This is a genomic window from Rothia sp. BD8 (assembly GCF_044878465.1).
GTDB lineage: Bacteria > Actinomycetota > Actinomycetes > Actinomycetales > Micrococcaceae > Rothia > Rothia kristinae.
This window is the reverse complement of the sequence record NZ_JANJES010000006.1, coordinates 1-115,343: the sequence shown is the minus strand read 5'-3', so window position 1 is coordinate 115,343 and position 115,343 is coordinate 1. Positions and strand designations below refer to the sequence as shown.

Here is a 115,343-nt window from a genome sequence, read left to right as displayed (position 1 = left end):
GGACGGGTGCCCGCCCCCGTCCCCGCCGAGAACCCGCAGCTGCGCGCCCTACACCTCGGCAGCCAGCCCCCGGAGATCACGCACGTGCGCGTGCTGCCCGAGCGCGAGGCCGTCGTCGCCGACTGGCCGGACTGGGCCCATCCGGCGGTCATCGATGCCTTCCGCGGGCTGGGCGTGCCCCACCCCTACCGCCACCAGGCGCTGGCCGCCGACGCCGCCCACGCCTTCCAGCGCACGGCCCGCGCCCGGGCCCGGCAGGCGCGCCGGGCAGGAAGGATGGTCTCCCCGCGCGGCGGCGAGCACCTGATCCTGGCCACCGGCACCGCCTCCGGCAAGTCCCTGGCCTACCAGCTGCCCGCCCTGGATGCGGTGCTGCGCGGGGAGGTCGGACCCGAGGAGGGCGGGGCGGCGGAGCCGGCGACGGTGCTGTACCTGTCCCCCACCAAGGCCCTGGCCGCGGATCAGCTGACCTCGCTGCGAGCGCTGGGCCTGTCCGCGGTGCGCGCGGCGACCTACGACGGGGACACCCCGACCGAGGACCGGCGGTGGATCCGGGACTACGCGAACGTCATCCTGTGCAACCCGGACATGCTGCACGCAGGGATCCTGCCGAACCACGAGCGGTGGGGGCGGTTCCTGCGCCGGCTGGCCTACGTGGTGGTGGACGAGGCGCACGGGTACCGGGGCGTGTTCGGGGCGCACGTGGCGATGGTGCTGCGTCGGCTGCGCCGGGTGGCCGCCCTGCACGGGGCCGCGCCCACCGGGATCGGCGCTTCGGCCACCTCGGCCCGACCCCGGGAGTCCTTCGCCCGGCTGCTCGGGGCGGAGCCGGAACAGGTCACCGCCGTCACCGCGGACGCCTCCCCGCACGGGGAGGTCACGGTGCTGCTGTGGGAGCCGCTGCTGGAGGAGGAGGTCGCGGACGGTCTGGCCGCCGGGCACCGCCCGTCCGGCACCGGTGGGTCGATCCCGTCCTCTTCCGCCGACACCGCCCCGCCGGTGCCCGGGATCGGGCCGGGGCAGGGGCGCCCCGGGCCCGGGGAGAACGGGGTGCCGCGGCGTCGCTCGGCCCTGACCGAAGCGGCCCAGCTGCTCACCGAGCTGGTGGCCGAGCGGGTGCGGACCATCGCGTTCATCCGCTCCCGGCGCGGCGCGGAGACCCTCGCCCGGATCGCCCAGGAGAGCCTGGGCGAGCTGGATCCGGCGGTGGCCCACCGGGTGTGCGCCTACCGCTCCGGGTACCTGCCGGAGGAGCGGCGGGAGCTGGAGCGGCAGGTGCGCTCCGGGGAGATGCTCGGGGTGGCCTCCACCCCGGCCCTGGAGCTGGGCATCGACGTCGCCGGGCTGGACGCGGTGCTGGTGGCCGGCTGGCCCGGGACCCGCGCCTCCTTCCAGCAGCAGATCGGGCGGGCCGGCCGGGCCGGGCAGGAGTCCCTGGCGGTGCTGGTCGCCGGGGACGACCCGCTGGACACCTACCTGGTGCACCACCCGCGGGACGTCTTCGACGTCGCGGTGGAGACCACCGTGTTCGACCCGCACAACCCGTACGTGCTGGCCCCGCACCTGTGCGCGGCCGCCGCGGAGCGCCCGATCCGCCCCGAGGAGCTGGACCTGTTCGGCCCGCGGGCCGAGGCCCTGCTGGACGGGCTGGTGCGCGACGGCTACCTGCGGCGGCGCCCGACGGGCTGGTTCTGGACCCACCCGGAGTCCGCGGCCGCCGCGATCGACCTGCGCGGGGCCGGGCGGCGCCTGCAGATCATCGACGCGCAGACCGGCGGGATCATCGGCACGATGGACGACGCCCAGGCGCACCGGCAGGCCCACCCCGGGGCGATCTACGTGCACCAGGGCCGCACCTGGCACGTGGAGGAGCTGGATGAGGCGGGCGGGGCCGTGCTGGTGACCCGGGCGCACCCGGATTTCTGGACCCAGGCGCGGGACATCACGGAGGTCTCGGTGCTGGAGACCGAGCGGACCCGGGACTGGGGGCCGGTGCGGGTGCATTCGGGCACGGTGCGGGTGCGCACCCAGGTGGTCTCCTTCCAGCGTCGGGCCGTGGCCACCAACGAGGTCATCGACGAGCAGCCCCTGGAGCTGGCGCCGCAGGAGCTTCTGACCCGGGCCGTGTGGTGGACCGTGCCCGGACCGGTGATGGCGGGGCAGGGCGTGGCGGAGCCGGAGTTCCCCGGGGCCCTGCACGCCGCCGAGCACGCCGCGATCGGCCTGCTGCCGCTGGTGGCCTCCTGCGATCGGTGGGACATCGGCGGGCTGTCCACCGCGCTGCACGCGGACACGGAGCTGCCGACGATTTTCGTCTACGACGGATACCCCGGCGGGGCGGGCTTCGCCGAGCACGGCTTCGACGTCGCCCGCGCGTGGCTGAGCGCGACCCTGGAGGCGATCCTGGCCTGCGAGTGCGAGACCGGGTGCCCGTCCTGCGTGCAGTCCCCCAAGTGCGGCAACCGGAACCACCCGCTGAGCAAGGCAGGCGCTGTGGCCCTGCTGCGGGGGATGCTGCAGACCGCCGATGAGGACGCCGAGCCCGGATCCGCCGCCGACCCGGATCACGAGCCTGATCCCGCGGACCCCGAGGGCGGCGGACCGGCCCGGGCCACGCCGTAGGCCGGTCCCAGCAGCCGCGCCCCCACGGCCAGATCCACGGCGACCCGCACGTCCATGATCTCCGGGTCCTCCGGAGCGGGTGCGCAGGAGACCAGGCGGGCCCGGTTCTCCCGGGCGGTGCGCGCGGCCTCGTCGCAGGCCACCCCGGGGCGCAGCCCCCGGGCGGTGTCCGCGGCCGCCAGGGCGGCCAGATCCGCGGCCGTGGCCGCCCGATGGGTGCACAGGGCCACGTGCCCCAGCAGGCACACCGCGGCCAGCAGCACCCCGATCACGGCGATGATCCCGACCATCGCGACGGTGGAGGCCCCGCGCTCCCCGGCCGGCTCCGGCGCCGTCGGCCCGCGCTCCCGTCCCGATCGGAGAAGCTCCGGCGCAGCCCACCGGCGCGGCCCGGGCGCTCGGCGCGGGCGAGGGATTCGGTGCGGCGGGGTCCGGCCGGTCATGGCTGGGCCTCCCGTGCGGCATCGGCCCGGGCGCTGTCCACCCGGGTCGTGGCCTCGGCGGTGATCTCCAGCCCGCCCCACGCCCCGATGATCCCCGGGGCCCGGGTGCGCACGGAGACCGTCGCGCTGTCCCCAGTGGTGGCCACGCCGATGCGGGCCTCGGCCCCGATGATCTCGCGGGCCGTGCGCTGCGCCTCGGCCGGGGGATCCCCGCGGGCTAGGGAGCGGGCCGCCAGCCGCGCGGCCTCCTCGGCCCGCACCGACGTCGCGGCGCAGGCCCCGGCCCCGAGCACCACGGCCAGCAGCAGCACGATGCACGGCAGGACGACGGCGAACTCCGCGGTCGCGCTGCCCCGCTCGATCTCGGTCGGGTGCGCGGGCCCGGGACCGGTGTGCACCGGCCCCGGGCCGTTGCGGTGTCCCATGGCTCAGCCCGTGGACAGCGCGGTGCGGATGATGCCCATGAGCAGCTCCTTCACCTCGCCGGACTTGAGGATGACCACGAGCAGACCGGCGAAGCCGACGGCGGCGAGCATGACGATGCCGTACTCGGCGGTCGTCGCGCCCAGCTCCGGGTCATCGGCCCCGGCCCGGCCGGGGTGGCGGACCACGTCACCGGTGAGCGTCAGCGGGTCCTGGACGGCCCGGGCCTCGACGGCCCGGGGGTCTGCTCCGGGATCCGCGACCTCCGGGACGGGCGCCGCCTCGGTGGCCGCGGGGTGCGCGGTCTCGGGCTGCGCCGGGGCGGGGTCCGCGGCCCAGGTGGGGTCCGCGGCGGGGGTGTTCGGTTCGCGTCGCATGATGCGTCCTCTCCTCGTTCTCTTCTGGATCACCCGGCGGCAGCCGCCGACCGGGGGTTCTTGGGGTCACCACAGGGCGGGGACCAGGCCGATGAGCACCGGGATCACGCCCAGGCAGACGAAGGCGGGCAGGGAGCACAACCCCAGGGGCAGCATCAGCCGGACCCCCAGGGCCGCGGCCTGCTTCTGGGCGTCGCGGTGGCGTCGGTTCCGGATCCGCCCGGCCTGCGCCCGCAGCAGCGCGGCCGCCGGGGCCCCGGTGCGCACCGCGATGTCCAGGGCCTCGCGCAGAATCCGCAGCTCCTGCGCCTGCTCCCCCGCGCGGCGCTTCCTCTGTCCCAGTGGGCTCTGGCCTCGCAAGCTCTGGCCCCGCTGGCTCTGCGCCCCCTGGTCCGCGGCACCCGCCCAGGCCCGGTCCCAGTCGAGGCCGGCCTCCAGCAGGGCCGCGACCCGCCGCAGCGACGTCGCGCGCTCCACCTCGGCCAGGACCGAGACCGCCCGGGTCACGGACAGCCCGGCGTCGAGCATCGCCCCGATCAGCTCCAGCCGGATGGCCGCCGGAATGCCCGCCGCACGGGAGGGCTCCCGGGCGACGGCGGAACCCGCCCGCCGCAGCGGATGGCGCCCCCACAACGCCAGGACCGCGCCGAGGATCATCGCGAAACCAGTCATGGCGCGGCCTCCTCGGCGCCTCGGACCAGCCGACGCGTCCAGAGCAGTCCCGCGGCGGAGAGTCCGAGCCCGAGGGCTAAGGCCAGATGTCCCCAGACCATCCCGAGCAGCACCCCGAGCGGGTCCGTGCCCATGACCATCCCCAGCCCGAGGCCCAGCAGCGGCAGGGTGGACAGGATGCGGGCGGTGGCCTTGGGGCCGGCCAGGGCGGTGTCCCGGGCGGCCAGGGCATCCAGCTCGTCCTCCACGGCCCGGGCCAGGCCCTCCAGCACCCCGGCCAGCGGGGCCCCGGTGCGCCCGGAGACCGCCCAGGCGGCCGCCAGCGCATCGCGCACCGCCCGGGATCGGGGGTGGTGCAGCCGGGCCGTGCGCAGGCTGCGGGCCGGGTCCGCGCCGAGCAGGGCCCCCTCGTGGGCGCAGCGGATCAGCTCGTCGATGTCCCGCCCGACCGCACCCGCCTCCTCCCGTGCCTCGCCGCGGCCCTGCTCGCGCAGCGCGGCCCAGACGGCGGCCGGTTCGATGCCCGCCCGCAGCAGGGCCGCCATCTGCTGGATCAGCGCCGGCCACCGTTCCAGATCGATCCGCTGCGCCACGGCCCGCCGGGAGCCGCCCACCGCGCGCATCCTGCCCAGCAGTTCGTCCCACGGGGCCGGGCCCGTCTGGCGGGATGAGTCCACGGGCAGCGGTCGGGACCTCCCGACGCGGGGCCCGAGCAGCAGCAGGAGGCTCCCGGTGATCAGCAGCAGGGTCGCGCTCATGTCCACTCCTCCCCCGGTGTCTCCCCGAGCCCCAGCAGCCGACACAGCGCGGGCAGGCCCGGGCCCGGGTGGGCGGCGTCGTTCTCCGGGCAGATCCACGCCGGGCACACGGACAGGCCCTCGCCGCCCGCCGCGCCGGACGCGCCGCCAGCCGCCGGGGCGCGCCCGACGTCGTCCGGGCCGGGAAGCGCGCCGGGCAGGCGATCGTCCCGGAAGACCCCGATCTCCCGGACCCGGCGCCCGCGGGGTCCCCGGTCCAGGTGGATCACGGCCCCGAGCCCGGTGAGCACCTGCCGGCGCACGGCCTCCGGCGCCAACCCGGCCAGGGCCCCCAGGGCCAGCAGCCGGGAGGGCACGGCCTGCGCCGAATTGGCGTGCAGGGTCCCTCCCCCGCCTTCGTGGCCGGTGTTCAGCGCCAGCAGCAGATCCTTCAGCTCCTCCCCGCGGCACTCCCCCAGGACCATCCGATCCGGACCCATGCGCAGGGCCTCCCTGATCAGGGCGGTCAGCCCGATCCCGCCGGTGCCCTCCGCGTTGGGCTGGCGGGTCTGCAGGGAGACGACGTGCGGGTGCTCGGGGCGCAGCTCCGCGGAATCCTCGATCAGCACGAGCCGCTCCCGGGCCGGGCACAGCCCCAGCAGGGCGTTGAGCAGGGTGGTCTTGCCCGAGCCGGTGGACCCGGAGATCAGGAAGGAGATCCGCGCGGCCACGATCCGGCGCAGCAGCCGCGCCGTGGTCTCCTCGCACAGCCCGGAGGCGCACAGCTGCGCGAAGTCCGGGCGGTGCTCCGGCTGCAGCCGGATGGACAGCAGCGGGTGCTCCGGGGCCACCGGGGGCAGCACCGCGTGCACCCGGTACCCGGCCGCGGTCTGCACATCCGCGCAGGGGTGGCTGGTGTCCAGCCGGCGCCCCGCCAGGGTGATCAGCCGCACCGCGAGCTCCCGGACGGCGTCGTCATCGGGGAAGGCGAGGTCCCGACGCCGCGGTCCCTGGGCGCCGTCGGTCCAGATCTCCCCGGGGGCGTTGACGTAGATGTCGGTCAAGCCCGGCTCGTCCAGGAGAGGCTGCAGGATGCCCAGGCCCCGCAGCTCCGCCCGCTCGGCCTCCCAGCGGGCCAGGCGCCCGCTCGCGCTGCCCACCCCGCGCATCACACACCCACCTCGAGGGAGCGCCGGGCCAGTCCGGGCCCGGCCTCGGACCCGCCGGGGGCCTCGGCGGCGGCCAGGGCGGCGTCGGCCACCGCGGCCACGGGGCGGCGCAGGCCGCGTCGTCGGGAGACCTCCAGGAGGGCGCCGTCATCGTAGGCGGCGTACACGGCCGGCACGTGGGGCAGCGCCGCGGCCAGCGGGGCGCCGAGGATCTCGGCGACCTCCGCATCGGAGACGTCGCAGACCCGCGGGCCGGCCCCCACCGGCACGATGGGCAGCACCGGGGCCCACCGGCGCATCGCCGACTGGGCCTGGCAGATCCCCCGCAGCGTGAAGGGCACGAGCAGGACCAGGACGCTGCAGCGGGAGACCCACTGGGTCTCCAGGCCGCCCGGCGGGACCATGGCCGCGGCCGAGCCGAGGTCGATCACGGGCAGGGCCACCGTGCCCAGCGCGTCCACGACGCTCCACCGCCCGGCATCGGGCCGGGTGCCGAACCCGGGGTGCGCGGGGTCCGCGGTGAGCACCGGGATGCCCTGCGGAGCAGGAAGGGAGGCCAGCAGCCGGGCCGGCTCCGGGCGCCGCGGCAGGGCCTCGAGCTGCTGCCAGCGCAGACCGTCCAGGCTGCGGGCGCTCAGGCACGAGTCCAGGCCGATGCTCGCCGCGACGGCGTCCACCACCACGGGTTCGCGTCCGTCCTCCCGCAGCCGGTCGGCCAGCCACAGGGACAGGGCGGAGGCCCCGATGCCGCCGCTGGCCCCGAGCACCCCGATCCGCGGGTGCCCGGGCTCTGCGGCCCCCTCCTGAGCCAGGTGGTCGGCCAGCCAGGCCCGGCCCTGAGGCAGCAGCACGACGTCGGGCTGGCGCCACACCGCGCCGATCCGGTGGGCCGCCGCCCACGGGTCCGCGCCCCCGCTGATCCCGGCGATCACCGCGGGCCGGCGCGGCTCCGGCGGGGCCGCCGGGCCGATCAGCAGCTGGTGCAGGCCGGGGACGTCGTCGGCCTGCACCAGCAGCACGTCCTCAGGGCCGCACAGTGGCGGGTGTTCGGCATCGGCGGTGCGCAGGGACATCCGGGCGGCCCGGGCGACATCCTCGGCGATGCCGAGGAACCCGGGGGAGCTGCCCCAGACCAGCACGCCGCGTCCGCTCTCCGGGGCCCGGTGGGCCGGTTCGGCGCCGAGGCGGTCGGCGATCAGCCGCTCGGCCTCGCCGTCGGGGGCGGGCGCGGGGCGCAGGGGTCGGGCCCGGTCCGGGATGCTCAGTGGGCTGGCCGCGGTGGTTCTCATGGGCCCACCCTGCCCCGCGCGCCGCACCGGCCCGCCGGCCCGGCCCCGGTCCTGCGGGCCGACTGTGGAGGACGCCCGGGAATCCGCGGTGGCATGCGCCCCTGTGGATGCCCGCCCGCCTGGGATGATGGGTCCATGCACATCCTCCTGGGCCCGGCCCCCGCCGCGGACGACGCCGCCGCAGGCCACGCTCGCGACGCCTGGCGGCTCGTGCGGCCCGAGGCCCCGGATGACCCGGCCGACGGGGCATCGCCGGTGCCGCGGCGCTTCCGTGAGGTGCCGTGGGAGCAGCTGGGCGAGGCCGTGGGGGCGACGCTGCGGTCCCTGCCCGCCGAGGAAGCGGCCCGGATCCGGTGGGTGCTGCCCTCGTGCCGGGAGGTGATGCCGCAGCTGCTGGCCTCCGGGGTCTCACCGGATCGCTGCTGGGATCTGACCCTGTGCCAGCGCATCCTCACCGGAGTCGCCTCCTTCCCGGACGGGACGCTGGACTACACCCCGACGGTGCCGCTGGACCCGCAGCAGCAGGAGCGGCCGCCGGGCCGCCTTCCCACACCGCGGGCGGATCCCGCGCAGACCTCCCTGTTCGATGCCCCGGCCGCCGCGCGGGGCCCGGCCCGCCCGGATGCTGCGGTCCTGGCGGCGGAGTTCCGCGCTCAGGAGGCGGCGGTGCGCGCCTCCCCGGCCGCGTCCCGGCTGCGGCTGCTGCTGGCCGCGGAGTCCCAGGGCGGGCTGATCGCCCAGGAGATCGAACGCGAGGGCCTGCCATGGGACCGTGCGGTGCACGAGGCGCTGCTGGAAGACCTGCTGGGCCCGCGTCCGCCGGAGGGGCAGCGGCCGCAGAAGATGCAGGCCCTGGCCGAGCGGATCGCCGAGCAGTGGGGCCTGCCCCAGGTCAATCCGGATTCCCCGCAGGAGCTGCTGCGCGCCATGCAGTCGGTGGGCATCACGGTGGATTCCACCCGCAAACACGCCCTGCTCGAGTGGGCCGAGCACGGCGGCACCCGGGCCCCGCGCCGTCGGGAGATGATCGCCCCGGTCCTGGAGTACAAGGGGCTGTACCGGCTGTGGACGGCCAACGGGTGGCACTGGCTGGACGAATGGGTGCGCGACGGCCGCTTCCACGCCCGCTACGTGGTGGGCGGGGTGATCACGGGCCGGTGGGCCGCGCACGGGGGCGGGGCCCTGCAGATCCCGCACGCGGTGCGCGAAGCCGTCCGGGCCGACCCCGGGTGGGTGCTCACGGTGGCCGATGCCTCCCAGGTGGAGCCGCGCATCCTGGCCGCGATGGCCCAGGACCGGGCCCTGGCCGTGGCCGGGCAGGGCCGGGACCTGTACGAGGGGATCGCACGGCTCGGGGAGCGCACCGGCTCGGCGCTGACCGAGCGCAAGGCCGCGAAGGTCACGCTGCTGGGCGCGATGTACGGGGCGAGCACCGGGGAGGCCGGGGCCCTGGTGCCGCACCTGCGGCGGATGTTCCCCGAGGCGATCGGCCTGGTGGAGCAGGCGGCGTCGGTCGGGGAGCGCGGCGGGCAGGTGCGCACCTGGCTGGGGCGCACCTCGCCGCTGCCGGATGCGGACTGGTCCGCGGCCGTCGCGGACGTCTCCACGGCCGCCGCGGAGGCCCGTTCGGTGCGGCTGCGTCGGGCGCAGGGCCGGTTCACCCGCAACTTCATCGTGCAGGGCACGGCCGCGGAGTGGGCGATGTGCTGGATGGGCGAGATCCGGCGGCGCCTGCGCGGCGCGGGAACGGGGGACCCAGCCGGGCCCGACGGCGCCGGGGCCGACGATGCCCCGGGCCCGCTGCGCACGCGCCTGGTGTTCTTCGTCCACGACGAGGTGGTGCTGCACGGTCCCGCCGAGGAGGCCCCGGCGGTGCGGGCTATCGTCCGGGAGGCGGCGGCCGCCGCCGGGCGGCTGCTGTTCGGGCAGGCCCCGGTGGAGTTCCCGCTGACCGTGGCCCAGGTGAGCTCCTACGCCGAGGCGAAGTGAGCCGGGCGGCATCCCCGTCCCGACGGCGCCCCGCCGGCAGCGGCCGACGCCGCGCCGACGGGACTCACCGCGGGGCGGGGATCCTGCGGGTGGCGTCCCATGGCAGCTCCCAGCCCAGCCGATGCAGCAGCCGATCCAGGAGGATGCCGGTGAATCCCCAGATCGTCACGGATTCCGCGCCGACGGGCACCGTGAAGGCGGGCGTGTGATGGGTCGCGGGCCCGCGGGTCACCGTGGCCAGGTGCCGATGGGAGGGGTCCAGCAGGTCCCGGACGGGCACCCGCACGACCAGCGAGGACTCGGCGTCGTCCACCACCTGCACCAGGGACGGCTCACGCCACCAGCCGAGCACCGGGGTCACGAGGTGGCCGCTGACGGGCAGGGGCACGGGGGCCAGGCGCCCCAGGACGTCGATGCCGGCCCGGTCCACCCCGGTCTCCTCCACGGCCTCGCGCAGCGCGGCCTCCACGGCCGGATCCTGCGCGGCCCGGTCCTCGGGGTCCACCCGGCCGCCGGGGAAGGCGGGCTGCCCGGCGTGCTGGCGCAGCGTCGCGGCGCGCACGAGGATCAGCACGTCCGTCTCCGCCACAGGTGCCGCGGCGCGGGCGCCGTCGCTGACGCCGATGCCGGCGCCGTCGCGGGAGCCGAAGAGCATCAGCACGGAGGCCTCCCGGGCCCTGCCGGCGGGCAGGTTCCCCAGCCGCCAGGGCTCGCGGTCCACCAGCTGCAGCCGCTGGCCCCGCGCGCCCAGGGCGGCCAGCTCCGTCCGGGCCTCCCGGGCCAGGACGGCCCGCGCCGCCGCGGTGCCCAGCCCGCCGGACGGCGCGGTCGAGGCCGGCGAGGCATCGCGCTCAGGCACCGAGACCGTACCCCTCGACGCGCAGCTGCCGACGAGTCGCACCCTCCAGGAACCGCCGGTGCAGCTGCTCCCGGCCGGGGGCGAACTCGTACTTAAGCAGCCGGGCGGCGGCTTCCGGGTCAGTCTCCCCCGCGCCGTAGGAGGGACACAGGTCCGCGACCGGGCACACCCCGCAGGCCGGGCGTCGAGCGTGGCAGATGCGGCGTCCGTGGTAGATCAGCCGGTGGGAGAGCATGGTCCAGTCCTTCGGCGGGAACAGCGCGGCGACGTCGTGCTCCACCTTCACCGGATCCTCCTGCTCGGTGAAGCCAAAGCGGCGGGCCAGGCGCCCGAAGTGCGTGTCCACGGTGAGCCCGGGGCGGCCGAAGGCGTTGCCCAGCACCACGAACGCGGTCTTGCGCCCCACCCCCGGCAGGGCCGTGAGCCCCTCGAGGGTGTCGGGGACCTCGCCGTCGTGCTCATCCACGAGCCGGTCGGCCAGCGCGATGATCGAGCGGGTCTTGGCCCGGTAGAAGCCCAGGGGGCGCACGATCTCCTCGACCGCCTCGTGCGGGGCCTGCGCGAGATCCTGCGGAGTGGGGTAGGCGGCGAACAGCCCGGGGGTGACGGCGTTGACCTTCACATCCGTGGTCTGCGCGGAGAGCACGGTGGCCACCAGCAGCTGGAACGGGGAGTCGAAGTCCAGCTCCGCGACGGCGTAGGGGTAGGTCTCGGCGAGGATGCGGTTGATGCGCCGGGCCCGGCGCACCCGCCCCGTGTGCGTCTCCTCCTGCCCCCGACGACGCCGCCCGGCCGCCCCGGCGCGGGCCTTGTCCTCCGGGACGCGGCGGATGGCCGGTCCGGGCGCGTCGACCGAGGTGGGCGGGGTCTGCGGGGCGGATCCGGTGGGGCTCATGATCTCCGAGGGTACCCGTTCTCAGCCCCGCGGCGGCGGGGCACGCGCCCCGGCGCAGGCCCTCCTCGGCGAACCGCCGATGCACTTCCCAGACACCTCTTGTCATTGCGATGGGTTCTCAATACTGTGGTGCCGATGCCGCACCGTGACGGGTAGCACTGCCTCGCGAGCGCCTCGCCTCGCGCAGGTTCGACGCCTTCTCCTCGAAAGGAACCCCATGGCCGCCTTCGACTGGTCCGTCCTGACCGATCTGCTCAAGTCCGCTCTGGACATCGCCTCCCAGATCATCAAGATCCTGCAGGCCGCCGGCGTCTTCGGCTGACCCACCCCCTCCCCCACCCCATCCGAGAAGGAGATCCCATGACCGTGGACGTCGCCGCCATCATCCAGGCCGCCATCGCCATCGCCCAGGACGTGCTGCCCTGGCTGGAGAAGCTGGCCCGCGCCATCTTCGGCGGGTGAAGCACCCCCAGGACCGACCCTGAGCACCCCGGGCCCCGCCCTGCCGCACCGGCAGAGCGGGGTCCGCGGCGTCCGGGGCCGCTCCGCTTTCCCGGCGCACGGGCTCGCGGCCCGCACGCACCGCACGTTCTGGCCCCGCCACCATCCACAGGTGAGCGGGATCACGAGCGCTCCGCTACAGTGGGAGGCAGTTCACACGATCCGAAGGAGCATCCCGTTGAGCGAGAACGCACAGGTCTTCCCCCCGTCCGAGGAGTTCGCCGCCCAGGCCAACGCCACCGCCGAGCTGTACGACGAGGCGCAGCGCCGAGGCGATGAGTTCTGGGCTGAGCAGGCCCGCACCCTGCTGCACTGGGACACCGAGTTCACCGAGACCCTGGACTGGTCCACCCCGCCCTTCGCCAAGTGGTTCCAGGACGGGCGCCTGAACGCCGCCTACAACGCCGTGGACCGCCACGTGGAGGCCGGGCACGGGGACCGGGTCGCCCTGTACTTCGAGGGCGAGCCCGGGGACACCGAGGAGTACACCTACGCCCGGCTGAAGGATGAGGTCTGCCGTGCCGCCAACGCCTTCGCCGAGCTCGGCGTCGGCCACGGGGACCGCGTGGCGGTGTACCTGCCGATGATCCCGCAGGCTGTGATCACGATGCTCGCCTGCGCGCGCCTGGGCGCGATCCACTCGGTGATCTTCGGCGGCTTCTCCGCGGATGCGATCCACTCCCGGGTCAACGACGGCGAGGCCAAGCTGGTGGTCACCGCGGACGGGTCCTACCGCCGCGGCAAGCCCACCCGCCTCAAGCCCACCGTGGACGCGGCGCTGGCCAAGGGCGCCCCGTCGGTGGAGCACGTGCTGGTGGTCCGGCGCAACGGGGAGGAGATCGAGTGGACCGAGCAGCGCGACGTGTGGTGGCACGACGTCGTGGACCGGGCCTCCGCCGAACACACCCCGCAGCCTCACGGGGCCGAGGATCCGCTGTTCATCCTCTACACCTCGGGCACCACCGGGAAGCCCAAGGGCATCCTGCACACCACCGGCGGCTACCTCACCCAGGCGGCCTACACCCACCGGATGGTCTTCGACATCAAGCCGGAGACGGACGTGTACTGGTGCACCGCCGACGTCGGGTGGGTCACCGGGCACACGTACATCGTCTACGGCCCCCTGCTCAACGGCACCAGCCAGGTCATCTACGAGGGCACCCCGGACTCCCCGCACCGCGGGCGCTTCTGGGAGATCGTGGACAAGTACGGGGTGAGCATCCTCTACACCTCCCCCACCGCGATCCGCACCATGATGAAGTGGGGCGAGCAGATCCCCGGGGAGTACTCCCTGGAGTCCCTGCGCCTGCTGGGCACGGTGGGCGAGGCCATCAACCCGGAGGCCTGGACCTGGTTCCACCGGGTCATCGGCCACGGTCGCTGCCCGATCGTGGACACCTGGTGGCAGACCGAGACCGGCGCCATCATGATCTCCCAGCTGCCCGGGGTCACCGCGGCCAAGCCGGGCTCGGCCCAGCGCGCGCTGCCGGGCATCAGCGCCGAGGTGGTCGACGACTTCGGCCAGCCCCTCGGCGCCGGGGAGTCCGGCCTGCTGGCTCTGACCCACCCGTGGCCCTCGATGCTGCGCACCCTGTGGGGCGATGACCAGCGCTTCCAGGACACGTACTGGTCCCGGTTCGGGGAGCGGACCTACTTCGCCGGGGACGGCGCGCGCCGGGACGAGGACGGGGACATCTGGGTGCTGGGCCGGGTGGACGACGTCATGAACGTCTCCGGGCACCGGCTGTCCACCCCGGAGATCGAATCCGCGCTGGTCTCGCACCCGGCGGTCGCGGAGTCCGCGGTCGTGGGGGCCGCGGATGAGACGACCGGGCAGGCCGTGATCGCCTTCGTGATCCTCTCCGACGCCGCCGCCGAGCAGGACGGGGACCGGGAGGAGCTGGCCGCCCAGATCCGGGCCCACGTGGGCGAGGCGATCTCCCCGATCGCCAAGCCGAAGAAGGTGCTCATCGTCCCGGAGCTGCCCAAGACCCGCTCCGGCAAGATCATGCGCCGGCTGCTCAAGGACGTGGCCGAGGATCGCCCCGTGGGGGACACCTCGACCCTGGCGGATTCCACGGTCATGGACCAGATCACCCGGTCCCTGCGCTCCTGAGCGGCCCCCTGAGCCACCCTGCCCCCTCGGGAGCCGTCGGAAGAGGACAATGGAGCCCATGAGCAAGCCCCTGTACGTCCTGAACGGACCGAACCTGAACCTGCTGGGCACCCGCAACCCGGAGGTCTACGGCACCACCACGCTCGCGGACATCGAGGCCATGGTCCGCGAGCGGGCCGGGGCCTGCGGTCTGGAGGTGGTCTTCCGGCAGACCAACGGGGAGGGGACGCTGGTGGACTGGATCCAGGAGGCCCGCTCCGAGGCCTGCGGGATCCTGCTCAACGCCGCGGCGTACACGCACACCAGCGTGGCGATCCACGACGCCCTGGAGGCAGCGGAGCTGCCGGTGACGGAGGTGCACCTGTCCAACGTGCACCGGCGCGAGTCCTTCCGCCACCGCAGCTTCGTCTCCCCGCAGGCCGACGTCGTGCTGGCCGGGGCCGGCGCGTGCGGCTACGTGATGGCCGTGGACTGGTTCGCCCAGCACCTGGACCGCTAGCCGGCGTGGCAGGTGCCGGTGCCCACCGGTGCGGACATGGTGCCCAGGGCATCCAGGACGGGGCGCAGCTCCGCCAGGGACAGGGCGTAGCCGGTCTCGCCCTGCTCGGCCTTGGCGAAGATCACCCCGATCACCTGCCCGTCCGAGTTCAGCAGCGGCCCGCCCGAGTTGCCCTGCTGCACGTCCGCGGCCAGCTGGTAGATCTGCCGGGCGGGGGCCCGGTTCCCGTCGGCGTCGCGGGTGCGGGTCTCGCTCAGGCCCTGCACGGTGGCGGTGCGGGAGGCGAAGGGCCCGCCCAGGGGGTAGCCCATGAACTCCACGAGGTCCCCCGCTGCGGCGTCCGGGCCGGTGCTCAGGGCGGCGGCCGGCAGGTCCGGCGCGGAGATCACCGCGAGGTCCGTGGCGGCGTCGTAGTGCACCACCGTGCCTGCGTAGGCGCTGCCGGTGCGGGTCTCCACCGTGGTCTCCTCCACCCCGGCGACGACGTGCGCGTTGGTCACGACCATCCCGGGAGCGACGACGAAGCCCGAGCCGGTCTGGTTCTGCAGGCAGGCCTCGGCGGTGCCGCTGACGCGCACCACCGAGTCCGCCGCGGTGTCCAGCGCCGGGTTCTCGAGAGTCTGGGTCGGGGCGGATTCGGCCGGGAACAGCCGCTCGGACAGCTCGGGGATCCCGGATTGGGCGAGCACCGCGGCACGGGCCCGGGCGATGCCCTCGCGCACCGGATCCGGGGTGAACCCCTCCAGGGAGGTGACCACCCGGGAATCCCCGAGCGCCCGGGTGATGGAAGCCACCCCGAGCTGGCCCACGGAGAAGCTGAGCACCACGATCACCAGGGCGCACGTCGCCACGTTCAGCACGGCCCCGGCCAGCCGCTCGAGGAGCCCCAGGCCGGTGCGGTCGCTCAGCCGGCGCAGGGGCCGGCCGAGGGCCAGTCCCAGGGCCTGCCCGAGGCCGATGAGCCCCACGACGCTGAGCACAGCGACGAGGATGCGCCAGCCGCCGCCGACCATGCTCACCACGAGCGGCGTGAGGTAGAAGGCCGCGACTGCGCCGAGGGCGAACCCGACGACGGAGCCGAGCGTGAGGAAGAAGCCTCGGGAATATCCGCCGATCGCGTACAGGACCATCACCAGGATGAGGATCCAGTCCAGCAGGGTGAGATTCAGGAGCATGGTGCCCTTCCGTTCGGAGGAGGCCCGCGGCGGCGCCGGTGCGGGCCGCCCCCGGGAGAGCCCTGCCATGGTACGCGGACGAGCTGGCAGGGACCTGCCGGGGCTCTGGGAACTCGATGCGCATCCTCGCCGACGACGCGATGCTGTGGCAGTTTCCCGGGGCAGCTTATACAGTGGAAGAAGGCGTTGATTACATCACAGGGTGATCTTCGTCTGCGCGGGAGGCTGGATCTTCCCCTCTGGACGAGAAGCCCTGTGACGAACCCGAAGAGAAGTGAGGAGTGCAATGGACAACGAGATCCTGCGGCGCGCGCCGCTGTTCGCGTCCCTGGACGATGAGGCCTTCGCGGCCCTGACCGAGGAGCTCACGGAGGTGGACCTCTCCCGCGGGGCCACCCTGTTCTACGAGGGTGACCCGGGAGATCAGCTCTACTTCGTGATCTCCGGGAAGATCAAGCTCGGCCGCACCGCCTCGGACGGCCGGGAGAACCTCGTGGCCATCATGGGCCCGGGGGAGATCTTCGGCGAGATGGCCCTGTTCGATCCGGGCCCCCGCTCCACCTCCGCCACCGCGGTCTCCGAGACCCGGCTGGCCGGGGTCAAGCACGCGAGCCTGAAGAAGGCCATGGAGAAGTCCCCGTCCATCTCCGCCCAGGTGCTCCAGGCCCTGGCCCGGCGCCTGCGCCGCACCAACGAGAACCTGGCGGACCTGGTGTTCTCGGATGTTCCGGGGCGCGTGGCCAAGGCCCTGCTGGATCTGGCGGACCGCTTCGGGCGCCCGGCCACGGACGGCATCCTGGTGGCCCACGAGCTCACCCAGGAGGAGCTGGCCCAGCTGGTCGGCGCCTCCCGCGAGACCGTGAACAAGGCCCTGGCCGAGTTCGTGCAGCGCGGCTGGATCCGCCTGGAGGCCCGCGCCGTGGTGATCCTGGACCTGCAGCGCCTGCGCCAGCGCAGCCGCTGAGCCCAGCCCCTTCTCTGCTCTCTGCGCGCGGATGCGGCCCCGTGCCGGGCGTAAGAGCCTTGCGGCTCAGACCCCCTTGGCGCGGGGCGCGCATCCGGTGGCCGGCGGCGTGAAGCACAGGGTCAGGGCGCCGTCGCGCCGCTCCAGCTCCGGCTTCTGGGTGTGCACGGTGCGCTTCTTGGTGAGGAAGCCGATCGCGGACTGGGAGCGGGCCAGGGACTCCAGGATGCACAGCACCCCCGGGGTGATCAGCTGCTGCACCGTCAGCCCGCGGGTCTTCTCCTGGCCGATCTCCTCGCCCAGGGCGGTGGAATCCAGATCAGCGACCAGCTGGGCGGCGGTGACCCACCGGCCCCACACCCCGCGGGATTCCAGCAGCCGCGGCTTCTGCCCCACGGGCACGACGGCGGCGAAGTAGTGCGTGTCGTAGCGACGATGGCTGAAGTTGGGGCTCTGCCAGCGGCCGATGGGCTTGAGCAGGTCGGTGCGCAGCTTCAGGCCGCCGCGTTTGAGCCAGTCCACGAAGTCCAGCTCGCGCCCGGTGATCCGCTCCCGGCAGGCCATGGTCTCGCTGGCCTCGGAGTTCTCCACGGTCGCGGTCTCATCCGGTCCGGCCAGCAGCACCCCGACCTCCTGGAAGGTCTCCCGGATCGCGGCCACGACGGCGCAGCGGGCGGGGAGGATCTCCTCGTGCCCGAACTTCTGCGCCCACTGCGTCGGGGTGGGGCCGAACCAGCCGACCGGCTGCTCGTCGGCGGCCGTGGCCGCCCCACCGGGGAAGCCGACCTTGCCCAGCGGCGAGTCCGGGGAGGTGCGGTAGGTGAGGAAGGCCTCCAGACCGTCCGCACCCTCCCGGATCAGCACCACGCATCCGGCGGTGCGCAGGGGGCAGCAGGCCGCGTCGGTCTGCTCCTCCAGCCATGTCTTAGCCGCCGCCGACTCCCGCTCGGACAGGCGCAGGTGGCGCGGGGTGCGCTCCTGCTCCTCGGGGGTGCCGGTCCGGGCGATCACCCGGGGGCTGCGGGTCAGCACATCAGTCGCGGACTTCAACGATCAGTTCCACTTCCACGGGGGCGTCCAGGGGCAGGACGGCCACGCCGACGGCGGAGCGCGCGTGCGCCCCGTCCTCACCGAAGGCCAGTCCGTACAGCTGCGAGGCGCCGTTGAGCACCCCGGCCTGACCCGTGAACTCCGGGGCGGAGCTCACGAATCCGGTGGCCTTCACAACGCGCACGACCCGATCCAGATTCCCGATCGCGGATTTCACCGCGGCCAGGGTGTTCAGCGCGGCTTGCTGGGCCAGCTCCTGGGCGGTCGCGGGATCCACGGTGCCGGGCTCGCCGGAGTCGGAGACCCGGCCGGCGGCCGGCAGCTTCCCGTCGCGCAGCGGCAGCTGCCCGGCGGTGAACACGAAGGATCCGCCGCGTCGGGCGGGAACGTAGGAGGCGACGGGCGCGGCGACCTCCGGCACGGTCAGTCCGTGCTCGGCCAGCCGGGCCTCGACGGCGGAGTCGGCGGCGGCCATCTCAGGCCTCCCTGCGGCGCTTGAAGTAGGCGATGGGGTTGCTCTGCTGCGGGGCGACCATGTTCCCCGCCGGGGCATCCCCCGCGGGGGCGGCGCCGGGCAGCACGGTGACCAGCTCCCAGCCGTCCTCACCCCAGGTGTCGAGGATCTGCTTGGTCGCGTGAATCATCAGGGGCACGGTGGCGTATTCCCATTTCTCCATGCGCCCCAGCGTAGCCGCGCGGGCCCGGGCGGGCCATTCCCCGCCGCAGGCCGGTCGACGACTCTCCGCGACGAGTCCCCGAGACCTGCCCCGGCTCTTCCAGGCGGCCGGGTGCGCTGCCCCACGTGCGACGGCGTCGGGACCCCGGGACGGCACAGGGTCTGCTTGTATGCTGTGCCCATGGCTTCATCCAAGAGATCCACCCGGCGTCGGGATCGCCGCGAGCGGCGCAGGCCCAGCGACCTCCTGCAGTTCATCGCGCTGAGCATCGTCGCGGGCTTCGTCACGGCCGGCCTGCTGATCCCGCCGGCCGCGGCCGCCGGGCTGACGGCCAACGCCTCGATCAACTGGTTCAAGGGCCTGCCGGATGACCTGCAGGAGGGGCCGCTGTCCCAGCCCTCCACGATCCTCGCCAGCGACGGCTCGGAGATCACCAAGTTCTTCTCCGAGAACCGCGACGAGGTGCCGCTGGATCAGATCTCCCAGCACATGATCGACGCGCAGCTGTCCATCGAGGACAACGACTTCTACGACCACGGCGGCGTGGACGGGATGGGCATCGCCCGCGCGATCCTGAACAACATCGTCAACCCGGGCAAGCGCCAGGGCGCCTCGACCATCACCCAGCAGTACGTGAACAACCTGCTGATCGACTCCGCGGTGCAGAACGGCGGGGACCCGACGGCCACGCTGGGCGCCAACAAGGGGATGATGGACAAGATCAAGGAGATGAAGCTGGCCATCTCCATGGAGCAGAACAAGTCCAAGGACCAGATCCTCAACGGGTACCTGAACATCGTCAACTACGGCGGCTCCAACTACGGGGTCCAGGCCGCGGCGAAGTACTACTGGGGGATCGACGCCAAGGATCTGAACATCCAGCAGTCCGCGACCCTGGCGGGCATGGTGCAGTCCCCGGTGCTCTACGACCCGGCGACCAACCCGGAATCCTCCAAGAAGCGACGCAACATCGTGCTGGGCACGATGCTGCGGGACAAGAAGATCACCGAGGACCAGTACGACAAAGCCATCGACTCGGGTCTGGACCTGGACATCCACCCCACCGATTCCGGGTGCACCGTGGCGAAGAAGGACTCGCAGTACTTCTGCTCCTACGTGCAGAACGCCATCGCCCTGGAGGAGTCCCTGGGCACGACCCCGGAGGAGCGGGCCGCGAAGCTCAACCGCGGCGGGCTGACCATCAAGACCACCCTGGATCCGAAGGCGCAGTCCAAGGCCCAGGATGCCGTGGAGGGCACCCAGCCCACGGACTCCAACCCGGACAACGTGAACACCTCGCTGGTCTCCGTGCAACCGGGCACGGGCAACATCCGCTCGATGGCCCAGAACTCGCACTACTCGAATGAGCAGGGCGCGGAGAACACCATCTACAACTACAACGCGGATGAGCTGATGGGCGGCACGCAGGGCTACGCCCCCGGGTCCACCTTCAAGCCGTTCACCCTGACCGAGTGGATCAAGGAGGGCAACGGCGTCAACGCCACGGTGGACGCCTCCCCGCTGAGCTACCCGGCCGGGACCCTGTGGCACACGCCGTGCTTGGACTCGAAGACGAGTCCGAACCCGGGCACCTCCGTCTGGTCTTTCCAGAACGCGACGCCGGGATACAACTGGGCCGGGCAGAGCGTGAACTTCGGCATCTACAACTCCATCAACTCCAACCTCTTCGCCACGGCCCGGTACCTGAACCTGTGCGCCATCGGCGATGTGGCCGGGGACCTGGGGGCTGTGAACGGGGTGACCGGGGATCACATGCACCCGGAGAAGGGCATCGCCCAGCTGATCGGCACCCAGCCGGTCCCGCCGCTGTTCATGGCCAACGCCTTCGCGACCTTCGCCTCGGAGGGCATGTACTGCAAGCCGCGCGCCATCGACTCCATCACGGACCGCAACGGCAAGGCCGTGGACGTTCCGGGCACCCAGTGCACCCGCAAACTGGACAAGGACGTGGCCCGCGGGGTGAGCTACGTGCTGAAGAACGTGCTGACCCAGGGCTCGGGCTACCAGCGCGGCATCGGCCTGGAGAACGCCTCCGCGGCCAAGACGGGGACCACGGATGACTCCACCCAGACCTGGATGGTGGGCTACACCTCCGGGCTGGCGACGGCCTCGTGGGTCGGCAACAACGACCTCGGCGGTCGCTCCCTGAACGGGCTGAGCATCGGCGGGCAGTCCAAGAGCTACGTGGACGGCGCGACCTTCGCCGGCGCCCAGTGGCAGTGGTACATGAACCAGGTCAAGAACGACTACGAGCACAAGACCTTCACGGACCCCTCCGCGAAGGTCATGGGCACGCAGATCGTCTCCAAGCTGCCCTGATGAGCTCGACGGCGCGCCCGGCGGCCTTCGGTCCCCTCGCTCCCCCGCACTCCTCCGTCCGCAAGCTGGTGCGCGGCGCGGGGATCGCGGCGGGGGCCGCGGCGGGACTGGGGGCCGCCGCGCTGCTGTACGGGCGGTTCGTGGAGCTGAACCGCTTCACGGTGCGCCGAGAGAGCCTGGCGGTGCTGCCGCCGGGTTCCCCGGACCTGCGGGTGCTGCACCTGTCGGATCTGCACATGATCCCGGGGCAGCGGCGGAAGATCGAGTTCGTGCGGTCCCTGACCGGGCTGGCCCCGGATCTGGTGGTGAGCACCGGGGACAACTTCTCCCACCCCGAAGCCCTGGACCCGCTGCTGGAGGCCCTGGACCCGCTGCTGGATCTGCCCGGGGTGTACGTGCCGGGGTCGAACTGCTACTTCGCCCCGCAGCTGAAGAACCCGGCCCGGTACCTGTGGAAGGACACCTCGGCGGAGTCCGCGGCCAAGGCGGCCGCGGCGGGCGGGCACCCGGCGAGCCTGGCCGAGGGCCAGGTCTCAGCCTCCGGCGGTGCCCGCCGGGTGCTGCCCTTCCGGCGGATGCACGAGCACTTCGACGCCCGCGGGTGGACAGGGCTGGTGAACCGCACGGATTCCCTGACCGTGCGCGGGATGCGCCTGGACTTCTCCGGGGTGGATGACCCGCACCTGGGCTACGACGAGCATCCCGGCTTCGCCCCGCAGGCCTACGCGCGGGACCCGCAGCGGCCTTCCCTGCGGGTGGGGGTGCTGCACGCCCCGTACCAGCGGTGCCTGGAGCGCTTCGCCGAGGACGGGGCCGAGGTAGTCTTCGCCGGGCACACCCACGGTGGGCAGATCTGCCTGCCGGGCGGGCGCGCGGTGGTCTCCAACTGCGACCTGGAGCCGGCCCGGGCCAAGGGCATCTCCTACCAGCGGGGGATCATGCCGGTGCAGGTCTCCGCGGGGCTGGGCACCTCCCGCTTCGCCCCGGTGCGCCTGTTCTGCCCGCCGGAGGCCGTCCTGGTGACCCTCACGGCCGCACGCGCTGAGCCGCCGTCCTCTCCCTCCTCGCAGCTGCCATGGCTCATGTCACAGGTGGGGATCCGCGGGCGTAGGGTGGAACGGTGCCTCTTCGCCTCCCGCTGACCCGCCGCTCTCCCGCCGATGAGCTGTTCGCCGAGTACCTGGCGCCCATGCGGGGCAGGCTGCGGGCCGGCATCGTCGTCGCGGTGCTGGGCGGGGCCATGGCCCTGGCCATCCCGCAGGCCCTGCGCTGGCTCGTGGACACCGTCCTGGCCCCCGGGGCCACCCCCGCCCGCGTGTGGGAGTCCGCCGGTGTCATCGCGGTGCTCGGGCTGGCCCAGGTGCTCTTCCAGTGGCTGCGCCGTCGCCTCCTGCTGGAGCCCTCCACCCGCCTGGAGATGGACATGCGGGAGCGGCTGTTCGACCACCTCCTGCGCCTGCCCGTCGGCTTCCACGACCGCTGGCCCTCCGGTCAGCTGCTCTCCCGCTCCATGTCCGACCTCGGGCTGTGCCGACGCTGGGTGGCCTTCGGCATCAGCCAGACCGGGCAGACCAGCACCATGGTCGTCTTCGGCCTGCTGCTCATGGTCGCGAACTCCTGGCGGCTCGCCCTGATCTACCTGATCGCCGTCGGCCCGGTGCTCTGGGTCATCGTGCGCACCCTGCCCCGCACCCGCGAGCTGACCCGCGCCACCCAGCAGCAGGCCGGGGACCTGGCCACCGACGTCGAGGAGTCCGTGCACGGGATCCGGGTGCTCAAGGCCCTGGGTCGCGGGGAGCACGCCCTGGGGGACTTCTCCGAGAAGGCCGCCGGGCTGCGCGACACCGAGGTGACCCGCAGCCGCGTCTTCTCCGGGCTGAGTGCCCGGATCTGGCTGATCCCGGAGATCGTGATGGCCGCATGCCTGCTGATCGCCGGGTTCCTGGTGGCCGCGGGCGCCCTCAGCACCGGGGCGGTGGTCGCGTTCTTCGCCACCGCGGTGCTCGTCTCCACGCGGCTGCGCGACGCCGGGATGCTGCTGAACATGTACCAGTCCGCCCTGGTCGCCCGGGAGCGTCACCATCAGATCATCGCCCAGACCGGCACCGAGGCCGTGCCGATCACCGGGGCCACCCACCCGGTCCGACCCCGCGGCGCCGGGACCGGCTCCGTCGGGGCGGGCTCCCCCGGAGACGAGCCCTCCGGGGCGGATTCCGCGGGGGCGGAGTCCTCCGGGGCCGCGGTGAGCCTGGAGGGGGTCGGCTTCTCCTACCCGGACGAGGCCGGGGCGGAGGCGCCCGTGCTGCGCGGGGTGGATCTGCGGCTGCGCCCCGGGGAGACCGTCGCCCTGGTCGGGGCCACCGGCTCCGGCAAATCCACACTGCTGATGCTGCTGCCGCGGCTGTACGAGGCCGACGCCGGGCGGATCCTGCTGGACGGGCGGGACGCGGCCGAGCTGTCCCTGGACGAGCTGCGCGGGCAGATCGCCGTCGCCTTCGAGGAGCCGACCCTGTTCTCCGCCTCGGTGCGTCAGAACGTGCTCATGGGGGTCCCGGACGTCGTCGGACCCGATGGCCAGCCCGTGCCCGATGAGCTGCTGGACGCGGACCAGGCGGCCCGGCGGGAGCAGATCCTGACCACCGCGCTGCGGGCGGCGGCCGCGGAGTTCGCGTGGGAGCTGCCCGACGGGGTGGACACCCAGATCGGGGAGGAGGGGCTGAGCCTGTCCGGCGGGCAGCGTCAGCGCCTGGCCCTGGCCCGCGCGATCGCCGCCGATCCCCGGCTGATGCTGCTGGATGATCCGCTCTCCGCGCTGGACACCCGCACCGAGGCCGCCGTCGTGGACAACCTGCGTCGGGTGCTCACCGGGACCACGACCCTGCTCACCGCGCACCGACCCTCCACCGTGGCGCTGGCGGATCGGGTGGCCCTGCTGCGCGACGGGCGGATCGCGGCGGTGGGCACGCACCGCGAGCTGCTGGCCCTGCCCGAGTACCGGTACGTGATGAGCGCGGAGGAGGCCACCCGTGGCTGAGCGGACGACATCGCCGGTGGGTGTGGCCGGTGAGGACGCGGTGCGCCTGGATGCGCGCCAGCGCCGGGCGGTGCGCCGGCGCAGCTTCCGGCTGCTGGCCTCGATGCTGCGCCCGGTGGCCTGGCCCGCGCTGGGCACCCTGCTGCTGGTGGTCATCGCGGACGGGCTGGGGTCGCTGGGCCCGGCGATCACCGGCTGGGGGATCGACGTCGGCTTCCCGCAGCTGCAGGCCGGGAACCCGTGGCCGCTGATGTGGCTGACGCTGGCCTTCGCCGGGTCGGTGGGGATCTCCGCGCTGACGATCTACCTGAACGTGCTGATCACCGCGAGGATCTCCCAGCGGGTGCTCTACGACCTGCGCCGACGCACCTTCCGGCACGTGCAGCGGCTGAGCCTGGAGTTCCACGAGAAGTACACCTCCGGGCGGGTGATCTCGCGGCTGACCTCGGACCTGGAGGCGATGCGGGAGTTCCTGGATTCGGGGCTGTCCGCGATGGCCTCCTCGCTGATGTCCATGGTCATGATGAGCGTGCTGGTGGTGCTGCTGGATTGGCGCACGGCCCTGGTGATCCTGGTGGCGATGGTGCCGATGGTCGCGCTGACCCTGTGGTTCCGCCGCGCCTCGGAGGTGCGCTACCGGGCGCAGCGGGTGGCCTCGGCCCGGCTGGTGAGCCGCTTCACCGAGACGATGACGGGCATCCGCGCGGTGATGGCCTTCCGGAATCAGCCGCGGGTGCGCCGGGAGTACCTGGAGCAGGCCGACGACTACCGCGTGCAGAATCTGCGCTCCGTGCAGATCTTCGGGCTGTACATGCCGGGGGTCATGCTGATCGCCAACATGACGGTGGCGGTGGTGCTGCTGTTCGGCGGGTTCAACGTGCTGCACGGGACCCTGGCGGTGGGGACCCTGCTGTCCCTGGTGCTGTACACGCAGCGGATCTTCATGCCGATCATGGAGCTGTCCAACTTCTACAACACCCTGCAGTCCGCGGCTTCGGCCCTGGAGAAGGTCTCGGGGCTGCTGGAGGAGCAGCCCAGCGTGGCCGAGCCGAGCGACCCGCTGCCGCCCGGAGGCGGAGCCGGAGGCCGGGGCGCGGCGTCGGCGGCCGGAGGCCGGGGTGCTGCGGTTTCGGGGGCTGACCGCCGGGACGCGGCGGTGTCCGAGGCTGCCTCATCCCGGGGTGCCCTGCGCTTCGACGGCGTGGAGTTCAGCTACTCCCCCGACGCCGAGCGGCCGACCCTGGAGCGGCTGGACCTGGTGATCCCGGCGGGGCAGAAGGTCGCCCTGGTGGGGCGCACCGGTGCCGGGAAGTCCACGGTGGCCAAGCTCGTGGCCCGGTTCTACGACCCCACCCGCGGGACGATCACCCTGGACGGGGTGGATCTGCGCCGGCTGCGCGATGAGGACCTGCGCGGGCAGATCGTCATGGTCACGCAGGAGGCATTCCTGTTCTCGGGCACGGTGGCGCAGAACATCGCCCTGGGCCGCCCCGGCGCGACGCGGGCGGAGATCGAGGAGGCGGCCCGCGCGGTGGGGGCCGACGAGTTCATCCGGGCCCTGCCGGAGGGGTACGACACGGACCTGCAGCAGCGGGGCGGGCGAGTCTCGGCGGGCCAGCGGCAGCTGCTCTCCTTCGCCCGGGCCTTCCTGGCGGATCCGGCGGTGCTGATCCTGGACGAGGCCACGGCCTCCCTGGATCTGCCCTCGGAGCGCCAGGTGCAGCGGGGCCTGGACCGGCTGCTGGGCGGACGCACGGCCCTGGTGATCGCGCACCGACTCTCCACGATCCTGGACGCGGACCGCGTGCTGGTGGTCGACGCCGGCCGAGTGATCGAGGACGGCTCCCCGACCGAGCTGATCGCCGCCGGCGGCACCTTCGCCCGCATGAACGCGGCCTGGGAGGAATCCCAGAGCTGAATCCCCCTACCGCGCCGCGCGCAAGCACACCGCGCCGACCACGCAGCCTGCCCCGCCCGGCGCAAGCACACCGCCCCGCCCCGTCCGAACACACCGCCCCATCCGCCCGGTCCATCCCGACCCGCCACTGAATCTTCAGTCCGCACCATCTGACACTGGTGATCGGCAAAACCTGAATATTCAGTCAACGTCCCCACGACTGAAGATTCAACTCGAACCATCGGCAGTGATGCTCAGCGAAAGCTGAATATTCAGGAAGCGCAGCCTGGGTTGAATATTCAGCTTTTCCCAACACTCTTGACCCCATGGCACGGCCTGAATATTCAGGCTCCGCGGTGGGCAACGATCCCCATTCGCGCCGTCATCCACAGTTCGCCGGCCACCCCTCCGCACAGCACCACCCACTGTCTGCCGAGATCATCCACCCCCTCCCCAGATCATCTACCTCCCAGATCCACTGGCCGTGAAGCTGAACGATCACTGAATATTCAGGCCTCATCATCAGGGCTGATGGTCGACAAAAGCTGAATATTCAGGCCACATCGTGAGCACAGGTGATCCCTGAATAATGGATATTCAGATAACGCCCCCACAACTGAAGATTCAGCACGGACCATCGGCAGTGGTGCTCGGGGAAAGCTGAATATTCAGGAAACGCGGCCGGAGCTGAATATTCAGCTTTTCCCAACACCCATGGGTCCAGGGCGCGGCCTGAATCTTCAGCCCATGCACGTCACGTGGGCCCGTGGACCTCTGCTCGATCCCCGACTCCCACCCCCGTGGGCCATCCTGCCCTCCAAGTTATCCACAGGGAGCCGCCGCGGTCTGGGCACGTGGCAGATGATGCGCCAGACTCCTCGCATGGACCACAGCCACGACCTCGACCCCATGACCGACCCCCGCACGCATACCAACACCGCGATGGACACCCACACACACGCCGGCGTCGAGAACGGCATCGGCGCGGATGACGGCATCGAGTATGACGACCTCGAGGCTCCCGAGATGGAGGATCTGCTCGATCAGGACGACCTCTTCGACTACGAGGATCCGCTGGATGCCCGGGAAGACTTCACCCGGAGGCCCCCACCGGATGAGCTCGCACCCGCGGAGCAGCAGGCCTGGACGCTGTGGCTGCGAGCGCACGCGCTGCTCGAGGCGCGCTTCACCCAGGCGTGTGCCGGCAGCGCGGGCATCTCCCTGCCGGAGGCCACCGTCCTGCTGCTGGTGGGCCAGTATCGAGGTCGTCGCCGCCGGGCCCAGATCGTGGAGATCACCGGATGGTCCGAATCCCGCACCAGCCACCTGCTGCGGCGGATGGAGCGGGCCGATCTGGTGGTCACGGTGCGCGACTGGTGCGGGACGATGGTCGAACTCACCCGTCACGGCTGGGAGGTCCACCACCAGGTGCGGCCAGAGCACAGCGAGGTCCTGCGCTCCTCGCTGCTGTGGCCCATCGAGCGCAGCGGCCACCGGCTGACCCCGGCACTGGCGGCGATCGTGGACCGCCTGGACCCCGTCTACCCCTCCGAGTGGTGAGCGGGACAGGACCGGGTTTGCCGGGGCGCGGAGGGTTCGCTATCCTGGAGAGGTTGCTTGACGGCCTCGAAGGCTTCGAGCGGCAGACCACGGGATGTGGCGCAGGTTGGTAGCGCGCGTCGTTCGGGACGACGAGGTCGCAGGTTCAAATCCTGTCATCCCGACCATTGAGAAGGCCCCGGCATCGCAACGCGATGCCGGGGCCTTCGCCACGTCCGACGGTCGACCGGCGGATCAGCCGCGCTCGGCCCGGGCCTGACGCTGGTCCCGCACCCCGACGAGCCCGGCCAGCACCACGATCACCGCGATCAGGCCGAAGCCCACCGCCACCGCCATGTTCCAGTCCGTGCGGGCCAGCACCGAGAACGCCACACCGGTGATCGCAGCGATCCCGATGGAGGTGCCCACCCGCTGCCCGGTCTGCAGCACCCCGCCGGCCGCCCCGGCGTAGCGCACCGGGACGTCCGCGAGCGTCAGCGTCTGGTTGGGGCTGACCACCAGGCCCTGCCCCACTCCCACGAACACCATGGTGCCCAGCAGGAACCACTCGCTGAGCCCCACGCTCTCCCGCAGCACCACGACGCCGATGCTCAGCAGGATCCCGGTCAGCACCAGGCCGATCCCCCACAGCACCATCGGGCGCCCCACCTGCATGACCTTCCGCCCCGCCAGCGGCGCGGTGATCGCGCTGGCCAGGGCCGAGGGCAGGCCGATGAACCCGGCCGCGAGCGCGGTGTGGCCCATCCCCTCCTGCATGTACAGGGCGATCAGCACCCACACGCTGGTCATCCCCACGAAGTACAGGGCGATCAGCAGGGAGCCGTTGGCGAAGGAGCGGGTGCGGAACAGCCCCATGTCCACCATCGGCTCACCACCCCGGGCGGAGTAGCGCCGCTCCCAGCGCACCCACGCGACCAGCAGCGCCGCCGCCACCGGCAGCGCGATCCACACCCACGCCCCGGCCGAGGACTCCACGAAGGGCAGCATGACCAGGAAGATCGCCACGCCGAACAGTCCCAGCCCCACCGGGTCCAGATCCACCCGACGACGCCCGGAGGCACCGGCCCCGCCGGCCCCGTTGCGGCGCACCACGGGCAGGGATGAGGTCGACGTCGAGTGCTCCTCGGGCACCGGCTCCCACGCCGAGGCCGGCAGGAACGGCTTGGCCGCGATCAGCGCGACCAGGCAGATCGGCACGTTGACCAGCAGGGAGGCCCGCCACCCGGCGCCCGCGCCGAGCACGCTGATCAGCAGCCCGCCCAGCACCGGCCCGATCGCGACGGAGACCCCCACGATCCCGCCGAAGATCCCGAAGGCCCGGCCGCGCTGGGTCCCGGAGAAGTACTGCTGCATCAGCCCGATCACCTGCGGGTTCAGCAGCCCCGACCCCAGGCCCATGACCACCCGCGCCAGGTTCAGCACCAGCGGGGTCGGGGCCAGCCCCGCCACCAGGGACCCCGCGCCGAACAGCACGACCCCGGCGATGAACAGCTTCGCCCGCCCGAACACGTCCCCGGCCCGGCCCGCGGCCACCAGCACGACGCCGAAGGCCAGGGCGTACCCGGAGAGCACCCACTGCAGCGCGGAGCTGCTCGCCCCGATGTCGGCCTGCACGGACGGCAGGATCACGTTGACAATCGAGACGCTGAGCAGGGACATGAACAGCGGCACCAGGGTCAGGGTGAGCAGGCGCCGCTGGGTCGGGTCGAAGGCGGTGTCGCCGGTGCGGGTTTCGCTGGGCATGGAACTCCTGTCGTGCGGGGCGGGGATTCGGGCAGACTGGTGGATGGAACCACGCCGGGCCCGCTTTTCTTCCGGGGCCGCCTCCCGCGGCCCGCGGGCGAGCCCGCGCATCGACCCACGTCAGGAGCATCATGCCCATCACCACCAAGGCCCTGCAGAAGACCGGACCGGATCAGCCCTTCCGCGTCGTGCAGATCCGGCGGCGCGACCCCCGCCCGGACGACGTCGTCATCGACATCAAGGCGGCCGGCATCTGCCACAGCGACATCCACACGATCCGCAACGAGTGGGGCGAGGCGCACTTCCCGCTGACCGTCGGCCACGAGATCGCCGGGGTCGTGGAGGCCGTCGGGGAGAACGTCACGAAGTACCGGGTCGGGGACCGCGTGGGCGTGGGCTGCCTGGTGAACTCCTGCGGCGAGTGCGAGGAGTGTCGGGACGGGCAGGAGCAGAACTGCCTCAACGGCGCCGTCGGCACCTACAACTCCGAGGACGTGGACGGGACCATCACCCAGGGCGGGTACGCCCAGAAGGTCGTGGTCAACGAGCGCTTCGTCCTGCGCATCCCGGACGCCCTGGACTTCGACGTCGCAGCACCCCTGCTGTGCGCGGGCATCACCACCTACTCCCCGCTGGCCACCTGGGAGGCGGCCGAGGGCAAGAAGGTGGCCGTGCTGGGCCTGGGCGGTCTGGGCCACATGGGTGTGCAGATCGCCGCGGCCAAGGGCGCGGAGGTCACCGTGCTCTCCCGGAGCCTGAAGAAGGAGCAGGAGGCGAAGGACCTGGGGGCGGTGCGCACCCTGGCGACCACCGAGGACGGGTTCTTCCGGGATCACCGCGGGGAGTTCGACATCATCCTGAACACCATCTCCGCGGACATCCCCGTGGACGACTACCTCGGGCTGCTCAAGCCGCGCGGGGTCATGGCCGTGGTGGGACTGCCGCCGCAGGCCCAGCCCCTGCACTTCGGGGCGCTGATCGGCGGGCGCAAGGCCCTGGCCGGGTCCAACATCGGCGGCATCCCGGAGACCCAGCAGATGCTGGACTTCTGCGCCGAGCACGGCTTCGGCGCGGTGATCGAGAAGGTCTCCGTGGACGAGGTGGACGAGGCCTACGACCGGGTGGTGGCCGGGGACGTGAAGTTCCGCGGCGTCATCGACGTCTCGACCTTCGACGACGCCGAGGTCCAGGACTAGGGCGGACCGCTGACCGGGGATGCCGCGGATCCACTGCGGCACCCCCGGTCGCGTCCCGGGCTGCGCTGGAGGCCGAGCCCGCGCGCGGATAGCACCGGGGTCGCCCGCGCGTCGAGCCCTCGGGACACGCGGCGCCATCTGCGCACACGCGGGGACACACGGCTTGGCCGGCGGGGGCGGACGGGACTGAGATGGCATCCGTGGATGGGATGCACCGCCCACCGCTGATCCGTCCCCGCCCGGAAAGACCCCGTATGCCCGCCCGCACCTCCCTGTCCCGTCGCACGCTGCTGCGCTTCGCCGCCGGATCCCTGGCCCTCGCGCCGATCCTGGCCGCCTGCGGGACCTCCCAGGCCCGGGACCGGGGCACCGAGGAGCTGGCCGTGGGCTTCCCCGAGGACTCCGAGAACTGGGACCCGCACCAGCCGCCCTACACGGTCTCGCGCACCATCGCCCGGCAGATCACCGACACCCTCGTGGACCAGGACCCGGACACCGGGGACATCGTGCCCTACCTGGCCCGCCGGTGGGAGGTCTCCGAGGACGGCTCCCGCTTCACCTTCCACCTGCGCGATGACGTCACCTTCTCCGACGGCACGGCCTTCACCTCGACGAGCGTGAAGAACAACTTCGACCGGATCATCCGGCTGGGCTCCCTGTCCTACATCGGGGCCAGCCACCTGCGCGGCTACCAGCGCACCGAGACCCCGGATGCCCACACCGCCGTCGTCGTCTTCGACGGGCCCAACGCCCAGTTCCTGCAAGCCGCGACCACCCAGACCCTCGGGATGCTCGCGGACGCGACCCTGGGCAAGGACCCCAAGGACGTGGCCCGCGGGGACGTCATCGGCTCCGGGCCGTACGTGTTCAGCGAGTACCGGCAGGGCCAGTACGTGCTGCTGACCCGCCGGGAGGACTACGCCTGGGGCTCGGATGCCCGACGCAACAAGGGACCGGCCCACTTCCGCACGGTGCGCGCCCAGTTCATCCCGGACCCCACGACCCTGGCCGGGGCGGTGACCTCCGGGCAGGTGGACATCGGCACGATGCTGGACGTGTCCACCCTCGCCGGGATCAAGACGGCGGACCTGCACCTGTCCCAGGTCCCCGGCAAGGGCATCTCCACCCCGCTGATCCCCTTCATCTACCGCCCGATCTTCCAGGACGCGCACGTGCGCCGGGCCATCAACGCGGCCACGGACCGCCAGGAGATCGCGGACCGGATCTACCAGGGCAACGCCAAGGCCGCCACGGGCCTGCTCACCGCCGCGACCCCCGGCTCCGCGGACCTGTCCGATCCGCTGCGCCACGACCCGGACCGGGCGGTGGCCGAGCTGGAGCAGGCCGGGTACACCCGGGTGGATGCAGACGGCTACCGGCACCACGAGGACACCGGGGAGCCGCTGACGATCGTGTTCATGTACACCGGCTCCGGGACCACCAAGGAGCAGATGCTGCAGCTGCTGCAGAACCAGTGGAAGAAGGTCGGCATCCGCTTCGACCTGCAGCCGCGCACCGAGGCGCAGCTGAGCGACTACACCCTCTACGACGCCCCCTACGACCTGTCCACCTGGTCCCAGGGCCGGGCGGACCCGGACGTGCTGCGGGTGGTGTACTCCTCCTTCTACGAGAACCAGTCCTTCTTCTTCGGCCACCCGATCAAGGAGGTGGACGAGGCGCTGCTGAATCTGCAGTCCACCACGGACCCCGCGAAGCGCCAGCAGGCCAGCGAGGACGCGCAGCGGCTGCTGCTGGAGGGCGGGTACTCCTTCCCGCTGGTGGACGCCTACACCTCCACGGCCGCCTCGATGCGCCTGGCCGGGATCCCGCTGGATGCGGAGAACAAGCTGGTGGCCGCCGACGTCGCCCTGTCCGGGTGAGCCCGGCCCCGCTGAACCGACCGCATCCGCCCTTCCCGCCCGCCACCTGCCCAGGAGTCCCGCCGTGACCCGTTACGTCCTGCGCCGCCTCGCGCACGCGCTGATCGTGCTGTGGGGTGCGATCACCCTGTCCTTCCTCATCGTCCAAGCCACCCCCGGGGATCCGGCCCGCCTGCTGATGGCCGGCTCCGACGCGGGGGACGCCGGGGCGGCCGACGACGCCCAGCTGGCCCAGCTGCGCCACGAGATGGGCCTGGACCAGCCGCTGCTGGCCCAGTACTTCGGATACCTGTGGCGGGTGGTGACCCTGGACTGGGGCACCGCCTACTCCAAGCAGCGCCAGCCCGTGCTGGAGGTGATCCGGGACGGGCTGGGGTCCACGGTGCAGCTGGGGCTGGCGAGCCTGCTGATCATGGTGGTGCTCGGCGTCGTGTTCGCCCTGGGCTCGGTGCTGCTGCCGAACCGCTTCCTGCGCTCGGTCTTCGAGGGCTTCACCGTCCTGGGCATCGCGGTGCCCAGCTTCGTCATGGCGATCCTGCTGCTGCAGATCTTCGCGTTCCGGCTGGGCTGGTTCCCGGCGTTCGGGGCCGGCGGCCTGGACTCGCTGATCCTGCCGGCGGTGACCATCGCCCTGCTGGGGGCCGGGACCCTGTCCCAGGTCTACGCCCGCAGCATCCGGGAGGTCCGGGCCCAGGAGCACGTGCAGGTGGCCCGCGTGCGGGGCCTGGCCCCGCGCAAGGTCGTCACCCGGCACGTGCTGCGCCAGGCCAGCCTGCCCGTGTACACGATCGTCGGGATGCTCGTGGGCGGGGTGGTCTCCGGGGCGGCGATCATCGAGACGATCTTCGGCCGCCCCGGCATCGGCAACCTCTACGTCGCGGCGGTGCAGGGCCGGGACTTCCCGCTGATCCAGGCGCTGATCGTGCTCACCGGCGGCCTGTACGTGCTGGTGACCCTGATCGTGGACCTCACCTACCCCCTGATCGACCCGCGGGTGGCCTCCCCCGTGGCCGGAAGGAGCCGAGCATGAGCTCGACGGACATCACCTCCTCCCCCGCCGCGGCGGGCGCCCCCGACGCCGAGCGGCCCGGGCCCCCGCTCTCCGACGCCCGGACGCGGGCCCGTCGCCCCGGGGCCCGGACGGGTGCGGCCCTGCTGCGCCGCCCCGGCACCGTGCTGGCCGGGCTGTTCGTGCTGCTGATGATCGGCTGGGTGCTCTTCCCGGGGCTGTTCGCCACCGCCGACCCGACGGAGATCGTCGGGGACTCCCTGGCCGCCCCGAGCTGGCAGCACTGGTTCGGCACGGATCTGAACGGGCGGGACGTGTACTCCCGGGTGGTCTACGGCGCCCGGGTCTCCCTGCGCGCCGGGGTCCTGGCGATCACGATCTCCCTGGTGGTCGGGGGCCTGCTGGGCATGCTCGCCGGGTCCGTGGGCGGCTGGGTGGATGCGGTGATCTCCCGGTCCGTGGAGGTCATCGTCTCCATCCCCGGGCTGCTGCTGTCCCTCGCGCTGATCTCCGTGCTGGGCTTCGGGGTCACCAAGGTCGCCATCGCGGTGGGCATCTCCGGGATCCCCGGATTCGTGCGCATCGCCCGGGCCGAGACCCTGCGCGTGAGCGCGATGCCGTACATGGACGCGGCCCGCACCAGCGGCACCCGCCGCTTCCTCGGCCTGTTCAGCCACGTGGTGCCCAACGCGGCCGGGCCGGTCGCGGTGGTCGCCGGGATCGACCTGGGCGGGGCGATCCTGTCGATCGCCGCCCTGAGCTTCCTCGGCTTCGGGGCGGTGCCGCCCACCGCGGAGTGGGGCTCGCAGATCAACGAGGGCCGGCTGTACGTGGCCAGCGCCTGGTGGTGGAGCATCTGCCCCGCGATCATCGTCGCGCTGACCGTGCTCAGCGCCAACCGCCTGACCCGCAGCATCGGCACCCGAGAGGTCTGACCATGAACACCGCTTCCTCCTCCCCCGCCCCCGTCCTGGAGCTGTCCGGGCTGCGCGTGGCCTACCCGGGCCGGCGCGGCGCGGTCTCGACCCCGGCGGTCGACGGCGTCGGCCTGAGCGTCGGGCGCGGCGAGTCCGTGGCCGTGGTCGGGGAATCCGGCTCCGGCAAGACCACCCTGGCCCGCAGCGTGCTGGGCCTGCTGCCTTCCGGCACCCGCCGGGAGGGGAGCCTCCGGCTGGCCGGGCAGGACCTGGACGCGCTGGATGCTACCGGGCGGCGCCGGCTGGTGGGCCGGCGCATCGGCTACGTTCCGCAGGATCCGGGAACCTCCCTGGATCCGCTGCTGCGGGTGCTGGAGCAGGTGGTCGAGCCGCTGCGCATCCACGGCATCGGGGACCCGGACACCCATCGGGAGCGGGCTCTGGCCGCGATGCGGGAGGCGGGCCTGCCGGACCCGGAGTCCCTGGCCCGGCGCTGGCCCCATGAGCTCTCCGGCGGGCAGCGGCAGCGGGTGCTGATCGCCGCGGCGATCGTGACGGACCCGGATCTGGTCCTGGCCGATGAGCCCACCAGCGCCCTGGACGTCACGGTGCAGAAGCAGATCCTGGATCGGCTGCAGGAGCTGGTGCGCGAGCGCGGCACGGCCCTGCTGATGATCACCCACGATCTCGCGGTGGCCGCCGAGCGCACCGACCGGGTGATGCTGATGAGCCGGGGCCGGGCCGTGGAGCAGGGCCCCAGCGAGCAGGTCCTGCTGCACCCGAGCACCCCGCAGGGCCGGGCCCTGGCGGAGGCGATGGCGCTGACCGCCGACGCCGTCGACACCGACGGCCTCGGGGTCGACGGCGAGGGGGCCGGCAGGACCGCGGTCGACGGCAAGGCTGCCCCCTGGGCCGACCAGAACCCGGCGGATTCCCCTGCGGCACGGACCGACGCCGGAGCAGAGGCACCGGTCGGCGTCGACGGCGCGCGCACCCCGGTGCTGACCGGTGAGGGGCTGTCCCGCGCCTTCGGCTCCCGACGCGAACCGGTGCACGCGCTGCGCGAGGCCGCGTTCAGCCTGGCCGAGGGCGGCAGCCTGGCCGTGGTCGGAGAGTCCGGGTCCGGCAAGACCACGCTGGCCCGGATCCTGCTGGGTCTGGAGCGGGCCGACGCCGGTCGGATCACCCTGCGCGGGGCGGAGGTGACCCGCCGGGACCGGTCATTCCGCCGTACGGTTCAGCCGGTGTTCCAGAACCCGCACTCCTCCTTCGATCCCTCGCACTCGGTGGGCTGGTCCGTGCTGGAGCCGGTGCGGGCCCTGGGCTCGGTGGGCCGGGCCGAGCGGCGGGAGCTGCTGGGGCGGCTGTTCGACGACGTCGGGCTGGACCGCCGGCTGGCCGCGCGCCGCCCGCGGGAGCTGTCCGGCGGTCAGCTGCAGCGCGCGGCGATCGCCCGGGCGCTGAGCGTGTCCCCGGATGTGCTGGTCTGCGATGAGGCGGTCAGCGCCCTGGACGCCTCGGTGCAGGCCCAGGTGCTGCGGCTGCTGCAGCGGCTGCGCGACGAGCGCGGGCTGTCCCTGCTGTTCATCACCCACGACCTGGCGGTGGTGCGGTGGCTGTGCGAGGACGTGCTGGTGATGCGCGAGGGCCGGATCGTGGAGGCCGGCCCGGTCTCCCGGATCTTCCGCGCCCCGCAGCAGGAGTACACGCGGGAGCTGATCGCGGCGATCCCGCGGCCGCTGCGCGCGGGTGCCGCGGCCTGAGGCCTGCGCAGGGAGGCGGGGCTGGCGGCAGCGGCCATAATGGGGGGAGCCGCATATCGCCGACGTCGTGAGGAGCGGGCCACCCATGCCCCTGGAGCAGCACAGCCGGACCAAGCCCCTGGTCATCGGGATCGCCGGGGGCACCGGCTCCGGGAAGACCACCCTGACCCGCGAGCTGATCGAGGCGGTGCGCGAGCGGGTCGCCGTCGTCTACCACGACAACTACTACAAGCGCCACGATGACCTGACCTTCGAGCAGCGCTGCCGGCTGAACTACGACGCGCCGGAGGCCTTCGACGACGAGCTCATGGTCCGGCAGCTGGACACCCTGATCGCCGGCGGGTCCATCGAGTGCCCGGTCTACGACTACGCGGATCACAACCGCTCCGAGGAGACCCTGTTCATCGAGGCCCAGCCGATCATCATCGTGGAGGGGATCCTGCTGTTCGCCTCCGAGGCGATCTGCCGCCGCTGCGACATCAAGATCTTCGTGGACACGGACGCGGACGTGCGCATCCTGCGCCGGATCAAGCGGGACGTGCTGGAGCGGGGTCGCTCGGTGGAGTCCGTGGAGGCCCAGTACCTGTCCACCGTCAAGCCCATGCACGAGCTGTACGTGGAGCCCTCCAAACGGAAGGCGGATCTGATCATCCCGGAGGGCGGGGGCAACCTGGTGGCCCTGGACATGCTGGTGCACCGCGTCCAGCGCCAGCTCGACGGCGCCTGAGCCCGCTGAGAGTCACGGGCCCCCCAGCTGGAACCCCGGGCAGTCCCCCAGCACCTCCAGCAGCGCGGCCCGCTCGGGGGCGCTCACGCTGAGCCCGTACTTCGCCTTCACGCGGATCTGCCGGGCCGCATACACGCAGCGGTAGCCCTCCTGCGGCGGCAGCCAGGAGGCGGCGTCCTGCGCGCCCTTGTCCTCGTTGGCCGGACCGTCCACGGCCAGCAGATTCTCCGGGTCGTTCGCGTACTCGGTGCGACGCCGGGGCTCCCAGGCGGAGGCGCCCGAGGCCCAGGCGTCGGCCAGCGCGACGACGTGGTCGATCTGCACCTGCCGAGACCGGGCCCCGGCCGTGAACGCGATCTGCCGCCCCGTGTACGGATCCGCGAGCAGGCCGCCGGCCACCGCGCACCGCTGGGCGTTCTTGTAGGACACCTCGGTGAGGTCCCGGGCCAGGATGTCGTTGCGGGTGTCGCACCCGTTGCGATCCGTGTCCGCCCACGCCTGGCCGAAGGCCTCCCGCCGGTAGGCGGGGCTCGTCGTCTTCTCCCGCACCGGGATCGCCGCCAGCTCCCGGGCGGTGGCCTCCGAGAGCACCACCTCACGGGGCGCACCCCACCCGCCCAGTCCCCCGGACCACGGCGGGCTCAGCAGGCCGCGCCACCACAAGCCGAAGACCAGCAGGACGACGGCGGCCAGCAGCACCGGGACCGAAGCGGCCCGGCGCGAGAGTGCCGGCCGTGGTGCGGGCATCGGCCGCGGCGTGCGATGGCGTCCCATGGGCCCATACCAGCAGCACCGGGTGGACGGCGTCGAAGGCTCTCCTGCGCGGACCCGCCTGCTGACGGGGCGGCTGTGGATGCTCCGGCGACAGCCGGGGCGAGATCCACCGGCTCGGGGACAGAAGGAGACGGTGCGGCGACCGGTCGGTCACCGCACCGTCATCGGCTCAGCCCTTCGCGTCAGCCCGTCGGCTCAGCTCTTCGCGCCGAGCAGGATCACGTCCAGGCGCCGCGGGCCGTGCACGCCCTCCACGCGCTGCAGCTCGATGTCCGAGGTCGCCGAGGGCCCGGAGAACATCGTCACCGGGTGCGCCCGATCCACCCGGGCCAGGGCCTCCGGGACGATCTCCACGATGGTCTCCTCCGGGACCACGCAGATGTGGTGGTCCGGGATCAGGGAGATCGCCCGACGCCCCTCGTCCGGGTTGGAGTTCAGGAACACGGTGCCGGTCTCCGCGCAGGAGACGGTGGAGGAGGTCACCACCGCATCCATCGCGTCCAGTTCCTTGTTGCTCAGCGCCCCGGACTTCTCGGTGTTCCCGGAGTCCACGAAGCGGGTGCGGGTGGCCGTGTCCTCCGGCAGCCACTCGGACTTCAGCCCGGTGGGCACCACGTACCGGGCCCGGTCCCCGAGCAGGTCCGCGATCGTCGTCGCGATGGTGTCCTCGGTGGCCTCGTGCACCTGCGCCTTGTAGTCGATCAGCCGGTCCGCCAGCAGCTCCCGGCGGTCCTTCAGGCTCGCCGAGGAGGTGTGCCGGTAGTCCCGGGTGGGCTCCGGCGGGGTCGGGTTGTCCGCCAGGGCCGTGCGGATCCGCGCCAGGATCTCGCTCTTCGCGTCGCTCACCATGTCCTCCTAGGCCTCGTAGTCTTCCTCGGTGCCGCGGGCGTAGTCGGCCACGGTATCCCCCTTCGCCTGCGAGTGCTGGATGGCCACCCGCTCGGAGGCCATCAGGCGGGTGTAGTCATCCTGGTCCTTGGCGTAGCGCTTCGCCTGCTGCTCGTGCAGGGCCTCGGCCTTGCCGCGGTTGGCGCGGATCAGCTCCTCCACGTCCACCCGCTCCGAGGCCGGGCGCGGGGCCGGGGCCTTGCCGCGGTTCTTCTTCCACCAGGACCGGAAGGACTCCTTCGGCGGGGTGTCGATGTCGCGGTACTTGGTCCAGCCGCCGACCAGCCCGGGCAGCTTGTCGATCCGCTGGTCCTTCCCGGCGACGACGCGCCCGGCCGGCAGCGCCTTCTCCGCCAGACCCAGCACCTTCCCGGAGCCGAAGGCCACCCGGGCCCCGGCCATCATGCCGTCCATCTGGGTGGGCAGGCCGCGCTTGGTGCCCTCCTCGCCCTTGCCGTGCTGGGCGTCGATGTCCTTGCCGCGCAGGTGCACCAGGATGTCCGGGATGTTGATCTTCACCGGGCACACCTCGTAGCAGGCCCCGCACAGGGAGGAGGCGTAGGGCAGGGAGTTGTTGGCCTCCGCCTCGATGCCGCCCAGCTGCGGGGACAGGATCGCCCCGATGGGTCCGGGGTACACGGAGCCGTAGGAGTGTCCGCCGGCCCGCTGGTACACCGGGCACACGTTCAGGCACGCGGAGCAGCGGATGCAGTGCAGGGCCTGGCGGCCCAGCTCGTCCTTGAGCACCGCGGTGCGGCCGTTGTCGATGAGGATCACGTGCATGTTCTGCGGGCCGTCCCCGGGGGTCACCCCGGTCCACAGGGAGGTGTACGGGTTCATCCGCTCCCCGGTGGAGGAGCGCGGCAGCAGCTGCAGGAACACCTCGAGGTCCTCGAAGCGCGGGATGACCTTCTCGATACCCATGAAGGTGATCAGGGTGTCCGGCAGGGTCAGGCACATGCGCCCGTTGCCCTCGGACTCCACGATGGTCAGGGTCCCGGACTCGGCCACCCCGAAGTTGGTCCCGGAGACCGCGACCTTGTTCTCGAAGAACTTCCGGCGCAGCCTCTTGCGGGAGGCTTCGGCCAGCTCGGCCGGATCGTCCGAGAGGTCCTTCCGGACCCCGGGGATCTCCTTCTTGAAGATGTCCCGGATCTCGCTGCGGTTGCGGTGGATCGCGGGGACGACGATGTGCGAGGGCTTGTCATGGCCCAGCTGCACGATCTCCTCGGCCAGGTCCGTCTCCACGGCCTCGATCCCGTGGGCCTCCAGGTACTCGTTCAGCCCGGTCTCCTGGGTGGCCATGGACTTGATCTTGGAGACCTCCGTGACCCCCTGCTCGCGGATCAGGTCCAGGGCGATGCGGTTGGCCTCCTCGGCGTCGCGCGCCCAGTGCACGTGCCCGCCGCGGGCGGTGAAGTTCTCCTCGAACTGCTCCAGCAGCTCCGGCAGGCGGGCCAGCACGTTCTGCTTGATCTCGGATCCGGCGGTGCGCAGGTGCTGCCAGTCCGGCATCTCGGAGACGACGGTGGCCCGCTTGGTGCGGATCTTGCTCATCGCGAAGTTGAGATTCCCGCGCATGGTCTCATCGTGCAGATCCCGGGCGGCGTGGTGGGTGAAGGACTCCTCGGCGAAGATGTTGCCCTGCCCGTGCGGGGGCACGGTGGGCATGCCGAGCTGGGTGACGGTCATGGTGTTTTCAGTTCCTCCCTGCGCCCTGCATCGCGACGCGTCCGGTGACCTCCAGCGGGTGCTCCCGGGTGCTGGCCAGGATCTCCGCGAAGTGCACGGTGGTGATGTCTTTGTTCTCCTTCAGGGCCGCCCCGCCAATGTTCATCAGGCAGGACACGTCCCCGCCGGCGCAGATCGAGGCGCCGGTCTTCTCGATGTTCTTGAGCTTGTCCGCGGCCATGGCCCCGGAGGTGTCCGCGTTCTTGAAGGAGAAGGTCCCGCCGAAGCCGCAGCACTCCTCCAGGTTGGGCAGCTCCTTGAACTGCACCCCCTCCACGGTCTTGATCAGGTCCGACTGCCGGGAGCCGAGCTTCATCAGCCGCATCCCGTGGCAGGAGGAGTGGAAGGTGACCTCGTGCGGGAAGTACGAACCCAGCTGCTCGGCGGCGTCGGTGATGCCCAGGACGTCGATGAGCAGCTTGGACAGCTCGAAGGTGCGTCCGGCGATCTCCTCCGCCCGCTGCGCGGTCTCCTCGTCCCCGGCGTGGCGGGCGACCATGCCCTGCTGGTGGTTCAGGGAGACCACGCAGGAGGCCGAGGGGGCGACGGCGACGTCGTAGTCCGCGGCGGAGAAGGCCTTCACGTGGTTCTTCACCACGGGGTAGGCGTCATCGAAGTAGCCGCTGTTGACGTGCATCTGGGAGCAGCAGGTCTGCCCCGGGGGGAAGACGACCTCGTGGCCGAGGCGTTCGAGGATGTCCACGGTGGCGCGGGCGACGCGGGGATACATCGCGTCGACGATGCACGTGGAGAAGAGGGCGATCCGCATGGTCTCTCCGTTTCCGGTGGATCTCCCGGGGCCGGCGGGGCGTCGACGGCGGCGCGCGGCAGGCGGCGGGATGGGGCTTGTCCCTTAACACGATAGTGACGGTGTGTCGCCGTCGGAAACTCTGTGTGCGATTTCTCGGGAAGTTCACCGGCGACATTAGATCAGCTTTTCTTTGCCTAATTCCGGGATGCACGTCTCCGTGCGGTCGGAGCGGGCCCGAGGTCATCCGCGCGCACCGGAGTTGGCCCGGGCGGCGTGATCGAGTAAGCTGTGGTCCGACCACCGGCTGTTAGGTGAGACACAATCCACCGTGACGGCCCTTCCAGTCCACCGACCGCACCAGCGACGCTGCGGCCACGCCGCCCGTCCCGGTGCGCTCGCGACCTCCGATCCAGACCCAAGGAGTCCGCGTGAACACCTTCACCGCCGCCACCGACGCCGTCGGCGGCTCCCCCGGGCTGTCCGCCCTCGTGGCGCTGATCCCGCTGCTGACCTTCTTCATCATGCTGCTGGGCGTGAAGGCCCGGGCCCACACCTCCGCGCTCACCGCGCTGCTGGCGGCCCTGCTGGTCGCCTGGCTCGGCTTCGGCATGCCCCTGGACCTGGCCCTGATCACCGCGACCCAGGGCGGAGCCTTCGGCGCGTTCCCCATCGTGTGGATCATCGTCATGGCCCTGTGGTTCTACGAGCTCACGGTGAAGTCCGGGCGCTTCGAGGACCTGCGCCTGACCTTCGACCGCATCGGCGGCGGGGACCTGCGCATCCAGGCCATCCTCATCGCCTTCTGCTTCGGCGGGCTGCTGGAGGCCCTGGCCGGCTTCGGCGCGCCCGTGGCCATCACCGCGACCATGATCATGGCCCTGGGGGTCAAGCCCCTGAAGGCCGCCGTCGTCGTGCTGCTGGCCAACACCGCCCCCGTCGCCTTCGGCGCCCTGGCCATCCCCATCACCACCGCAGGGACCCTCACCAACGAGGACCCGGCCGTGATCGGCGCGATCGTCGGACACCAGGCCCCCTTCGTCGCGTTCTTCGTGCCGCTGATCCTCCTGCTGCTGCTGGACGGGTTCAAGGGCGTGAAGGACGGCTGGCCGGCCGCCGTCGTCATCGGGCTGTCCTTCTCCGTGGCCCAGTGGTGGTCCGCGACCCACTTCTCCTACGAGCTGACCGACATCGTCGCCTGCCTCGTCTCCCTCGGCGTGGCCGTGCTGTTCCTCAAGATCTGGAAGCCCCGCGGCGCGGAGGCCTTCCGCGAGCGCCTGGGCGTGGGCCCGGCCGCGCAGGACACCACCCTGCGCCCGGTGCGCGTGTGGATGGCGCTGCTGCCGTACCTGCTGGTCGTCGTCGTCTTCGCGATCGGCAAGATGTGGAAGCTCGGGGTGGACGTGCCCGCGGCCCTGACGGCCACGGACCTGAAGATCCACTGGCCCGTGATCCACGAGCGCATCCTCACCTCCGCCGGGGAGCCGATCTCCGGGACCACCTACACCTTCAGCTGGCTCTCCAGCCCCGGCACCATGCTGCTGATCTCCGGGATCCTCGTGGCGATCATCTACACGATCTGGACCGAGAACGGCCGCTACCGCCTCGGGATGGGCCCGGCCCTCGCCCAGATCGGGGTGTGCTTCCACCGGATGCGCTGGTCCGCGCTGACCATCATCGCGGTGCTGGCCCTGGCCTACGTCATGAACTTCTCCGGGCAGACCGTCTCCGTGGGCGTGTACCTGGCCTCCCTCGGCGGGGCCTTCGCCTTCCTGTCCCCGATCCTCGGGTGGCTGGGCACCGCCGTGACCGGCTCGGACACCTCCGCCAATGCGCTGTTCGCCAACCTGCAGCACACGGCGGCCACCAACGCCGGGATCGACCCGAACCTGCTGGTCGCGGCCAACACCACCGGCGGTGTGGTCGGCAAGATGATCTCCCCGCAGTCCCTGGCGATCGCGGCCACCTCCGTGAAGATGGAGGGCAAGGAGTCGGAGATCTTCAAGGCCGTGTTCCCGTGGTCCGTGGGCCTGCTGCTGATCATCTGCGTCCTGGTGTTCCTGCAGTCCCACGCCCTGGCCTGGATGATCCCGTAAGCCGACGCCGGGCCCCCGCCGCGCGCGCCCCGTTGCCAGCGCCCCGCACCGGCCCCGACCCTCCGGCTTCGGCCGGGGTGGTGGGTCGGGCGGGGCGCCCGCGTCCCAGCCGGGCTTCGCTGGTCCGGGCGGGCTCGCCGGTCCGGCGGAGCTGCCGGTGCCTCCGATCCAGCCGGTCGGCCGCCGTGGCCGGCCCCGCCGACCAGCCGGTCCCACTGATCCCATCGACCAACCGATCCGGAGAGGAGGCGGCAGATGCCCGCCAGCCGCACCTACGACGTCGTGCTGACCTGGCTCGAGACCGGGCTGCGCACCGGGCAGCTGCGGGTGGGGCAGCGGCTGCCCTCCGAGCGCAGCCTGGCCGAGCGCTTCGGCATCTCCCGCGGCTCGGTGCGCGAGGCCATCCGGGTGCTGGACGCGATGGGTCTGGTGCGCTCCGGGGTGGGCTCCGGTCCGAACGCGGGGGCCGTGGTGATCTCCGAGCCTTCGGCCGCGCTGGGGTGGGGGCTGCGGATGCACCTGGCCTCCCGATCCCTGCCCGTGCCGGACGTGGTGGCCACCCGCATCACCCTGGAATCCCGCGCGGCCGCCGACGCCGCCCGCACCGTCGGTGTCGCCCGCGATGGTGAGGCCACCGACGCCGTCGAGGACGGGGCCGCCGACCAGGAGCGGCTCGCCCGGACCACGGCCCTGCTGGCGGAGGCATCGGACCTGCTGGCGGAGCTGGACGATCCTGGACTTCCGGATGAGCGCTTCCACGCGCAGGACGCCGCCTTCCACCTGCTGATCAGCTCGCTGGGCGGGAACATCGTGGTCACCACGATCCTGGATTCCCTGCGCCAGGCCACCGTCGGCTACGTGCAGGAGGGGGTGCTGCGCCTGGACGACTGGCCGGGGGTGCGGCGTCGGCTGCAGGTACAGCACCGCCGGATCCTGGCCGCGGTGGAGCGGGCCCGCCCGGAGGAGGCCGCGGCCGCCGTCGCCGAGCACATCTCCTGGTTCCACGCCACCGCCTGGCCGACCCCCGCCTGACACAAGCCCCGCCGCCCTCTCCCCCGGGTTTGGGAGCGTTTCCGACGTCTGGGAGCCACGAGAACGCTCCCACACACCGAAACCCCTCCCCAACGCGCCGGAAGGGGGCGCGGGGAGGGGCAGAGCGCGGCGGAGCGCAGGACGGGCGCCCCGCCTCCCCTACGGGGTGAACTCGGTGCCGGTCAGGCGCTCGAAGGCCTCGACGTAGCGGCCGCGGGTCATCTCCACGACGTCGCCCGGCAGCTCCGGCGGCGGACCCTGCCGATCCCAGCCGGACTCCGGGGAGGTCAGCCAGTCCCGGACGAACTGCTTATCGAAGCTGGCCTGCGGGCGGCCCGGCTCCCACTGGGCCCCGTCCCAGAAGCGGGAGGAATCGGGGGTGAGCACCTCGTCGCCGAGGGTCACCTCCCCCCGGTAGGAATCCAGGCCGAACTCCACCTTGGTGTCCGCGAGGATGATCCCCTGCTCCCGGGCGATCCGCTCGGCCGTGGTGTAGATCTGCAGGGTCAGCTCGTGCAGCCGGTCCCCCATGGCCTGCCCCACGGCCTCGTTGACCTGCTCGATGCTGATCGGCTCGTCGTGCTCGCCGACCTCCGCCTTGCCGGTGGGGGTGAACACCGGGGTCTCCAGGCGCGAGCCGTCGGCCAGACCCTCGGGGAGGGGCCGGCCCCACAGGGTCCCATGGGCCTGGTACTCCTTGAGCCCGGAGCCGGTGAGGTAGCCGCGGGCGATGCACTCCACCGGGAACATGGACAGGGACTTGCAGATCATGGCTCGCCCGGCCACCTGCTCCGGAACGTCCAGGGTCAGCACGTGGTTGGGGATGTCCGCGAGCTGCTCGAACCACCAGGCGGACATCTGAGTGAGGATCTTGCCCTTGTCCGGGATGAGGGTGGGCAGCACGTGGTCGAAGGCGCTGATGCGGTCCGAGGCCACGACCATCACCGCCCCGGCGCGGATCTCGGCGGTGTCGGAGAAGGAGGAGCCGGACAGGTCGGCGCCGTCTTCGGGGACGTAGAGGTCCCGGACCTTGCCGGAGTAGATGTGTCGCCAGCCGGGGACGGCGATGGACTCAGCGGTCATGCGGTGGACTCCTGTGCGTGGGGGCGTGGGATGCGGGGTGCGGATGCGGAGACCGCCCCGCTCGGGGATCGAGCGGGGCGGCGGTTCGGGTCAGGGTGCGGGGATGGTGATCCGTCCCTCGGCGGCGCGGCGGGCGATGTCGGTGCGGTGCTGCTCGCCGGGCCAGGAGATCGCCTCCACCCCGGCGTAGGCGCGGGCGCGGGCGTCGGCCAGGTCCTCCCCGAGGGCGACGACGGCCAGCACCCGCCCACCGGCGGTCACGACGCGGGTGTTCCCGACGCCGTCGGGCTGCTCGGCGGTTCCGGCGTGCAGGACGGTGACGTCGGGCAGCTGCTCGGCGTCAGCCAGCCCGGTGATCTCATCCCCGGTGCGGGGGGTTCCGGGGTAGTTCTCGGCGGCCATCACGACGTCGACGGCCGGGCGCAGGTCCCAGCGCAGCTTCTGGTCCGGGTCCAGTTCCCCCTCGGCGGCGCTGAGCAGCAGCTGCCCCAGCGGGGTGCGCAGCCGGGCCAGGACAGCCTGGGTCTCGGGGTCCCCGAAGCGGGCGTTGAACTCGATGACCCGCACGCCGCGGGCGGTGACGGCCAGCCCGCAGTACAGGACGCCGACGAAGGGGGTGGCCCGCCGGGCCATCGCGTCCACGACGGGCTGGGCCACCGCGGCCACGACCTCGTCGGTGAAGCCCTCCGGCAGCCAGGGCAGCGGGGTGTAGGCGCCCATGCCGCCGGTGTTGGGTCCGGCGTCGTCGTCTCCGATGCGCTTGAAGTCCTGGGCGGGGCTCAGCGGAACGGTGTGGACGCCGTCGCACAGGACGAACAGGGAGACCTCCGGGCCGTCCAGGTACTCCTCGATGACCACGGCGGAGCCGGCCTCGAAGCAGGCGGCGGCGTGGGCCTCGGCCGCGGCGGGGTCCTCCGTGACCACCACGCCCTTGCCGCCGGCCAGCCCGTCGTCCTTGATGACGTAGGGGGCGCCGAAGCGGTCCATGGCCGCGCGGGTCTCCTCGAGGTCGCGGGCGACGGCAGCCTCGGCGGTGGGCACCCCGGCCTCGACCATGACCTCCTTGGCGAAGGCCTTGGAGGATTCCAGCCGGGCCGCGGCGGCGTCGGGACCGAACACGGGGATCCCGGCCTCGCGCAGGGCGTCGGCCACCCCGGCGACCAGCGGGGCCTCGGGGCCGATGACGACGAGGTCCGCGTCGAGGTCCTCGGCCAGTCCGGTGGCCTGCTCGGGGGAGGACGGGTCGATGCGGTGCACGGGCACGACGCGGGCGATCCCGGCGTTGCCGGGGGCGGCGTGCACCTCGGTGACGGCAGGATCGCGCAGCAGCGCGGTGATGATCGCGTGTTCGCGCCCGCCGGCGCCGAGGACCAGAACCTTCATGGCCCAATGGTAACGAATCGATAACGGTGCGCAGGACGCCCGCCGCCCACGGCCGCGCCTCGACCACGGAACGACCACCGCGCGACGCGAATCGCATCCGCCCCGCGCAGGTGGGATACTCGTTGCGGCGTCACGGATCACACCCCGGCCGGGACGCCGCACCCCCTCACCGCGAACCCCAGGAGCGAAGCGCCCGTGTGTGGAATCGTCGGCCATTTCTCGGCCGGTCCCGTCAACCAGCAGGTCTACGACTCGCTGCTGCTGCTGCAGCACCGCGGGCAGGACTCCACCGGCATCGCCACCGCGGAGGACCGCACCCTGCACCTGCAGAAGAAGGTGGGCCAGGTCCGGGAGGCCTACCGCACCCGGGACATGCGGGAGCTGGTGGGCAACATCGGCCTGGGCCACGTCCGGTACGCGACCAAGGGCAGCGCGGTGAACCTGGATGAGGCGCAGCCGTTCTACGTCAACGCCCCGTACGGCATCGTGCTGGTGCACAACGGGAACCTGACCAACACCCGGGAGCTGACCGATGAGATGAAGCGCCGGGACTTCCGGCACCTGAACTCCTCTTCGGACACGGAGCTGCTGCTCAACGTGCTGGCGGCCTCCCTGCAGGAGAACGTGGGCCGGCGCCACCTGGACGCCTCCGGGATCTTCGACGCCGTGATGAAGACCCACGCCCGGATCCGCGGGGCCTACGTGGTGATCGCCCTGATCGCCGGTCACGGGCTGCTGGCCTTCCGGGACCCGCACGGCATCCGCCCGCTGGTGCTGGGCCGCCGGCCGGTCACGGAGCAGACCGCGCAGGCCGCGCGCACCTACCGCGAGACCTACGGGATGGATCAGCGGCTGCCGGAGCAGGAGTGGGTCGTGGCCTCGGAGTCCCTGGTGCTCGATGCCGGGGGGTACGAGATCGTGCGGGAGATCGAACCGGGCGAGGCGGTGTTCATCGACGAGTCCGGCACGCTGCACTCGCGCCAGTGCGCCCGGGAGACCACCCTGGTGCCGTGCGCCTTCGAGTACGTCTACCTGGCCCGCCCGGATTCGGTGATGAACGGGATCTCGGTGTACGAGGCGCGGCTGCGCATGGGCGAGAAGCTCGCCCAGACCATCCGCAGCCAGGTCCCGGACGAGGATTTCGACGTCGTGATGCCGATCCCGGATTCGGCGCGCCCGGCCGCCCTGGAGGTGGCCCACTCCCTGGGTAAGGAGTACCGGGAGGGCTTCTACAAGAACCGGTACGTGGGCCGGACGTTCATCATGCCCGGGCAGGAGGTGCGCCGGAAGTCCGTGCGCCAGAAGCTCAACGCCCTGCCCAGCGAGTTCGCCGGCAAGCGGATCCTCATCGTGGACGATTCGATCGTGCGCGGGACCACGTCCAAGGAGATCGTGGAGATGGCGTACGCGGCGGGCGCGGAGAAGGTCACCTTCGCCTCCGCGGCCCCGCCGGTGCGCTACCCGCACGTGTACGGGATCAACATGCCCACCGCGGGCGAGCTGGTGGCCCATGACCGCTCGATCGAGCAGATCCGGCAGATCCTGGGCTGCGATCACCTGGTGTACCTGGGGGTGGAGGACATGCGCACGGCGATCACCGAGTCCACGGACATCGCGGACCTGGAGATGTCCTGCTTCACCGGGGAGTACATCACCGGGGACATCACCCCGGAGTACCTCGACTACGTCGCCGCCGAACAGGAGTCCTGAGATGAGCCAGCCCCTGGAGACCGTCGAGTCCGCCGCGGCGGCCGAGCTGGCGGTGGTCACCCGCAGCGGCTTCGTGGAGTCCCGGCACGTGGGCTCGGCCGTGGTGGTGGAGCCCGACGGCGCGGTCTCGCGCCGCCTGGGCGATCCCGACGCCCTGCTGTTCCCCCGCTCCACGCTCAAGCCCTTCCAGGCGATCGCGGCGATGAAGGCCGGTGCGCCGCTGGTCGGCGCGCAGGTGGCGATCGCGGCGGGGTCGCACACCGGCTCCCTGGAGCATATGCGCACCGCGGCGGGGATGCTCGCCGCGGCCGGGCTGTCCCCGGAGGATCTGCGCTGCCCGCCGGCCTGGCCGAAGGACGAGGACGCCCGGGACCGGCTGCGCGAGCGGGGCGAGGGGAAGCAGGCCCTGGCGATGAACTGCTCGGGCAAGCACGCGGCGTTCCTGTGGGCGTGCGCGGTGCAGGGCTGGGACACCGCCTCCTACCTGGACCAGGACCACCCGCTGCAGCGGCTGGTCCTGGAGACCGTGCAGGAGTTCACCGGGGACGCCCCGGCGCTGGTGGGGGTGGACGGGTGCGGTGCGCCGCTGCCTGCGATCACCCTGACCGGGCTGGCCCGCGGCTACGCCCGCCTGGGTGCCGCGATCCGCAACATCGGGGAGGACGCCCGCACCGCGACCCTGGCCACCGCGATGGTGGACTACCCGGAGATGGTCCAGGGCCACGGGGAGCCCAACACGGTGGTCATCGAGGGGCTGGACGTCATCGCGAAGCTCGGCGCCGAGGGGGTGCTGTGCGTGGCCACCCCGCAGGGGGCGGCGGCTGCCGTGAAGGTCCTGGACGGCTCCTCCCGCCCGGCCACCCTGACGGCCCTGACCCTGCTGGCCGGTGCCGGGCACCTGCCCGGGGCGGCGGTGGAGGCCGTGCTGGGGAAGATTCTGCATCCGATCACCGGCGGCGGTGAGCCCGTGGGCGCGATCCGCCTGGGTGCGGCCTTCGACGACGCCGAGCAGGGCTCAGGCGACGCCGACCAGGGCTTCGCGGATGCCGGCCAGGCCGCCGACGACGCGGGACAGGAGGCCTGATGGCGGCCCGGCGGATCTCGGACGAGACCGGGCTGGCGGCGGTGCGCGCCTGGGAGGCCGACCCGGAGGGGGCCGGGCGCTCCACGGTGGCCACGGCCGTGCGCTACGCCCTGGAGGAGCTGGCCCACCGCGCCCCGGGCAACTCGGTGGAGGTCCGGGTCCCGCCCTTCGGGGTCACCCAGGCCATCGAGGGTCCGCGGCACACCCGCGGGACCCCGCCCAACGTCGTGGAGATGCCGGCCCCGGTGTGGCTGGGTCTGGCCACCGGCTCCCTGACCTGGGGGCAGGCCCGCGCCGAGCACGCGGTGGACGCCTCCGGCAACCGCAGCGACCTCTCCGCCCTGCTGCCGCTGTTCGCGACCCGCACCGCCGCGCGGCGGGCCCGGAAAGGTACCCTGGGGTAGATGAGTCAGCACCCTTCCGCCCCCCGTTCCCCGCAGTCCTCCTCCCCCGCGGGCTCCCCGGACGCCGACGCCGCGAACGACGTCGAGACCGTCCGCCCCGCCCCGGATGATGAGGCGACCCCCGAGCGCGCGGGGGCCGAGCCGGTGGAGGCCTTCGAGGTGCGCCGGGCCCCGTCGGTGATCGCGTTCCTGCTGGTCGGGGTGGCCGTGGGGCTGGTCGTGGCCCTGTTCTCCACGCTGCTGGGCCCGGTGGACCAGGCCTACACCCTGGGCGCGATCTTCGGCATGATGGCCGTGATCTTCGGGACCGCCGGCGCCCTGGTGGGCGCGATCATCGGCCTGATCCTGGACCGGCGCTCCAAGAAGAGGGTGCGCCGCTACCGGGCGGTGCCCGTGGACGAGCACGGCCAGCCCCTGAACTGACATCCCCCCCTCCCGACGACCGGATCCGATCCACGCCCCTCCCCCGCGCGGGGAGGACCGACCCGAAGGACACCACATGGCAGACACCCAGCAGCCCGAGACCGGCCTGACCTACGCCGAGTCCGGCGTGGACGTCGAGGCCGGGGACCGCGCCGTCGACCTCATGAAGGAGGCCGTGAAGGCCACGCACGGGCCCGGGGTGGTCGGCGGGGTCGGCGGCTTCGCGGGGCTGTACGACCTCTCCGCGCTGCGCGGCTACCGCAAGCCCTACCTGGCGACCTCCACGGACGGGGTGGGCACCAAGGTCGCGATCGCCCAGACCCTGGAGATCCACGACACCATCGGCTGGGACCTGGTGGGCATGGTCGTGGACGACATCGTGGTGGTCGGCGCGAATCCGCTGTACATGACCGACTACATCGCCTGCGGGAAGGTGGTCCCGGAGCGGATCGCCGGGATCGTGCGCGGGATCGCCGCGGCCTGCTCCGCGGCGGACACGGCCCTGGTGGGCGGGGAGACCGCCGAGCACCCGGGGCTGCTGGGCCCGCAGGAGTACGACGTCGCCGGGGCCGCGACCGGCATCGTGGAGGCCGACGAGCTGCTCGGCCCGGACCGGGTGCGGGCCGGCGACGTGCTGATCGGGATGGCCTCCTCCGGGCTGCACTCCAACGGGTACTCGCTGGTGCGCAAGGTCGTGAACGTGGCCGGGTGGTCCCTGGACCGGGAGGTCTCCGAGTTCGGCCGCACCCTCGGCGAGGAGCTGCTGGAGCCCACCCGGGTCTACGCCGCGGACGTGCTGGACCTGGCCCGCACCTTCCCCGTGCTGGATGAGGACGGCGGGCTGGGCACCGGGGTGCGGGCCTTCAGCCACGTGACCGGCGGCGGACTGGCCGCGAACCTGGCGCGCGTGCTGCCGCAGGGCCTGGAGGCCCGGGTGGACCGCGGCAGCTGGCGGGTCCCGCCGATCTTCCGGGTCATCGGGCAGCTGGGCAAGGTCCCGCAGGCGGACCTGGAGCGCACCCTGAACCTGGGCGTGGGCATGGTGGCCGTGGTGGACCCGTCCGTCGCGGATCAGGCGGTGGCGCACCTGGGCGAGCGCGGCGTGGACGCCTGGGTCATGGGCACCGTGGAGCAGGGCGAGGCCCCTACCGCTGCGGACCTGGAGGACCCGGACTATGTGCAGGGCGCGAAGGGCGTGGACGGCGGCGCGGTGCGCCTGCTCGGCGAGTACGCGTAAGCCCATCGATCCGGCACCTGCCGACGCGCAGCGTGCCGAACCCGCGAACGACGCGCGAGGGCCCCGGAACCTGCTCGGTTCCAGGGCCCTCGCGCTGCCGATGCGGCTGCGGGGTGTGACGTCCGTGCTGCCGGGGACGTCGCCCGCTGGCCGGGGGTGACGGGCGCTCAGCCGCGCTCGTCGTACTCCTCGGCGTACGGATCCTCGTAGTCGGCGAACTCCTCGCGCGCGCCGCCGGAGCGGTCCGCGGATCGGTCGGACTTCTTGGCACCGGTCAGCTCCCGCTCCAGCGCCGTGTAGTCGGTCTGCGGGGAGTAGTACTTCATCTCCCGCGCCTGCCTGGTTGCCTTAGCCTTCTGACGGCCGCGCCCCATGGCGTGACCCCCTCTTATCGCTCACTCCGGGCGCAGCCGCGCTGAGCGCACACTGCGACCCCGGATCCCTGTCAGTTCTGTCGTGATCCCAGGGTACATGGTTTGTCCAGCCCGTGCCCACGCGCGACGAGGCGCCGCGGCTCACAGCTGCAGGGCGTCCAGGATCTCGCCGAAGGCCTCCCCCACCCGGGTGCGCCACAGGATGTCCGCCCGGGCATCAGCCCGCCCCGGTCCGCCGTTGATCACCGCCAGCGGCAGACCGCGGGCCAGCCCGTCCAGGACGGGACGGTACCCGCTCATCACCGCCAGGGAGGACCCGGCCACCAGCAGCGCCCGGGCCTCCCGGACCATCTGGCGCGCCCGCGCCTTGCGCTCGGGCGGCACGGACTCGCCGAAGTACACGACGTCGGGCTTCAGCCGCACGGAGCCGCACACCGGGCACCCGACCATCCGGAAGCCCGCGATCTGCTGCTCGGACAGCTCCACGTCCCCGTCAGGGTTCACCGCGCGCGGATCCAGCCGGATCCGCTCCAGGTACCCCGGGTTCGCCGCCGCCAGGCGCTCATCCAGCGCCCGACGGTCCTCGCGGTGCCCGCAGTCCAGGCAGGCCACCGCATCCAGCCCGCCGTGCAGCTGGAGCACGGTCCGGGAGCCTGCGGCCCGGTGCAGCCCGTCCACGTTCTGGGTGATGATCCCGCTGAGCATGCCCGCCCGCTCCAGCTCCACCAGGGCGTGGTGCACGGGATTCGGACGAGCCCGGTCCATGATCCGCCAGCCCACGAAGGAGCGGGCCCAGTACCGGTGGGAGGCGTCGGGATCGTGCAGGAACTCCTGGTACGTCATCGGCCGGTGCCGCCGCAGCGAGCCGCGCGGTCCCCGGTAGTCCGGGATCCCGGAGTCGGTGGAGACCCCCGCCCCGGTGAGCACCAGCACCCCGCCGGCCCGCAGCAGCCCGACGATCCCGGCCAGCGCGGCCGCGGGCTCCGTGGGGCGGGCCGTCTCCTCGACCACGCGGGCGATCGAGCGCAGGGCGGCCCGGTGGGCGGCCCCCGCAGCGGCGGGGAAGGAGGAGGTCACGGGCCCAGCCTACGCAGACCGGCCGCACCGCGACGTCGGGATCCTGCGTCATCTGGGCGACGCGACGCAACGAATGGGCGGATATCTCGCGGATCACTACAGTCGGGGACAACCCGATCGCCATCCCGGAAAGGCCCCACCGTGCCCCTGCACAGCCCGCGCCTGGCGCCCCTGCGCCGTCGCCTGCCCGATCTGCCGACCCTGCGGGACTACCTGCACCTGCAGAAGCCCACCCTGGACCGCCGGGCCGCGCGCCTGGCCAAGGCCGCGGACCTGTGGGACCTGCGGCGCATCGCCAAGCGTCGCACCCCCACCGGGCCCTTCGACTACGTCGACGGCGCCGCGGAGCGGGAGATCTCCCTGGGCCGTGCCCGGCAGGTCTACGACGAGCTGGCCTTCCGCCCGCAGGTGCTGCGCGACGTCGGCTCCGTGACCCCGCAGACCACCGTGGCCGGCGCGGCGAGCGCGATGCCGCTGGTCATCGCCCCGACCGGCTTCACCCGGATGATGCACAGCGAGGGCGAGACCGCCGGGGTGCGGGCCGCCCACGCCGCGGGCATCCCCTTCACCCTGTCCACCATGGGCACCGCGACCATCGAGGAGGTGGCCGAGGCCGGGCCCGACGGGCGCCGCTGGTTCCAGCTGTACCTGGCCGGACAGGACCGCGGGATCGCCGAGGACCTCGTGGCCCGGGCCCACGCCGCCGGGTACGACACGCTGATGGTCACCGTGGACACCCCCGTGACCGGGGCCCGGCACCGGGACACCCGCAACGGCATGACCTTCCCACCGCAGCTGACCGCCAAGACGTTCCTGGATGCGGCCTGGCGCCCGGAGTGGTGGATCAACTTCCTGACCACCGAGCCCCTGGGCTTCACGAACTTCGGCTCCGGGTCCCAGTCCATCCAGGCGATCGGGTCCCTGTTCGACCCCACCCTGGCCTTCCGGGACCTGGCCTGGCTGCGCGAGCAGTGGCCCGGGACCCTGCTGATCAAGGGCGTGCAGACCCCCGAGGACGCCGAGCGGTCCGTGGCCGCCGGGGCCGACGGCGTCGTGCTGTCCAACCACGGCGGGCGCCAGCTGGACCGGGCGCCGGTGCCGCTGCTGACCCTGCCGGAGGTGCGCCGTCGGCTGGGGCCGGAGCCGACCGTGCTGGTGGACACCGGGATCATGTCCGGGGCCGACGTCGTCGCGGCGGTGGCCCTGGGCGCGGATGCGGCGATGATCGGGCGGGCCTACCTGTACGGGCTGATGGCCGGCGGCGGGGAGGGCGTGGCCCGGGCCCTGGAGATCTTCCGCTCCGAGATGGTGCGCACGATGCAGCTGATGGGCGTGGCCCGGATGGAAGAGCTGACCCCGGAGATGGTGGCCCTGGATTGGAGGAGCGCATGAGCCGCGTCGTCGGAGGAGGGCCCGCACCCGGGGCGGGGGCGGACGTGAGCGCTGGCGGTGGCACTGGAGCGGGCGTCGAGCAGGTGGGACGAACGGGGCTGCGCCCCGGGGCCGGGCGGGCGCTGATCGCGTCCATGATCGGCACGCTCGTGGAGTGGTACGACTACGCGCTGTACGGGGCGGCGGCGTCCCTGGTCATCGGCCCGCTGTTCTTCGGGGGCCTGGAGGGCGGGCAGGCGGTGGCGGCCTTCGCGACCTTCGCGGTGGGCTTCGTCGCCCGGCCGCTGGGCGGAGTGCTCATCGCGCACCTCGGGGACCGGCGCGGACGCAAGCCGGCGATGCTGCTGACCATCCTCATCATGGGGGTCTCCACGGTGGGGATCGGGCTGCTGCCCACCCACCAGAGCCTCGGGGTGTGGGCGGTGGTGCTGCTGATCCTGCTGCGCTTCACCCAGGGGCTGGGAGCCGGGGCCGAGCTGACCGGGGCGCTGACCCTCGTCGCGGAGTACACCCCGCCGGCCCGACGCGGCTTCTGGACCTCCCTGGTGCTCTCGATGCCGGCCGCGGGCTCGGCGATCGCGATCCTGAGCTTCCTGGCCGTGGCCGGGCTGGGGCAGGAGGCGTTCCTCGGGTGGGGCTGGCGGCTGCCGTTCCTGGTCTCGGTGGTGCTGTTCGCCCTGGCCATCTGGATCCGCACCCGCCTGGAGGAGTCCCCCGAGTACCGGGCGGCGATGGCCGCTCAGCGGCAGCGCCGCGAAGCCCGACGCACCCCGCTGGGCGAGGTGCTGCGCACGGACTGGAAGGGCGTGGTGCTGGGCTTCATGGCCGTGACCGGACACAACGCCAACAACTACATCATCTCCATCGTCTCCATCACCGTCATGACCACCTACGGCGGACTGGAACGCCAGCAGGCGCTGACGGCGGTGCTGCTGGCCTCGATCCTGGGGGTCCTGCTCTCCCCGGTGGCGGGTCTGGCCGCGGACCGGTTCAGCGCGGCGAAGGTCATGGGCTTCGGGGCGGTGGCCGGCGCGCTGTTCGCCGTGCCGCTGTTCCTGGGCCTGACCTCGGGCAGCTGGGCGGCGAGCCTGGGCGTGCTGTGCGTGTCCTACGGCGTGGTGCTCTCCTGCACCTCGGGCCCGCAGGGCGCGTTCGTGGCGAACCTGTTCCCCACCGAGACCCGCTTCACCGGCACCGCCCTGGCCCGGGAGACCAGCGGGGCGCTGGTCGCGGGCTTCACCCCGATGATCGTGGCCTGGCTGCTGCAGACCGCGGACGGCGCCGTCGGCCCGGCCGCCGGGTATATGGGCGTGTGCTTCGCGGTGACCGTGGCCGCCATGGTCCTGGCCCGCGGCCGCGGCAACAACCCGGCGACGCCGGGGGCGTAGGGCCGGCGGGCGTCCCGGGGCCGGCATGTCCGGGGATTCCCGGGCACGTCCGGCCCTCGGGTGCACCGAGACGGCGCTCCCGTTCCCATTCCCCCGCCCACCTGCACCGAGGCGGCGCTTTCGTTCCCAAGAATCCGGTTTCTGGGAACGAAAGCGCCGTCTCGGTGAGAGGTGGGAACGAAAGCGCCGTCTCGCGGGGCCTCCGGGGGTCAGGCGCGCTCGGAGGTGACCGTCAGGCCGTCCTCGGCGACGTCCGGGTTCACGTCCACCCGCACGGTGTCCCCGTCCCAGATCTGCCCGGCGAGGATGCCCTTGGCCAGGCGGTCGCCGACCTCCTTCTGCACCAGGCGGCGCAGGGGGCGGGCGCCGAAGGCCGGGTCGTAGCCGGTCAGGCCCAGCCACTCCTTGGCCGCGGGGGTGACGTCCAGGGTCAGGCGCCGCTGCTGCAGGCGCTGAGCCATCGCCTCGATCATCAGCTCCACGATCCGCCCCAGATCCTCGGTGGTCAGCGGGTCGAACATGATGATGTCGTCCAGCCGGTTGAGGAACTCGGGCTTGAAGGAGGCGTTGACCACGTTCATCACGGCCTCGCGCTTCTTCTGCTCCTCCTGGGTCTGATCCACCAGGAACTGCGAGCCCAGGTTGGAGGTCATGATCAGAATGACGTTGCGGAAGTCCACGGTCCGCCCCTGCCCGTCGGTCAGGCGGCCGTCGTCCAGGACCTGCAGGAGGATGTCGAAGACGTCCGGGTGAGCCTTCTCCACCTCATCCAGCAGCACCACGGAGTAGGGCCGACGCCGCACGGCCTCGGTCAGCTGCCCGCCCTCGTCGTAGCCGACGTACCCGGGAGGGGCGCCGACCAGCCGGGAGACGGTGTGCTTCTCGCCGTACTCGGACATGTCGATGCGGATCATCGCGTGCTCGTCGTCGAACTGGAACTCCGCGAGGGACTTGGCCAGCTCGGTCTTCCCGACGCCGGTGGGGCCCAGGAACAGGAAGGAGCCGATGGGCCGATCCGGGTCCGAGACCCCCGCGCGGGAGCGGCGCACGGCGTCGGCCACGGCCTGCACCGCGCAGTGCTGGCCGATCAGGCGCTTGCCGAGTTCGGCCTCCATGTGCAGCAGCTTCTCGTTCTCGCCCTGCAGCATCTTCCCGGCGGGGATCCCCGTCCAGGCGGAGATGACGTCCGCGATCTCATCGGCGGTGACCTCCTCGGAGACCATGGTGTCCCCGGCCTCGGTCTGCTCCTCAGCCCGCTGGGCCTCCTCCAGCTCCCGCTGCTTGGCGGGGATCTCCCCGTAGAGCAGTCGTGAAGCCTCCCCGAGGTTGCCCTCGCGCTGGGCGACCTCGGCCGCGGAGCGCAGCTCGTCCACCTGCTTCTTGATCTCCCCGACGCGGTTCAGCCCGGCCTTCTCCGCCTCCCAGCGGGCGTTCAGGGCGTCCAGCTCCTCGCGCCGGTCGGCCAGTTCCTGCTGCAGGGTGGCCAGCCGGTCCTGGGAGGCGGCGTCGGTCTCATTCTTCAGGGCCAGCTCCTCCATGGTCATCCGGTCCACCTGGCGGCGCAGCGCGTCGATCTCCTCCGGGGCGGAGTCGATCTCCATGCGCAGGCGCGAGGCGGCCTCGTCCACGAGGTCGATGGCCTTGTCCGGCAGCTGGCGACCCTGGATGTAGCGGTTGGAGAGATTGGCTGCGGCCACCAGTGCGGAGTCGGCGATCTGCACCTTGTGGTGCGCCTCGTAGCGCTCCTTCAGTCCGCGCAGGATCGCGACGGTGTCCTCCACGGAGGGCTCGCCGACGTAGACCTGCTGGAAGCGGCGCTCCAGGGCGGCGTCCTTCTCGATGTTCTCGCGGTACTCGTTCAGGGTGGTCGCCCCGATCATCCGCAGCTCGCCGCGGGCCAGCATGGGCTTGAGCATGTTGCCCGCGTCCATGGACCCATCGGAGCCGCCACCGGCCCCGACGAGGGTGTGCAGCTCGTCGATGAAGGTGATGACCTGCCCCTCGGACTTCTTGATCTCGTCCAGCACGGCCTTGAGCCGCTCCTCGAACTCGCCGCGGTACTTGGCGCCGGCGACCATCGAGCCGAGGTCCAGGCTGATGAGGGTCTTGCCGCGCAGGGTCTCCGGGACGTCCCCGGAGACGATGCGCTGGGCCAGGCCCTCCACCACGGAGGTCTTGCCGACGCCGGGTTCGCCGATCAGCACCGGGTTGTTCTTGGTGCGCCGGGAGAGCACCTGGATGACGCGGCGGATCTCCGCGTCCCGGCCGATGACCGGGTCCAGCTTGCCCTCGCGGGCGACGGCGGTCAGGTCCGTGCCGTACTTCTCCAGGGACTGGAAGGTGCCCTCCGGATCGGGGGTGTCCACGGTGCGTCCTCCTCTGACGTCGGGGATGGTCTGTTCGATGGCCACGGCCCCCGCCCCGGCCCGGGACAGGGCCGCGGCGGCCGGGTCCTCCGAGCCCAGCCGGGCGATGCCCAGCAGCAGCACCTCGGTGGAGACGAACTGGTCCCCGAGCTGCTGCGCGGCCTGCTGCGCGCCCTGCACGACGCGCAGGGACTGGCGGGAGAACTGGGCCTGGCCCACCGAGGACCCGGAGGCGGCGGGCAGGGCCTTGATCGCGGCCGAGGCCCGCTCGGACAGGGCGTCCACGTCCACCTCGAGGGACTTCAGGACGGCCACGGCCACGGACTGGCGCTGGTCCAGCAGGGCCTTGAGCAGGTGCGCGGGTTCGATCTGCGGGTTGCCCGCGGTCTGCGCGTTCATGTTCGCGGCGTTGAGAGCCTCTTGGCTCTGGGTGGTGAATCGGGTGTCCATGGCGGCTCCTCACGGTGGTTACAGGGCGAGGGGCGGGCCGCTACGCCCGCCGATCTGCCCACGTCTGTATCAACTACCTTGAGTCTACTCCGCTCAACTTGAGGGGGCAAGGGATTCCGTGGAGGTTTTCCACAGGTTCTGCCGTGCGATGGCGGGACTCGGGACGGGACCCGGGCGGGGCCCTGGCCGGGGCTCGGGGCCGCGGATCGGGCGGCGCCCAGAAGCCTCCGAGACCTCTGCCGCCCCCCCCCGGATCGGCCCGCCCGATCAGCCCAGGCGGCCGCCGTCGTACCCCGCGGCGTCGAGGATCTCATCCTCGGTGGCCGGGCGACCCTCCGCCGCGCGGCGCCCGCGCCGATCCTGGGTGATCGCCAGGCCCAGGGTCGCGAAGGCCGCGACGAAGGTCAGGATGCCGAAGGTGTTGCCGAAGCCGGCGGAGAGCCCGACGACGTCCGGGCCCAGCACCGCCGAGGCCGCCGAGACCACCCGCCCCTGCACCCGATCCGGGACGAGGAAGCCGAAGATCAGCGCCAGGATCCACGTGCACACCAGCGCCCCGACGATCGCCGGCGTCGTGGCCCCGCCCGGGCGGCGTCGGGCGTCGCGCAGCAGGCGCCAGCAGGCCAGGCCCATCACCGCCAGGTACACCGGCAGCACGGTCACCGCGAAGACCCCGACCAGCAGCCCACCCGCCCCGAACAGGGCGCGTCCGGCCGTGATCCACAGCCCCGTCAGCACCGTCATCGACAGGGCCGTACCGGTGCACAGGCGCACCGCGGGCGAGGGAGTGGCGGTGCGGGCGGGAGGGGTCGGGGAGGTGCTGCTCACGGTAAGCCAGTCTAGATGTTGCGGGTCACGAGTTTGTGGTCGCTCGGTAGGTAGGCAGGCCCAGAGAGGAACGAACGAACGGGGGAAGAAGGCCCGCGGTGCACGGGCCTGCCCAGGACTGCCCCATCGGCCCAACAGCACCCACGGACCGCAACAGTCAGCAGACAGCCATCGGGTCGAACTACGACTTCTCGGTAGATCACGGATAGTATCGGAGTCGTACGCCCCCCCAGGGACGCACAGACAGGAGCGCCCATGCCTTTCGACGCGCCGACACGGCGGCCACAACTTCCCGAGCCGGGGCAGGTTGTCGAGGTGCGAGGCAGTCGCTGGGCCGTCACCGACATCTCTGTCCAGGGGCTGGGGCGAAGCCCTGCCGATGAGACCCGACCTGAGACGCAGCACGTCGTAGCACTCCAGTCAACCGACGAGGACCGCCTGGGGGAGGAGCTGTCCGTAGTCTGGGAGCTAGAGGTCGGTAATACTCTGCTTCCAGACCAAGGCCTTCCCGTACATCTGACCTCCGAAACCTTCGACGACCCCAACACTCTTGGCGCATACGTCGACGCCGTTCGTTGGGGTGCTGTGACCAGCGCAGACGAGAGTTCTTTCCAGTCACCGTTCCGCTCGGGCGCTAACGTCGAGGCGTACCAGCTCGAGCCTCTCCGACGTGCGCTCTCTTCCGCACGCACGAACCTCCTGCTCGCTGACGACGTCGGGCTTGGCAAGACCATCGAAGCCGGACTGGTCATCCAAGAGCTGCTGCTGCGGCACCGAGCGCAGACCGTTGCGATCGTGTGCCCGCCGAGCCTGGCGATCAAGTGGCAGGAGGAGATGCGCGAGAAATTCGGTTTAGACTTCGTCATTATCAACCGAGAGAGACTCGCCGAGGACCGCCGCAGACACGGACTAGGTGCCAACCCCTTCCGTCTCCACCGGCGCGTCATCGTGTCCATGGCATGGCTGCCGACGCCCCGAGCGAGACGGCTGCTGCGCGAGATCTATCAGACGGCAGACGGAAGATCCGCGCAATCGTACGCCTTCGACATCCTGGTGGTAGACGAAGCACACCACGTCGCTCCGTCCAGCCCGAGTTCTATCGGCGGTGGCCGAGGATACGCCGTCGACAGCAAACGGACAATCGCGGTGGCTGAGTTGGCCAAGCGCTGCGAGCATAGACTGTTCCTCAGCGCCACACCGCACAACGGATACTCCGAGTCCTTCACAGCCCTGATGGAGATGATCGACGACCGACGCTTCGCCCGTGGCGCGACGATCGATGAGAAGGCCCTGGCCGACGTGACGGTGCGCCGCCTCAAAACCCAGCTGACCGAGAAGGACTTCAAAGACCGACAGATCAAGACCATCCCCTTTGAGCCGGAACGGGACGAGGAGGAGAACTTCTCCGCCCTCGTCGATCTGCTCGAGGCAAGCGCCAAGGCCAATGGCAAGAGCACGATGGGCGATCTTCTCGGGGTGCTGCTGCGCAAGCGACTGCTGTCGAGCCCCTGGTCATTCGCTCTCACACTGGAACAGTACAATGCGGCTCCCGACGCTTCGCTGCCCGCCCTCGAGGACCCTTACACTGAGGTCATCGGCAGCGACCAATCGGATGAGGAGGAGGGCCTCCCGGAGCATCCTGAATTCGAGGCGATGAGACATGCTAAGACAGCGCGCCCGTTGAGTGAGGCCACGCCGCAACAGATCGATCGGCTCACCGCGTGGGGTCGCGGCTTCGAAGGGCGTCCCGACTCCCGCCTGAGCGCACTCATCACGTTCCTCGATGGTTTCTGCCGGATCGGCGAGCTATGGAGCAACGAGCGAGTGGTCATCTTCACCGAGTACGCCGCGACCTTGGAGTGGATACAGCGCGTGCTGGAGTCCAAGGGGTACAGCGAGGCCCGCCTTGCCGTCATCCAAGGCAGCACATCGGCTGAGGAACGAGAGCTGATCCGTGCACGCTTCACCGCTCCTCCCGAGGAGCAGCCGATCCGTGTCCTTCTGGCCACGGACGCAGCAGGCGAGGGCATCGACCTCCAGGCGCACTGTCACCGCCTAATCAACTACGATATCCCCTTCAACCCGTCCCGCTTGGAGCAGCGGATCGGGCGCATCGACCGCTATGGGCAGCGCAACTCGCCCGAGATCTATTACCTGGCCCCGACGCGCAGCTCATCGGCGTACACCAACGATCTGAAGTTCTTCCGTCGCATCGCGGAGAAGGTCGCCACGGTCAAGGGCGACCTGGGGTCAGTCAACTCGGTGGTGGACGCCGATGTTCAGGAGCACTTCAGCCTGGAGGCCTCTCCAGCCCGAACAGTCGCAAAGAATGCCTCGTCCGCCCAGCTCACCGCACTCAAGGGTGACTTACATCTTAACGCCCAGTTGACGAATCTCGCATCCTCATACGACGAGACGAAGACCAAGCTGCACCTCACGCCGTTCAATGCTCGGCGGGTTGTCGAGACGGCTCTCGCGGCTAGCCGCGAACCGGGGTTGAAAATCAACCCCGATGATATGTACGACGAGAACGACCCAGCGACCTTCACCGTAGGACACCTTGGACACCGATGGCAGTCAACGTTGGCGGGGCTCGACACACGGCTCAATCCGGGCGTATATCGTCCGATCACCTTTGACGAGACAGCAGCCCACGAGGACCCAGAGGTTGTCCACATCCATCTCGGGCATGCGCTCATGCAGAAGTCGGCTCGTCTCCTGCGCAGCGGTCTCTTCGGCGCCTCATCTCAAATACACCGTGCTACCGCCGTGGTGGAATCGGGGATTCCCGAGTCCTGCGTTGCGGCAGTCTCACGACTGGTCCTCGTCGGACGCGGCGGACTCCGCCTACACGAGGAGGTCTTCGTCACCGGCATCCGAATACGCGGCAACGCGATGGCGGAGGACAAGGTTCACGATCTGCTTGACAAAGTGCTCGATCGCCGTGATCTGGTCCCCGCTGATCGTTCGGTGCGCTTCCAGCTCGCTGAAGCTTGGAATGCCGAAGACTCGAAGATGCGCAGGCGCCTCGAGGAAGCCATGAGGGCTCGGGCGAGGAAGCGCCAGGATGCCGTTCAGGAGAACTTGAACAAGCGCCGCGACACTGACCTGAAGCGAGTGTCGGACATCTACGCGAAATTCAGAGAGAATCTCCACCGTTCGCTGCAGGAGGCGAGGGCGGAAGAACACGAGGCAACACTGATGCTCTTCGCGGACGATCAACAGGCCCAGAGACGCCGTGACATCCGCGCCATGGAGGACCGTCTCGAAGCCCTCGGTGGTGAGGAAGAGCGAGAGCTGTCTGGAATCCGGGACCGCTACACCGATGTGCATCCATATGTCTCAGCGGCCGCAGTGGTGTTCGCTCTGACTCCGACGGACGCGGATAAGTTTGGAGGGAATCGATGACCCCTGTGACGAAAAAACTGGGCCGCACATCTGGAAGTGTCCGCGATGCCCATCGAGCCTGGCTGGAGCTGGTGGATACGGAGGGGCCGTTCATCGCCCTGCCGGTACTCGCGAAAGCATTCCCCCAAGGCATTCCTCAGGTGGATCCTACGCGTCGACAGGTGCTGGGCACGGAAAAGCAGCAATTCGAGCGCGCTCGGGACGCCTACGAGGAAGCGTTTGACCGCCAGGTTGCACTGCCCTCTTACCGGGTCGCGCGCGACACATGGGTCGAGTCGGTGTTGCGTGATCTGTTTCAGTGGGGAGATCACTGGAACCCCAATGACCCAATAGCCAGGACTATGGTGTCGTCACCAGACTGGGCTGTACAGATGCACGCCACAGGAGCGCTGCGTCGCCATGACGACGTAGGCGCACTGGTCTGGGTCATCGATCCGGTCACCGGGCTGCGGGAAGCCTGCGAAGACGGCTGGTCCGACAGCCCGATCGATCGTATGGAACTGTTGCTACGTAAGGCCGGCCTGCCGATCGGGATTGTCACGGACGGTCGCTGGTGGGGGCTGGTGAGCGCACCGCAAGGCACTCTGGCCGCCTCCGGAATCGTTGACGCACAGACATGGATCGAAGAACGCGAGGTTCTGGACGCCTTCGTCGCATTGCTCTCCCCCAGCCGGCTGCTGGGTAAGAGGACCGAGCATCGATTGAGCGCCCTCTTCGTCGACTCCGTGTTGGCCGCGGAGCAGATTACCGAGGCGCTGGGCGCGCAGGTGCGACGCGCGGTCGAGCTCGTCGTGGCGGCTCTGGACGAATCAGCGGCGGAGGCCCGCCACCGGCAGGAGCCCGATCCGCTCCCGAAGGACGGTGACGAGATCTACGCCGCTGTCGTCACCGTGCTCATGCGTGTCGTCTTCCTCCTCTTTGCGGAAGAGCGCGGGCTGCTCCCGACTGGTGAGCTATATTCGGCAGGCTACAGTCTCTCCGATCAGCGCGAGCTGTTGGAGAGACGGGCCAGAGATGAGAACGACGAAGCTCTCGACGCTACTTCCCTGACGTGGCACCGCCTCCTGGCGACGTCGATGGCCCTCTATGGCGGTGCGACATTCGAGGACCTCCGACTTCCTGCGTACGGAGGCTCCTTGTTCGACCCGCAGCGTTTCGGATTCCTCACCGCGACCACCGACCGTGGGGTGCTGGCCCTCACCGTGAGCGACAGAGTCATGCTTGAGGTGTTGCGAGCCATTCAGACGGCCAGGATCGATGGTCAGCTTCGACGGATCTCCTTCCGCGACATCGACGTGGAGCAGATCGGTTATATCTACGAAGGCCTTCTGGGATTTACCTGCCAGCGTGCGACGAAAGTTACGATAGGCTTGGACGGTAAAGACGGGGCCGAGCCGGAGATCACCTTAGAGGAGCTCGAGGAATTCGCCTCGAAGACCTCCGACGGGGCTACCTTCGGCAAGATGCTCTTCAACCGAGTCAAGAAGACCCAGCCTAGCGCTAAGGGGCTTACCGCGGCCCAGTACGCTAAACTGGCGACCACTGGAGACTCTGTGGAGGACGCCATTCAAGCCGTCCGCTCCGTCACGACCGACGAGGTACTGGGGAAACGCCTGCGCAACTGGATTGGCCTGATCCGCCGCGATCTGCGAGGCCGCCCGGTCGTTGCTCTTGAAGGAGGACTGCTGGTTGTCGAAACCGCCTCTCGGAAAAATGCCGGCGCGCACTACACACCGCGCGCGCTCGCCGAGGAGGTCGTACTCCATGCGCTGGAGCCGATCGTGTACTCCCCCGGGCCACACCAGACCGCCGACCGCAGCGCCTGGCAGTTGAAGTCATCGACGGAGATCCTCGACCTCAAGGTTGCTGACATCGCCTGTGGGTCGGGCGCTTTCCTCGTCGCGGCCGCCCGTTACCTGGCGGCCCGCCTGCAGGAGGCGTGGCAGTCCGAAGGAGTCTCCCCGGAGCTCTCGCCGACCGACAGAGAGACCAGGGCTCTCCGCGCGGTGGTGGCCTACTGCTTGTACGGGGCTGACATCAATGAGATGGCCGTCGAAATGTGCAAGCTCTCGCTCTGGCTCGTCTCCCTTGACCGCAGCCTTCCCTTCTCCTTCGTGGACGACAAGATGCTCCACGGGAATTCCCTGCTGGGCCTGACTTCTCTGCGGCAGCTGGAGAAACTGCATATCTCCCCGTCTCAAGCAACCGCCGAGATACCCAAGACAGAGCATTCGGGGAAAGGCCAGCCCACCCTAGACATCCCGGAGGACGCGTTCATAGGGCAGCTCAACCTCTCGAACCGTATCCAGAAGGCGATCTCTCTGCGACACGCGCTCACATCAGAGATCGACAACACCGACCCCATGCGTTCGGCCGCGACGAAGCGCAATCAGATGAAAGACCTAGCCAAGGTCACCCAAACGCTGCGACAGATTGCCGATGGCGTGATCGCGGCTGGGTTGCCCCTAGGAGGCAAGCCAGGGAAGCAGCTCAACAATGCTTACGATAAGCTTCGCCTCGCCGCGAGGTACGCTCTGCCGTCCTCCGACGGGCCCGCAGATCCCACCTTGCTCAACGAGCTCATTACCGAAGGTCTTACCCCCACTGTCGAGACCGACTATGCCCAGTGGCAACCTCTCCACTGGTGCCTGGAAGTCCCCGACGTGATGGCCCGGGGCGGGTTCGATGCCATCGTCGGCAACCCCCCATTCTTAGGGGGAAAGAAGATCTCCCCAGCCATGGGCAAGAATATGAGACAGTGGTGCGTTCGCCAAATTGCAAACAACACCACAGGAAATGCCGACCTTGTTTCCTATTTCTCTCTAAGGGCCACCAATCTCCTGAGGCCAACCGGAACACTGGGCCTTATTGCGACAAACAGCATCGCTCAGGGCGATACTCGGGAAGTAGGGCTGGACCAGATGGTCTCGGAGGGGTTCATTATCACCCGAGCAATTCAATCACGACCTTGGCCGGCAGCGTCAGCAAAACTAGAATATGCCTGCGTATGGGGCACCGGGGGAGCCGTTAGCAACGCCGCAACACGTGTGTGTGACGGCGTGGCAGTCGACCGCATATCCCCCCTCCTGGAAGCGGAAGGACGCGTCTCCGGAAATCCGCTGCCGCTTCGTGAGAATGTAGGCATCGCATTCCAGGGCTGCATCATCGACGGGAAGGGGTTCATCATTGAACCTGAGGAGGCGCAACAATGGATCCATGAGGAGCCCAGGAACGCCGAAGTGCTGTCCCATTTTTTGAACGGCGATGATATCGATTCCCAACCAGATACTTCGCCAAGGCGCTGGATAATTAATTTTAGGGAACTCCCAGAGAGTTCCGCCAAAACCTACACTAAACCCTGGGGGCACGTATACCACGAAGTGAGGCCGACTCGTCTCCAGAAAGATCCCATTGCCTATCCGCGCATGGTAAACGAGTGGTGGAAGTTCTGGATGCCGCGTCCCAATATGGAGAAGGCAATCTCAGGTCTGAACGAGATTCTTACGCTTGCCCGAAACAGCAACTGTCTCACACCTATACGCACACCTCGAGGCGCAGTGATGAGCGAGCAGCTGATTATTTTCGCCACTGACTCCTACGCACAACAGGCAATACTCTCGTCATCACTTCACCAGATGTGGGCCATAAAATACACTTCCACTCTGGGCTCCGGATTGCGATATACACCCAGTAAAGTTTTTATGACATTTCCGCGCCCCCGGCCATTGGTCGAACTTGATGCCATTGGTTTAATTATGCACACGGAGCTTCGCGGAATCATGTTGCGTCGAAATATGGGACTCACAACCCTTTATAATCGAATAAACAACCCTGACCTGCCAGACTCAACAGACCCGGACGTTGCGCGGTTAAGGCAGATCCATGTCGACCTGGACCAGGCCGTCATGGCGGCCTACGGATGGGATGACATACCCCTCGATCACGGGTTCAATGACTACCGCCGGATGACCCGCTGGACGGTGAGCCCGGAAGCACGTGTCGAAATCCTCGACCGCCTTCTCGAAGAGAACCACCGTCGAGCCGCGTTGCAGGAAGGCGCCCCACCAGCGGACGAGGACGATGGTGAACACGCACCAGAAGATGACTGAGAGGGAGATGACTGATGTCAGAGACCACACCTGCGTACGAGCTGCTCATCAACGACGAGAAGTCATCCTGGGCAGCGCGTGAAAACCTCCACAACATCCTCACCCGCGAGCTGCTTGGTCCAGCCGATGGTGATGACGAGATACTGCAGATGGCGCCCGACACCCGCTACCTGGTCGGCCGAATCGCACCATCAAAGATAGCCGACAACACAGGCGCGCCAAGCGCCGAAGGAGATGATGACCCCAACTCCACCCTCGATATCGGTGACGACGTTGACGCCAAGCAGAGCACCGGTGTGCCGCTACCGAGCACAGACGAAACGACGATCGATGCGGAGGAGGACGCCGCCCAGGATGCACCCGTCAAGCGCGGTCTCATGATCCCGGCCTCCATGGGGCTGCGCTTCCAGATCCCCCTCGACATCAAGTCTTTCACCGTCCGCGCGAACTGGGGAACCTACGAACCCGGAAACACCGGCAAGGTCATCTCCGGCACCGACCGCCCCGAACGCGTCTTCCGTCGGAAGCATCACGATCACGCGTCAAGGATCCTCATCAGCGATCTCAAGAAGGGTGGTGGTAGAGCGACACAGAGGCTCGAAGATAACGTCACCTTGCAGATCGATAGCGAGATCGACAGCGCTGAGGGCCAGTCGCGTAGCCGTCGCATCATCGAGGTCGCACTGTGCAACAACACGGAAACGAGCACGCCCATCCCGGTCAAGGCCTGGATGTTCCAGACACAGCTCTACATCGAGTCCGAAGACGGCCAGCCCATCTTCCTGCCGGTCCACGATCCCCTCTATGACCCGGAGCGCCCAACCGAAGACGACGAACTCAAACGGCTCGACCTGCAGTACCGTGACCAGCTCGAATTCGCCATCGGGCGTACATGCTCCGTCGACTGGGCTGTCGCCGATGGTGCCCGCCAGGCAACCCAGGTGCGCACCACCTGGCTGCCCACGAGCGAGACCCCGCAGACCCTCCCCGGAGAGACGCCCGGCGCGATCACCGACATGCGAACGCTGGCAGACGCCGCAGAAACCAACGCGGATATTCTCGATGCCGGCCTGCGACCCATCGTTGACGGCTACGCGGCATGGCTGGATCAGAAACGTGATGAGGCCACCACGCTGCCCCCGCATCTGCGCTCCACCGCGGAGGAAGCGATAGACGAAGCTGTCTACGTCCATGCGCAGCTCGCCGATGGCCTGTCTTTTCTCCAGCAGAATGAGGAAGCTCGCCGTTGCTTCGCATTCATGAACACCGTTATGGCCGATCAGCGCGTTCGCAATCAGGTCGCGGCGCTACGTATCGCTGACCCCACACTCGAGCTCGACGAGGCGGCAGAACGCGTGGCTGCACGGGGTCCCGGCGCTCACTCCTGGCGTACCTTCCAGCTCGCCTTCGTCCTTATGCAGGTCCACGGGCTGTGCGACCCGACCTATGCGCGACGCTCCGCAGACAACCTTGCCCGCGTCGAACTACTCTTCTTCCCCACCGGCGGTGGCAAGACCGAGGCCTACCTCGGTCTCGCTGCATTCACCTTCGCGATCCGACGGCTGCAGGGAGTCATCGACACCCCCGACGGCCCGCTCAACGGCGGTGCCGGTGTCAACGTTCTTATGCGGTATACGCTGCGTCTGCTCACCTCTCAGCAGTTCCAGCGCGCCGCAGCTCTGGTGTGTGCAGCCGAACTCGAACGTCGCAAGGATGTCGCCACTTGGGGCGAAGAACCCTTCCGCATCGGCCTGTGGGTGGGTACCAATGTCTCGCCTAAGTACGTAAAAGCCGCCGCCGAAGAGCTCAAGAATGTCAACGATGGCCACGGACACAGGCTCACCGTGCTGCAGGTCAAGCGATGCCCGTGGTGTGGGACCCTTATATCACCGAGCGACATCTCGGTCGATGAGAAGGCCGGCCGCGTCCATGTCTACTGCGGTGAGGAGTTCGGCGAATGTCCGTTCTCCCGCCACGGCGACGTCGAGGGTGGCCTCCCGATCCTCACCGTCGACGAAGAGATCTACCGCCTAGCCCCGGCTTTCCTCATCGCCACCGTTGACAAGTTCGCCCGTCTTGCCCGAGAGGGTCAGGCAGCGCACCTGTTCGGCTACGTCGGTAAGAAGTGCGACCGTCACGGCTACGTCCATCCCGACGACAGGGGATGCGACGGAAAGGGGCACCGAGCCACCGGCACCCTTCCCGCGGCCGAGTCACACGACGTCGTCCGTCTGCGTCCCATCGACCTCATCATTCAGGATGAGCTGCACCTCATCACTGGCGCCCTAGGAACCGCCGTCGGCCTGTTTGAGATCGCCATCGACGTCCTGACGACATGGCAGACCGCCGACGGCGCACAGGTCAAGCCGCTCCTTGTCGCTTCCACCGCCACCGTCCGCAACGCCGGCGACCAGAGCAAAGGTCTCTACGGCCGGTTACCACTGCTGTTCCCCCCACGGGTGCTTGATGCCGCCGACACCTATTTCTCCACAGAAGTCCCCGTCTCGAAGGAGAATCCCGGCCGCCGTTACATCGGCGTAAGCACCACAGGTGTCCGCATCACCACCGCCGAGATCCGCGTCGCCGAGATCCTTATGGCAGGTGGGCAACTCCTCATCGACCGACTCGGCAAAGCCGTCGATCCTTACATGACGCTCGTCGGGTACTTCAATGCCACCCGAGAACTCGCCGGCATGAGCCGCTACGTCCAGGACGACGTCCAGACGGCACTAGCCAAGGGCCGCCGCGGGATCGGGCTCCCACGTCGCGTAGGAACTGCCTTCGACGAACTAAACCTGTCCGAGTTGACCAGCCGCGTCTCGGGGGTAGCCATCACCGATACCCTGGATCAGATGGCCCTCACGTTCGATCCCGCATTCGACTCGACTTCGGCCAGGAGGGACAGGCGCACTCGCCGCGCGGCGAACCAACCGGTTCCTAAGAGAGACACCGCCCCTCCCTTCGACGTCGTGCTTGCCACATCGATGTTGCAGGTCGGCGTCGACGTGACCAGACTCGGGCTGATGCTCATGGTCGGACAACCCAAGAACACCGCCGAGTACATCCAGGCATCCTCCCGCGTCGGCCGAGACCCCGGTCGTCCCGGTCTGGTCGTCACCCTCGGCAACTGGGCGCGTCCACGCGACCTCGCCCACTACGAGGCATTCCGCCACTACCACGAAACCTTTTACGCCCAGGTCGAGCCACTGTCCGTTACGCCGTTCTCGGTCACCTCTCTCGAACGTGGACTGGCGGGGGTGCTCGTCAGCGCCATCCGCGTGCTCGAAGCACCCCAGTCCGAGGGACTGTCCCCTGAAACTAAGGCGTGGCGAATCAAAGAAACCGCTGCATCCCAGCGGGTCAGTGCACTCATCGACAAGCTCGTCGCCCGCGCCGCCGCCGCTTCACCCGACCCCCTCACAGAAGATGCTGTCCGTCGGCGGCTTGATACGGCAGTCGGCCTGTGGAAGAAGCGCCAAATATCGGTCACCGGCGGAGAACGTAAATCACTCGCCTACGAGAGGATCCGAGGCAAGAACGAGAGCGACTTCGCACCACTCATCCGCGGCGCTGAGAACCTTCCCTCCGCCGCCGCCCAGACCGGACCCCCATTCGTCATCGCCAATTCGCTGCGCGAGGTACAGCCGGAGATCAACATCCTCGTCACTCCCCAACCGGAGAATCTCATTTGGCGGCCATCAGACGACACCCCACAATGGGCGCCCCAGCCGAACGGAGATCAGATATGAGCAACAAAACATCGCCAGAGAGCACCGTCAAGGCACGCGGTCAGACACCGTTGGACCCCCTGGGTGACGCTGATGATCTCAAGAAGGCAGGGCACAAGAAGAACTACGCCAAGGTCGGTTCCGCCCGCCCGTCCTCTCTGCTTTACACCTACGGTCCCGGCTCGATCATGGACCTCTCGCATTTCACTGTCATGCCGTCAGGTCTGCAGGACTGGGAACGCATCTGGGCCCGCCGCGATGGCATCCCGACGATCCATGCCCCGGGACTCCTCGACTCCGTCCGCACGCTGCTCAAGCACCGTGTCGATGAGCTCCGGCCCTTCCCCTACCAAGCGAGCACATCGTTCACCCGTGAGGAGGGCAAAGACCTCGGAGTGCCCGCGCACATCTTCCCACAGTGGTTGCGCTGCACCGGATGCGATTTGCTAGGTCCCCTATCCAAGTTCGAGTACAAGAACACCAACCCGTACCGTCCCGACGAAGCGATCTTCGAGCACGATAAGTGTCCGGGGCGGCCCCAAGCCGCCGACGGTAGAGGCCCCAAGGCACAGCGTCGCGGCAAATCGAAACGGCGACCTGCGGTGGCCGCCCGCTACCTGCTCACCTGCATCGATGGGCATCTCGACGAATTCCCCTATGATTGGTGGGTTCACAAGGGAGGGCACTGTCCGAAGGCTGATGTGCCGATCCTCAAGATGATCGACCACTCCGGCGGCCGAGGAGCCTCGGCCACGATCGTATGCACCTCTTGTGAAGCCCGACGTCGAATGAATGAGGCGCAGGGGGAGGCTGGCCGTGCCAAATTACCCGCATGCCGCGGGCGTCATCCCCATCTTAATGGATTCACCCCCGACGGGTGCAGCCGCGAGCCGCGGTTAATCCTGGTCGGCGCATCCAACCTCTGGTTCCCGGCGCTGGCCTCAGCCATCGTTATGCCGCGCCTCGATCCCGAGCTGAAGTTCGCTGACGAGGTCGATCTCATCCGTGCCGAGTTCGCGAAAGACCCCGATGTGACTCCGGAGGACTATATAGGAAGACCCTTCGGTCCGCTCCGCAAGTTCCTTAAGAGTGCCCTAGATGTAACAGCGAAATCTGACGAAGATCTTTCGAAAATCTTGACCGCGGTAATCGAAGAATCTGCCGAGAAATCGATGGAAGAAAAACATGAAGCGTTTAAGCGGTGGAGCCCCGTCGATCTATTGGTCCCTGAGTGGCGATACCTCCAGAAAAGTCCGATAGATGAACGCCACGCGGACGATCGCAGCGGACTGGTTCTATCGAAGCGCAAATTATCGAATCATATGCCTGTCGGAATCAGCCGTGTTCTCGCTGTCGACAAGCTCCGCAAGGTTAATGCACTCATCGGCTTCACCCGCGTCGATGAGATGGATCGCGTCAACGACCTCGCCAGCCGTCTCGTTCCGATCACCGACAATAAAAGGCCCTCCTGGGTCCCGGCCACTGAGGACCACGGTGAAGGACTCTTCCTGCAGTTCGACGAGAAAGCAGTTGCAGCTTGGGAGGAACGGGTCGTGAGTTCGGACCTGTGGAAGGCGCATATGGAATCACACCGTAGGAACTTCGAGAACCGGTTCTCCGAGACCGCCGCCGAGACACCCCCCGAGGAACGACTCCCTTCACCACGCTACTGGCTGATTCACACCTTCGCGCACGTACTGTTCCGGCAGATGGCGCTGAGCAGCGGCTACGGCGCCGCGAGCATCAGCGAACGGCTCTACGCCTGGCAGCGCCAGGGTGAACGCCCTCCCGCAGCAGGAGTCCTCATCTGTACGACAGCTTCCGACAGCGATGGAACCCTAGGGGGGCTTGTCCATCTCTCCGAGCCGGAGTTGCTCGCCGACCTCACCCAAAAGGCGCTCATTCAGGCCTCCCGTTGCTCGTCGGATCCTATCTGCGCCCAACGTAAACCGAAGGATCCCGAAGATTTCCTCCATGGTGCCGCCTGCCACTGCTGTGTGATGGCGTCGGAGACTTCGTGTGAACGAGCTAACCGATTTCTCGACCGCCGATTTCTCATTCCTCTGCCGGGAAAATACTCTGATCTCGCGTTCTTCAGGGATCCACGTGGCCGCTGACGCGAAGGCAGCCCGCAACCTGGGCGCCTATCTCACTGGCACCGAGGCGCGGCAGATCGCCGACCAGATCGAGGGCGGACTTCCGCTGTCGATGATCAAGTCTGGTCTGGGTTCTGCTCGTCGCACCCATGTGTGGAATCTGTTGATCCGTGCGGGGCTGGGGGATGACCCTGGGAGCGTTATCCGAGTGCTCCGCGCAATCGAAGGAGCCAGGGGCTCGTCGATCGTCGTCTCGCCTGTTTGGACAGCTCCTGACAACTTCGTCAGCGCCGGAAAAATCACCAGTACTCTGCACGAGTACGTGGACAAGGCACGCGAGTCCGTGATCTGCGCGACGTACAACTTCCAGCGGTCGTCGGCACTCTGGGAGTCCTTGAAAGCGGCCGCTGCCCGGCCCGATCTCGACGTGCGCATCTACATGGATACTGCCGCAGCGAACGCAGAACCGGCGCACTGGAAACCCTCAACAACCGAGGTGGCCTCCGCAATGTACCCGGCCGCTGTCCACCAAAGCATCGAATGGCAGGGAAAACCAGTTCGCACACACGCGAAGTTCATTGCCATCGATCATCAGTACCTCATCGTCATGAGCGCCAACTTTTCCAAGTCTGCCGAGCTGCATAACATCGAATTGGGTCTCGTAGTCCACGATCGGGCTGCCTGCGAGGGCGTGATCACCACTTTCAATGGGTTCGCCGATCTCTTCGAGCGTGTATCCCCCTAAAGTAACTGATTCTCTCTGCAATAGCCTTCTGGACGCGGATGGGATACCCTGGGTCGCGAGTCACTGTAACATCACCGTCAAGCCGCGTTAAGCCCGCCCCTTGTGCCGCGCGCCGGCCCCGCGATCCGGGCGCCGGCCGATACGCTGGGACCATGACCGATCAGCGCCGCTCCGTCTCCGACTCCCCCGCTCCCAGCACCGCCCTGCCCGAGGCCGTCCTGTTCGACCACGATGGCACCCTCGTGGACACCGAGCCCGTCTGGGCCCGCACCAAGGAGGAGGTGGCCGCGGAGTTCGACGCCGTGTGGACCGAGCAGGACACCCTGGCCTGCTTGGGCCAGCCGATGTCCATGACGGTGGATCGGCTGCGAGAGCTGGGGGTGCGGCTCTCCCCCGAGGAGATCGTGCGCCGCCTGGCCGCCACCGGCCAGCAGGTGGTGGCGCAGGAGGGCATCGGCTTCCTGCCGGGGATCGAGCCGCTGCTGCGCGAGGTCGCCGACGCCGGGATCCCGGCGGCCATCGTCACCAACGCCACCACGGAGATCGCCCGGGTCACCGCCTCCCGCGCCCCGGAGGGTCTGTTCCGCACGGTGATCGGGGATGAGGATGTGCAGCGACCCAAGCCGGATCCGCAGCCGTACCTGCTGGCCGCCGAGCGGCTCGGCGTGGACATCACCCGCTGCGTCGTCGTGGAGGACTCCCCCTCCGGGGTGGCCGCGGCTCACGCGGCGGGCGCGCGCGTCGTCGTCGTGCCGGGGATGCAGCCGGTGCCCGACGGCGCGGGGGACGCCCGAGCGGAGCACGAGCAGCTGAGCCTGGCGATGCTGCGCTCGGTGTTCACCTGAGGCGATCGACGGCACCTCCGCAGGTCCTTGACCCGCCCGCGCTATTTTGAGTGACTCATAACAACGCAGTTATGAGTCACTCATAACAACGTCCGCGGGCCCATCGCATCACACACACCGGATCACACACCGGGGCCCGCGCACACAGGAAGGAACGCCATGTCTGAGAAGAACGCCCCGTACACCGTCCCCGGCCTGTCCGTGGACGGCGGCCACCAGGTCGCCGAGATCCTGCAGCCGCGCCTGCACGCCCTGAACGACCTGCAGCTGACCCTCAAGCACGCCCACTGGAACGTGGTCGGGCGCAACTTCATCGGCGTGCACGAGATGCTGGACCCGCAGATCGAGCTGGTGCGCGGCTACGCCGACGAGCTCGCCGAGCGCATGTCCGCCCTCGGGGTGGCCCCCAACGGGCTGCCCGGGGACCTGGTCCAGACCCGCGACTGGGAGGACTACAAGCTGGGGCGCGCCTCGGCCATGGATCACCTGCGCGCGCTGGACGAGGTCTACACCGGCCTGATCGAGGACCACCGCGCCGCGATCGCCAAGGTCGGGGACGTGGATCCCATCACCGAGGACATCCTCATCCAGCAGACCGGCGAGCTGGAGAAGTTCCAGTGGTTCATGCGCGCCCACCTGGAGGACGCCGACGGCCAGCTGAGCTGACCCCGCCTGCCGGCTCCACGACGACGGCCCCGGCTTCCCGCCGCACCGGCATTTCGCTGGTGGCGAGAATCCGGGGCCTTCGCGTCTCCCGGTAACACGACCGACACCTGCCCGACGCCCCCCGAGGGTTAGGGTGGAGCAGGACGATCGGTCCCCCGGAGCCCGCTCCGACCCGACCGAACACCACCGGATCTCCACGAAAGGATCACCTATGGCCTTCCACCTCGCCAACGCCGCCCTGCGCGCCGTGCCCGGCGCCTTCATCCTCAACTCCGGCCTCGGCAAGCTCAACCTCGACGAGGACACCGCCAAGACCCTCCAGGGCATGGCCGTCAACGGCGTCCCCGCCCTCGGCAGCCTGAGCCCCCAGACCTTCGGCAAGGTCCTGGCCGGCTCCGAGATCGCCGTCGGCGCCGCCCTGCTGACCCCCATCGTCCCGCGCCGCCTGGCCGGGCTGGCCCTCGGCGCCTTCTCCGCCGGACTGCTCGCGATGTACTTCAACACCGACGAGATGACCGAGGAGGACGGCATCCGCCCCTCCCAGGCCGGCACCGCCGTCGCCAAGGACTCCTGGCTCGCCGCCATCGCCGCGGCCCTGATCCTGCAGTCCAAGAGCGACAAGAAGAAGGCGAAGAAGGCCGCCAAGAAGGCTGCGAAGAGCAGCAAGAAGTAGCGCACCGCGCTTCGGCTTTCCCGCATGACGACGACGCCCGCCCACCAGCCCCGGTGAGCGGGCGTCCGCGTCTTCCGGTGACCGCCTGACGCGCGAGCGCGGGAACGAGGAGACATGGACACCCTGCAGACCATCCTGGACCGGGCCGACGCGATCGTGTGGGGGCCGTGGCTGATCCTGCCGCTGCTGCTGCTCACCGGCCTGTTCCTCACCGTGCGCCTGGGCGGGCTGCAGTTCCGCCTGTTCGGCAAGGCCATGTCCCTGGCCTTCGGGCGCCGCTCCCGACAGCCGGGCCAGAAGGGCGAGATCTCCTCCTACCAGGCGATGGCCACCGCCCTCGGAGCCACCGTGGGCACCGGCAACATCGTGGGCGTGGCCCTGTCCATCCACCTCGGCGGGCCCGGGGCCCTGTTCTGGATGTGGATCACCGCACTGATCGGCATGGCCTCCAAGTACGCCGAGTGCTTCCTCGGGGTGCGCTTCCGCACCCGGGACAAGAACGGGGAGCTGACCGGCGGGCCCCAGGTGTACCTGGTGCGCGGCATCCCCAACCGCTTCGGCTGGTTCCTCTCCGTGGCCTTCGCCGCCTGCGCCGTCGTCGCGACCTTCGGCGTCGGCAACACCACCCAGTCCAACGCCATCGCCTCCAACATGGAGTCCACCTTCCACGTGGCCCCGACGATCACCGCCGTCGTCATCGGGGTGCTGACCCTGGGGGCGCTGGTGGGCGGCATCAAGTCCATCTCCAAGGTCACCGTGTTCTGCGTGCCGCTGATGATCGCGCTGTACGTGGGCGGCGGACTGTACATCCTCGCCGTGAACTGGGCCGTCATCCCGCACGCGCTGGCGCTGATCTTCGGCAACGCCTTCACCCCCTCCGGGGCGGCCGGCGGGGCCGCGGGCTCCCTGCTGATGACCATGCAGATCGGCGTGGCCCGCTCCCTGTTCTCCAACGAATCCGGGATGGGCACCGCCTCCATCCCCTCCTCCATCGCCCAGACCGCCCACCCCGTGCGCCAGGGCCTGGTGTCCATGACCCAGACCTTCATCGACACCCTCGTGGTCATCTCCATCACCGGGCTGCTGGTCATCACCACCGGCGTGTGGGAGAACGGCGAACCGGCCACCATGACCTCCACCGCCTTCGCCACGGGGCTGCCCGGCAGCTGGGGCGGGATCATCGTCACCATCTGCCTGATCCTGCTCGGCTACTCCACGGTGCTGGGCTGGGCGTACTACGGCGAGCGCTGCATCGAGCGCCTGGGCGGCGGACACCGGGGCATCCTGATCTACCGGATCGTGTTCGCGGTGGCCTGCGGCTTGGGCGCCGTCGCCCCGCTGACGATGGTGTGGACCTTCTCCGACGTGATCAACGGGATCATGGCCATCCCCAACCTCATCGGGCTGCTGATCCTCTCCGGGCTGGTGGTGCGCGAGACCCGGCGGTACCTGCGCCACGATCCTCACTTCACGGCCACCGCCGAGCAGATCGACGCGTTCATGGGCGAGCACCCGGGCAGCCTGGACGCCCAGATCGACCACCAGGTGGACCTCACCCGGCCGCACCCGGTGCTGGAGCACCCGGACACCACCCGGATGCGGGTGCTGCGCGAGGAGGAGGTGCGCCGAGCCGCCGCCGTGCGCGACGCCGCCGGGCGGCCCTCCGCCTGAGGCACCGGGTACGATGACGGGTTGGACCGCCACCACCCGAAGGGAAGAGCCCATGTCCGAGGACGTCCCCCAGCAGTTCCACCGTCAGCCGTACTCCTTCGTGCGCCGGGGGGACCGGCTGACCGCTCGGCGCCAGAAGGCCTGGGACGAGTTCTCCCCGACCCACGTGCTGGACGTCCCGCGGCTGGTCACCGACACCTCGGTGGCCCCCGAGGCTCGCTTCGACCAGGCCGAGGTCTTCGGCCGAGAAGGGGCGCCGTTGGTGGTGGAGGTGGGCTCCGGGCTCGGTGAGGCCATCGTGCACGCGGCCTCCGAGCACCCGGAGAACGACTACCTGGCGGTGGAGGTCTACACCCCCGGCATCGCGGACCTGCTGATGAAGATGGGTCAGGCCGGTGTGCAGAACGTGCGGGTGGTGCAGGCCAACGCCCCGGAGGTGCTGGAGAACCTGCTGGAGCCGGCCAGCGTGGACGAGCTGTGGGTGTTCTTCCCGGACCCGTGGCACAAGACCCGCCACCACAAGCGCCGCCTGGTCTCCCCGGACTTCGCGCGGCTGGCCGCCCGGGTGATCCGGCCCGGCGGGCTGTGGCGCCTGGCCACGGACTGGGAGGAGTACGCCCTGGTGATGCGCGAGGTGCTGGAGGCCTCCGAGGACTTCCGCAACGAGCACCCGGGCCGCGGCGCCACCGAGGAGGACCCGACCGGCGGCTGGGCCCCCCGCTGGGAGGGCCGGATCCTCACCAGCTTCGAGCGCAAGGCCGGGGAGGCCGGACGCCACCCCTGGGACCTCACCTACCGCCGGGCCTGACCCCGGGCGGGGCGGCCAGGGTTCGGAGCTGGGATTTCGGAGCACCCGCGACCCGGCGCATTCGTACCCACTTTCCGCGTTTCCGGGAACGGGTGCGCCGTCTCGGCGGAGGGGCGGGAACGGGAGCGCCGAGTCGATGATGACGCAGCCGGGCAGTTCTCGACTACTGCTCGAAGGCCCTCTGGACAGGCTCGGAGGTCATGAAGATTTCCGGGGTGAGCCGCTGCGGCCCCCAGTCAGGGTCGATGCACCGACGCCAGTAGTCCAGGTGGATCCGGTCCAGCTCGTGTTCGGAGTCCTGCACCGGCGCTCCCCCAGGCAGCTGCACAGAGAACCAGGTGAGATGGAGCCGGCCCTCCTGCTCATCGCTGAGAATGGTCTCCACCTGCATCCGCTCCGGGATCATCGTCTCCCGGAACTGTGTGGGATGGTCCCGCAGGTACGCCACCCATTCCCGCGCCGCCGCCTCCTGGCCCGCGATCACGCGGAACCTCACCATCTCGACGACGGGCGTCGTCTCCTTCTCGGCCCCGAACTGACCGTTCTGCTCAGATTCACGGTCGCTCGCATCGCTGCTCACGTCTGCTCTCCTTCTCTTCATCCGCACACCGGCGCCCCGTCCCCCCGAGGCATCCCCTCCCGCGAGACGGCGCATCCGTTCCCACTTTCCGCGTTTTCGGGAACGAGAGCGCCGGGTCGACGCCGGACACCCCCCACCTGGCTTCAGCGGCGGTCCACCTGGGGGATGGACTGGGTCTCGTAGGTGTCGATCGCCCCGGGGTGGCCCTTCATGAACTCGTCCACCTCATCCTTGTCCGCCGTGACGGAGGGGTCGTTGCGCAGGTAGTGACGGGTCTCCCGGGCGATCAGACCGGAGAGGATCAGCAGGCCGATCAGGTTGGGGATGGCCATCAGGCCGTTGGCGATGTCCGCGAAGGTCCACACCAGCGACAGCGGGACGGTGCAGCCGACGTAGACGATCACGGAGAAGAGCACCCGGTAGGCCGGCACCCCGCGCCGCCCGAACAGCCGCTCGATGCACCGCTCGCCGTAGTAGGCCCAGCCGAGGATCGTGGAGTAGGCGAACAGCACCAGGCCGATCGTCACGATCCACCCGCCCCAGCTGCCCGGCAGCCCGGTGGAGAAGGCGCGGGAGGTCATGGTGCCGGCGGCGTCGGCCCCGGCGGTCCACTGCCCGGTGGTGATGATGACCAGCCCGGTGCAGGTGACCACGATGATCGTGTCGATGAAGGTCTGGGTCATGGACACCAGGCCCTGACGCACCGGGTGGGTGGTCTGCGCGGCCGCCGCGGCGATGGCCGCCGAGCCCATCCCGGACTCGTTGGAGAAGATGCCGCGGGCCACACCCATCTGCACCGCCAGGATGATGGTGGAGCCCAGGAACCCGCCGACGGCGGCGTGCCCGGTGAACGCGGACTCGAAGATCGTCGCGAAGGCCTCCGGGATCCCCCCGACGTTCACGCACAGGATGTAGATCGCCCCGACGACGTAGAAGACGATCATGATCGGCACCAGGTTGGAGGTGACCCGCCCGATGGACTTGATGCCGCCGACCAGCACCAGCAGGGTCAGCACGGCCAGCACCAGCCCGGTGATCCACTCCGGCACGTGGAAGGAGTCCACCATGTTCACGGAGATGGAGTTGCCCTGGGTGGTGTTCCCGATGCCGAAGGAGGCGATGATCGCGGCCACGCAGAAGAACAGGGCCAGGAACTTCCCGAAGCCGCCGCGGATGCCGCGCTGCAGGTAGTACTGCGGGCCGCCGGAGATCTCGCCCTTGGCGTCCGTGGTGCGGAAGCGCACCGCCAGGAAGGCCTCCGAGTACTTCGAGGCCATGCCGAAGATCGCGGTGATCCACATCCAGAACAGGGACCCGGGACCGCCGGTGCCGATCGCGGTGGCCACCCCGACGATGTTGCCGGTTCCCACGGTCGCGGCCATCGCGATGGTCAGCGCCTGGAACTGGGAGATGTCCCCGCCCTGGGCTCCCTCGTCCTTGCGGGTGAAGAAGGCCAGGCGCAGGGCCTGGAAGAGCTTGGTCAGCTGGATCCCGCCGAGGCGGATGGTCAGGTACAGGCCCGTGCCCAGCAGCAGCGGGATGAGGATGAACGGGCCCCAGAGGACCTTGTCGATGGCGGAGAGGACGGAGTCCAGGGTCTCGAGCATGCGGTGGCCCCCACGGATCGGTGCGGTTGAGAAGTGATGCGGATCATCATGCCACACCCGTGTTTCCGCCCGGAAAACCCGCCGACCCCCGCCCGCGGACCCGGCTCGCTCACCCCAGCACAGAGTCTCCCAGCAACAGCCTCACCCCCGGTACAGGGTCAGCGCCCGGCTCGTCGAGAAGCGCTCGGGGCGCTGCCCGCGGCCCAGCCGCACGACGTCGCCGCGCAGCCCGGCCGCGAACACCCGCCGGGGCTCCTGGATCCGATCCTGGCTCTCCTGCAGCTGCTCGGTCAGCTCCCGGACCCGGTGCTGCAGGGCCTGGACCTGGTTCTCCAGCTGGATGATCCGCCGGATCCCCTCCAGCGAGACCCCCTCGGAGGACAGCTGCTGGATCTGGCGTAGCTTCTCCACATCCCGCTGCGAATACCGCCGGGCCTTCCCGGGCAGCCGGGAGGGGGTGACCAGACCCAGCCGGTCGTACTGGCGCAGGGTCTGGGGGTGCATCTCGGCCAGCTCGGCGGCCACCGAGATCACGAACAGGGGCTGGTCCGCGTTGCCGAAGGCCATGGTCTACACCCCCGCTTCCCGCAGCAGATCCGCCCGCACATCCGGCTGGTGCGCCAGTTCCGTGAACCGGCGCAGCGCCTCGACGGCCTCCTCGGACAGCTCCGAGGGCACCTGGACCTGCGGGATCACGTACAGGTTGCCGGTGTGCTTCTTCGTCGTCACCCCGCGGCCCTTGACCCGCATCCGGGTGCCGGGCTCCTGACCGGCCTTCAGCCGCAGCTTCACGATCTTCCCGCCGGGGGCGGGGGCCGTGATCACCGCGCCCAGGGCGGCCTCCTCCACGGTCACCGGCACATGCACCGTGAGGTCATCGCCTTCCCGGGTGAACACCGGATCCGGGCGCACGTGCACGGTCACGATCAGGTCCGAGGACCCGCCGGGGCCGGTCTGGCCCTTGCCGCGCAGACGCACCTTCTGCCCGTCGCGCACCCCCTGCGGAATCCGCATGGTGACGCTGCGCCCGTCCTGCTGGCTGACCCGCAGCTGGGTGCCCTCCAGCGCCTCGGCGAAGTCGATGGTCACGCTGGTCTCGACGTCGGCCGGGGCCGGCTGGCGCGGCTGCCCGAAGGGGCTGGCCCCGCCGGCCCCGCCGAACAGGTCCGCGAACGGATCGCCGCCGCCGGTGCTGGTGTACTGCATCCGGGGTCCCCCAGCGCCGCCGAAGCCGCCCCGGGAGCGGCGTGCCCCGCCGCCGAACAGGTCGCCCAGCAGGTCCTCGAAGCCGGCCGAGCCTCCCGCCCCGGGGCCGCCGGCCCCGCCGGCGCCGGCGCTGAACCGGGCCCCGGAGCCCATCGCGCGGATCGCGTCGTACTGCTTGCGCTGCTCCGGGTCCGCCAGCACGGTGTGCGCCTCGGAGATCTCCTTGAACCGCCGCTCGGCGGCCTCATCCCCGGGGTTCTGGTCCGGGTGGTACTTCCGGGCCAGCTTCCGATACGCCTTCTTGATGTCCTCGTCACTGGCGTCCTTGGAGACGCCCAGCACCTTGTAGAAGTCCTTCTCCAGCCAGTTCTCGCTCGCCATCGACGCCTCCTTCCCACAGTCTCGCTGTGCTCGTTTCCGTCTGCTGATGTTCTGTTGTGCGCCCGGGCGGGGCGCGCCCGGGGCGGTTGCGCAGATGAGAAGCGACGCCGGGTCCGCACCCGCCGCGCCCGCCCATTTTCGGACGGGAACGACGGCGCGGGGACCCGGCGTCGCAACTGACCTCCGCAAGCGCGGGGTCCGGGGATCCTGCCTACCCCTGGGTCACGGGGCCACGGCCACGGCCACCTGGGCCGGGCGCAGCACCCGCTCGCCGATGCGGTAGCCGTTGCGCATGACCATGGCCAGCCGGTCCGGCTCCACCTCCTCGGTGGGCTGCTGCATGACCGCCTCGTGCACGTGCGGGTCGAAGGCCTCCCCGACCTCGCCGAAGCGCTCCAGGCCCTGACGGGTCAGCGCCTCCTCGAGCTTCCGGGCGATCGAGGCGAAGGGTCCCTCCGCCAGGTCCCCGTGCCGGCGCGCGGCGTCGATGTCGTCGATCACCGGCAGCAGGGCCGTGACGACGTCGCCCACCACGTACTCGCGCAGACCGTCCTTCTCCTTGGCCGAGCGGTTCCGGAAGTTCTGGAACTCCGCCTGCAGGCGGCGCAGATCCTCCAAACGCTCCTCGGCCAGCCGGTGCCCGTCCTGGGCCGCGGACTCGGAGTCCGCGGGCTCCTCCGCGGCCTCCTGCTCGTCCGCAGCGCTCTGCGCGGTGGCCTCGGCGCCCTCGGCCTCCGAGGCGGATTCCGCGTCGGGGGCGTGGAAGGCCTCCTCCAGCGGGTCCCCGTCCTGCGGGTTCTCGGTGGTGTTCTCAGCCATATCCCTTACTTCTTCTCGTCTTCGTCGTCCACGACCTCGGCGTCGACGACGTCATCCTCGTTCGCGTCCGCGTTGGCCGCACCGGCGTCCGCGGCACCCTCACCGGCCTGGGCCTGGGCGTAGATGGCCTCGCCCAGCTTGGTCTGGGAGGACTGCAGCTTCTCGAAGGCGGACTTCACGGCGTCGTCGTCCTCGCCCTCCAGGGCCTTCTTCAGCTCGTCGACGTCGGACTGGACCTCGGACTTGACGTCCTCGGGCAGCTTGTCCTCGTTGTCCTTGAGCAGCTTCTCGATCTGGTAGGCGCTGTTCTCCGCGGTGTTGCGCAGATCCTGGGCCTCGCGGCGCTTCTTGTCCGCCTCGGCGTTGGCCTCGGCGTCCTTGACCATGCGGTCGATGTCCTCCTTGGACAGCGAGGTCCCGCCGGTGATGGTCATGGACTGCTCCTTGCCGGTGCCCTTGTCCGTGGCGGACACGTGCACGATGCCGTTGGCGTCGATGTCGAAGGTGACCTCGATCTGCGGCACCCCGCGCGGGGCCGGGGCGATGCCGGTCAGCTCGAAGGTGCCCAGGTTCTTGTTGTCCCGGGTGAACTCGCGCTCGCCCTGGAAGACCTGGATGGACACGGACGGCTGGTTGTCCTCGGCAGTGGTGAAGGTCTCGGACCGCTTGGTCGGGATCGCGGTGTTGCGCTCGATCAGCTTGGTCATGACCCCGCCCTTGGTCTCGATGCCCAGGGACAGCGGGGTGACGTCGATCAGCAGGACGTCCTTGCGGTCGCCCTTGAGCACGCCGGCCTGCAGGGCCGCGCCGTCGGCGACGACCTCATCCGGGTTCACGCCCTTGTTCGGGTCCTTGCCGGAGAGCTCCTTGACCAGGTCCACGACGGCGGGCATGCGGGTCGAGCCGCCGACCAGCACGACGTGGGCGATGTCGGAGACCTTGACCCCGGCCTCGTCGATGACGTCGTGGAACGGCTTCTTGGTCCGATCCAGCAGGTCCTTGGTCAGGTCCTGGAACTTGGCGCGGGACAGGGACTCGTCCAGGTGCACCGGGCCGTCGGAGGTGACGGACAGGTACTGCAGGGAGATGTTGGTGGAGGAGGCGGAGGACAGCTCCTTCTTGGCCTGCTCCGCCGCCTCCTTCAGGCGCTGCAGGGCGATCTTGTCCTTGGACAGGTCAGCCCCGGTCTTGGACTTGACCTGCTGCAGCAGCCAGTCCACGATCCGCTGATCCCAGTCGTCGCCGCCCAGGCGGTTGTCGCCGGCGGTGGCGCGGACCTGGATGGTGGAGAAGCCGTCGTCGTCCTTGCCGACCTCCAGGAGGGAGACGTCGAAGGTGCCGCCGCCGAGGTCGTAGACCAGGATCAGCTCATCCTCGTTGCCCTTCTCCAGGCCGTAGGCCAGGGCCGCGGCGGTGGGCTCGTTGACGATGCGCAGGACGTTCAGGCCCGCGATCTCGCCGGCCTCCTTGGTGGCCTGGCGCTCGGCGTCGTTGAAGTAGGCCGGGACGGTGATGACCGCGTCGGTGACCTTGTCGTTGAGGTAGGCCTCCGCGTCCGCCTTCAGCTTCTGCAGGATGCGCGCGGAGATCTCCTGCGCGGTGTACTTCTTGCCGTCGATCTCCTCGGTCCAGTCGGTGCCCATGTGGCGCTTGACGGAGGAGATGGTGCGTTCGACGTTGGTGACGGCCTGGCGCTTGGCCACGCCGCCGACCAGGGTCTCGCCGTCCTTGCCGAAGGCGACGACGGACGGGGTGGTGCGGGTGCCCTCCGCGTTGGCGATGACGACGGGCTCGCCGCCCTCCAGGGCCGCGACGCAGGAGTTGGTGGTGCCGAGGTCGATGCCGACTGCACGTGACATGTGGTGATGCTCCTTCATGGTCTCGAGTGAACCGGGGCCCCGCCCGCTGCCCGCGGGAGGTGAGCACCCGGAGGTCTCACTTCTTGAGTTGTCCTGACTCAAGTCTACGCATCGGGCCCCACCTGTCAACAGGTTTGAGTCGGTTCGACTCAACTTTTCTGCGCCGCCTTGGATCGCGCCGGTTCCGGCACCCGCCGCCCTTCCCTCACCGCGCCTGGGTAGGCTGAACCCATGACCCGCATCATCACCGTGTGCACCGGCAACATCTGCCGCTCCCCCATGGCCGAGTACCTGATCCGCCGCGCCGTCGAACGGGCCGACCTGCCGGAGGTGACGGTGGAGTCCTTCGGCATCAGCGACGAGGAGCGGGGCAACCCCGTGGATCCGCGCGCCGCCCGGGTGCTTCAGGCCGAGGGCATCGACGCCTCCGGGCACCGGGCCCGCCAGGTCACCGCCGCGGACCTCGCCGCGGCCGACCTCGTGCTGGCCCTGGACCTGCCGCACGAGCGAGCCCTGCGCAGCCTGGCCGAGACCGAGCGGGACGCCGAGAAGATCCACCTGCTGCGCGAGTTCGATCCCGAGGCCGCGCACCTGAAGCACCGCAGCCTCGGCATCTACGACCCCTGGTACGGCGACGAGGAGGACTTCGAGACCACCTTCGAGATGATCGACGCCGCCGTGCCCGGCGTCGTGGACTGGGCCCGCGAGCACGGTCCGGCCGACGCCGAGACCGCGCGGGGCTGAGCCGCCGTGTCCGCCGGGCGCACCTGGGTCATCGAGAACCACGACCCCGAGGACGCCGACGTCGCCGGGATCCTCGAGCAGCTGCTGGGCCGCGACGGAACCCTCCCGCCCGAGCACTGGAGGAACCGGGCGCCGCTGGTGCTCGCGGTGGACGGGCGCTCCGGAGCCGGCAAGACCTCCCTGGCCGCCCGCCTGGCCGCGGCCGCCGCGGCCCGGTGCCCGGCCGGCGTCGTGCTGTTCCACCTGGAGGACCTCTACCCCGGCTGGGATGGGCTCACCGAGGGCGTGCGCCTGTGGACCGAGATGCTCACCCGCCTGCTGGACGGGCGCGACGCCGCCTGGCGCGCCTGGGACTGGGCGGCCGGCGCCCCCGATCCCGCCGAGCGCATCCTGTCGGCCGAGGCCGCCCTGATCATCGCCGAGGGGGTCGGGGCCAGCGCCCCCGGACACCCCGAGGTCGTGCCGGACCTGACCGTGTGGCTGCAGCTGCCCGCGGCGCAGCGGCGTCGGCGGGCGCTGGCCCGCGACGGGGAGCTCTACCGTCCGCATTGGGAGCGCTGGGCCGCGCAGGAGGACGCGCTGCTGGCCCGACTGCCCTGAGCCGGGCCGGCGGGCCTCGCCCGGGCCACCCGACGCCGTCCCCCGGGCCGGCGCGGCTTACGGGGGCGCCCGCTTTTCCTCTACCATCGTCCCGTCAGCCGGCGCGACGCCGGACTCCCCGCCGACCGCCTCGACCGGTCCGCGCTCCCCAGGAAGGGACCTCCTCGCCCATGGGCCACCAGAGCACCGCTCCCCGCGTGAGCGTCCCCCTGCTGATCGTGTTCGGCACCCTCTCCGGGATCGGACCGCTGGCCACGGACATGTACCTCGCGGCCTTCCCCCGGATGTCCGAGGACCTGGACACCCAGGCCTCCACCATCCAGCTCACCCTCTCCGCGTGCATGCTGGGGCTGGCCCTGGGGCAGCTGCTCATCGGCCCGCTCTCGGACCAGTGGGGCCGACGCCGCCCCCTGATGATCGGCTCGGCGGTGTGCTTCCTGGCCTCCCTGGGCTGTGCCCTGGCCCCCACCGTGGAGGTGCTCATCGGCTTCCGGCTGCTGATGGGGCTGTCCGGGGCTGCCGGCATCGTGCTGGCCCGCTCGATGATCGCGGATCTGACCGTGGGCACCCAGACCACCCGGTACATGAACTACATGATGATGATCAACGGCCTGGCCCCGGTGCTGGCACCCACCGTGGGCGGGCTGATCCTGGCGGTGTCCACCTGGCGCACCGTGTTCTGGGTGCTCACCACGGTGACCCTGCTGATGGCGGCGGCGGTGTTCGTCCTGGTCCCGGAGAGCCTGCCTGCCGAGCGCCGCCACTCCGGGGGCCTGCGGACGGTGGGCCGCGGGGTGGCCGCGATGGTGCGCCGCCCCCGATACGTGGGGTTCGTGATCGCCTTCGTCCTCTCCTTCGGCACCCTGTTCTCCTACATCTCCGGGTCCACCTACGTCCTGCAGAACGTCCTGGGGATGAGCTCCACCGCCTACGCCCTGGCCTTCGGGGCGAACTCCCTGGGGATCCTCCTCTTCTCCGTCCTGTCCAACGCGCTGCTGAGCCGCACCGTCCCGGAGCGGATCGCCCCGGTGGGGCTGAGCATCGTCGCGGTCTCGGCCCTGACCCTGCTGGGCCTGACCCTCGCCGGGGCCCTCTCGCTGCCCGTGGTGCTGGTGCTGCTGTTCCTGTGCGCCGGCTGCCAGGGCCTGATCTTCGGCAACATCACGTCGCTGGCCCTGAGCCAGGGCCGGGACTACGCCGGGGCGGCGTCGGCCCTGCTGGGGTGCCTGCAGTTCGGCATGGGCGGGCTCGTCTCCCCGCTGGTCGGGCTCGGCGGGGACCACGCCGTCGCCCCGATGGCGATCAGCATGAGCATCTGCGCCCTCGCGGCCCTGACGGTGTTCCTGACGACCCGCGCCCGCACCGCCACCCACCCCCAGACCACCTGATGCGACGCCCCCTCTCTGACGCCCGGCCCGACGCCCCGCCCCCGACGCCCGCCCTGGCGCCGAGTCATCGATTCCGACGACTTTTCGCCTGAAAATCCGTCGGAATCGATGACTGGGCGCCAGGGCGCAGGGGATGCTGCGGCGGGGTGGGCAGAATGGGGGCATGAGTGAGCTTCCCGCAGACCGCAGGCCGCCCGTCGTCGTCCGAGTGGATGACGCGCACCCGGACGGCGAGGTGCTCGACGCCGCCGCGCCCCTGATCGGCATCGAGGACGAGGGGTACACCCGCGGGGACGGGGTCTTCGAGACCATGCTCGCCGTCGACGGCGCGGTGCGGAAGCTGCCCCGGCACCTGGCCCGCCTGGCCCACTCCGCCCGGCTCCTGCAGCTGCCGGCCCCGGACGAGGACCGGTGGCGCGCCGCCGTCGCCACGGTCCTGCGGGTGGCCGCCCGGGAGGGCATCGGCACCGCCACCGACCTCGGCGAGGAGACCGTGGTGAAGCTGCTGGTCAGCCGGGGAGACCCGACGCGCGGGGCCTACGGCCTCGTCATCGTCTCCCCGGTGCCGGAATCCACCCTCGCCGCCCGTGAGCAGGGGGTGCGGGCGCTGCTGCTGCCCCGCGGGCACGATCCCGCCGAGGACGCCGCCTACCCGTGGCTGCTGACCGGCGCCAAGACCCTCTCCTATGCGGTGAATATGGCGGTGCTGCGCCACGTCCGCTCCCTCGGCGCGCAGGACGCGATCTGGACGGCGTCGGATCGCCGGATCCTGGAGGGGGCCACCAGCTCGGTGATCGCGGCCCGGCGCACCGGGGACCGGATCACCCTGCTCACTCCGGAGCCGAACCACGGCATCCTGCCCGGCACCACCCAGGGGGCGATCTTCGCGGCGGCGCGCGAGCGCGGCTGGGAGCTGGGCTACGGCCCCCTGTACCCGGTGGACCTGCTGGAGTCCGACGGCGTGTGGCTGGCTTCCTCGGTGCGTCTGCTCGCCCCCGTGACCCACCTGGACCACCAGGTCCTGCCCGTGGATCGGGAGCTGACCCGCCTCCTGACCTCCTTCCTCACGGCCTGAGCACCGGCCGCCCGGCGATCTCCCCGCCGGGCCGGCGCTTTCGTTCCCACACAGGAGGCCACCCCTCGCCGAGTCGGCGCTCCCGTTCCCACACGGGAGGCCATCCCTCGCCGAAACGGCACTCTCGTTCCCGAAAACCGCGATTATGGGAACGGATGCGCCGTCTCGCGAGAGACCGGGAACGAGAGCGCCGGGTCGCGAGGGGTCGGGAACGAGAGCACCGGGCCGCCGGGGCACGGCGTCGGCTCAGCCCGCGGCCAGGGCGGCCACCGGGGAGACCCGGGTGACCCGGCGGGCCGGCAGCGCGGCGGCGATCCCGGTGATCACCGCGCACCCCAGCAGCACCAGCCCGATCATCGCCCACGGCGGCGTGGGGAGGAAGAACCCGATCCCGTCCACGCTGGCCAGCATGGACAGCGCGCCGCACCAGCCGTAGAGGATGCCCAGCGGGATCGCGAACAGGGCCGCGGCCAGCGTCAGCTGCGCCGTCTCCGCGAGGATCATCCGCCACAGCCCCGCGGTGGACAGGCCGATGGTGCGCAGCATCCCCAGCTCGCGGGTGCGCTGCATGACTGAGGCCTGCATGTTGTTGACCACCCCGATCGCGGCGATGACCAGGGAGAACACCAGCATCGCGGTGAGGAACCACAGCACGTCGTCGATGCTGCGCATGACCGAACTGGTCTGATCCTCCGCGATCCCCAGCTCCCGACTCCACCGCGTCATGACCGTCTGGAACGTCTGCCCCAGGGTCGCGAACATCATGATGAGGGTGATCCCGATGACCAGGCCCATCGAGGTGCGCGAGGCGCGCAGCGGGTGCCGTCGGGCGCTGCCGGCGGCCAGTCGCCCCGCGGCCGAGGCCCGCAGCGGCAGGCCCGCCAGCCCCAGGAACGCGGGCATGATCCACGCCGAGCCCAGCGCGATCCCGGTGAAGGAGACGATGCCGCCGAGGAAGCCGAGGAGCACCCCCGCCGAGGAGGCGAAGCCCACCAGCACGCCCAGACCCAGCAGGCCCGCACCGAGGACGATGCCGAGCAGCGCCAGGACCAGCAGCGCCCGGCTGCCGCGGCGCAGGGTCTTCAGGGCGGGTTCCACGGTGCGCCGGGTCCCCTCGATCGGGGAGACGGCGAGCACCGGGCGGGCCCCGCGCCAGGCTGCCCACCAGGCCATCAGCACCACGACCGCACCGGGCACTGCGGTGCCGGGGATGATCGCGAAGCCCAGGGGCGCGGCGTCGGGCCGGTGCTCGAGCCAGGCGGCCGCGCCGAGGGCGGCGACGTCGGCCAGGACCGTGCCCAGCACCGCGCCGACCCCGCCCACGATCAGCCCTTCCACGCCGATCCCGCGGCGCAGGGAGGGAGCCGAGGCGCCGAGCAGGCGCAGCAGGGCGATGGTGCGGGTGCGTCCGGCGACGACGATCGAGAAGGTGTTCACGACGACGATCGCGGCCACGAAGATCGCGATGCCGAAGAAGACGGTGCCGAGCAGGCCGAGCATCAGCGCGATCCCACCCTCCGCTCCGTCCGCGCCTTCCGGACCGGCGATGAGGTGGGCGAGCAGCTGGGTCCCCGCGATCATGGCGGCCCCGAAGAAGGCGGCGACGGCGCAGATCAGCAGGGTCGAGAGGTGCTGGCGGGGCTCGCGGACGATCTCGCGGACGGCGTTCCTGACGGTCTTGGCCATGGTGCTACGCCTCCAGGTTCAGCATGGTCGCGGCGATCTGCTCGGGGGTTCCGGAGCCCTCGGTGCGGACGATGCGCCCGTCGGCCAGGTAGACCACGCGGTCCGCGTGGGCGGCGGCCTTGGGGTCGTGGGTGACCATCAGGATGGCCTGGCCCATCTCCCGGGCGGCGGCCTGCAGCAGGCTCAGCACCTCCCCGGCCGCGCGGGAGTCGAGGTTGCCGGTGGGCTCGTCGGCCAGGACCAGGGCGGGACGGGTCGCGAGCGCCCGGGCGATGGCCACCCGCTGCTGCTGCCCGCCGGAGAGCTCCCCGGGCCGGTGGTTGACGCGCCCGGTGAGACCCAGACGCTCCAACAGGAGGTCGATCCACTGCTGGTGCTCAGCGGTGGGCCTGCGGTCGTCCAGTTCGAAGGGCAGGAGGATGTTCTCCCGCACGTCCATGGTGGGCATGAGGTTGAAGGCCTGGAAGATGAAGCCGACGCGGCGGCGGCGCACCGAGGTCAGCGCGGCGTCGGACAGCCCGGTGATCTCCTGCCCGCCGATCCACACGCGGCCCTCGGTGGGGGTCTCCAGCCCGGCCATCAGGTGCATCAGGGTGGATTTGCCGGAGCCGGAGGGTCCCATGACGGCGGTGAATCCGCCCGGGGCCACCTCCAGGTCCACCCCGCGCACCGCGGTGACGGCCTGCGGGCCGGTGCCGTAGATCTTCCGAACCCCGCGGGCGACGGCGACGGGGGCCGCTTCCCGGGCGGGATCGGGCTGGGCGGTGGCGGAGGCGGGGATGGCGGGCTCGGAATGAGCGGGCCCAGGCCCGGGCTGTACGACGGTGGGGGTGGCCCAGGGAGAGTCTGGCGGGGTGGTCACGGTGGGATCGCTCCTCGGGGGATCGGGGACGTTTTCTGTCACCCTCCACTCTCGTGAAGCGCGGGGCTGGAGTCAGTGGCCCCAGATCTGATCCGGGGTAGACCTGGCTCCACTCTTCCCCTCCACGCCAGCCCTCACATGACGTCCGTCCCCCACGACCCGGCGCATCCGTACCCAGAATCCGCATTGTCGGGAACGAATGCGCCGCCTCGCGAGAAGGAAGGAGAGGGATGGGAACGAATGCGCCGGGTCGCGGAACCGAACGGAACGGGCCGGACCCCGGGCGGGTCAGAAGATCGTGCGATAGGAGCCCAGGGCGAGGGAGGCGCCGACCGCGATCACCGGGATCAGCAGCCCGAGGATCAGCACCACGACGTCGACCCGGTGGTAGGTCGGCGGGTTCAGCCAGGTGCGCGGCCCGGCGCCGAAGCCGCGGGCCTCCATCGTCACCGCCAGCCGCGAGGCGCGGCGCAGGGCCTGGACCATGAGGGCGAAGGCCTGCTGGGCGAAGCCCGTGGTGAGCGCGACCAGCGCGGAGCGGGAGCCGATGCCGCGGGCCCGCCGGGCGGCGGCCAGGGTCTGCCACTCCGCGGCCAGCAGACCCATGAGACGGAAGGCCGCCACCGCGGAGAGCACGAAGCGGGCGGGCAGCCGGAAGGTCTGGGCCAGGGACTCCCCCAGCTCGTGGGCGTCGGTGCTGGCCAGGAACATCACCGAGATCAGGGCCAGCGCGCAGCCGCGCAGCATGATGGCGATCCCGGAGTCGAGGGAGCCGGTGCTGACCTGCCACGGCCCCAGATCCAGCAGCAGGCGCCCCGACTTCTCCGCCATCAGGGCCGTGGCCCACCCGGAGAGCACCGCGGCCGCGAAGATGAACCACAGCTTCCGGGCCACCGCCCACGGGCGCATCCCGGCCGCCGTCATCGCCGCGAGGAGCAGGACGAGCCCCAGGCTGGAGGTCACCCAATCCAGGCTCACCACGAAGACGAGGGTCTGCAGGGTGGCCACGACGATCTTGGTGGCGGCGTTGGTGCGGCCCAGGGCGCTGGCCCGGGCGAAGACCGGATCCATCAGCTCCACCTCAGCCCACCTCCCCGAGCCCGACGGCGCGGCGGGCGCCCCCGTCGTCGTCGGCCTTCCGGGGGCGGTGCTCGCGCGCACCCAGGTCCAGGCGCCGCCCGCCGAGGGCGGCCGCGAAGTCCAGGTCGTGGGTCACGGACACGACGGCGGTGCCCTCGGCCATCAGCTCTCCCAGCAGCCGCACGAGCCGGGCCCAGGTGATCGCGTCCTGCCCGAAGGTCGGCTCGTCCAGGACCAGCACCCGCGGGCGGGCGGCCAGGGCCGTGCCCACGGACAGCCGGCGCTTCTCCCCGCCGGAGAGGGTGAAGGGGTTGGCCTCGGCCACCCGGTCCAGGCGCAGCCGCTCCAGCAGATCCTCGGCCCGGGCGCCCGGATCCTCGGCCCCGCTCAGCCGCGCCCCCAGCTCCAGCTCCTCGGCCACCGTGGCCTTGACGAACTGGTGCTCGGGCTCCTGGAACACGGTGCCGATGCGCCGGATCAGCTCCGGTGAGGACCAGCACATCGGGTCCCAGGACACCCCCGAATCCCCGCGCAGCCCCCCGGCGGCGACGACGAGCCCGGCGGCCGGCCACTGCAGACCGGCCAGGGTCAGGGCCAGGGTGGACTTCCCCGCGCCGTTGGGGCCCACCACGGCCAGGTGCTGCCCGGCGCGCAGCGTCAGGTCGATGCCGCGGGAGGCCACCGGGGCCGTCCGGGCCCACGGCTCCCGCTCGGCCGCCGCGGCCGGAGGCGCCTCGGTGGACGACGCCGCGGCGCGGCGTCGGGCCCGGGCCCAGCGCCGCTGCGGATGGGTCCGGGTCACCGCCAGATCCCGGGCCGCCAGCAGCCTCTCGCCTCCCGCGGGGGTTTCGGCATCGCCGGAGTCCCGCCCGGTGCTCCCGGCATCGGCGGTCCCCGCCTCCTCGGTCCCGGGCACGGCGGGCCTCGACCCACCTCCTGCGACGCCGTCGGCCTCCCCCGGACCCACCGGGACGTGCCCGGGCACCCACACCCCGGCGTCGATCAGCTCCCGACGGGCGGCGCCGAGGACCTTCTCGGGGGCGCCGTCGTGGCTGATGCCGCCGGCCGGGCGCAGCACGATCACCCGGTCCACGTGCGGGGCCCACACCCCCACGCGATGCTCCACCACGACCAGCGTGGAGCCGTACTCCCGCACGGCGCGCAGCACCGCGTCGCGCACCTCCTCCACCCCGGCCGGGTCCAGGTTGGCGGTGGGCTCATCCAGCAGCAGCAGACCCGGGCGCATCGCGAGGATCCCGGCCAGTCCCAGGCGCTGCTTCTGCCCGCCGGACAGCGCCGACGTCGGACGCTCCCAGTCCAGGTCCAGGCCCACCGCCGCCAGGGCCTCCTCGCAGCGGGGGCGGATCTCCTCGCGGGGCACCCCGAGGTTCTCCGGCCCGAAGGCGAGGTCCTGACCCACCCGGGAGAGCACGATCGAGGCCTCCGGGTCCTGCTGCATCAGCCCCACCCGGCCCCGAGCCCGGGCGGCGGGGAACCCGTCGATCAGGGCGGTGCCCAGCGCCGGGTCCTCCTCCTGGTCCAGCACCCCGGCCAGGGCGTGCAGGAGCGTGGACTTCCCGGCGCCGGAGGGCCCCAGCAGCAGCACCTTCTGCCCCGGCGGGATCTCCAGGGTGACGTCGCGGAAGGCCGGCTCGGACCGGTTGGGGTAGTGCCAGCCGAAGCCCTCGGTGGTGACGGCGGCCGCGCGAGACGCCATCGGTCGGGTCTGCATCGGGGTCAGGCCGGGCGACGTCGGGAAGCGGCGCGCCGGGCGTCCCGACCGGCGGCCACGGAGTCCAGGACGCCGGTGGCCACCAGCCCGCGGGTCAGCGCCCAGGCGCCGAGACCCGCGAGGACCAGCCCGGAGACGGCGCCGCACAGCACGTAGACCAGCTTGTAGTCCATGGTCCACTCGGGGTTGTAGATGATGTTCTCCATGACGGCCATGACCACCCCGGAGGCGAGACCGGAGAGCAGGGCCACCGGCAGGTCGAAGCGGCGGTAGGCGAACAGCAGGAACACCAGCTCCGCCCCGACGCCCTGGTACAGCCCCGACCAGATGACGGTCAGCCCGAAGCTGGAGCCCAGCAGGGCGGAGATGATCGCGGCGACCAGCTCGCAGTACAGGGCGGCCCCGGGCTTGCGGATGATCAGCCCGCCCAGGGGGCCGGCGATCAGCCAGGCGCCGCCGATCAGCCCGCCCAGCGGCGGGAACCCGGCGGTCGCGGCGCTGCTGGCCGGGTACACGGCGTTGTTCCAGACGAAGAAGATCAGCGAGCAGGCCGCGGCGATGACCGAGGCGATGACGATGTCCACGACCCGCCAGCTGCGGCGTCGGGTGCTCGTGGTGGTGTTCATGAGGGCTCCTCCTGGGGATGGCAGGAGGGGAGACGCCGCGACGTCGCCCGGCGAGGGGCCGGGATGGGCCGCGGGGTCCGAGAACTCGACTTCCTCCGGCGGTATGAACCGCGTCAGGTTCGAGGGTCTGCACCGGTGTGCACTCTCAGCCCCGGTCGGGGCTCCCCTGTCGTAGTGGACGTCCCCACCCTAGCGCAGCGGCGGTTCGGGAGCCTTCCGGTGTTTCGGGAGCCCTCCGAGTGCTCCCAAACCACCGGAAGGCTCCCGCATCGGGGCGCCCCCTCCCGCACCGGCGGGTGCGGCGGGGCCGAGCGGGCCGTAAGCTGAGGTGGATGCGCGGGAGATCACTCGACGACGCCGGGTGCCCGCGCCGGCGAACCACGAAAGCTAAGGAGCAGGAATGAGCAATCCCCTGATCAAGATCGGTTCCACGGTGGCCTCCCTCGGCGGGGTCGCCCTGGCCAACAAGGTGCTCAGCGCCGGGTGGCGGAAGGTCACCGGCAACGAGCCGCCCGAGGACAACGCGGATCCCGAGGAGTCGCTGCGCGACATCATCGTGTGGTCCCTGATCACCGGCCTGGTGGGCACCCTCATCAAGGTGGGCATCACCCGCGCGGCCAACAAGGCCGACCGGAAGGATCAGGTGCAGCGCGGCGGCCAGCGGGAGGTCTGAGCCGCACCGGCCCCGCCGACGCCGCGCGGGCGGGTCAGTCCGATCGACCGGTCCGCGCGGCGTCGGCGTCGGCGTCCGCGCCGGGTTCGCGCACCCCCGCATCATCCGCCCCGGTCTGCGGGGCGTTTCCGGCGTCCGCCCGCTGGGCGTCCTCCTCGGACATCCGCTGCACCAGGTCCGCCAGCTCGTTGTGGGACAGGGACTCGGGCCGGAAGTGCTTGTTGCGGAACCCGGAACGGCTCACCATGTGCGAGGACACGGGGATCACCACCAGCTGCAGCACCCACACGAACACCAGCAGGGGCACCAGCGCCCAGGAGCGCGCGGCCAGCCCCACCCCCAGCAGCAGCATGAACAGCCCGAAGACCTGGGGCTTGGCCCCGGCATGCAGACGGGTCAGCACGTCCGGGAAGCGCACGATGCCGATCCCCGCGCCCAGGGACATCAGGCACCCGATGATCAGGCAGATTCCGGCCGCGACGTCCATCCCGCTCATCGATCCACCCCCGGGTCCCCGGCCGTGGTCGGCACCTCGGAGGCCGGGGTCTCCTCCGCGGGCTTCTGGTTGTTGGCGAAGCGCGCCACCGTCACCGAGCCCAGGAAGCCCACCAGCGAGACGATGAGCACCAGGGTCATGTTCTCGTAGCTGCGCCGGTAGACCATGTCCACGGCCACCGCGGCCCCCACGATCGCCAGCAGCACATCCGAGGCCACCACCCGGTCCAGCAGGGTGGGACCCTTGGCCAGCCGGTAGATGGTGCACAGGGTCGCGGCCACCAGGATCACCCCGCACACGACGACGAAGCCCTCCATCACTGCCTCTCCTCCTCGCTGCCCGCGCCGGGCCCCGGCGACGACGCCGCGGCCTCCGGGCGCTGCACGGCCCGCTCCGGCCCGGTGTTCTCGAATCGGCGCACCCGGGTGCGTCCGCCGGTCCGCCCGCGGACCTCGGCCAGGTGCTCCCGGCTGCCCATCACCTCGACCACGAGCCGCTCCACCGCGAACACCCGGTCCCGGAAGCGGCGGACGTCCTCGTCGGTGGCGACGTCGATGGCGTGGAAGTAGATGGTCGCGCTGCGCCGGTCCACCTCCACCACCAGCGAACCGGGGATCAGGGAGACCACCTGGCCCACCGCGGTCATGATCAGGTCATCCGTGGAGCGCAAGCGCACCGAGACCACGGCGTTGCTCGGCTGCGGTCCCGGACGCACGGCCAGCCACAGCACCTGCACCGAGCCGAGGAAGACCCACCAGAGGAACTTCGCCAGGAACTCCAGGGCCCGCAGCGCGTTGAACCGGCCCGAGGAGCGCACCGGCGGCAGCTTGAACACGCGCACCACCAGCACCGCGAGCACCAGCCCGAAGACCAGGTTCCCGATGCCGTAGTCCTGCCACAGCGCGCCCCACAGCACCACCAGCCACAGGATCAGCACGACCTCGGTCAGGTGCGCCCCCGAGGGGCGGGTGGTGGGCAGGCGCCCGGTCGGCTCGTTCATCACCGGCCTCCTTCCGCCGCTTCGCCCAGCACGGCGCGGATGTAGGTCTGCTGGTCATCCAGGCTGTGGGCGGCCGCACCCGAGAAGTCGAAGATGGGCCCGGCGAACACCGTGAGAGCGACCCCCACGGCCACCAGGGCCGCCGTGGACCCGACCATGGTGCGCGGCAGGAGGGTCACGTCCTTCTCCGAGTAGGCCCCGGAGGCCGTCTGACCGGAGGTCAGCACCCCGTAGTCCCCGTCGCCGGTCCGGGCCAGCAGGATCGGGTCCGGGAACTCGGCGTCCTCCGGACGGCGCCAGAACACGCGGTTCCACACCCGGGCCAGGACCATCAGGGTCAGCAGGGAGACGAACACCCCGACGCCGGCCATCGTGTAGGCCTCCCAGCCGCCCTTCTGCACGCTCGCGTCGATCAGAGCGACCTTGCCGAGGAAGCCGGAGAACGGGGGGATGCCGCCCAGGTTCATCGCCGGGATGAAGTACAGCACCGCCAGGACCGGGGCGATCTTCGCCAGCCCGGCCAGGCGATCCATGTTGGCGGTGCCGCCGCGCCGCTCCAGCAGGCCCACGACCATGAACAGGCTGGTCTGGATGACGATGTGGTGGGCGACGTAGAACACCACCGCCATCAGCCCGGCCTCGGTGTCCAGGGCGATGCCCCAGATCATGTACCCGATGTGGCTGATGAGGATGAAGGACAGGGTGCGCTTGATGTCCGTCTGGGTCAGCGCACCCAGGATCCCGACCACGAGGGTGAGGATCGCGACCCAGGTCAGCAGGTCGCTGACCGGGTTGCCGGGGAACAGCAGCGTCTCCGTGCGGATGATCGCGTACACCCCGACCTTGGTCAGCAGACCCGCGAACACCGCGGTGACCGGGGCGGGGGCCGTCGGGTAGGAGTCCGGCAGCCACAGGGACAGCGGGAACACGGCGGCCTTGATCCCGAAGGCCACGAGCAGCAGGAGGTGCAGCTGGGTCTGGGTGCCCTCCGGCAGATCCGGGATCTTCGCGGCGACGTCGGCCATGTTCACGGTGCCCACCGCGGCGTAGACCATCCCGATGGCGATGAGGAACAGCATCGAGGAGACCACCGAGACCACCGTGTAGGTGACCCCGGCGCGGATGCGCGGGGCCGAGCCGGACATCGTCAGCAGCACGTAGCTGGCGGTCAGCAGGATCTCGAAGCCCACGTACAGGTTGAACAGGTCCCCGGCCAGGAACGCGTTGGAGACCCCGGCCAGCAGCACCAGGTAGGTGGGGTGGAAGACGGAGATCGGGGAGTCGTCGTCGCCGTCGGCCAGGCCCTGGCCGGTCGCGTAGACCAGCACCGCCAGGGACACGGTGGAGGAGACCACCAGCATCAGGGAGGCCAGCCGATCCACGACCAGCACGATCCCCAGCGGCGCGCCCCACCCGCCCAGGGAGACCGAGACCGGCCCGGAGGACCAGCTGGCCGCCAGCAGCCCGATCTCCAGGACCAGCACCGCGACGACGGCGGCCAGGGAGACCACCCGCTGCACGTTGGGGCGGCGGTAGAAGACGAAGTCCAAGCCGGCGGTCATCAGCGGCAGGATCACCGCCGCCGGGGCCAGATCGAAGATGGTCATCGGCGGCGCTCCTTCCGTGCTCGTCGTGCCTCATCGCGGGTTCCACCCGCGGCGGCCTGGCGCTCCTTGCGCCGTCGGTACTCGGCTTCGCGCTCCTCCTCGGAGCCCTCGAACTCGGAGGGCTCGATCGGGGCGGCGTCGTCGTCCTCCGGGTCGTAGTCGGACTGGGCGGCCACGCGCCGGTCCTCGGCGTCGTCCTGGATGTCGTCCTTGCGGGAGAGGACCCAGCTGCGGTAGATCATCCCGAGCATCAGCGCGGTGACGGCGAAGGAGATGACGATCGCGGTGAGGATCAGCGCCTGCGGCAGGGGGTCGGTGTAATCCGCCGGATCCGTGGTGCCGTCCCAGAAGGCGGCCCGGCCCGGCAGGCCTCCGGCGTGCAGGATGAAGATGTTGGTGGCGTTGGTGATCAGCATCAGCCCCAGCAGGACCTTGGTCAGGGCCTTCTCCAGGATCAGGTAGACCCCGACGGCGTAGAGCACGCCCATCACCAGCAGCAGCGCGGCGTCGATCATGCTCGGCCTCCTTCCCCGGCGACGGCGGCGGTGTCCGCGGTCGCCTCGCCGTCCTCGTCCACCGGGGTCGCGGTGACCGGGCCGGAGGGGGTGGCTGCGACGGTGGAGGAACGGCGCACCTGGATGCGCCGCGGCCCGCGGGCCCGACGCGCCGAGGCCTCCCGCTCCTGCTCGAGGTTCTCGTCGATCTTCCCGCCGAGGGAGCGCAGCACGTCCAGGATCAGCCCGACCACCACGAGGTACACCCCGATGTCGAAGATCAGGGCCGTGACCAGGTGGACCTCCCCGAACACGGGCAGGTGCAGGTGGAAGGCGTAGGAGGTGAACACGTCCCCGCCCCACAGCAGCGGGGACAGGGCGTAGGCTCCGGAGATCAGCAGGCCCGAACCCAGCAGCACCCCGGCGTTGACCGGGGAGGCCTCGGACAGCTCGTAGCGCCCGCCGGCCAGGTAGCGCAGGGCCAGGGCGAGCCCGGCCAGCAGCCCCCCGGCGAAGCCGCCGCCGGGCAGGTTGTGCCCGGCCAGCAGCAGATAGAGGGAGACGATGAGGATGCTGTGGAAAATCAGTCGGGTCACGACTTCCAGCATCAGCGAGCGGTTCTCCGGGGCCAGGGTCCGCCCGGCCACCAGGAACGGGTCCCGCTGCACGTCCATGAAGTCGTTGGCCACCTGTGCCCCGGGTGACAGGTCGGTGCGCCCGGCGTAGCGCCGGGTCACGGTGCGCAGCCCCTGGGTGTCCAGGCGCTTGCGGGCCCGGGAGAGGTCCTGGCGCCCGGCGATGAAGATCAGGGAGGCCACGCCCGTGGCCGCCAGGGCCAGCACGGAGGTCTCCCCGAAGGTGTCCCAGGCGCGCATGTCCACGAGGATCACGTTGACGACGTTCTTGCCGTGCCCGATCTCGTAGGCGGCCTGCGGCATCGCCAGGGAGATCGGGTCGGTGATCCGGGAGGACAGGGCGAAGGCGGCCAGCACCATCATGAACGCGCCGAAGCCGATGCTGATGGCCACCCGGGCGGCCCGATGGCGCACCCGAGCGCCCAAGCGGTTCCACAGCCCGGAGGGCAGCATGCGCAGCGCCAGGACGAAGGCGATCAGGGAGATCGTCTCCACGAGCATCTGGGTCAGGGCCAGGTCCGGGGCCCCGCGCAGGGCGAACAGCAGGGAGATGCCGTAGCCGGTGACGGAGACCATCAGGATCGCCAGGAAGCGCTTGCGGGCCCGCTGAGCGATCAGCGCCGCGGCGATCATGATGATCACGGTGGCCCACTGGGCCGGGGAATCGGTCCAGCGCAGCGGGTTCAGCGGCGGGGTGTCCACCAGGAACAGCCCCACCGTGGGCACCAGCACGGCGGTGACCATGATGACGGCCAGGTAGAAGCTCAGCGAACCCCGCTGGGTCGCACCCGTCACGCGCACCGCCGCCCAGTCGATCGCCCCGACGACGGCGCGGTACACGGCGTCGGCGGCGGGCCACTGCGGCAGGGCCAGCTGGAAGGACTGCACGGGCCGGCGCGCGGCGAACAGGCCGAGACCGGCCGCGATGATCAGGGCGGAGACCCCCAGTGCCGGGGTGAGTCCGTGCCACAGGGCCAGGTGCAGGTGGCCGTGGCCGAACTGCTCGGTGTAGGCGTGCACCGCGGCGGAGACCGGCTCCGGCCACAGCCCCAGGCCCAGGCACAGCACCGCGAGCACGGCCGGGGCGACGGCGAAGGCCGGGGAGATGCGGTGGAAGCCGGTGGGACGCACCGCGCCGTCCTCGTCCCGCACCTCGGCCAGCACGTCCGAGGGCCGCTTGTCCGCGAAGGCGCCCCACAGGAAGCGGGCGGTGTACGCGAGGGTCAGCACCGAGCCGACGGCGATGCCCAGCAGGACCAGCCAGCCGACCCCGGCGCCGAGCCCGGCCACCTCCCCGTGGGAGGCGTCCAGCCCGACCTCCACCACGGCCTCCTTGGCGACGAAGCCCAGCAGCGGCGGGATGCCCGCCATCGAGGCGGAGGCCACCACGGCCATCGCGAACAGCCACGGGGCCCGGTGCCGGATCCCGGACAGGCGCCGGATGTCCCGGGTGCCGGCCTGGTGGTCGATGACCCCGGTGAGCAGGAACAGGGTGGACTTGAACAGGGAGTGGGCCACCATCATCGCCAGCCCCGCGTACAGCGAGTCCGGGGTGCCCAGGCCCACGACGGCGGCGAGGAACCCCAGCTGGCTGATGGTCCCGTAGGCGAGGATCAGCTTGAGGTCGTGCTGCTTCAGCGCCGCGTAGCCGCCGAACAGCATGGTGAACAGCCCCAGCCCGAGCACCATGGGCAGCCACGGCTGCACGGGGGCGAGCACGGGGGCCAGGCGGGCGATGAGGTAGATGCCGGCCTTGACCATGGCCGCGGCATGCAGGAAGGCGCTGACCGGCGTCGGGGCGGCCATGGCGCCGGGCAGCCAGAAGTGCAGCGGGAACAGCGCGGACTTGGACCCGGCCCCCACCAGCACCAGCACGACGACCGCGGCCAGATAGCCCGGGTCCGCACCGACCAGCCAGGTGGGCGCGGTGTCCACGATCTGCGAGATCAGGTAGGTCCCGGCGAGGTTGCCGAGCATGACCAGGCCGATGAACATCGCCAGCCCGCCCGCCGTCGTCACGATCAGCGCCTGCAGGGCCGCCCGTCGCGCGGACTGGCGGGCGTTGGAGTACCCGATCAGCAGGTAGGACAGGACGCTGGTGACCTCCCAGAACACGAACATGACCATGAGGTCATCCGCGGTGACCAGGCCGAACATGACCCCGGCGAAGGCCACCAGTTCCGCCGCGAAGCGCCCGGAGTGCTGGTTGGTGTGGCGGAAGTACTGGGCGCAGTAGAACAGGACCAGGGCGCCGACGCCGAGGACCATCGCGGAGAGGATCCAGGACAGCGCGTCCATGCGGAAGGTCAGGGAGATCCCCAGGGACGGGATCCAGGGCAGGGAGGTGCTCAGCTGCTCGCCGCGGCCCAGCACGGCCGGGGCCAGGGTGCACAGCCAGACGAAGCAGACGGCGGGGACGAGGGACAGGACGTAGAAGCAGGTGCGACCCCAGCGCCGGAAGAAGAACGGGCAGACCAGGGCGGCGATCCCGTGGGCGAGGATCACGGCGGTCAAACGGGTGAACTCCTTAACATGGCCCGGGGAGCAGGTCCTCCCCAGGATACCAAAAGCCCGCAACCCGCCCGGGGGCCGCCGAACGCCGATCCCCGGAGCGGTGCACCGCCCGGGCTGTACCCTGTAGGCATGATCACACCCCGCCGCCGTCCGACGCTGGCCTGGGCCCTCTGGGACGCCGGTTCGGCGAGCTTCAACGCCGTGATGACCACCTTCGTCTTCTCCGTGTATCTGACCAGCGCCTCCTTCGGCGACGAGGCGCACACCTCCCGGGTGCTCTCCACCGGGCTGGCCATCGCGGGGCTGGTCGTCGCCCTCAGCGCCCCGGTCGTGGGGCAGCGGGCGGATCGGGCCGGGTCCCGACGTCGGGCGCTGGGGCTGAACACCGCCCTGGTGGCGGTGTGCGTGGCCGCGTGCTTCTTCGTGCGCCCGGAGCCGGCCTACCTGTACCTGGGGGTGGGGCTGCTGGGGCTGGCGAACATCTTCAGCGAGATCGCCACGGTGCACTACAACGCCCTGCTGCCGGTGATCTCCACCCCGAAGACGGTGGGGCGGGTCAGCGGGATCGGGTGGTCCTTCGGCTACTTCGGCGGGATCCTGGCGCTGCTGATCGTGCTGCTGGGGTTCATCTCCCCCGGCCTGTTGGGCCTGCCGGAGGAGGAGGCGCTGAACCTGCGCGGCGTCGCGGTGTTCTCCGCGGTGTGGCTGGCAGCACTCTCCCTGCCGATCCTGGTGCGCTTCCCCGAGACCGCGGTGGAGGACCTCGCCCCGCAGGCCGCGCGCGAGTCCATCCGGGACTCCTACCGGCGCCTCGGCAGGACCCTCCTGCGGCTGCTGCGCGAGGAGCCGGCGACGCTGCGCTTCCTCATCGCCTCGGCGATGTTCCGGGACGGGCTGGCCGGGATCTTCACCTTCGGCGGGGTGCTGGCCGCCGGGACCTTCGGCTTCTCGACCAACCAGGTCATCGTCTTCGCGATCGCCGGCAACCTGGTGGCCGGGGCCGGGGCGCTGCTGGGCGGGCGCCTGGACGATCTGCTGGGACCCAAGCGCGTCATCGTGATCTCGCTGGTCTGTCTGATCGCCGCGGCCAGCCCCCTGCTGCTCCTGCGCGGGCAGGCGGCGTTCTGGGTGTGCGGGCTGATCCTGTGCGGCTTCGTCGGGCCGGCCCAGTCCGCGGCGCGCACCTACCTCTCCCGGATCACGACGCCGGGGAAGGAGGGCGAGTACTTCGGGCTGTACTCGACCACCGGACGGGCGATGAGCTTCCTCGCCCCGGCCCTGTTCTCCCTGTTCGTGGCGATCACGGGGCAGCAGATCTGGGGGGTGGCCGGGATCATCCTGGTGCTCGCCGCGGGGCTGATCCTCGCCCTGACCCTGCCGCGGGTCGGCGGTGCCCAGCAGCCGGCCGCGGAGGCCGACGCCGACGGCCTGCGGGTGCGCGAGGGCTGAGCCCCCGCGGGGGCCCGGGCTCAGCTCGCAGGGCGGGCCTCACCGCTCTGATCGGCATCGGCCTGCCCGGTGTCGTCCTGGGCGGGGTCGAGCTGCTCCGCCTCGGCCAGCTGGTCCCGGATCTGGGCCACGAACTCGCGGATCGCCTCGTAGCCGCCGACCGGTCCCCCGGCCAGGGCGCCGTCGGCCCCCACCAGCACAGCCGTGGGCGTGCCGGCCATGCCCAGCAGCTCGTAGGCGAAGCCGCCGACGTCGTACAGCGCCTCCTCGTGCAGGGATGCGTCCGTCTGGGCCTCCAGGGACTCCTGCGGGGCCTGGGTCATCAGGTGCAGCGTGACCGGGCCCAGGTTCCCCCGCCACTGCACGGCGTCGGCCATGGTGATGGTGCACGAGCCGCACCCCGGGGAGACCAGCAGCAGCAGCCGTGCCCCCTGCGAGGCGAGGCTGCGCAGAGAGATCAGCTCGCCGGAGGCATCGCGCAGCAGCATGCCCGGGGTCGGGCGGCGCACGTAGTCCTCGGCCTCCTGATCGGCGCTCGCCTCACCCGGGGCGCCCGCGGGGCGCGGCGCGCCGAGGGTCCCCGCGCCCGCCGCGGGGTCGACGGCGGCGGGGGCGGCCGCACCACGCGGCATGCTCAGCCACAGGGTCAGCGCGCCCAGCGCCCCGCCGAGCAGCCACAGGGCATCCGCCCCGCGCAGGGCCGCGATCAGCCCGGGGCCCGAGGTGACGAAGGAGCAGGCGACCCAGCCCAGGGCCACCAGGGCCAGGACGGTGTTGCGGGCCAGGGTCCACCCGCTGACCGGCTCCGCGCTGGCCTCCCCGAAGCAACCGCAGCTGACCGGCTCCTCGAAGGACAGGGCCCGGCGGATCAGCACCCAGTAGGCCAGGAACAGCAGGGCCGCAGCGATGGCGGCCACCGGGGCCAGCGCCCCGGGGGCGGCGAGCAGGGCCGCGGCCAGAACCAGCTCCCCCCACGGCAGGAGAGCGCGCAGCCAGGCCCGGTCCAGGGCGGCGGGCACACGCAGGTCCCGGAAGCCCGCGGCGACGGTCTGCGGGGCGCGCAGCTTGGCGATCCCACTGAGCACCAGGACGACGGCGAGGATCAGGGGCAGGGCCAGAGCGGCGGTGATCATGGGGCGGGTTCCTCTTCGACGGGACGGGGTGCTTCTGCGGATGGCCGGGGGCCTGCGGCCGGGGCGGTGCTGACTGGGGCGGCAGTGTTGGTCACCGCGGGGTCGGCGCTCTGCCCGGGGTCCCGGAGGAGTCCCTCCTCGGCCAGCGTGGCCAGGATGTCCTCCACCGCCCCGTCGGGGGCCGGGCCGTGGCGGCGCTCCAGTGCGCCGCGCAGGTCGGTCGCGGTGCGCCCGGGGCCCTCCAGCAGCAGCCAGGCGTCGGCCGCGGCTCGGGTGAGCACGTAGCTGTGCCCGGGGCGCAGCACGAGGGCCGCCTGCTCGGTGTCGATCCCGTGGGTCTCGGGGGCCCGGCGCCATCGACCCTCCCGCCCGGATCGGGGCGCCCCCTCCTCCTCGGCGATGCGGGTCCAGGGCTCGCGGACCGCGGTGGCCTCAGGGTCCCGGGCGAGGCCCCGCAACACCGGGTCCAGGGTCGCGGCCTCCCGGTACAGGACCCGACGCACCCCGCCGGTGTCCTGCACGAGCCGGGCCAGCTGGACCACGCCGTCGGGCATCCGCTCCAGCCCGGAGGACTGCTCGGCCAGGGCCTGCAGCCCCTCGGCCAGCGGCAGGGGCTCGATGCGCGGCACCGGGCCGCTCGGGTCCTCCTCCTGGCCGAGCCGATGCAGCAGGACGAGTCCGCCCAGCGGCGCACCCCGGCGGCGCACGGCCAGCCCCATTCCGCCGACGGCGCGCTGGACCTTGGGGCGCCCGGCCTCCTCGATCACGGACAGCGGCTTGGGATAGGGGGCCACCGCCCGATCCGCGGGGTCGATCACCGCGGTCTCATCCGAGAGGTAGCCCCACCCGGCCCGGGCCAGCGCCAGGGAGGCGGTGGTCTTGCCGCGCCCGGAGGGGCCGACCAGCACCAGGGCCGACGACGGCCCCTCCCCGACGGCGTCCTCGGGGGGCGTGAGGGCCGCGGCGTGCAGCAGGTGGACCCGCCCCACCAGCAGCCCCAGCAGGGTGGTGGTGACCAGGGTCGTGAAGGACTGCTCCGCGCCGGGCCAGGTGGACTCCGGGCCGACCACGAGGCGGGCGGGTTCGGGGGCGTCGGCGCCCTCCGGGCGGGAGGGGGCGGGCTCGGCATCGGCGGCTGCAGCGGATGCGGGATCGGCGGGCGGGAGGTCCGGGCCGACCAGCCGGAGCACGGCATCGGCGCCCGGGGACTCGGTCCCCGCCGGTTCGGCGTCGTCGGACACCGCGTCATCGGGCTCCAGGCAGTCCGCCCAGGACACACGCAGCCGCTCGAGGAACGCCTCCGGCACGCCCGGCTCGGCCCACACCTGCACGCGCCGACCCATGGCGCGCAGGGTGAACACGCGCGGCGGGGTCATGCCCGCGGACTCGGCTCGGAGGATTCCGGGATGCGGGTGCGGTGGAAGTTCAGGTAGCCGCGGGAGGCGGTGGGCCCGCGCTGACCCTGGTAGCGGTTGCCGTACTCGCCGGTGCCGTAGGGGTGCTCGGTGGGAGAGCTCAGTCGGAAGAAGCACAGCTGCCCGACCTTGGAGCCCGGCCACAGCATGATCGGCAGGGTTGCCATGTTGGACAGCTCGAGGGTCACGTGACCGGAGAACCCGGGGTCGATGAAGCCCGCGGTGGAGTGGGTGAGCAGCCCGAGCCGGCCCAGGGAGGACTTGCCCTCCAGGCGGGCGGCGACGTCGTCGGGCAGGGTGACCTTCTCGTAGGTCGCCCCGAGCACGAACTCCCCCGGATGCAGGATGAACGGCTCGTCGGCCCGGGTCTGCACCAGCCGAGTCAGCTCGGACTGGTCCTGGGACGGGTCGATGTGGGGGTACTTGTGGTTGTCGAACAGCCGGAAGAAGCGGTCCAGGCGCACGTCGATGCTCGCGGGCTGGAGCATGGCGGGATCGTAGGGGTCCAGGCCGATGCGGCCCTCGTCGATCTCCCGGCGGATGTCACGGTCCGATATCAGCACGGTTCCACTGTAGAGCACGGGCGCCGGCGCGCCGCGGGTGCGGTTTGTGCCGCCTCCGGATCGTGGGGTAGAGTCATGGGGTGCCGGAACGGCGCATGCGGCTGTAGCTCAATGGTAGAGCGCACGCTTCCCAAGCCTGATACGCGGGTTCGATTCCCGTCAGCCGCTCCATCGTCTCGACGACGTCGAGACCGCACGAAGATGCCGAGACCGCACCCGCCGGGTGCGGTCTCGGCTTTTCTGTGCGGTCTCGCGGGGCGCCGGCCCTCAGAGGAGGCTCGTGCGCGATCCGGCGTCGCGGGCCGGATCCTGCGGGCGACGCAGCAGGGCCACCAGGAAGTCCGAGTCCGGGGTGAGCGGCTCCAGATCCCACGTGCCCAGCAGGGTCGCCGGCTCCAGACCGACGGCGCGGGCGTCGTCGAGGAACTCCCCGAAGCCGTAGCCGCGCCCCGCGCCGAAGCCGACCGCCGCCCGGGCCCCCGGCTTCAGGGCGGCGGCGAATCCGGCCAGCACGTCCCGCCGGGTCGAGGGCGCCAGGAAGGTCATCACGTTGCCCGCGCACACGATCCCGTCGAAGGACCCGAGGTAACCCGCGGGCAGGACCGCGCCGAGCTGCGCCAGGTCCCCGACCAGCCACTGAGCCCCGGGATGATCCGCCCGCGCCTGCTCGACCAGCACCGGGTCCACATCCACCCCGACCACGCGGTGCCCGAGCGCCAGCAGCTGCCCGCCAACCCGGCCGGGCCCGGCGCCGGCGTCGAGCACGAGAGCCGCGCGCGGCAGCAGGGCGTCCATGGTCCGGGCCTCCCCGGCCAGGTCCGCGCCCGCGGCGCGCATGGCCTCGAAGCGCTGGATGTACCACCGGGAGTGCTCGGGATTCCGCTGGACCTGCTGCTCCCACAGAGACGGTTCACGCATGGGGCCAGTCTAGGAGCCCGCCGCCGGGGCCCGCGTCGGGCGGCGCCCCTCGGGCAGGGCCTGCGGGGATCAGACGAGGCGCTGGGCGTGCAGCAGCTCCGGCCAGAAGGCCAGCAGCAGCACGAGCACCAGGATGAGCACCCCGAGCACGGTCAGCACCGTGGAGCGGAACCGAGGGTGGCGCTCGGCGAAGGTGATCAGGTGCGGGTGGGCGGCGTCGATCTGCTCGACGTCGGCCAGCTCGTACACCTCGGTGCTGGGGGTCAGCTTCCCCGACAGCCCCCGCAGGGTCTTCGCATCCCAGATCCGCCCATCGAAGCGCATCAGCCGGCGTCCCTGCGCGTCCGTGAACCACAGGGCCGGGACCCCGCGGGACCGCAGCCGGGCGAAGGGCCCGCGGGCGGCATCCGCGCCCGCCGGACGCAGCCGGGCGACGAACACCGTGCCCGCGATCCGCTCCCGGGGCACCGCCGTCCATCCGATCAGCCGGGCTTTGAGCAGGTGCGTCTCGGTCAGGGCCGCGGTGGCCGGGCGCAGCACCGAGTAGCAGGCGGCCGCCGACCCCGCGATCAGCAGCACCGCGATCACGGTGATGGTCGCCGCCGGACGCTTGTACGCCAGGTAGGCCAGCAGGAGCGCCGCCAGCAGGAGGTTGGGGGCCACGGCCAGCAGCCTGCGCCCGTAGGAGCCGATGCGCGGGTGGAAGCCCTGCACGAGCTTCCCGTACCGCTCGGGGATGTCCCGGGTGTTCTCCGCCATCGGGAGGCCCTCAGTTCACGCCGCGCAGGTCCAGGACCATCTCCGCCTCGTCCGCCGGATCCCCGGTGACGACGACGGGGATGCCCCAGTCCTGCTGGTACAGGTGGCAGGCCGCGTGGTCCGGGATCTCGCCGCCGGGCTCGCCGTCGCAGGCGGCCGCCCGCGCCGTCACGTGCAGCACGGCCTCGGTGATCTCCGGGTTCAGCCGCAGCGTGCGCTCCAGGCCCTGGGCGGCCCCGGCGCCGTCGAGGAGGAACTCCGGCGGGGTCGCGGAGACCTTCAGCTGGGTGGGATCCCCCCACCGGTCATCCAGCTTCTGCCCCGTGGGGGCGGTGAAGCGCGAGCGCAGGGTCAGCGTGCCCCCGGCGATCTGGGAGACCGCGCGCTGGCTTCGCGCCGCGCCCTCGTCCACCCGCTGGGCCTCGGCGGGGATCGGCAGGCGGGTGATGCGGTGGGCGTTGGTCTCCACGACCAGCAGCAGCGGCTCCTGGTCCTGCCCGCGCTGCTCCAGCAGCACGTCGGAGGGCTCGGCCAGGCCCCGGGCCAGGGTGCTCAGCTGCCCCGAGGCCGGGTCCCAGCGGCGCACCGCCCCGTTGTAGGTGTCGGCCACGGCCACCGAGCCGTCCGGCAGCACCGCGACCCCCAGGCAGTGCTGCAGGCGCGCGGTCGCGGCGTCGCCGTCGCGGAAGCCGAAGTCGAACAGGCCCTCGCCCACCGCGGACTCCGCGCGGACCTGCTCGCCGGCGTCGAAGCGCAGGCGGCGCAGGGCGGAGGTCTCCGAATCCGCCAGCCACACGGTGCCGTCGGCGGCCGCGGCCAGGCCGGAGGTCTGGGCGAACCAGGCCTCGTGGGCGGGCCCGTCCAGCAGGCCCTCGGCTCCCGTGCCGGCGAAGACCTGCACGGAGCCGGTGACGGGGTCGAAGGAGAAGATCTGGTGGGTTCCGGCCATCGCCACGAGCACCAGCCCGGCCGCCTCGGACCAGAGCACATCCCACGGGGAGGACAGGGACACGCCCAGCGGATCGGCTGCGGGGTCGATGCGGTTCGGGTCCCCGGTGCGCGCGCCCTCGGCGTCGAGCAGGCGCTGCACGCCGCTGCCGGCGACGGTGCTGACCGCGCCGTCGGCCAGCCGGATCCCGCGCAGCCGGTGGTTCACGGAATCCGCCACGAGCACGTCGTACCCGGCGGCCTCGCGGATGGCCGGCGGCAGCACGGCCAGGCCCTGCGGCTCGTCGAAGCGGGCGTCCCCCGGGCCGCCGTCGGCGTGGCCCTTCTCCGGCCCGCCCCAGGAGCGCAGCACGGTCTCCAGGGTGTCGTCCAGCTCGACGACGCGGTGCCGGCCCGTGTCCGTGACCAGCCAGGTGGGGCCCTGCGCGTCCGGGGCGGCCAGCTCGGGGGGCAGGGCCGTGATCTTGCCGGGGAAGGAGAGCACGCCCTCCTGCGGCGGGCGCGGGACGTAGGGCCCGTCCCCGCGGTGCAGGGTGCCCTTGGCCTCGTGCGCGGCGGCCAGCTCCTCGACGAGGGAGACCAGCCCCTGCACGTGGCCCTCCCCGGACAGGTGCGCGACGACGTATCCCTCCGGGTCCACGACCACCAGGGTCGGCCAGGCCCGAGCGGTGTAGGCCTGCCAGGTGCCCAGCTCGGGGTCGTCCAGGACGGGGTGGCGCACGTCGTAGCGGTCCACGGCCGCGGCCAGCGCGTCGGGGTCCGCCTCGTGCTCGAACTTGGGCGAGTGCACACCCACGGTCACCAGGACGTCCGCGTAGCGCTCCTCCAGCTCGCGCAGCTCGTCCAGCACGTGCAGGCAGTTGATGCAGCAGAAGGACCAGAAGTCCAGGATCACGATCTTCCCGCGCAGCTCCTGCAGGCTCAGGTCTCGGCCTCCGGTGTTCAGCCAGCCGCGGCCGGTCAGCTCGGAGGCGCGCACGCGCGGTTCGCGGTCTGCCATGGGGTGCTCCTGGGGTGATCGGGGATCTCTTCGTCGAGGGTAGCAACGTCGGATGGGCCGCGGCTCTTCCCACCGCGGTCCCGACGTCGGGGCGCTGCGCTTGCCCCGCGGGCCCCGGTGGCCGAAGATCGAGGAAGCGATGCCCATCCACCGCCGCGGCCGCGGCGAGAGCCCAGGAGGCCTTCCGTGTTCGCCGATCATCAGGACTCCCTGGCCGGTTTCGACCTCTCCTCCGTGCCGGGGCAGCTGCTGGCGCCCCTGCTGGCCCGCGAGCGCGCCGCCCGGCGCTGGCCTGGGACCCTCGAGGATCCCACCGGCCAGCTGCTGCTGCGGCGCCTGCGCGGCCTGCGCCGGCGCGCCCCGCACCCGGGTCCGTCTCCGGCGGCCCCCCGGGGCGGCGAACCGGACGCGGGTCAGAGGGCGGATCCGGGTGCCGATCCGAAGACGCAGAAGAAGGGCGCCGAACCGGAGGCCCCGCTGCCCGGCCAGGGGCTGCTGTCCACCGGGCCCACCGCGGAGTTCGCGGACCTGTGCTGCCTGGCCCGCACCCGCAGCCTGGATGCGCAGGTCCAGCGGTTCGTGGCCGAGCACCCGCGGGGCGCGATCATCGAGCTGAAGGCCGGGCTGTCCACGGCCCTGTGGCGGGTCGCCCCGCAGCAGGCGCACTGGTGCGCGGTGGACCGGCGCGAGGTGATCGCCCTGCGCCAGCGGCTGCTGCCCACGCACCTGCGGGTGCACGGGGTGCCCTCCGCGGTGACGGATCCCGCCTGGCCGAAGGAGGTCGCCGAGACCCTGGGGCTGCGCCCCGGAGATCCGGTGCTGATCCTGGCCCCGGGGGCCTTCGCGGGCCTGAGCCGGGAGCAGCTGCGCCCGCTGATGCGGGACCTGGCCGCGCGCTTCCCCGGCGTCGAGGTGCTCACCGACGCCGCCACCCGCCGCGGGGCCCGCCAGGCCGGGACCCTGCTCGGCCCCGCCGACGGCGCCCCGCTGCCCGCGGCCCACCTGCCGGCGGAGGCGGCCTCCTGGGAGGCCGACGCCAGGGTCCTCGACTCCGAGCCCCTGTTGCGCGAGGGGCCGCTGCCGGCCGGGCTGTCCGGGGCCACCCGGGCCCGGGCGCGCCTGCTGCGTCTGACGGGGGTAGTGCGCCTGGTGCGCCTGCGGCTGGGCGACCCGGACTGAGCCGGGCCGGCGACGCCAGCCTCAACGGCGGCCCGCTCGACGTCGGGGCCTGCTCAGCGACGGCGCCCGGCGGACTCGTCCTCGTTCAGCCGCTCGAACATCGCGTTGTAGGCGCGCAGCTCGGCGTCGTCGTCCCGCTCGGCCTGCCGGTCGATGCGCCGGGCCTCCCGGTCCCCGGCCCGGGACCACTGGATCGCCAGGATCACGGCGAGCACCATCGTCGGGATCTCCCCCAGCGCCCACATGAACGCCCCGCCGTACTGCTGGTCCTCGATGGCGCTGCGGCCCCAGGCCCGGCCGAGGTTGCCGTACCAGGAGGCCTGCAGCAGCACGGTCGTGGACATGATCGCGATGCCGACGAAGGCGTGGTAGCCCAGGGTCGCGACCAGCATGATGATGCGGATCGGGTAGTCCGGGCGACGCGGGATGGGATCCACCCCGATGAGCACCAGGCAGAAGATGTACCCGGTGACCAGGAAGTGCACCATCATGAACTCGTGGCCCACGTGGTAGCGCAGGGTGACCCCGAACAGCGGGGTGAAGTAGAACAGCACGATGGACCCCGCGAAGTTCACCGCCGCGAAGATCGGGTGGGTGATGACCTTGGACCACCCGGAGTGCACCAGGCGCAGGATCCACTCGCGCGGCCCGCGGGTGCCGTCTTGACGCGGTTCCAGGGCCTGCAGCAGCAGGGTCACGGGCGCCCCCAGGACCAGGAAGATCGGGATGATCATGGTCAGGGACATGTGCTCCATCATGTGCACCGAGAACAGCACCCGGGAGTACACGGCGAAGGCCCCCGACGTCGCGTAGGTGACCAGGGTCAGGCCCACCAGCCACGAGGCCAGGCGCAGCACCGGCCACCTCCGGCCCTGGCGGCGCACCCGCACGAAGGCCCACACGTAGGCCCAGGCCAGCATCGCGACGACGAAGACCCAGAACCAGTCGAAGCGCCACGTGCCCAGCCAGGTGCCGATCCCGTGCGGCTGCGGCGGCATCTCGTACCAGGTGATGATCCGGGCCGGGGAGGCGGTGGGCGGCAGCTCCTCGCTGACCGGCGGGGCGGTGCGCGAGAGGGTCACGGCCAGCCCCGCGGCCCCGGCCATGATGATCAGCTCCGCGGCGATCACCTGCCAGATCCCCCGGAAGGCGCTCAGCCGCCCGTCCTCCACCCGCGGGATCAGCCACAGCCGATGCGCGGCACCGGCCAGCCCCAGCAGCGCCGTCAGGCACGCCTTGGCCACGATCAGCAGCCCGTAGGAGGTGCCCAGATCGGAGAAGCCGTGCAGGCGCACCGCGGCGTTGAGCACCCCGGAGATCGCCACGAGCAGGAAGCCCAGCAGCGCGACGGCGGAGTAGCGGCGCAGCACGGCCACGGCCATGGGCACCCGGCGGGAGGCCGCCGTCGCCTTCCCGCGCACCCGCTCGGGGACCGTGCCGGTGCCGGCGTCGGGCCCGGTGAGGTCCCGGGAGAGATAGGCCAGCACCAGCAGACCGCCGAACCACAGGACGACGCCGAACAGGTGCAGCCCCAGCGAGTTGACCGCGCCCATGTGGTCGTCCCCGCCGGAGGAGTGCCCGCTCAGGGCCATCGCGACGATCGCGATGAAGGAGAAGGCGAGGGTCAGGAACAGGCCCAGCAGCTGGCGCACCGCGAAGACGAGGGTCGTGGTCACCGCGCCCACGATCACCACGGCGGCCTGCTCCTGGCCGGTGCCGATGCCCTGGATGTAGCCGAGCAGCTGGCTGGTGAAGGCGGCGTCGGCGGAGATCCGCGTCCCGGAGATGTCCGCGTAGGCCAGGACCAGCACGGTAAGCCCCGCGATCGTCCAGGTCAGAGCCGAGACCGCCGCGAGATTCAGGACCGCGGCGAAGGGCCCGTACTCCGTTGAGTCCTCCTCCTGGGCGGCGGGGCGGGTCCGGGTACGCCCGCCGGCCGGGCCCCGGGCATCGCGGGCGAACCGCGGGATGAACGCGACGGCGAACAGCAGCGCGCCCATCGTGGCGGCCATGGACAGGTTCAGCACGGCCTCCGCCACCGGCAGCGCCCAGCGCACGAAGGCCCCCGGGTCCTTCAGGGCGGTGCCGGCCGCGGAGCCGCTGAGCACCAGGGAGACGACGAGGAAGACCAGCATGGCCGCGGGCACCGCCAGCAGCCACGGCCGGTGCAGCCCGCGCGCGATCCCCGTGGGCAGGGGATCCGGCGTGGGGGCAGCGGGTGCGGTGGCTGGGGGCATGGGGTCCTCGGTTCGACGGTCAGGGGGCGGGGGGTGCGGCGGTGTCCGGGAGCGGATCAGGAGAACAGGGTCTCGCCGACGAATCCATTGTCCTCGCACCCGGGAGGGATCGCGAAGACCGCGGAGCCGATGGGCACGGTCCAGGTGTTCAGCCGGTCCAGCTCGGCCAGGCGCCGCTGGATGGGCACGAACTGCCGGACCGGGTCCGCCTGGTAGGCGGCGAAGATCAGCCCGGTGCGGCTCACCCCGCCGTCGGTGTGCCCCGCCCCGGAGAAGCCGGAGCCCTCCGCGACCGGCAGGTCGTAGTTGTACGGGCGGCGCAGGATCCGCTCCAGCGGGGTGGTCGCGGTGGCCCGGCGCAGGTGGGCGTCCCGAGCGATGACGGGGAAGCCGTGGGGCCCGGTCGCGGAGAGGTCCGCGGGGGTGTGCTCGGTGCCCCCGGTCAGGGGCGCGCCGTCGGCCAGGGTGCGCCCGACGGCGTCCTCCCGACCCGGGGTGTCCACCTCGTCCCAGGTGTCCAGGTTCATGTGGATCCGGCGAATCACCACGGAGGTGCCGTCCGGGGTCCACGGGGTGAGCCCCTCGGCCCGGCCCCACACCACGTCCTCCACGGAGCCGTCCTCGGTGCTGGGGTTCACGGTCCCGTCCACCTGCCCGAAGAGGTTGCGGGTGGTCTGGGAGGCCCGCACGGACCCGGCGGCGTTGCGGAAGCCCTGCTGGGTCCAGGCCAGGGTGCCGAAGCCGCGCACGTCCTTGAGCAGCACCCGATGCGCGTGGGCCAGGGTGACCCGGTCCTCGCAGCCGATCTGCAGCAGCAGATCCGCGGCACCCCACTCCTCCTGCAGCCGGTCGATCTGCGGGAAGGCGGGCAGGGGCCGCAGCCACGAGGGCTTGGCGTGCGGTGCCACGAGGTCGAAGATCCGCTCGCCGAAGCCCACCGTCACGGTGAGGTTCGCCGGGATCTCGGCCAGCTCCCGCTCCTGGTCGGTGACCGGGGCCTGCCCCTGGGTGAGCTGGGCGGCGTCGGCGGTGAGCACCCGCAGCAGCCGCCGCACCCCCTCCCGGTCCACCTGCCGGTGCAGGCGGATCCCCAGGAACGCGGCGTGGGCCTGCGGCGGGGTGTCCACACCGGCCTGGCGCCTGCCGTGGAAGCCGATGCGCGCGGTGGCCAGCGGGGTGCCAGGCACGGGGGCGGCGGCATCGCGCGGGTCCGCCGAGGCGGCGGGGGACGGCTCCTGCGCACTGCGACGCAGCAGCTCGACCCCCACCGCCCCGGCGGCCCCGGCCGTGGCCGTGGCGCCGCCGATCAGGGCGGTGCGGCGGGTCAGGCGGATCCCCGGACGCGGGGGCTGCTGGGGTCCGCCGGTCGCACCGTCTGCTCTCCTGGTGGCGGACATCGCAGCTACCCCGAGCAGCGCGGCAGCGCGGAGGCGGCGCCGTCGGAAGGCTCCCCGGAGTTCATGCCGTGCCCGGCATGTCCGTCGTGCTCTCCGTGGCCCTCGTGCTCACCGTGATTCGCGTCGGCCGAGGCCTCGGCGGTCGGGTCGTAGTGCTCCTGCGCGCCGGCGTAGTCCCGGATCGGGGCGCTGACGCGCAGCTGGCCGTCGCCCTCGGTGCGCAGCACCAGCTGCGTCTCATCTCCGGCCAGCAGGGCGCAGCGCAGGTCCATGAGCATCACGTGGTTCCCACCCGGGGAGAGCTCGAGGGACTGGCCGGGCTCGATGGTGAAGCCGTCCTCCTTCTCCCGCATGGTGCTGGACCCGCCGGCCTCCTGCGCGGTCTCGTGCAGCTGCACGGACCCGGCCGCAGGGGACTCGGCCCCGACGATCCGCACGGTGTGATCCGTGTGGTTGACCACGTGCCCGAAGGCCGAGGTCATCCCGGAATCCCCGGCCTTGACCCACACGTCCTCGGCCGTGAGCGCCCCGGCCGCCGACGCCGAGGCGGAGGCCGTGGGATCCGCGCTCGAGGCGGTCTCCCCTCCCCCGCCGCAGGCGCTCAACCCCAGACCGAGCAGACCGGTCAGGGTGAGGACCGCGCCGGTGCGCAGCGGGCGGGGGGGGGGGGGGGGCCCCCCCCCCCCCGGGCGGGGCGCCCCCCGGCGCGGGGGGCGGGGGGCCGGGCGGGGGCGCCGGGCGGGCGGGGGGGCGGGGGGGGGGGGGGGGGGGGGGGGGGGGGGGGGGGGGGGGGGGCCGGGATCATCCTGGTGCGCGCCGCGGGGCTGATCCTCGCCCTGCCCCTGCCGCGGGGCGGCGGTGCCCCGCCGCCGGCCGCGGAGGCCGACGCCGACGGCCTGCGGGTGCGCGAGGGCTGAGCCCCCGCGGGGGCCCGGGCTCAG

Annotated in this window: 92 protein-coding genes, 2 tRNA genes and 1 riboswitch (1 of these 95 running past the window's edge); of the genes, 44 read left to right on the top strand and 50 right to left on the bottom strand. The window is 71.2% G+C overall.

Annotated elements, in window-relative coordinates; genetic code table 11:
* A protein-coding gene (locus NQ707_RS06630; protein WP_404435166.1) for a DEAD/DEAH box helicase crosses the window boundary here: on the top strand, window positions 1-2,622 show its 3' portion. It extends 117 nt beyond the left edge of the window; the window shows 2,622 of its 2,739 coding nt (coding positions 118-2,739); its start codon lies beyond the left edge, outside the window; the stop codon is at window positions 2,620-2,622.
* Here the strand turns inward: NQ707_RS06630 and NQ707_RS06625 are convergent.
* The 7 genes from NQ707_RS06625 to NQ707_RS06595 form a co-directional block, all read right to left on the bottom strand.
* Entirely contained in the window at window positions 2,565-3,065 is a 501-nt protein-coding gene (locus NQ707_RS06625; RefSeq protein ID WP_081046177.1) for an Rv3654c family TadE-like protein, read from the bottom strand. The two genes, NQ707_RS06630 and NQ707_RS06625, sit on opposite strands and share 58 nt — an antisense overlap.
* Complete coding sequence (locus NQ707_RS06620; protein WP_058731158.1) at window positions 3,062-3,490, bottom strand: TadE family type IV pilus minor pilin; 429 nt, start codon at window positions 3,488-3,490, stop codon at window positions 3,062-3,064. Before NQ707_RS06620 ends, NQ707_RS06625 begins: the two co-directional genes overlap by 4 nt.
* A gap of 3 nt (window positions 3,491-3,493) precedes the next feature.
* The gene (locus NQ707_RS06615) at window positions 3,494-3,865 is read right to left on the bottom strand and encodes a DUF4244 domain-containing protein (protein ID WP_260007064.1); all 372 of its coding nucleotides are present in this window, start codon (window positions 3,863-3,865) and stop codon (window positions 3,494-3,496) included.
* Between the two features lie 66 nt (window positions 3,866-3,931).
* Window positions 3,932-4,537 carry a type II secretion system F family protein gene (locus tag NQ707_RS06610; RefSeq protein ID WP_404435163.1) on the bottom strand — a complete coding sequence of 202 codons (606 nt, stop codon included), beginning with the start codon at window positions 4,535-4,537 and terminating at the stop codon, window positions 3,932-3,934.
* A complete protein-coding gene (locus tag NQ707_RS06605) occupies window positions 4,534-5,295 on the bottom strand; it encodes a type II secretion system F family protein (protein WP_061225352.1) in 762 nt (253 codons plus the stop codon). Before NQ707_RS06605 ends, NQ707_RS06610 begins: the two co-directional genes overlap by 4 nt.
* Complete coding sequence (locus NQ707_RS06600) at window positions 5,292-6,443, bottom strand: TadA family conjugal transfer-associated ATPase (RefSeq protein WP_404435189.1); 1,152 nt, start codon at window positions 6,441-6,443, stop codon at window positions 5,292-5,294. Before NQ707_RS06600 ends, NQ707_RS06605 begins: the two co-directional genes overlap by 4 nt.
* Window positions 6,443-7,732: a hypothetical protein gene (locus NQ707_RS06595; protein ID WP_061225350.1), complete on the bottom strand. Its 1,290-nt coding sequence runs from the start codon at window positions 7,730-7,732 to the stop codon at window positions 6,443-6,445. The genes NQ707_RS06600 and NQ707_RS06595 overlap by 1 nt, the downstream gene beginning before the upstream one ends.
* Before the next feature lie 135 nt (window positions 7,733-7,867).
* On the opposite strand from NQ707_RS06595, the gene NQ707_RS06590 reads away from it, so the two are divergent.
* The gene (locus tag NQ707_RS06590; RefSeq protein ID WP_232238484.1) at window positions 7,868-9,721 is read left to right on the top strand and encodes a bifunctional 3'-5' exonuclease/DNA polymerase; all 1,854 of its coding nucleotides are present in this window, start codon (window positions 7,868-7,870) and stop codon (window positions 9,719-9,721) included.
* A 64-nt stretch (window positions 9,722-9,785) separates the two neighbouring features.
* Here the strand turns inward: NQ707_RS06590 and NQ707_RS06585 are convergent, their stop codons facing one another.
* Window positions 9,786-10,580 (bottom strand): CoA pyrophosphatase, encoded by a 795-nt coding sequence (locus NQ707_RS06585; protein WP_081101538.1) that lies wholly within the window; start codon window positions 10,578-10,580, stop codon window positions 9,786-9,788.
* On the bottom strand, window positions 10,573-11,475 hold the full coding sequence (nth, locus tag NQ707_RS06580) for an endonuclease III (RefSeq protein WP_061225348.1): 903 nt from the start codon (window positions 11,473-11,475) through the stop codon (window positions 10,573-10,575). Before nth ends, NQ707_RS06585 begins: the two co-directional genes overlap by 8 nt.
* Window positions 11,476-12,154: 679 nt before the next feature.
* Here nth and acs point away from each other — a divergent pair.
* Window positions 12,155-14,092 carry an acetate--CoA ligase gene (gene acs / locus NQ707_RS06575; RefSeq protein ID WP_242650429.1) on the top strand — a complete coding sequence of 646 codons (1,938 nt, stop codon included), beginning with the start codon at window positions 12,155-12,157 and terminating at the stop codon, window positions 14,090-14,092.
* 58 nt (window positions 14,093-14,150) lie between these two features.
* Window positions 14,151-14,591 (top strand): type II 3-dehydroquinate dehydratase, encoded by a 441-nt coding sequence (gene aroQ / locus NQ707_RS06570; RefSeq protein WP_061225347.1) that lies wholly within the window; start codon window positions 14,151-14,153, stop codon window positions 14,589-14,591.
* On the opposite strand, the gene NQ707_RS06565 is transcribed toward aroQ, so the two are convergent.
* On the bottom strand, window positions 14,588-15,766 hold the full coding sequence (locus tag NQ707_RS06565; RefSeq protein WP_058731622.1) for a MarP family serine protease: 1,179 nt from the start codon (window positions 15,764-15,766) through the stop codon (window positions 14,588-14,590). The genes aroQ and NQ707_RS06565 overlap by 4 nt on opposite strands.
* Window positions 15,767-16,052: 286 nt before the next feature.
* On the opposite strand from NQ707_RS06565, the gene NQ707_RS06560 reads away from it, so the two are divergent.
* Window positions 16,053-16,730: a Crp/Fnr family transcriptional regulator gene (locus NQ707_RS06560; protein ID WP_058731623.1), complete on the top strand. Its 678-nt coding sequence runs from the start codon at window positions 16,053-16,055 to the stop codon at window positions 16,728-16,730.
* A 66-nt stretch (window positions 16,731-16,796) separates the two neighbouring features.
* Here NQ707_RS06560 and NQ707_RS06555 read toward each other — a convergent pair whose 3' ends face one another.
* From NQ707_RS06555 to NQ707_RS06545, 3 genes are read right to left on the bottom strand one after another with little or no spacing between them, the layout of a single operon-like run.
* Window positions 16,797-17,780, bottom strand: coding sequence for an NUDIX hydrolase (locus NQ707_RS06555; RefSeq protein WP_129357717.1), 984 nt, complete (start codon window positions 17,778-17,780; stop codon window positions 16,797-16,799).
* Entirely contained in the window at window positions 17,764-18,255 is a 492-nt protein-coding gene (locus tag NQ707_RS06550) for a RidA family protein (protein WP_058731152.1), read from the bottom strand. The genes NQ707_RS06555 and NQ707_RS06550 overlap by 17 nt, the downstream gene beginning before the upstream one ends.
* Before the next feature lies 1 nt (window position 18,256).
* Window positions 18,257-18,457 (bottom strand): hypothetical protein, encoded by a 201-nt coding sequence (locus NQ707_RS06545; protein ID WP_058731151.1) that lies wholly within the window; start codon window positions 18,455-18,457, stop codon window positions 18,257-18,259.
* Window positions 18,458-18,637: 180 nt separating this feature from the next.
* Here NQ707_RS06545 and NQ707_RS06540 point away from each other — a divergent pair, with 180 nt between their 5' ends.
* The 6 genes from NQ707_RS06540 (at window position 18,638) to NQ707_RS06515 (ending at window position 27,455) form a co-directional block, all read left to right on the top strand.
* A complete protein-coding gene (locus tag NQ707_RS06540; protein ID WP_224800036.1) occupies window positions 18,638-20,797 on the top strand; it encodes a transglycosylase domain-containing protein in 2,160 nt (719 codons plus the stop codon).
* A complete protein-coding gene (locus NQ707_RS06535) occupies window positions 20,797-21,939 on the top strand; it encodes a metallophosphoesterase (protein WP_404435159.1) in 1,143 nt (380 codons plus the stop codon). The genes NQ707_RS06540 and NQ707_RS06535 overlap by 1 nt, the downstream gene beginning before the upstream one ends.
* A complete protein-coding gene (locus NQ707_RS06530; protein WP_404435157.1) occupies window positions 21,918-23,831 on the top strand; it encodes an ABC transporter ATP-binding protein in 1,914 nt (637 codons plus the stop codon). Before NQ707_RS06535 ends, NQ707_RS06530 begins: the two co-directional genes overlap by 22 nt.
* On the top strand, window positions 23,824-25,749 hold the full coding sequence (locus tag NQ707_RS06525) for an ABC transporter ATP-binding protein (RefSeq protein WP_404435155.1): 1,926 nt from the start codon (window positions 23,824-23,826) through the stop codon (window positions 25,747-25,749). The genes NQ707_RS06530 and NQ707_RS06525 overlap by 8 nt, the downstream gene beginning before the upstream one ends.
* A gap of 861 nt (window positions 25,750-26,610) precedes the next feature.
* On the top strand, window positions 26,611-27,288 hold the full coding sequence (locus NQ707_RS06520; protein WP_058731544.1) for a MarR family winged helix-turn-helix transcriptional regulator: 678 nt from the start codon (window positions 26,611-26,613) through the stop codon (window positions 27,286-27,288).
* A 90-nt stretch (window positions 27,289-27,378) separates the two neighbouring features.
* Window positions 27,379-27,455 (top strand) — tRNA-Pro (locus NQ707_RS06515).
* A gap of 67 nt (window positions 27,456-27,522) precedes the next feature.
* On the opposite strand, the gene NQ707_RS06510 is transcribed toward NQ707_RS06515, so the two are convergent.
* Window positions 27,523-29,031, bottom strand: a complete 1,509-nt coding sequence (locus tag NQ707_RS06510) for an MFS transporter (RefSeq protein WP_224800033.1) — start codon at window positions 29,029-29,031, stop codon at window positions 27,523-27,525.
* A gap of 131 nt (window positions 29,032-29,162) precedes the next feature.
* On the opposite strand from NQ707_RS06510, the gene NQ707_RS06505 reads away from it, so the two are divergent.
* The 6 genes from NQ707_RS06505 (at window position 29,163) to udk (ending at window position 36,523) form a co-directional block, all read left to right on the top strand.
* Window positions 29,163-30,227 carry an NAD(P)-dependent alcohol dehydrogenase gene (locus NQ707_RS06505; RefSeq protein WP_404435153.1) on the top strand — a complete coding sequence of 355 codons (1,065 nt, stop codon included), beginning with the start codon at window positions 29,163-29,165 and terminating at the stop codon, window positions 30,225-30,227.
* Between the two features lie 254 nt (window positions 30,228-30,481).
* On the top strand, window positions 30,482-32,107 hold the full coding sequence (locus NQ707_RS06500; RefSeq protein WP_404435151.1) for an ABC transporter substrate-binding protein: 1,626 nt from the start codon (window positions 30,482-30,484) through the stop codon (window positions 32,105-32,107).
* A 64-nt stretch (window positions 32,108-32,171) separates the two neighbouring features.
* Entirely contained in the window at window positions 32,172-33,137 is a 966-nt protein-coding gene (locus tag NQ707_RS06495; protein ID WP_129357712.1) for an ABC transporter permease, read from the top strand.
* Window positions 33,134-34,051 (top strand): ABC transporter permease, encoded by a 918-nt coding sequence (locus NQ707_RS06490; RefSeq protein ID WP_061225344.1) that lies wholly within the window; start codon window positions 33,134-33,136, stop codon window positions 34,049-34,051. Before NQ707_RS06495 ends, NQ707_RS06490 begins: the two co-directional genes overlap by 4 nt.
* A 2-nt stretch (window positions 34,052-34,053) precedes the next feature.
* Complete coding sequence (locus tag NQ707_RS06485) at window positions 34,054-35,796, top strand: ABC transporter ATP-binding protein (protein WP_129357711.1); 1,743 nt, start codon at window positions 34,054-34,056, stop codon at window positions 35,794-35,796.
* 85 nt (window positions 35,797-35,881) lie between these two features.
* A complete protein-coding gene (gene udk, locus NQ707_RS06480; protein WP_058731552.1) occupies window positions 35,882-36,523 on the top strand; it encodes a uridine kinase in 642 nt (213 codons plus the stop codon).
* A 12-nt stretch (window positions 36,524-36,535) separates the two neighbouring features.
* On the opposite strand, the gene NQ707_RS06475 is transcribed toward udk, so the two are convergent.
* The 4 genes from NQ707_RS06475 to NQ707_RS06460 all read right to left on the bottom strand — a co-directional run bounded on the left by NQ707_RS06475 (window position 36,536) and on the right by NQ707_RS06460 (window position 40,685).
* Entirely contained in the window at window positions 36,536-37,270 is a 735-nt protein-coding gene (locus tag NQ707_RS06475) for an HNH endonuclease family protein (RefSeq protein ID WP_404435149.1), read from the bottom strand.
* Between the two features lie 222 nt (window positions 37,271-37,492).
* Complete coding sequence (locus NQ707_RS06470) at window positions 37,493-38,143, bottom strand: LUD domain-containing protein (protein ID WP_058731556.1); 651 nt, start codon at window positions 38,141-38,143, stop codon at window positions 37,493-37,495.
* Between the two features lie 9 nt (window positions 38,144-38,152).
* The gene (locus NQ707_RS06465) at window positions 38,153-39,877 is read right to left on the bottom strand and encodes a LutB/LldF family L-lactate oxidation iron-sulfur protein (protein WP_404435147.1); all 1,725 of its coding nucleotides are present in this window, start codon (window positions 39,875-39,877) and stop codon (window positions 38,153-38,155) included.
* A 7-nt stretch (window positions 39,878-39,884) separates the two neighbouring features.
* Window positions 39,885-40,685 carry a (Fe-S)-binding protein gene (locus tag NQ707_RS06460; protein WP_058731550.1) on the bottom strand — a complete coding sequence of 267 codons (801 nt, stop codon included), beginning with the start codon at window positions 40,683-40,685 and terminating at the stop codon, window positions 39,885-39,887.
* Between the two features lie 410 nt (window positions 40,686-41,095).
* Here NQ707_RS06460 and NQ707_RS06455 point away from each other — a divergent pair, with 410 nt between their 5' ends.
* The gene (locus tag NQ707_RS06455) at window positions 41,096-42,760 is read left to right on the top strand and encodes an L-lactate permease (RefSeq protein WP_061225341.1); all 1,665 of its coding nucleotides are present in this window, start codon (window positions 41,096-41,098) and stop codon (window positions 42,758-42,760) included.
* Between the two features lie 255 nt (window positions 42,761-43,015).
* On the top strand, window positions 43,016-43,792 hold the full coding sequence (locus NQ707_RS06450) for a FadR/GntR family transcriptional regulator (RefSeq protein ID WP_061225340.1): 777 nt from the start codon (window positions 43,016-43,018) through the stop codon (window positions 43,790-43,792).
* A 159-nt stretch (window positions 43,793-43,951) separates the two neighbouring features.
* Here NQ707_RS06450 and NQ707_RS06445 read toward each other — a convergent pair whose 3' ends face one another.
* Together NQ707_RS06445 and purD are read right to left on the bottom strand one after the other, a co-directional pair.
* The gene (locus tag NQ707_RS06445) at window positions 43,952-44,875 is read right to left on the bottom strand and encodes a phosphoribosylaminoimidazolesuccinocarboxamide synthase (protein ID WP_064725146.1); all 924 of its coding nucleotides are present in this window, start codon (window positions 44,873-44,875) and stop codon (window positions 43,952-43,954) included.
* 90 nt (window positions 44,876-44,965) lie between these two features.
* On the bottom strand, window positions 44,966-46,258 hold the full coding sequence (purD, locus tag NQ707_RS06440) for a phosphoribosylamine--glycine ligase (protein WP_129357708.1): 1,293 nt from the start codon (window positions 46,256-46,258) through the stop codon (window positions 44,966-44,968).
* 195 nt (window positions 46,259-46,453) lie between these two features.
* Between purD and purF the strand changes: the two genes are divergently transcribed.
* The 5 genes from purF (at window position 46,454) to purM (ending at window position 51,116) form a co-directional block, all read left to right on the top strand.
* A complete protein-coding gene (gene purF, locus NQ707_RS06435; protein ID WP_129357707.1) occupies window positions 46,454-47,968 on the top strand; it encodes an amidophosphoribosyltransferase in 1,515 nt (504 codons plus the stop codon).
* A gap of 1 nt (window position 47,969) precedes the next feature.
* Entirely contained in the window at window positions 47,970-49,052 is a 1,083-nt protein-coding gene (locus NQ707_RS06430; RefSeq protein WP_404435144.1) for an asparaginase, read from the top strand.
* A complete protein-coding gene (locus NQ707_RS06425; protein ID WP_058730665.1) occupies window positions 49,052-49,456 on the top strand; it encodes a sterol carrier family protein in 405 nt (134 codons plus the stop codon). The genes NQ707_RS06430 and NQ707_RS06425 overlap by 1 nt, the downstream gene beginning before the upstream one ends.
* Window positions 49,457-49,879 carry a hypothetical protein gene (locus tag NQ707_RS06420; RefSeq protein WP_058730664.1) on the top strand — a complete coding sequence of 141 codons (423 nt, stop codon included), beginning with the start codon at window positions 49,457-49,459 and terminating at the stop codon, window positions 49,877-49,879.
* 76 nt (window positions 49,880-49,955) lie between these two features.
* Window positions 49,956-51,116, top strand: coding sequence for a phosphoribosylformylglycinamidine cyclo-ligase (purM, locus tag NQ707_RS06415; protein WP_404435141.1), 1,161 nt, complete (start codon window positions 49,956-49,958; stop codon window positions 51,114-51,116).
* Window positions 51,117-51,283: 167 nt separating this feature from the next.
* Here the strand turns inward: purM and NQ707_RS06410 are convergent, their stop codons facing one another.
* Complete coding sequence (locus NQ707_RS06410) at window positions 51,284-51,490, bottom strand: DUF3073 domain-containing protein (RefSeq protein WP_058730662.1); 207 nt, start codon at window positions 51,488-51,490, stop codon at window positions 51,284-51,286.
* Between the two features lie 141 nt (window positions 51,491-51,631).
* Window positions 51,632-52,567, bottom strand: coding sequence for a Sir2 family NAD-dependent protein deacetylase (locus tag NQ707_RS06405; protein ID WP_061225336.1), 936 nt, complete (start codon window positions 52,565-52,567; stop codon window positions 51,632-51,634).
* A gap of 141 nt (window positions 52,568-52,708) precedes the next feature.
* Between NQ707_RS06405 and NQ707_RS06400 the strand changes: the two genes are divergently transcribed.
* Together NQ707_RS06400 and NQ707_RS06395 are read left to right on the top strand one after the other, a co-directional pair.
* Complete coding sequence (locus NQ707_RS06400) at window positions 52,709-53,959, top strand: alpha-hydroxy acid oxidase (RefSeq protein WP_242650380.1); 1,251 nt, start codon at window positions 52,709-52,711, stop codon at window positions 53,957-53,959.
* A 44-nt stretch (window positions 53,960-54,003) separates the two neighbouring features.
* Window positions 54,004-55,347, top strand: a complete 1,344-nt coding sequence (locus NQ707_RS06395; RefSeq protein ID WP_275472509.1) for an MFS transporter — start codon at window positions 54,004-54,006, stop codon at window positions 55,345-55,347.
* 209 nt (window positions 55,348-55,556) lie between these two features.
* On the opposite strand, the gene clpB is transcribed toward NQ707_RS06395, so the two are convergent.
* Window positions 55,557-58,163, bottom strand: coding sequence for an ATP-dependent chaperone ClpB (gene clpB / locus NQ707_RS06390; protein WP_404435139.1), 2,607 nt, complete (start codon window positions 58,161-58,163; stop codon window positions 55,557-55,559).
* Between the two features lie 267 nt (window positions 58,164-58,430).
* Window positions 58,431-58,991, bottom strand: a complete 561-nt coding sequence (locus NQ707_RS06385; RefSeq protein WP_404435137.1) for a hypothetical protein — start codon at window positions 58,989-58,991, stop codon at window positions 58,431-58,433.
* Window positions 58,992-59,246: 255 nt separating this feature from the next.
* Here NQ707_RS06385 and drmD point away from each other — a divergent pair, with 255 nt between their 5' ends.
* From drmD to trmB, 10 genes are all read left to right on the top strand, one after another.
* On the top strand, window positions 59,247-62,399 hold the full coding sequence (gene drmD, locus NQ707_RS06380) for a DISARM system SNF2-like helicase DrmD (RefSeq protein ID WP_404435135.1): 3,153 nt from the start codon (window positions 59,247-59,249) through the stop codon (window positions 62,397-62,399).
* Window positions 62,396-66,508, top strand: a complete 4,113-nt coding sequence (locus NQ707_RS06375; protein WP_404435133.1) for an Eco57I restriction-modification methylase domain-containing protein — start codon at window positions 62,396-62,398, stop codon at window positions 66,506-66,508. The genes drmD and NQ707_RS06375 overlap by 4 nt, the downstream gene beginning before the upstream one ends.
* 14 nt (window positions 66,509-66,522) lie before the next feature.
* Complete coding sequence (gene drmA, locus NQ707_RS06370; RefSeq protein ID WP_404435132.1) at window positions 66,523-70,257, top strand: DISARM system helicase DrmA; 3,735 nt, start codon at window positions 66,523-66,525, stop codon at window positions 70,255-70,257.
* Window positions 70,254-72,353, top strand: coding sequence for a DrmB family protein (drmB, locus tag NQ707_RS06365; protein ID WP_404435130.1), 2,100 nt, complete (start codon window positions 70,254-70,256; stop codon window positions 72,351-72,353). Before drmA ends, drmB begins: the two co-directional genes overlap by 4 nt.
* Window positions 72,343-73,077, top strand: a complete 735-nt coding sequence (gene drmC, locus NQ707_RS06360; protein ID WP_404435128.1) for a DISARM system phospholipase D-like protein DrmC — start codon at window positions 72,343-72,345, stop codon at window positions 73,075-73,077. Before drmB ends, drmC begins: the two co-directional genes overlap by 11 nt.
* A 152-nt stretch (window positions 73,078-73,229) precedes the next feature.
* Window positions 73,230-73,922 carry an HAD family hydrolase gene (locus tag NQ707_RS06355; protein ID WP_404435126.1) on the top strand — a complete coding sequence of 231 codons (693 nt, stop codon included), beginning with the start codon at window positions 73,230-73,232 and terminating at the stop codon, window positions 73,920-73,922.
* Window positions 73,923-74,081: 159 nt separating this feature from the next.
* Window positions 74,082-74,588, top strand: coding sequence for a Dps family protein (locus NQ707_RS06350; RefSeq protein ID WP_075514093.1), 507 nt, complete (start codon window positions 74,082-74,084; stop codon window positions 74,586-74,588).
* Between the two features lie 211 nt (window positions 74,589-74,799).
* On the top strand, window positions 74,800-75,261 hold the full coding sequence (locus NQ707_RS06345) for a hypothetical protein (protein WP_058730656.1): 462 nt from the start codon (window positions 74,800-74,802) through the stop codon (window positions 75,259-75,261).
* 114 nt (window positions 75,262-75,375) lie between these two features.
* Entirely contained in the window at window positions 75,376-76,932 is a 1,557-nt protein-coding gene (locus NQ707_RS06340; protein WP_404435124.1) for an alanine/glycine:cation symporter family protein, read from the top strand.
* A gap of 52 nt (window positions 76,933-76,984) precedes the next feature.
* On the top strand, window positions 76,985-77,740 hold the full coding sequence (trmB, locus tag NQ707_RS06335) for a tRNA (guanosine(46)-N7)-methyltransferase TrmB (RefSeq protein ID WP_224799670.1): 756 nt from the start codon (window positions 76,985-76,987) through the stop codon (window positions 77,738-77,740).
* Window positions 77,741-77,903: 163 nt separating this feature from the next.
* Here the strand turns inward: trmB and NQ707_RS06330 are convergent, their stop codons facing one another.
* The 6 genes from NQ707_RS06330 to dnaK form a co-directional block, all read right to left on the bottom strand.
* Window positions 77,904-78,320, bottom strand: a complete 417-nt coding sequence (locus NQ707_RS06330; RefSeq protein ID WP_224799669.1) for a DUF6176 family protein — start codon at window positions 78,318-78,320, stop codon at window positions 77,904-77,906.
* 143 nt (window positions 78,321-78,463) lie between these two features.
* Window positions 78,464-79,927 carry a sodium:alanine symporter family protein gene (locus tag NQ707_RS06325; RefSeq protein WP_404435122.1) on the bottom strand — a complete coding sequence of 488 codons (1,464 nt, stop codon included), beginning with the start codon at window positions 79,925-79,927 and terminating at the stop codon, window positions 78,464-78,466.
* A 141-nt stretch (window positions 79,928-80,068) separates the two neighbouring features.
* Window positions 80,069-80,494: a heat shock protein transcriptional repressor HspR gene (locus NQ707_RS06320; RefSeq protein WP_100464158.1), complete on the bottom strand. Its 426-nt coding sequence runs from the start codon at window positions 80,492-80,494 to the stop codon at window positions 80,069-80,071.
* A 3-nt stretch (window positions 80,495-80,497) separates the two neighbouring features.
* A complete protein-coding gene (locus NQ707_RS06315; protein ID WP_058730652.1) occupies window positions 80,498-81,514 on the bottom strand; it encodes a DnaJ C-terminal domain-containing protein in 1,017 nt (338 codons plus the stop codon).
* A 222-nt stretch (window positions 81,515-81,736) separates the two neighbouring features.
* On the bottom strand, window positions 81,737-82,333 hold the full coding sequence (locus tag NQ707_RS06310) for a nucleotide exchange factor GrpE (protein ID WP_058730651.1): 597 nt from the start codon (window positions 82,331-82,333) through the stop codon (window positions 81,737-81,739).
* Window positions 82,334-82,338: 5 nt separating this feature from the next.
* Window positions 82,339-84,192: a molecular chaperone DnaK gene (gene dnaK, locus NQ707_RS06305; protein ID WP_058730650.1), complete on the bottom strand. Its 1,854-nt coding sequence runs from the start codon at window positions 84,190-84,192 to the stop codon at window positions 82,339-82,341.
* 231 nt (window positions 84,193-84,423) lie between these two features.
* Here dnaK and NQ707_RS06300 point away from each other — a divergent pair, with 231 nt between their 5' ends.
* From NQ707_RS06300 to NQ707_RS06285, 4 genes are all read left to right on the top strand, one after another.
* The gene (locus NQ707_RS06300; RefSeq protein WP_058730649.1) at window positions 84,424-84,936 is read left to right on the top strand and encodes a low molecular weight protein-tyrosine-phosphatase; all 513 of its coding nucleotides are present in this window, start codon (window positions 84,424-84,426) and stop codon (window positions 84,934-84,936) included.
* Window positions 84,937-84,942: 6 nt separating this feature from the next.
* Entirely contained in the window at window positions 84,943-85,536 is a 594-nt protein-coding gene (locus NQ707_RS06295; RefSeq protein ID WP_061225333.1) for a hypothetical protein, read from the top strand.
* A 197-nt stretch (window positions 85,537-85,733) separates the two neighbouring features.
* On the top strand, window positions 85,734-86,924 hold the full coding sequence (locus tag NQ707_RS06290) for a multidrug effflux MFS transporter (RefSeq protein ID WP_260007523.1): 1,191 nt from the start codon (window positions 85,734-85,736) through the stop codon (window positions 86,922-86,924).
* Between the two features lie 163 nt (window positions 86,925-87,087).
* Window positions 87,088-87,999: an aminotransferase class IV gene (locus NQ707_RS06285; RefSeq protein WP_061225332.1), complete on the top strand. Its 912-nt coding sequence runs from the start codon at window positions 87,088-87,090 to the stop codon at window positions 87,997-87,999.
* Between the two features lie 246 nt (window positions 88,000-88,245).
* Here the strand turns inward: NQ707_RS06285 and NQ707_RS06280 are convergent, their stop codons facing one another.
* The 5 genes from NQ707_RS06280 to NQ707_RS06260 form a co-directional block, all read right to left on the bottom strand.
* Window positions 88,246-89,685, bottom strand: coding sequence for an FtsX-like permease family protein (locus NQ707_RS06280; RefSeq protein ID WP_404435118.1), 1,440 nt, complete (start codon window positions 89,683-89,685; stop codon window positions 88,246-88,248).
* Window positions 89,686-89,689: 4 nt separating this feature from the next.
* Entirely contained in the window at window positions 89,690-90,547 is an 858-nt protein-coding gene (locus tag NQ707_RS06275; RefSeq protein ID WP_404435117.1) for an ABC transporter ATP-binding protein, read from the bottom strand.
* 288 nt (window positions 90,548-90,835) lie between these two features.
* A complete protein-coding gene (locus NQ707_RS06270) occupies window positions 90,836-91,618 on the bottom strand; it encodes an energy-coupling factor transporter transmembrane protein EcfT (RefSeq protein ID WP_064725174.1) in 783 nt (260 codons plus the stop codon).
* Between the two features lie 10 nt (window positions 91,619-91,628).
* A complete protein-coding gene (locus tag NQ707_RS06265; RefSeq protein WP_061225329.1) occupies window positions 91,629-93,344 on the bottom strand; it encodes an ABC transporter ATP-binding protein in 1,716 nt (571 codons plus the stop codon).
* Window positions 93,345-93,364: 20 nt separating this feature from the next.
* Window positions 93,365-93,985 carry an ECF transporter S component gene (locus NQ707_RS06260; protein ID WP_058731216.1) on the bottom strand — a complete coding sequence of 207 codons (621 nt, stop codon included), beginning with the start codon at window positions 93,983-93,985 and terminating at the stop codon, window positions 93,365-93,367.
* Between the two features lie 73 nt (window positions 93,986-94,058).
* A riboswitch (TPP riboswitch) is annotated at window positions 94,059-94,163 on the bottom strand.
* Window positions 94,164-94,385: 222 nt separating this feature from the next.
* Between NQ707_RS06260 and NQ707_RS06255 the strand changes: the two genes are divergently transcribed.
* Window positions 94,386-94,658, top strand: coding sequence for a DUF4235 domain-containing protein (locus NQ707_RS06255; RefSeq protein ID WP_058731217.1), 273 nt, complete (start codon window positions 94,386-94,388; stop codon window positions 94,656-94,658).
* Window positions 94,659-94,692: 34 nt separating this feature from the next.
* On the opposite strand, the gene mnhG is transcribed toward NQ707_RS06255, so the two are convergent.
* From mnhG to NQ707_RS06225, 6 genes are read right to left on the bottom strand one after another with little or no spacing between them, the layout of a single operon-like run.
* On the bottom strand, window positions 94,693-95,154 hold the full coding sequence (mnhG, locus tag NQ707_RS06250; protein WP_081046370.1) for a monovalent cation/H(+) antiporter subunit G: 462 nt from the start codon (window positions 95,152-95,154) through the stop codon (window positions 94,693-94,695).
* Window positions 95,151-95,471 (bottom strand): monovalent cation/H+ antiporter complex subunit F, encoded by a 321-nt coding sequence (locus NQ707_RS06245; RefSeq protein ID WP_099049717.1) that lies wholly within the window; start codon window positions 95,469-95,471, stop codon window positions 95,151-95,153. Before NQ707_RS06245 ends, mnhG begins: the two co-directional genes overlap by 4 nt.
* Entirely contained in the window at window positions 95,471-96,154 is a 684-nt protein-coding gene (locus NQ707_RS06240; protein ID WP_196825914.1) for a Na+/H+ antiporter subunit E, read from the bottom strand. The genes NQ707_RS06245 and NQ707_RS06240 overlap by 1 nt, the downstream gene beginning before the upstream one ends.
* Window positions 96,154-97,761 (bottom strand): Na+/H+ antiporter subunit D, encoded by a 1,608-nt coding sequence (locus NQ707_RS06235; RefSeq protein ID WP_058731219.1) that lies wholly within the window; start codon window positions 97,759-97,761, stop codon window positions 96,154-96,156. The genes NQ707_RS06240 and NQ707_RS06235 overlap by 1 nt, the downstream gene beginning before the upstream one ends.
* Entirely contained in the window at window positions 97,758-98,276 is a 519-nt protein-coding gene (locus NQ707_RS06230) for a Na(+)/H(+) antiporter subunit C (protein WP_058731220.1), read from the bottom strand. Before NQ707_RS06230 ends, NQ707_RS06235 begins: the two co-directional genes overlap by 4 nt.
* On the bottom strand, window positions 98,273-101,404 hold the full coding sequence (locus tag NQ707_RS06225; protein ID WP_404435113.1) for a Na+/H+ antiporter subunit A: 3,132 nt from the start codon (window positions 101,402-101,404) through the stop codon (window positions 98,273-98,275). Before NQ707_RS06225 ends, NQ707_RS06230 begins: the two co-directional genes overlap by 4 nt.
* An 18-nt stretch (window positions 101,405-101,422) precedes the next feature.
* On the opposite strand from NQ707_RS06225, the gene NQ707_RS06220 reads away from it, so the two are divergent.
* A complete protein-coding gene (locus NQ707_RS06220) occupies window positions 101,423-102,853 on the top strand; it encodes an MFS transporter (protein ID WP_404435111.1) in 1,431 nt (476 codons plus the stop codon).
* 20 nt (window positions 102,854-102,873) lie between these two features.
* Here the strand turns inward: NQ707_RS06220 and NQ707_RS06215 are convergent, their stop codons facing one another.
* Genes NQ707_RS06215 through dcd form a run of 3 tightly spaced genes read right to left on the bottom strand, consistent with a single transcriptional unit; the run spans window position 102,874 to window position 105,964 of the window.
* The gene (locus NQ707_RS06215) at window positions 102,874-103,986 is read right to left on the bottom strand and encodes a TlpA family protein disulfide reductase (RefSeq protein WP_404435110.1); all 1,113 of its coding nucleotides are present in this window, start codon (window positions 103,984-103,986) and stop codon (window positions 102,874-102,876) included.
* Window positions 103,983-105,362, bottom strand: coding sequence for a hypothetical protein (locus NQ707_RS06210; protein WP_404435108.1), 1,380 nt, complete (start codon window positions 105,360-105,362; stop codon window positions 103,983-103,985). Before NQ707_RS06210 ends, NQ707_RS06215 begins: the two co-directional genes overlap by 4 nt.
* The gene (gene dcd / locus NQ707_RS06205) at window positions 105,359-105,964 is read right to left on the bottom strand and encodes a dCTP deaminase (RefSeq protein ID WP_061225326.1); all 606 of its coding nucleotides are present in this window, start codon (window positions 105,962-105,964) and stop codon (window positions 105,359-105,361) included. The genes NQ707_RS06210 and dcd overlap by 4 nt, the downstream gene beginning before the upstream one ends.
* A 97-nt stretch (window positions 105,965-106,061) precedes the next feature.
* Here dcd and NQ707_RS06200 point away from each other — a divergent pair.
* Window positions 106,062-106,135: transfer RNA gene (locus NQ707_RS06200), tRNA-Gly, on the top strand.
* A gap of 96 nt (window positions 106,136-106,231) precedes the next feature.
* Here NQ707_RS06200 and NQ707_RS06195 read toward each other — a convergent pair.
* The 3 genes from NQ707_RS06195 to NQ707_RS06185 form a co-directional block, all read right to left on the bottom strand.
* Window positions 106,232-106,882, bottom strand: a complete 651-nt coding sequence (locus NQ707_RS06195; protein WP_061225325.1) for a class I SAM-dependent methyltransferase — start codon at window positions 106,880-106,882, stop codon at window positions 106,232-106,234.
* A gap of 69 nt (window positions 106,883-106,951) precedes the next feature.
* Complete coding sequence (locus NQ707_RS06190) at window positions 106,952-107,641, bottom strand: hypothetical protein (protein ID WP_058730837.1); 690 nt, start codon at window positions 107,639-107,641, stop codon at window positions 106,952-106,954.
* Window positions 107,642-107,651: 10 nt separating this feature from the next.
* A complete protein-coding gene (locus NQ707_RS06185; protein ID WP_196826060.1) occupies window positions 107,652-109,589 on the bottom strand; it encodes an NHL domain-containing thioredoxin family protein in 1,938 nt (645 codons plus the stop codon).
* A gap of 186 nt (window positions 109,590-109,775) precedes the next feature.
* Between NQ707_RS06185 and NQ707_RS06180 the strand changes: the two genes are divergently transcribed.
* Window positions 109,776-110,768, top strand: a complete 993-nt coding sequence (locus NQ707_RS06180) for a hypothetical protein (RefSeq protein WP_061225323.1) — start codon at window positions 109,776-109,778, stop codon at window positions 110,766-110,768.
* 53 nt (window positions 110,769-110,821) lie between these two features.
* Here the strand turns inward: NQ707_RS06180 and NQ707_RS06175 are convergent, their stop codons facing one another.
* Genes NQ707_RS06175 through NQ707_RS06165 form a run of 3 tightly spaced genes read right to left on the bottom strand, consistent with a single transcriptional unit; the run spans window position 110,822 to window position 115,007 of the window.
* Entirely contained in the window at window positions 110,822-113,005 is a 2,184-nt protein-coding gene (locus NQ707_RS06175; RefSeq protein ID WP_404435104.1) for a cytochrome c oxidase assembly protein, read from the bottom strand.
* A gap of 56 nt (window positions 113,006-113,061) precedes the next feature.
* Complete coding sequence (locus NQ707_RS06170) at window positions 113,062-114,402, bottom strand: Dyp-type peroxidase (RefSeq protein ID WP_404435102.1); 1,341 nt, start codon at window positions 114,400-114,402, stop codon at window positions 113,062-113,064.
* A 5-nt stretch (window positions 114,403-114,407) separates the two neighbouring features.
* The gene (locus NQ707_RS06165; protein WP_269208941.1) at window positions 114,408-115,007 is read right to left on the bottom strand and encodes a copper chaperone PCu(A)C; all 600 of its coding nucleotides are present in this window, start codon (window positions 115,005-115,007) and stop codon (window positions 114,408-114,410) included.
* Window positions 115,008-115,343: the final 336 nt, after the last annotated feature.

Coding starts and splice junctions, on each gene's coding strand:
- NQ707_RS06625 (WP_081046177.1), bottom strand. CDS start 3,065: ATGACCGGCCGGACCCCGCCGCACCGAATCCCTCGCCCGCGCCGAGCG.
- NQ707_RS06620 (WP_058731158.1), bottom strand. CDS start 3,490: ATGGGACACCGCAACGGCCCGGGGCCGGTGCACACCGGTCCCGGGCCC.
- NQ707_RS06615 (WP_260007064.1), bottom strand. CDS start 3,865: ATGCGACGCGAACCGAACACCCCCGCCGCGGACCCCACCTGGGCCGCG.
- NQ707_RS06610 (WP_404435163.1), bottom strand. CDS start 4,537: ATGACTGGTTTCGCGATGATCCTCGGCGCGGTCCTGGCGTTGTGGGGG.
- NQ707_RS06605 (WP_061225352.1), bottom strand. CDS start 5,295: ATGAGCGCGACCCTGCTGCTGATCACCGGGAGCCTCCTGCTGCTGCTC.
- NQ707_RS06600 (WP_404435189.1), bottom strand. CDS start 6,443: ATGCGCGGGGTGGGCAGCGCGAGCGGGCGCCTGGCCCGCTGGGAGGCC.
- NQ707_RS06595 (WP_061225350.1), bottom strand. CDS start 7,732: ATGAGAACCACCGCGGCCAGCCCACTGAGCATCCCGGACCGGGCCCGA.
- NQ707_RS06590 (WP_232238484.1), top strand. CDS start 7,868: ATGCACATCCTCCTGGGCCCGGCCCCCGCCGCGGACGACGCCGCCGCA.
- nth (WP_061225348.1), bottom strand. CDS start 11,475: ATGAGCCCCACCGGATCCGCCCCGCAGACCCCGCCCACCTCGGTCGAC.
- aroQ (WP_061225347.1), top strand. CDS start 14,151: ATGAGCAAGCCCCTGTACGTCCTGAACGGACCGAACCTGAACCTGCTG.
- NQ707_RS06565 (WP_058731622.1), bottom strand. CDS start 15,766: ATGCTCCTGAATCTCACCCTGCTGGACTGGATCCTCATCCTGGTGATG.
- NQ707_RS06560 (WP_058731623.1), top strand. CDS start 16,053: ATGGACAACGAGATCCTGCGGCGCGCGCCGCTGTTCGCGTCCCTGGAC.
- NQ707_RS06550 (WP_058731152.1), bottom strand. CDS start 18,255: ATGGCCGCCGCCGACTCCGCCGTCGAGGCCCGGCTGGCCGAGCACGGA.
- NQ707_RS06545 (WP_058731151.1), bottom strand. CDS start 18,457: ATGGAGAAATGGGAATACGCCACCGTGCCCCTGATGATTCACGCGACC.
- NQ707_RS06540 (WP_224800036.1), top strand. CDS start 18,638: ATGGCTTCATCCAAGAGATCCACCCGGCGTCGGGATCGCCGCGAGCGG.
- NQ707_RS06535 (WP_404435159.1), top strand. CDS start 20,797: ATGAGCTCGACGGCGCGCCCGGCGGCCTTCGGTCCCCTCGCTCCCCCG.
- NQ707_RS06520 (WP_058731544.1), top strand. CDS start 26,611: ATGGACCACAGCCACGACCTCGACCCCATGACCGACCCCCGCACGCAT.
- NQ707_RS06510 (WP_224800033.1), bottom strand. CDS start 29,031: ATGCCCAGCGAAACCCGCACCGGCGACACCGCCTTCGACCCGACCCAG.
- NQ707_RS06505 (WP_404435153.1), top strand. CDS start 29,163: ATGCCCATCACCACCAAGGCCCTGCAGAAGACCGGACCGGATCAGCCC.
- NQ707_RS06500 (WP_404435151.1), top strand. CDS start 30,482: ATGCCCGCCCGCACCTCCCTGTCCCGTCGCACGCTGCTGCGCTTCGCC.
- NQ707_RS06490 (WP_061225344.1), top strand. CDS start 33,134: ATGAGCTCGACGGACATCACCTCCTCCCCCGCCGCGGCGGGCGCCCCC.
- NQ707_RS06485 (WP_129357711.1), top strand. CDS start 34,054: ATGAACACCGCTTCCTCCTCCCCCGCCCCCGTCCTGGAGCTGTCCGGG.
- udk (WP_058731552.1), top strand. CDS start 35,882: ATGCCCCTGGAGCAGCACAGCCGGACCAAGCCCCTGGTCATCGGGATC.
- NQ707_RS06475 (WP_404435149.1), bottom strand. CDS start 37,270: ATGCCCGCACCACGGCCGGCACTCTCGCGCCGGGCCGCTTCGGTCCCG.
- NQ707_RS06465 (WP_404435147.1), bottom strand. CDS start 39,877: ATGACCGTCACCCAGCTCGGCATGCCCACCGTGCCCCCGCACGGGCAG.
- NQ707_RS06460 (WP_058731550.1), bottom strand. CDS start 40,685: ATGCGGATCGCCCTCTTCTCCACGTGCATCGTCGACGCGATGTATCCC.
- NQ707_RS06450 (WP_061225340.1), top strand. CDS start 43,016: ATGCCCGCCAGCCGCACCTACGACGTCGTGCTGACCTGGCTCGAGACC.
- NQ707_RS06445 (WP_064725146.1), bottom strand. CDS start 44,875: ATGACCGCTGAGTCCATCGCCGTCCCCGGCTGGCGACACATCTACTCC.
- purD (WP_129357708.1), bottom strand. CDS start 46,258: ATGAAGGTTCTGGTCCTCGGCGCCGGCGGGCGCGAACACGCGATCATC.
- NQ707_RS06430 (WP_404435144.1), top strand. CDS start 47,970: ATGAGCCAGCCCCTGGAGACCGTCGAGTCCGCCGCGGCGGCCGAGCTG.
- NQ707_RS06425 (WP_058730665.1), top strand. CDS start 49,052: ATGGCGGCCCGGCGGATCTCGGACGAGACCGGGCTGGCGGCGGTGCGC.
- NQ707_RS06420 (WP_058730664.1), top strand. CDS start 49,457: ATGAGTCAGCACCCTTCCGCCCCCCGTTCCCCGCAGTCCTCCTCCCCC.
- purM (WP_404435141.1), top strand. CDS start 49,956: ATGGCAGACACCCAGCAGCCCGAGACCGGCCTGACCTACGCCGAGTCC.
- NQ707_RS06410 (WP_058730662.1), bottom strand. CDS start 51,490: ATGGGGCGCGGCCGTCAGAAGGCTAAGGCAACCAGGCAGGCGCGGGAG.
- clpB (WP_404435139.1), bottom strand. CDS start 58,163: ATGGACACCCGATTCACCACCCAGAGCCAAGAGGCTCTCAACGCCGCG.
- drmD (WP_404435135.1), top strand. CDS start 59,247: ATGCCTTTCGACGCGCCGACACGGCGGCCACAACTTCCCGAGCCGGGG.
- NQ707_RS06375 (WP_404435133.1), top strand. CDS start 62,396: ATGACCCCTGTGACGAAAAAACTGGGCCGCACATCTGGAAGTGTCCGC.
- drmA (WP_404435132.1), top strand. CDS start 66,523: ATGTCAGAGACCACACCTGCGTACGAGCTGCTCATCAACGACGAGAAG.
- drmB (WP_404435130.1), top strand. CDS start 70,254: ATGAGCAACAAAACATCGCCAGAGAGCACCGTCAAGGCACGCGGTCAG.
- NQ707_RS06355 (WP_404435126.1), top strand. CDS start 73,230: ATGACCGATCAGCGCCGCTCCGTCTCCGACTCCCCCGCTCCCAGCACC.
- NQ707_RS06350 (WP_075514093.1), top strand. CDS start 74,082: ATGTCTGAGAAGAACGCCCCGTACACCGTCCCCGGCCTGTCCGTGGAC.
- NQ707_RS06345 (WP_058730656.1), top strand. CDS start 74,800: ATGGCCTTCCACCTCGCCAACGCCGCCCTGCGCGCCGTGCCCGGCGCC.
- NQ707_RS06340 (WP_404435124.1), top strand. CDS start 75,376: ATGGACACCCTGCAGACCATCCTGGACCGGGCCGACGCGATCGTGTGG.
- trmB (WP_224799670.1), top strand. CDS start 76,985: ATGTCCGAGGACGTCCCCCAGCAGTTCCACCGTCAGCCGTACTCCTTC.
- NQ707_RS06325 (WP_404435122.1), bottom strand. CDS start 79,927: ATGCTCGAGACCCTGGACTCCGTCCTCTCCGCCATCGACAAGGTCCTC.
- NQ707_RS06320 (WP_100464158.1), bottom strand. CDS start 80,494: ATGGCCTTCGGCAACGCGGACCAGCCCCTGTTCGTGATCTCGGTGGCC.
- NQ707_RS06315 (WP_058730652.1), bottom strand. CDS start 81,514: ATGGCGAGCGAGAACTGGCTGGAGAAGGACTTCTACAAGGTGCTGGGC.
- NQ707_RS06310 (WP_058730651.1), bottom strand. CDS start 82,333: ATGGCTGAGAACACCACCGAGAACCCGCAGGACGGGGACCCGCTGGAG.
- dnaK (WP_058730650.1), bottom strand. CDS start 84,192: ATGTCACGTGCAGTCGGCATCGACCTCGGCACCACCAACTCCTGCGTC.
- NQ707_RS06300 (WP_058730649.1), top strand. CDS start 84,424: ATGACCCGCATCATCACCGTGTGCACCGGCAACATCTGCCGCTCCCCC.
- NQ707_RS06285 (WP_061225332.1), top strand. CDS start 87,088: ATGAGTGAGCTTCCCGCAGACCGCAGGCCGCCCGTCGTCGTCCGAGTG.
- NQ707_RS06280 (WP_404435118.1), bottom strand. CDS start 89,685: ATGGCCAAGACCGTCAGGAACGCCGTCCGCGAGATCGTCCGCGAGCCC.
- NQ707_RS06270 (WP_064725174.1), bottom strand. CDS start 91,618: ATGGATCCGGTCTTCGCCCGGGCCAGCGCCCTGGGCCGCACCAACGCC.
- NQ707_RS06265 (WP_061225329.1), bottom strand. CDS start 93,344: ATGGCGTCTCGCGCGGCCGCCGTCACCACCGAGGGCTTCGGCTGGCAC.
- NQ707_RS06260 (WP_058731216.1), bottom strand. CDS start 93,985: ATGAACACCACCACGAGCACCCGACGCCGCAGCTGGCGGGTCGTGGAC.
- NQ707_RS06255 (WP_058731217.1), top strand. CDS start 94,386: ATGAGCAATCCCCTGATCAAGATCGGTTCCACGGTGGCCTCCCTCGGC.
- mnhG (WP_081046370.1), bottom strand. CDS start 95,154: ATGAGCGGGATGGACGTCGCGGCCGGAATCTGCCTGATCATCGGGTGC.
- NQ707_RS06245 (WP_099049717.1), bottom strand. CDS start 95,471: ATGGAGGGCTTCGTCGTCGTGTGCGGGGTGATCCTGGTGGCCGCGACC.
- NQ707_RS06240 (WP_196825914.1), bottom strand. CDS start 96,154: ATGAACGAGCCGACCGGGCGCCTGCCCACCACCCGCCCCTCGGGGGCG.
- NQ707_RS06235 (WP_058731219.1), bottom strand. CDS start 97,761: ATGACCATCTTCGATCTGGCCCCGGCGGCGGTGATCCTGCCGCTGATG.
- NQ707_RS06230 (WP_058731220.1), bottom strand. CDS start 98,276: ATGATCGACGCCGCGCTGCTGCTGGTGATGGGCGTGCTCTACGCCGTC.
- NQ707_RS06220 (WP_404435111.1), top strand. CDS start 101,423: ATGGCCCGGGGAGCAGGTCCTCCCCAGGATACCAAAAGCCCGCAACCC.
- NQ707_RS06215 (WP_404435110.1), bottom strand. CDS start 103,986: ATGATCACCGCCGCTCTGGCCCTGCCCCTGATCCTCGCCGTCGTCCTG.
- NQ707_RS06210 (WP_404435108.1), bottom strand. CDS start 105,362: ATGACCCCGCCGCGCGTGTTCACCCTGCGCGCCATGGGTCGGCGCGTG.
- NQ707_RS06195 (WP_061225325.1), bottom strand. CDS start 106,882: ATGCGTGAACCGTCTCTGTGGGAGCAGCAGGTCCAGCGGAATCCCGAG.
- NQ707_RS06190 (WP_058730837.1), bottom strand. CDS start 107,641: ATGGCGGAGAACACCCGGGACATCCCCGAGCGGTACGGGAAGCTCGTG.
- NQ707_RS06185 (WP_196826060.1), bottom strand. CDS start 109,589: ATGGCAGACCGCGAACCGCGCGTGCGCGCCTCCGAGCTGACCGGCCGC.
- NQ707_RS06175 (WP_404435104.1), bottom strand. CDS start 113,005: ATGCCCCCAGCCACCGCACCCGCTGCCCCCACGCCGGATCCCCTGCCC.
- NQ707_RS06170 (WP_404435102.1), bottom strand. CDS start 114,402: ATGTCCGCCACCAGGAGAGCAGACGGTGCGACCGGCGGACCCCAGCAG.